Raw genomic sequence first — 81,848 nt, 5'->3', positions numbered from 1 at the left:
CCTTTGAACAGGCTTAAGGGCCTTCCCTGTTTCAGCTAGACGCTCCTGAAGGAGCACTCGATAATCAAGTTTCTCTAGCTTTTGGATCAACGGCAATTCGTCAATCTGAAGTTTTTGGTAAGGCAGATTAACAGGTATATCCGTTTTCTTAGGCGGACTTTCAAACATGCCTTTTCCAATGAGAAGGGTCAATAATGTTCGAATAATTTGTTCTTGGTACTTAATAAAAGTTAATAAATAGGTTATAATTTGAGGGTACAACTTGTCACTTCCTATCTGGGAATTGGGTGTGTGGTAACCTCAATTATCTCCAGATTTCAGGGGGTGGCAATTTTTTTGCTCAAAAAGCCCTCTATTATAGGAATTTATAACCTATTTCTTATAAAAGTTTTGACAATACGACGATAAAAGCGGGGGGAAGAGTATGAGTACAGGTTCTACAAACGATGTTCAATTAGTAATCATAACAGGGATGTCCGGAGCTGGTAAGACGGTTGCCATTCAGAGCTTCGAGGATTTGGGATTCTTTTGTGTGGACAACCTGCCGCCGACTCTTCTGCCAAAATTTTTGGAACTGATGAAAGAGTCCGGTAATAAAATGAATAAGGTCGCCCTTGTGATGGACCTTAGGGGAAGGGAATTCTTTGATCATCTATTTAAAGCACTGGATGAATTAGCGGAAACCTCCTGGGTGACACCGCAGGTTTTATATCTTGATGCAGATGATTCTTCTCTTGTCAGAAGATACAAGGAAACGCGCCGTTCTCATCCGCTCGCTCCTTCAGGCCTGCCTCTTGAAGGGATTCGGCAGGAAAGAGAGCTCCTTGAAGAACTAAAAGGACGTGCGCAGTTAATATATACAACTTCAACCATGAAGCCAAGAGAGCTTCGGGAAAAGATTCTAACGGAATTCTCGGTGAACAAGAAGACGATTTTCACGGTGAATGTCGTGTCTTTCGGTTTCAAGCACGGGATCCCGATCGATGCCGATTTGGTGTTTGATGTACGCTTCCTGCCAAATCCTCACTATATCGATCATATGAGACCGAAAACGGGATTGGATGAAGAAGTGTCCACCTACGTATTGAAATGGAATGAAACGAATAAATTCATCGAGAAAGTAACCGATTTACTGTCGTTCATGCTTCCTCAATACAAGCGGGAAGGTAAGAGTCAGCTTGTAGTCGCGATAGGATGCACAGGGGGGCAGCATCGATCGGTTGCATTAGCAGAGTATCTTGGTCATCATTTTGAAAATGACTATCAAACGAAAATTTCTCATCGGGATATTCAGAAGAGAAAGGGTCTAACAACATGACACATACACCCAAGGTCGTCGTGATCGGAGGAGGAACGGGCTTACCGGTCCTTCTTCGGGGATTGAAACGGCACCCTATTGATATATCGGCCATTGTCACTGTCGCTGATGACGGAGGCAGTTCCGGTCGTTTGCGTGACAGCTTGGATATTCCTCCCCCGGGAGATATACGGAATGTCCTGGCTGCTCTTTCAGAAGTGGAGCCACTGGTGGAACAAATGTTTCAGCATCGTTTTGAAACTACGAATGAACTTTCCGGTCATGCTTTAGGAAACTTGATTATTGCAGCCCTTGCTTCCATTACAGGTGATTTTGTCCATGCCATTCAGGAAATGAGCAGGGTGTTGAACGTGAAGGGGAAGGTCTTACCTTCGGCGAATCAGAGCGTCATCTTAAAGGCGGAGATGGAGGATGGGACGATTGTCACGGGAGAATCGACCATTCCGAAAGCCGGGAAGAAGATCAAACGTGTCTTCTTAGAGCCGGATAGCATCAAGCCATTGGGTGAAACCTTGCGGGCCATCAAGGAAGCCGACTTAATTGTGATGGGTCCGGGAAGCCTATATACCAGTATTTTACCGAATCTTCTTGTTCCGGGAATTGGCGATGCGGTATGCAGGGCGAAAGCGAAGAAAATGTATATTTGCAACATCATGACCCAGGCAGGGGAAACATTGGATTATTCAGCAAGTGACCATGTAAAGGCACTATATGATCATTTGGAAACGCCAAGTATTGATTATATCCTGGTCAACAAAAAGCAGGTACCCGATGAGGTGCAGGCCAGATACAATGAAGAACAAGCGAGTCCCGTCCACTTTGATGTGGATAAATTGAAATCCATGGGCTTAGAAGTGATCGCAGAAGAGATTCTCTCCTATGACAACCATCTTGTTCGTCATAACACGGAGAAGGTCGCTGATATTATATATTCTTATCTTAAAAAATCAACCAGTTAAAATACAAAAATTTCTTTTGTATAAGGTTGTGCAAGCGTTTGCTAGGAGGTGATGGGGATGTCGTTTGCGTCCGAAACAAAAAAAGAACTGACCAATATTGAAGTGAAAGATTGCTGCGCGAATGCAGAATTATCCGCATTGATCCGAATGAATGGCTCGTTGTCGTTCTCAAATCAAATGCTCGTCGTCAATATTCAAACCGAAAACGCCGCCATTGCCAGAAGAATCTATACCTTGATCAAAAAGGGGTACGACACCCCTGTAGAGCTTCTGGTACGAAAAAAGATGCGGCTGAAGAAAAACAATGTCTACATTGTACGAATCAAAGAAGATACGAAGAAGATTCTTGAGGAACTGAAAATCCTGGGTGAAAATTTCACCTTTATCCATAATATATCGGAAGACTTGATCAAAAAGAAATGCTGCCGACGTTCCTATTTGAGGGGAGCGTTCCTTGCAGGTGGTTCGGTTAACAATCCTGAAACCTCATCGTATCATTTAGAAGTCTTTTCTCTTTATTCTGAACACAACGATGCGTTGTCCGAGCTGATGAATTCCTTCGGGTTGAATAGTAAAACCCTTGAACGGAAAAAAGGCTTCATTACGTATTTGAAGGAAGCAGAGAAAATCACGGAGTTCTTGAACATCATCGGTGCTCACAATGCCCTCCTGCGATTTGAGGATGTACGGATTGTCAGGGATATGAGGAATTCCGTTAACCGTCTTGTGAACTGTGAGACGGCCAACCTGAATAAAACCATCGGTGCGGCCTTAAGACAGGTCGAAAACATTAAGTTCATTGAAAGGCATGTAGGCTTACAGATATTACCCGATAAACTAAGGGAGATAGCAGAATTACGGGTGAATTATCAAGATGTCACGTTGAAAGAACTAGGGGAAATGGTGTCAGGCGGCACCATCAGTAAATCAGGGATTAATCACCGCTTACGTAAAATTGATCAGCTTGCCGAGAAACTCAGAGCGGGAGAAAAGATGCAATAAATAAGGACAAAGGGGAGAGAAATGATTATGGTGGAAAAACAAGTAGAAGTGAAATTGAAGACAGGTCTTCAAGCACGACCGGCTGCATTATTCGTACAGGAGGCAAACCGCTTCTCATCTGAAATCTTCTTGGAAAAGGATGGGAAGAAGGTCAATGCGAAAAGCATCATGGGATTGATGAGTTTAGCCATTTCCACGGGTACTGCCATTACGCTGGTAGCGGATGGAAGCGACGAAGAAGAAGCACTCGTTGCCCTTGAAGGATTCGTTCAAAAAGAAGCATAAGATCAACTTCATACAGATGAAAAGCTGATGACCAGGGAGTGGTTATCAGCTTTTTTTTTTCTTTTTTTGTCAAGAAAGGATCAGCTACTTCTTTAGAACCCTTTTCCATATATTTCACATCGAGGATGGATGTCTACCCGCTTTTTTGTTACATTTACCTTTCAGGATACTGTAGAGTGAAATAGCAAAAAAGACATATAATATTTCCAATCCCCACCTATTAAACTGGAGAATGCGGGAGTATAATGAAATAAGTTTGGAATAAATTCACTACCAAAAGTGAATTTCTGTTTTAGATGAGGGGTAGCGTGAAAATATGGACCGTTCCTTTCCGCTCCAGGCACTTTCTTTCCGCGGGGAGGAAGTCGAGCCTCCTCGGGCTTTGCCCTGTGGGGTCTCGACCTTTCCTCAATTTCCCGCAGGAGTAAAGTGCCTTCCGCTACAATCCACTCTGTGCTACTACATTCTGACTGCTATAAGTTTAGATACAAAAACGAAAAATGCTCCTATTGTAGGTATGTAGAGCGTTTGTTCCCAAAACAAACTATCTACAAAGGAGTAAAAGAAAATTTAATGTTACTGATAGATCGGTGGGTCATTGAACTATCTTTCAAATAAATTAAAAGACGCTATCTTGGTAAATAACCTCTTGTAAAGAGAGCAGTTCCCCTCACCATCCAGCACAAACTGGTTGACAGAGCCCTGGCAGATTCTATGTTAGAAAACAACAATCTCTGCGAAAAGAGCTTTAAATAAAGAAGTTTACGATAAAGGAAGACGATGCCGAATGGAAAAATACACAAAGCATTTTTTTAATAATATACGAAAGAAGTTAGAAGAATGGGAGTCTGCCAAAGTCATGCCCCATGAGGATGTTTACCGGTTCATCCATTCCATGGCGGGCTCTGCCTCGATTCTTGGCTTACATAAAATGGGGGATCATGCCCGGGAATTGATGGATCAGTATAAAGAAAAAGAAGAGCGGATGTGGACGATTACAGAAGTGAAGGAAGAGCTCTTCGCCATTATCCAATTCTGTTATCACTATGAGGAGGAATCGGCTGGGATTTTCCCCGGCAAACAAAGTCGAACAGGGGAAGAGCCTGTCGTACTTATAATCGATGATGATACATCGTTCCTTATGTATATGAAGGAAGAGCTGGAGAAAATCGGATGGTATGTGGTCCCGATCGCCAACCCAGAAAAGGCCATCATGTCTTATTACGATGTAAGGCCGGACTGTGCCATTATCGATATCTATATGAACGGGACGAATGGATTCGAGGTGCTGGATTTCTTCAAAAAGAAGTTAAAGCAGCAGTTTATTCCGACGGTCATGGTGAGTGTGGACAATAGTAAGGAAGTCCGGATGAAGTGCTATCGGATGGGAGCAGATGATTTTATCCATAAGCCTTTCGATCTGGATGAGTTTATTGTGCGTGTCGAAAGACAGATGGAGCGAAAGAAGCAAATGGAAGAGCTGGTGTTGATCGATGAATTGACCCTTGTTTATAATCGCAAATACTTGAGCCAGGCGTATGCCCAGGTTCAGGGTGACTGGTCTCGTACCGGGGATCCATACTGTGTGGCCGTTCTCGATATTGATCATTTCAAAGGTGTGAACGACCGATATGGACATCTTGTAGGGGATGGGGTGCTGAAGGAGTTCGCTTCACAATTAAAGTCCAAAACGAGAATTCAGGACATCGTTTTTCGCTTTGGAGGGGAAGAATTTGTCATCCTATTCCCTAATACATCCCTTAAAGAAGCCTGCTCGTTTGTAGATGAAATTCGTGAAGGGTTTAGCCAATATGTGTTTCAGGCGGATCCGTCCTTTTCCTGCACATTCTCGGCGGGGGTGGCAGAAATTTCAGATCCGATGAAACCGTTTGATACGTGGCTGAAGCTTGCAGACAATGCACTTTATGAAGCGAAAAGCAGTGGCAGGAACCTGGTGAAGATTGACAATAATGCGAGTGAGCATACTCCCCATAAACGTATGAAAATCGCCATCGTAGATGATGATCCCATCATCCGGACGGTGATGAAGGATATTGTGTCGAAGCTGCCTTCTGAACAGCATATCCAGTACGATATCCAGACATTTAAAGATGGAGCAGCGTTTATTGGGTCGGACTGGCATAGGGAAGATCCTTGTCTTGTGATTTTGGACGGGGTCATGCCGAAGATGGATGGCCTGGAAGTGCTGGAGCAGCTCCGTAAGAAGAGTGATTCAGATCGTTACAAAGTGTTGATGCTTACTTCAAGGAAGAGTGAAAGGGACATCTCGAGATCACTCCAGCTTGGTGCGGATGATTATATGACGAAACCTTTTAAACTACTTGAGCTTGAGGCACGTTTAGGACAAATGCTGAAAAGGATGAGATAGATCAGTGTTCTCGCAGGAGCTTTTTTATTTTTTTGTTGTGTTAGTCGGTTTGCTGGTCGTATTAACGGGTTTGTGCCTGTACTTGTTGATAAAGAAGATAATAGATAATAAGAACCGGGCGCATATCGAGCAGTATAAAGAAGAATATCAGTTAGCACTCTTTCAATTTCTGCATGAAGGGGTCAAAAGTGAAAGTTTGAATGGTCGCTCCCCCTTGCAGATCAGGGCACTGGTGGAATTACTGGCCGGCTTTTCAAAAATGTTTGCCTCTGATGACATTCAGGAACGATTACAAGGGTTTGCAGAAGAACACTTCCAATCGTTTATCCTTTCTCAGCTTAGGCACAGCAGATGGAGTATCAGGATGAATGCCCTCTATTGGATACAGGATTTTAAGATGAAGAGTATGGTAGAACGGTTGAAGGAGCTTCACGCTTCAAAAAATATAAGTAAGGCTGAAGAAATCCAACTTTTGAAGATTGCTGCTCTGTTTGAAGAGGAAGATCTGGTTTCTCGATTAATAGAGCCGAACCATGAGCTGACGGAGTTTGAATACAGTCTCCTGCTTCACGCGTTAAGGAAAGAACAGTTCGGGCCATTGGTTCATGTCTTTGAAGAACTGCCTGAGGTGATGAGGTTCGCCCTTATCGATTCGATCGGGACAAGGAACAGAATGGAGCATGTGCCTTTCCTTCAAAGACTATTGGAAGACGGCTCCACGGAACTAAAGATCCGGGCTTTGAAGGCAGTGGTAGGCATGGAATTATATCTTGATGTTGAGCGACTTTCAGTTCACCTGCGTGCAGATTCATGGCAGGAGAGGCTGATGGCCATTAAGGCGTGTGAGTACATCCGTTCACAGCAATTGACTCCTTACTTAACGGAGCTTATGAGTGACCCGTCCTTTTATGTTCGTTCTCAAGCGGCTCAATCACTTTTGCGCCTGGAAAACGGAAAAGAAGTGTTAAGGGAAATTGCTGCTCATGCAGAAGATGAATACGCCAGGGATATGGCAGAGCAGTGGTTGGAAAGGGGGGCGGTTTCATGAATGTAACAGCAGAGTGGGGAAGTATCCTGATGTCGGTTGGAGGGTTTGTCCTCATTTATATGATTCTTGTCATCTCTTTTTATACGATTCTCCTCGTGATCTCCCTTTTTCAATTAAGGAAAACCTATGGACTGGATGATTGGGAGCCTTACGAAGAGCTCTTACATCTCCATCAAACGAAGCCGGTTTCCATCCTGGTCCCTGCTTACAATGAATCAGTCGGCATTATGGCCACGGTAAGGTCATTGCTCAGTATTGAATACCCTGAATACGAAATCATTATCATAAACGATGGTTCAACGGATGATTCCATGGAAAAACTCGTGGAATCCTTTCAATTGGTGAAGATCAAATGGGTGATTCGGGAGCAGTTGGATACACAGCCGGTCAAGGGTGTGTACCAATCCAGGCTGTACAAGAATATACTGGTGATCGATAAGGAGAACGGAGGCAAGGCGGATGCTTTGAATGCCGGGATCAATGTATCAAATTATCCTTATTTCTGTTCCATAGATGGAGATTCGGTTCTGGAACGGACGGCCTTCCTGAAAGTGATGAAACCGATTGTCGAGTCCGATGGTGAGGTCATTGCATCCGGTGGAAGTATTCGCATCGCCAACGGATGCGAAATCGAAAGCGGGGAAATTGTGAAGGTGGGTCTGTCCAGATCCCCTCTTGTCGTGATGCAGGTAATCGAGTACTTAAGGGCATTTCTTATGGGAAGAATCGGCTTGAGTCGGCACAATCTTCTTCTGATCGTATCAGGTGCGTTCGGGGTATTCTCGAAACGCTGGGTCGTGGACGCGGGAGGATACTCCCACACAGTGGGGGAAGATATGGAACTCGTCGTCAGGCTCCACCGGTATGTGAAGGAACAGAAAGCAGATAAAAAAATCGTGTATGTACCGGATCCCGTGAGCTGGACGGAAGCACCGGAATCTCTGAAATACTTGCGCCGTCAGCGGAGCAGGTGGCATCGAGGCTTGTTTGAAAGCCTTTGGATTCATCGCCGCCTTCTGTTCAACCCCAAGTACGGTTCGATCGGGATGGTTTCCATGCCGTATTTTTTGATCATAGAATTTTTTGGACCGGTAGTTGAATTGATGGGATATGTGATTATGATTCTATCTCTATTTCTCGGCGGAGTTTATCTGGAATTTGCGATTCTATTATTCTTCCTCTCGATTCTGTATGGATCGATCCTGTCGATGGCTGCCGTGCTCCTGGAAGAATGGTCCGTCCGAAAGTATCCGAAAGCATCCGATATCGGAAGGCTTTTCGTCTATTCGTTAACCGAGACATTATGGTACCGTCCCCTGACCGTTTTATGGCGTTGTGAAGGAATACTTGACGTGATCCGCAAAAAAAGAGGCTGGGGAGAAATGGCGAGAAAAGGAGTTTCGAAATGACAAAGCTGAAATCTTATTCATTTGTCTTGTTCATCGCAGGCATCGTCCTGCTGGTGTCTGCCCCTTTTTGGCTCTGGCAGGTTAAGAATGAGAAGGAACTGGACCTTTTGATCATTGATAAAACGGTTCCTGATACGACGTACCGTGAACATAAAGGGCTGATGTGGATTCTGAATCAGCAGAAATATGTGCAAACGAATGGGCAGCGTTACGATTTAAAGAAAGACTATATTGGATTTGTTCCGAAAAAGGATCAAACCTATGATATTAAGAATATCCCTTCATCCACCGACCGGTATGATGCGGTCTACATAGCCGATACATATGGTGTGTATGAAGAGGAATTCCATAATGAAAATGTCTCTGGCAAGCGGTCCTCCAAGCTTTACGGAGGTTTGACGGGCAAGGATTTGGATGCATTAAAAGACATGGCAATGAACGATGGGAAGACATTGATCGCCGAGTTCAATTCCATGGCACAGCCAACGGAAGAAGCAACAAGGAAGAAATTCTATTCCCTGTTCAACCTGGAGTGGTCGGGGTGGATCGGAAGGTATTTCCCTGAACTGACGAATAGCGAAGTGCCTCAATGGGTGAGGGATAACTACGAGAAGCAGTATGGTGAATCGTATCAGTTCACGGGACCTGGTTACGTACTTGTGGACGAAAGTGACCGGTTGGTGGTGTTGGATAAGGATGACATCGGGAAGAAAGGTGTCGTTTTTTCCACCACTCCTGAGGGCGAAGAGTTCATCGGCGAAGAAATCAGCACGCCTTATTCATATTGGTTTGATATCGTGGAAGCGATCCACCCTGATGAGGTCATGGCCAACTATACGCTGTCACTGTCAGAGAGCGGAAAGGACACCATGAAAGCCTTGAATCTGCCGGTTACATTCCCAGCCGTTGTTCACGGGCAGAACCGCCGATACAATACGTACTATTTCAGCGGTGATTATGCGGATCAGGCGGATGTGCCCGACCTGTACCAGACCGTCGGATTTACTTCCTGGAGAAAATGGACGGGTTCATCCAGTCCGGATGACACGTCGCAATTTTACTGGAAGGCGTATACCCCCTTGATGACGGCGATCCTTAAGGATATCCAAAAGGGTGGTGACCGTAAGGAGACCCAAACCGTTGAAATCACCAAAGAAAATGATGTGAAGCTCCCAGGGAAAACCGGCACAGACTACATTCAGGTGAAGAAGGACGGGAAATGGGAGGACCTCCTCATAAAAGGGGTGAATATGGGAATTGCAAGGCCGGGTTCTTTTCCCGGCGAAACTGCCATTTCCAAAGAGGAATATCTGAGGTGGTTCAAGCAGATCGGAGCGATGAATGCGAACTCCCTCCGGATTTACACCATCCATCCTCCCGAATTTTATGAAGCTTTTTATGAGTACAATAAAATGGCCGAAAAACCGCTGTATTTATTCCACGGCGTGTGGGTCAATGAAGAGATCTTCTTAAGGTCCGAGGATGCCTTTGCAAAGGAAAACACCGACGAATTTTCGTCAGAAATCAAGAAGACCATCGATCTCGTGCATGGGAATGCTGAAATACCGGAACGAAAAGGTCATGCGTCCGGATCTTACACCTATGACATATCCCCTTACGTCCTTGGCTGGATTTTCGGGGTGGAGTGGGATCCCGAAGTGGTCCTTGCGACCAATGAAAAGCATAGAGGACTTCAGGATTTCAAGGGAGAATACATTGAGACGGAAAAGGCACAGCCTTTTGAAATCTGGCTCACTGAAAGGATGAATGAAGGAATCGCATATGAAACGGATACGTATCAATGGCAAAGGCCCGTGAGCTTCACGAACTGGGTTACGACCGATCTGTTGGATCATCCAAGTGAACCCCTGGAGAAAGAAGACATGGTGTCGGTGAATCCGAACGTCATGAAGGGTACCGGTAAATTGAAAACAGGTTTATTTGCTTCCTATCATATTTATCCGTATTATCCCGATTTTCTGAATTACGAGCCGGAGTATGTGGATTATATCGATCAACGGGGAGAAAAGAACAACTATGCCGGCTATTTGAATGATATGAAGAAAGCACACTCCATGCCGTTAGTCGTAGCGGAGTTCGGTGTCCCGGGATCACGGGGACTGACACATGAAAACGTCTACGGCATGGATCAGGGTCATCATTCGGAAAGAGAACAAGGTGAAATCGACCGGCGATTATTCGAGGATATCGTGGAAGAAAAAATGGCCGGTGGAATGGTGTTCGCCTGGCAGGACGAGTGGTTCAAACGGACGTGGAATACGATGGACTATGACAACCCCGACAGACGCCCGTTCTGGCAGAATGCCCAAACCAATGAGCAGCAGTTCGGAATGTTGAGCTTTGATCCGGGCTCGAGTAAAACCAGCACGATCCACGTGGACGGAAGGACCGACGATTGGACCTTTAATGGGATCAAACCTGCTTTTGACAAGGATGGACACAGCCTCTATGTGACGAGTGATGAGCGATTTGTCTATATACGGGTCGATTCGGAACGGATTTCTGAAGGGAAAGACACCTATCTACTCTTTGACACGATTCAAGATCAGGGCCAATCCACGATTCCGAATGTGAAGGGTGTGTCCACAAAAGGAGTGGACTTTGCCCTTTACATAAAGGGAGAGAAGGAGGCACGTATGTGGGTCGACAGCTATTACGACACCCACCACTATCAGTATGGGCATGTCCTTCATATGATTGAAGAAGAGAAATATGCGAAAGTGAAAAACAACGGGAAGTATCACCCGATCCGATTGACGTTGAACAAATCATTGGATGTAGGGGGGGAGAATATCCCGTTTCAGTCCTATGAAACAGGCGTCCTCCAGTTCGGGACATCGAATCCTCAGGATAAAGCGTATGATTCTTTGACGGATATCGGCGTTGACTCCTCTCAAGGGCGATATGAAATCCGTATTCCTTGGCAGTTGCTGAATGTGAAGGACCCAAGCCTTAAAGAAGCGATGGGGGATATATGGTCAGGTAAAGGATTGCAAAGCTCAACGACCCTGGAGTCCATCAGGGTCGGTTTATACGAAAGGGATGGAGGCAAGGTCTTCTCATATCCTGCCCGTACCGGGGACGGATTCATCAACCCCGCAAAATTTCATCCGTACTCCTGGGATACATGGGACCAGCCGACCTCCCATGAGAGATTGAAGCAATCCTACTATGAAATGAAAAAAGCATTTGAGAAAGAAGGGGAATAAACATGGCGAAAATTCTCATTGCAGAAGATGAAGAAGTCCTGCGGATGTTGATGGTGGATACACTCGAAGATGAGGGACATGAGCTCGATGAAGCAGCCGATGGCCGGGAAGCGGTCGATCACATCATGGAGAATGACTATGATCTCATTCTCCTCGATTATATGATGCCTCTGTTGACTGGTCTGGAAGTAATTGAAAGGGTGAGGAATTCACCGGAAAAAAGTACAGTGAAAATCATGATGGTTTCTGCCAAGAGCCAGCAATCGGATAAAGACCTTGTGCTGAAATCCGGAGCCGATTATTTCATCGCCAAGCCGTACAGTCCGGCAGAGCTCGTTCAGCGCATAGAGGACATATTGAATGAAGAAAATTAAAGAACTATTTCAAACAAGCTTACGGAATCAATTCATCGGAATGATGAGCGGCTTCATCGTCCTTTTCTTCATCGGGGCAGCCTTCTTGTCTTTGTACGATCAATCCATTAGGAACGAGTACGAGGTTAAGAGGAATCAGCTGAATCAAAAAGAAGACCTGGCTGAACAATTGGACAGAGATTTTCAAAAGGCCTTCTTTGATGCGAGGGGATACCTTGCATTTGGAAGGCAGGAGTTCAAAAAAAGTATCTTTAATCAAGAGAAAAAAATGGATGACACGTTAAAGAAATTAAAAGGATTAGAAACAGAACCGGAAGATCGACTCTTTTTTAAAGATGTAGAGGAATTTTCCAATCTTTATTTCAAGGATATGGCGCCGCGGATCATCAGTGATTATGAAGAGGGGGATATGGAGGCTGTGAAAGAGGCTTCGGCAGCCGGAGCCACTGCTACAATCGAAACGTTCCAAACCCAGCTCAACGGATATGCGGACTCCATCGAACAAAGCAAGCGAAGTGCGTATGATGAGTTGAAACGGAAAGAGTCATTAAGTCAAACGGCTTTTGTGATTTTCATTTTTCTTATGCTGCTGGTTCTGATGAGGTTGATGAGAATGATTGCAAAACAAATCGGTCATCCTCTCAACCAGGTGGCCTCTGCCGCTGAACAAATTGCAGAAAACGATTCATACCAAAAGTGGACGTTTGAGAATAAACGGAAAGATGAAATCGGTAAGATGTCCAGGGCATTCGAAAAGATGATTTATAAAATCCAGGAGAAGGAAGAGCATCTCCTGGCCCAAAATGAAGAACTGCAGGCCCAGCAGGATGAGCTGGAATCCCAGCAGTCCGAACTTGAGCATCTGTTGAATATGACGAAGAACAGGGAGGCGCAGCTCGAACGCCGGAACGAATTCATTCATGGGATTTCGAGTTCCCTGAACAAACAAGAGGTACTGGAAAGCATTGTGAAGAGTATGAGTCAGGTGATGGGGGCTACACGGGGCATGATTGTTCTCATGGATGAGCAAAAGTCCAATGCGTCATTTGGGATCTCTCAAACTGGTGCTGCACAGTTCTTGACGTACATTTATAACGGGATCCATCAACGATTATTCGATTCGAGGGAACCTTTCTCCCTCAAGCGGGAAATGCTGCCTCCCGAGAAGGGGTATCATGAAGAAACCCTTTACTCGTATGACTTATTTTTACCTGTCCTTTCCGCTGATCAACAAGTGGAAGCCATCATGGTGTTCAGCCGTTTCGGAAATGATTTCAATAAGCAGGAGTTGGCTGAGTACACGAGCCTGGCAAAGCAAATCTCCATTTCTTTGCAAAAGATCAGCCTGTTTGAAGAAACAGAGGCCAACCGTCAATTAACGCAGGGTATCCTGAATAATATTCAAGAAGGAATACAACTCATCGATAAAGACGGCAACAGCTTATTAATGAATACGAAATTAACGGCCTTGATCGAAGGGGAGATCGATGAACTTCAACAGGCAAGCTATCAAACATGGAAGCAGGCACTGATCGATCAGGTCGAAAACAAAGAAAAACTGGATGAATATTATGAGACCATCGTGAAAGAAGGGAAGACAGGTAAGCATCTCCTTACCTATCATCTGGTGGACAGTAAAGAAGTCTTCCAGGTATACTCCGAATCTCTTTATCGTGGGCAGGAGCAGATCGGCACCATATTCGTCCACCGGAATATCACGAAAGAATTCGAAGTCGATCAAATGAAATCAGAATTCGTCAGTACGGTCAGTCATGAGCTTCGCACCCCGCTGTCGAGCGTGCTTGGCTTTACGGAACTGATGCTGACGAAGGATTTAAAACCGGAAAGAACAAAGAAATACTTAACGACGATTTATCAAGAAGCCAAGCGGCTGACATCCCTCATCAACGATTTCCTTGATGTCCAGCGCATGGAGTCGGGACGCCAAACTTTCGAGAGGAGATTTGAGGATGTCGTCCCGATCATGCAGCATGTGATCGATACCCAAAAGGTCAATGCACCTCATCACTCTTTTCATATTGCAAGGGAGACGGATTGTACGATCGTCCTTGGCGATCGGGATAAATTGTCTCAGGCATTCACCAATCTGATCAGCAATGCCATCAAGTATTCTCCGGATGGGGGTACCGTTACGATCTATTTGCGGGAAGAAGAGGATAGTATTCTCATAGATATAAGAGATGATGGGCTCGGCATACCAAATGAGGCGATTCCAAACTTATTCACCAAATTTTATCGTGTCGACAACTCCGACCGCAGAAGAATTGGAGGCACGGGCTTAGGTCTTACAATTGTGAAAGAAATCATCGAGACCCATGATGGGGAAGTCACTGTCTCATCAGAGGAGGGGAAAGGAAGCGTGTTTACCATCCGCTTGCCTCTTGTGACCATCCAAACCTTTAAAGAGGATGAACACTGCGGGAATGGGATGAATATCATCGTCATTGAAGACGATATCAATCTTGCATCCTTACTGAAAGCAGAGCTGTCGGACAGTGGTTTCAAGGTGCAGCACACCCCGTCAGGAAATGAGGCCTTGATGGAAATGCAGGAATCGAAGCCTGATGCCGTTGTCCTCGATATTATGCTCGAGGGCAGCATGTCGGGATGGGATGTACTTGAAAAAATGAAATCGGACCAGCATCTTGCCCAAGTACCGATCATCATTTCCTCTGCGTTAGATGAAAAAGAAAAAGGACTTACGCTGGGAGCCAATGATTATTTAGTTAAACCATATCACCCCAGTAAGTTGTCTAAAACGATTTTACATCTGATGTTGAAAAATGGGATGAACGGTGAGATTTTAATACCGGTTGAGGAAAAACGATCGAAATAGAGTAAAATAAAAACCCCCTCATGGTCGAATCCATGAGGGGGTTTCAGTATTCTTACTTATTATTCATATCGTTACGAGTGATGATGCGATCGATCAATCCATATTCAAGCGCTCTTTCAGCTGTCATGAAGTTATCGCGATCTGTATCTTTGGAAATCACATCAAGTGGTTGACCTGTGCGATCAGCCAGGATCTGATTCAGTTTTTCACGAAGGAATAGAATTCGCTTCGCTGCGATTTCGATTTCCGTAGCTTGACCTTGAGCTCCACCAAGTGGTTGGTGAATCATCACTTCAGCGTTTGGAAGGGCTAATCGCTTACCTTTTGCACCTGCTGCAAGAAGGAACGCACCCATTGAAGCAGCCATACCGATACAGATTGTTTGTACATCAGGCTTGATGTATTGGATTGTATCGTAGATGGCCATACCCGCCGTGATGCTTCCGCCAGGAGAGTTTATGTAAATCGAAATATCCTTCTCCGGGTTTTCAGATTCAAGGAAAAGAAGTTGTGCTACAATGGAGTTTGCCACATTGTCATCAATTCCGCTTCCAAGCATGATGACACGGTCTTTCAATAAACGTGAATAAATGTCATACGCACGTTCACCGCGGTTTGTTTGTTCAATTACTGTAGGAATTAAATTCATCCTCGTTCCTCCTTAGAAATCCTTTTTATTTTTCAGAATTACTTATTCACTTTGTACTGTTATCATACACCCATGGTCAATAAAGGTCAAACTAAACGCTTCCTTTAATACCCTGTATATAAATCCTTTCTACATGATACCCATTCATTCCTTTTTTAAACGGGAGAGTGTTTGTAAAGTTTATGGTTGCAGTAGAAGTTTATTTCCTTTAAAAATAAGTGGATCCACCTTTTGATAAGTTACGACATGAAAACAAAGACCGTTCCTTTCCGCTGCAGGCAATTGCTTTCCGCGGGGAGGAAGTCGAGCCTCCTCGGGCTAAAGCCCTGTGGGGTCTCGACTTTTCCTCTATTACCCGCAGGAGTCAATTGCCTTCCGCTTCAATCCACTCTGTGGTTCTATTTTATGAATGATTAATTATAAGGGTAGATGAACAGAAAAACAGATTCTAATAAAGATCATACTATCTACATAGGAACTCCAATCAACTTTCTCGTTTTTAAGAAACATCCATTTATGCGGTTAGGGATTAAAGAATAAAAATATTGCAAACAAGCATTTTCTGGCTTATAATATGTATTCGTGACGGTTATTCATTTCATGCCCTCGTGGTGCAACGGATAGCACGTAAGATTCCGGTTCTTGAGATGGGGGTTCGATTCCCTCCGAGGGCGTACCAGTAATACTGATATGAAGGTGTTTCTACAAGTTTTTAATTTGTGGAGGCATCTTTTTTTGTTTCTGATATAGTAAAGAAGAACAATCTAAAACCGGGATGGTGGCTTAGGATGAAAGACTTTGTAGCTTTTGATTTTGAAACGGCTAATCGTGCAAGACACAGTATATGCTCAGTCGGAATGGTGTTTGTAGAAAATGGTGAAATTGTTGATTCGATTTATCAATTAATCGATCCGGAAGAGGGATTTGATTATTTTAATATCAGAATACATGGAATTACACCACAAGACGTTGAAGGTGCGATGACGTTCGATGCTTTCTATCATTCTATCAAGGACAAAATAGAGAATAAGTTGATGATTGCTCATAATCTTTCCTTCGATGGATACGCTTTGAGGGATAATTTAGCTCGTTATGAAATGAAGCCCGTATACAATCAATTTCTCTGCACATATCAATTGTCCAGAAAAATGGTGAAGGGTCTTCCTGCTTATCAGCTATCGTCTATATGTGCTTATTTTGGAATCGAATTAGATCATCACCATCATGCTGCAGATGATGCGAAAGCATGCGCTCAATTAATGTTAAAGCTAGCAGAAGAGTACAAGATTACGGACTTTGATTCTCTCTACAATAAGACTCGAATTAAACCGGGAGAAATATCCGAAGGCATCTATCGCTCTTCATTAGTAAGTAAATCTGCTAAATAACTCAACTTGGGGCGCATTTTTTATAGCTTCTACCGAATATATTAAAAGTATAATGTTGAGATGGGTGGAGAATACCCACACCCTGCCAGTTGATTTTCGCTGCAGGTGCTCAACTCACGCCCCACGGAAAGCGAGCACCTGCAGCGGAAATCAACCACCACACGCTATGTGGAATTTTTTTAAAAATATCATATACATAATACTACCAACGAATTCCCATTAACGAACCACCAATTTTATTGTAGAATAGATAAATGGGAGGTTAAGAATCATGAATTTGAAAGCAGGACTTTTTCAAAATCAACAATTAAAACTTCAAATGACGCAGCAGCTTTCTCAAGCCATCACCATCCTCCAATATTCCACGATGGAACTGAATGCTTATCTAGAAGCTAAGCAATTAGAGAATCCCCTTATACAATTAGAACCGCCAAAGCAAGATCCCCTTCATCAACGAGAACCTCATACGTTTAAACGAAATGCCGGAAAACACGAAAAAACGGTGGATTGGTATGAATATGTATCCGTGCCAAAGAAGTCCCTTGCGGATGCACTATCTGTTCAATTAAATTTGAAATCGCTTACTTATTCAGGAAGAAAGATAATGGAAGAATTAATATACAGCTTGGATGACAATGGATATTTGAGAGTAGACGAAGAATCCTTCATTCATAAACATGGTCTGGATGTGATTCAACTAGATAACTATATTAATAGGCTTCAGGAATTAGAACCAGCCGGTATAGGAGCGAGATCCCTGCAGGAGTGCATATCCCTTCAGTTGCAGAGGAAATCCGATGTTCCTCCTCTCGTTACGAGGATTGTAGAGAATCATTTTCAAGACTTTGCCGAGAAGAAGTGGAAAGCAATTGCCAAGGATCTTTCGGTAGAGCTGAAAGATATCCAACAGGCGGCAGACTTCATTCAGCATTGCAATCCGAGACCCGGCTCAAAATATTCTCAGCATGTCGCTGAATTCATAATTCCTGAGCTGGTCGTGAAGGTGATCGACGGTCATACCGTGGCCGTTTCGTTGTATGATGGCACAACCGTTAACGTCACTTATAATGAAGAGTACACTGATTTCCTTGAGCGTCACCCTGATAAGGAAGTTCAGTCCTATCTTCAGGAAAAGGAGCAGGACTTCCAGTGGCTGCTGCAAAGTTTAAGGCAGCGAAAGCAGACAATCCTGAAAGTGGGGAAGATGCTTGCCGAGAAGCAAAAAGCCTTCTTTCTTAAAGGGCCATCAGCCGTCCAGCCTTTGACCTTGAAGCAGGTGGCCGATGAAATCGATGTTCATGAATCCACTATAAGCCGGGCTGTAAAAGGGAAGTATATGCAAACACCTTATGGGATTTATGAATTGAAGTATTTCTTTACCTCAGCCATCAAATCGGTCAAGATTGAGGATTCAGAAGTAGCTTCTGCCAGAGCGGTGAAAAATGAGCTGCAAAGGCTGATCGATGAAGAAGACAAGAAGAAACCACTATCAGACCAGAAAATGGTCAATCTTTTATTGGATAAAGGCTATGATGTATCAAGAAGGACGATCGCTAAATACCGCGATCAATTAGGGATCGCTTCTTCTACGATGAGGAAGAGGTATGAATAGATCGGTGTGGGTCGGTGCCAGGCACCAAAAACGCATTTTGTGCCTGGCACCAGGCAGCGAAAGAGTGCCTGGCACTACCCCAACTCACAGACCGAACATACCATTCCCCATCACCCCAACCTAATACAAAGTGAGGAACCAAGATGAAACAAGTCCTATTCTACACGCGAAACCAATGCGGACTATGCGAAGACGCAAAAATCACATTAAAGCTCCTCCAGGATGAACTGGGATTCGAGATAATCGAAATCGACATCGAGGAAACGGATGAACTGACCGAACGTTTCGGACTTATGATCCCTGTAGTGGAACTGGACCGGGAAATCCTTCAGTATGGGCAAATTGATTATTTTACGCTCAGCAAGCGTTTACATGAAAAAACCCGATAGTTTCTAGTTGAATTACGATTCATACCCTGATAAAATGAACTTTGAAAGCAGGGATGAATTTTTTTTGGAGGTAGTGGGACATAATATGTCTATGCGGGACTTTATAAGTCCATCATATCCACGCACTTCATTTGAAGGAGCTTTTAACTATGGAATCTTTAATTGACATACAAAAGCGATTATTACCTGACCTGCTTGAAGTTATGCAAAAAAGGCATCAGATTCTTCGTTCCATCCGGTTCATGCAGCCTGTCGGACGCAGAAGTCTTGCTCAGAACATGGGCCTGACCGAACGTGTACTGAGAAGCGAAGTGGAATTCCTGAACAACCAAGATCTCATTGATATCAAAACCTCTGGAATGATGATGACGGAGGATGGTATTCAGCTTTTAGAAAGCCTTGAAACCATGATGAGAGAAGTTTCGGGAATCAACGTAATGGAGCGGGAATTAAAATCTTTACTTAATCTTCATGAAATTGTAATCGTTCCTGGGAATAGTGATGAGTCTCCTTGGGTAAAAGAAGAATTAGGGCGTGCATCAGCTTCTAGTATGAAACGTCGCCTGAAAGGAAATACTATCATCGCTGTGACTGGAGGTTCGACGATGGCCGCTGTAGCAGAGATGCTTACACCGGATTTCTCTGACGAAACCTTGTTTGTTCCTGCTCGGGGTGGAATTGGAGAAGACGTTAAAAACCAGGCTAACACCATATGTGCCAAGATGGCTGAGCATACGAGAACACGACATCGTGTTTTATATGTGCCGGATCAGGTTAGTAAAGAAGTATACAAGTCCTTCTTGAAGGAACCGATGATCAAAGAAGTTTTAAATTTGATCAAATCGGCTAACATGGTTCTCCATGGAATTGGAGATGCTATCACAATGGCTGAAAGACGAAAGACCACTGATGAGGACTTTGAGAAAATCACGGATGGTCATGCTGTCGGGGAGGCATTTGGTTATTATTTTAACGAAGCGGGTGAAGTGGTACATAAGGTGCCAACGATCGGCCTGCAATTAGAAGATTTAAGTCACATCGAAAACGTCATTAGCGTCGCAGGCGGCAGCTCGAAGGCGAAAGCGATTCGGGCGTATATGAAGAGTGCTCCTACGGGAACCGTGCTTATCACGGATGAGGGAGCCGCAAGAGAGCTTTTAAAAGGGTAAGCCCTTTTGAAATATAAAAAAAATCATCCTTAACTATCTAAAGGAGGAAATTATTCATGGCAACAAAAATTGGTATTAACGGATTTGGACGTATCGGACGTAATGTATTCCGTGCAGCACTTAAAAATAACGACGTAGAGGTAGTAGCAGTTAATGACTTAACTGATGCAAACATGCTTGCTCACCTTTTACAATATGATACAGTTCACGGAACTCTTCAAGAGAAAGTAACTGTTGACGGCGACTACCTTGTAGTTGGCGGTAAAAAAGTAAAAGTATTGGCTGAGCGCGATCCTGCTCAACTTGGTTGGGGAGATCTTGGTGTAGATATCGTTGTTGAATCTACTGGACGTTTCACAAAGCGTGCTGACGCAGCGAAACACATCGAAGCTGGTGCGAAGAAAGTCATCATTTCTGCTCCTGCATCTGATGAAGACATCACAGTGGTTATGGGTGTTAACGAAGACAAGTATGACGCGGCTAGCCACGATGTTATCTCTAACGCTTCATGTACAACAAACTGCTTAGCGCCATTCGCTAAAGTTCTTAACGATAAATTCGGAATCAAGCGTGGAATGATGACAACGATCCACTCTTACACAAACGACCAACAAATCTTAGACTTACCACATAAAGATTACCGTCGTGCTCGTGCAGCTGCTGAGAACATGATTCCAACAACGACAGGTGCTGCGAAAGCTGTATCTCTTGTTCTTCCTGAGCTTAAAGGGAAATTGAATGGTGGAGCGGTTCGTGTTCCAACTCCAAACGTTTCTCTAGTAGACTTAGTTGCTGAACTTGATAAGAACGTAACAGCTGAAGATGTGAATGCTGCACTTAAAGAAGCGGCTGAAGGCGATCTTAAAGGAATCCTTGCTTACAGCGAAGAGCCTTTAGTATCAACTGACTACAACGGCAGCCCGGCTTCTTCTACAATCGATGCATTATCTACAATGGTTCTAGAAGACAACATGGTCAAAGTAATCTCTTGGTATGATAACGAGAGCGGATACTCTAACCGTGTAGTTGACCTTGCAGGGTTTATCGCTTCTAAAGGACTTTAATCGATAAAATTTTGTAAATTGACATCATTAGCATGGTGATTGATGGATAAATTTTGTCCCACCATCTATAATGAAGATGTGATGAAGGGGAGCGGGGAAGATTCCCCTCTCCCTTTTCTTATTGCTATTTCTATTTTTTTGAAAAAGATGTAGAAATTGAAAACTAAAGGAGGCCTTTTACGATGAACAAAAAGTCGATTAAAGATGTCGATGTAAGAGGAAAACGCGTATTTTGCCGTGTAGACTTCAACGTACCGATGTCTGAGGGCAAGATTACAGATGAAACTCGTATTCAAGCTGCACTTCCAACTATTAAGTACTTAGTGGATGGCGGAGCGAAAGTCATTCTGGCTAGTCACTTAGGTCGTCCTAAAGGTGAAGTCGTGGAAGGGCTGCGCTTAACCCCGGTAGCCGAAAGACTTTCCGAACTTCTTGGGAAAAAGGTAGCCAAAGCGGATGAAGCGTATGGAGAAGCTGTTCAATCCAAGATCAGCGACATGGCTGAAGGCGACGTCCTTGTACTGGAAAACGTTCGCTTCTACCCGGGAGAAACGAAGAATGATGCGGAACTTGCAAAAGAATTTGCAGCTCTTGCTGATCTCTATGTAAACGATGCATTCGGTGCTGCTCACCGTGCTCATGCTTCTACTGAAGGAATTGCCAAGCACCTTCCAGCTGTAGCGGGCCTTCTAATGGAGAAAGAACTGGACGTATTAGGAAAAGCCCTATCTAACCCTGAACGCCCATTTACAGCCATCGTTGGTGGAGCAAAAGTAAAAGATAAAATCGGTGTCATTGACAACCTATTAGATAAAGTGGACAACCTGATCATTGGCGGAGGACTTGCTTACACATTCGTGAAAGCCCAAGGCCATGAGGTAGGGAAATCCCTTCTTGAAGAAGACAAGATTGATTTAGCCAAGCAATTCATGAAAAAAGCTGAGGACAAAGGCGTTAAATTCCTTATGCCTGTCGATGTAGTCGTTGCTGATGACTTCTCAAATGATGCAAATACGGAGGAAGTGGATATTGATTCGATTCCTTCTGATTGGGAAGCACTTGATATCGGACCTAAAACAAGAGCATTATTCCAGGACACAATCAAAAGCTCTAAGCTTGTCATCTGGAACGGACCGATGGGTGTATTCGAATTAGAAACATTTGCAAATGGAACGAAAGCCGTAGCGGAGGCGTTAGCCGATGCAACAGATACATATTCTGTTATCGGTGGCGGTGACTCTGCAGCAGCCGTTGAGAAATTCGGATATGCTGACAAGATGAGTCATATTTCTACAGGTGGTGGAGCCTCACTCGAGTTCATGGAAGGAAAAGAACTTCCTGGAGTAGTGGCTCTTAACGATAAATAATCGCTTTTCAAAGACCAACAATTTTGTGAAACGATTATAAAACAGAAAGGATGAATACAATGCGTAAACCGATTATTGCAGGTAACTGGAAAATGAACAAAACGTTATCAGAAGCAAAATCTTTTACTGAAGAAGTACAAGGATTAGTTCCTGATCAAGAGGTTGTTGATTCTGTGATTTGTTCTCCAGCCCTATTTTTAGAAAGCCTGGTTCATTTAACAAAGGATTCAAAAGTGGCAATTGGTGCTCAAAATATGCACTTCGAAGAAAATGGAGCATTCACAGGGGAAGACAGCCCTGTAGCACTTGCCGACTTAGGCGTAAAGTATGTCATCCTTGGACACTCAGAGCGTCGTGAAATGTTCAATGAAACAGATGAGTCAGTGAACAAAAAGACTCTGGCTGCTTTCAAACACGGCTTAACTCCAATCGTTTGTGTAGGGGAGACGCTCGAGCAACGCGAAAACAATGAAACAAAAGAACTTGTTGGTAACCAAGTGAAAAAAGCACTTGCCGGTTTATCAGCAGATCAAGTGAAACACACTGTCATTGCTTATGAGCCAATCTGGGCAATCGGAACAGGTAAATCGTCTACAGCTGAAGATGCGAACGAAGTATGTTCTCATATCCGTCAAGTGGTTGCAGGAGAATTTTCTCAAGAAGCGGCAGACGCAGTGAGAATTCAGTACGGCGGTAGTGTAAAACCTAATAACATTAAAGAATACATGGCCCAATCAGATATCGATGGTGCCCTTGTAGGTGGAGCAAGCCTTGAAGCACAAAGCTTCTTGCAGCTTTTAGAAGGGGCAAGCACACATGAGTAAGTCACCAGTAGCGTTAATCATCTTAGATGGTTTTGCTTGCCGTAACACAAAAGAAGGAAACGCTGTAGCCCAAGCGAACAAGCCAAACTTTGATCGTTTGTGGAATCAGTACCCTCACAATCAATTAATTGCAAGTGGCGAAGCCGTAGGACTTCCTGAAGGACAAATGGGGAACTCCGAAGTCGGTCACTTAAATATTGGTGCAGGACGTATCGTGTACCAAAGCTTAACACGTGTGAATTTAGCGATTCGTGAAGGGGAATTCGAAACGAATGCCACTTTCCTTGACGCCATCAATCATGCGAAGGAAAAAGGTACGAATCTTCATATCTTCGGACTCCTTTCGGATGGCGGTGTGCACAGCCATATCGAGCATCTTTATGCCCTTCTTGGTTTAGCGGCTAAAGAAGGAATGAAAGATGTCTATGTCCATGCCTTCCTTGACGGCCGAGACGTCGGTCCTCAAACGGCGAAGAAGTACATTGAGAATGCTGAAGCGAAAATGAAAGAAATCGGCGTCGGTCAATTTGCAACGATTTCTGGTCGTTACTATTCCATGGACCGTGACAAGCGCTGGGAACGTGTGGAGAAATCTTACCGTGCCATGGTTTATGGAGAAGGCCCAAGCTACTATGATCCGATGGAGCTTGTGAACGATTCATACGAAAATGGAATCTACGATGAATTCGTCATTCCATCTGTTATGACAAAAGAAAACGGAGAGCCGGTTGCAACGATCCAGGATGACGATGCTGTCATCTTTTACAACTTCCGTCCTGACCGGGCAATCCAGATTTCGAATACATTTGCGAATGCAGACTTCCGTTCATTTGAGCGTGGAGAGAAGCATCCGAAGAACCTTCACTTTGTCTGCTTAACACGATTCAGTGAGACGGTTAATGGATTTGTTGCATTCAAACCGACAAATCTTGATAATACACTTGGTGAAGTCCTTTCCCAAAGCGGACTGAAGCAATTGCGTATAGCCGAGACGGAGAAATATCCTCATGTCACGTTCTTTATGAGCGGTGGCCGTGAAGATGAATTCCCGGGTGAGAAACGGATCCTGATTGATTCACCTAAAGTGGCAACGTATGACCTGAAGCCTGAAATGAGCGCGTATGAAGTGACGGATGCCTTACTTGAAGAAATTCGTGAAGACCGTCAGGATGCGATTATCCTGAACTTCGCAAATCCGGATATGGTCGGTCACTCAGGGATGCTTGAGCCGACGATCAAAGCGGTGGAAACTGTGGATGAGTGTCTTGGGAAAATCATTGACCTCATCACTGAAAAAGGCGGAACAGCCATCATCACAGCGGACCACGGAAATGCAGATGAGGTTTTGACCGAAGAAGGCAAGCCTATGACGGCCCACACGACGAACCCGGTTCCTGTCATCGTTACGAAAGATGGAATCGAGCTTCGTGAAGGTGGAAAGCTGGGAGATCTTGCTCCAACTATGCTTGATTTATTAAATGTTAATCAACCAGCTGAAATGACTGGAAAAACACTAATTAAAAAATAAGGAGAGATTCTAAATGCCATTTATTACAGACGTATATGCTCGTGAAGTATTGGATTCACGCGGTAACCCAACAATCGAAGTAGAAGTTTACACACAATCAGGTGCTTTCGGACGCGCACTAGTTCCATCTGGAGCTTCAACTGGTGAATACGAAGCCGTTGAACTTCGTGACGGAGAAAAAGACCGCTACCTTGGTAAAGGGGTCCAAAAAGCAGTTGATAACGTGAACAACGAAATCGCTGAAGAACTGATCGGTTATGACATCACTGAACAAGTAGCAATCGACCAAGCGATGATCGCACTTGACGGTACAGAAAACAAAGGGAAATTAGGTGCCAACGCGATCCTTGGTGTATCCATGGCTGTAGCTCGTGCAGCTGCTGACTTCTTCGGAGTGGAATTATACCAATACCTTGGTGGATTCAACGCGAAGCAGCTTCCAGTACCGATGATGAACATCGTTAACGGTGGAGAGCACGCTGACAACAACGTAGACATCCAGGAATTCATGGTAATGCCTGTAGGAGCTTCTACATTTAAAGAAGGTCTGCGCATGGGAACAGAAATCTTCCACAGCCTGAAGTCAGTTCTTAAATCTAAAGGCTACAACACTGCAGTTGGTGATGAAGGTGGATTCGCTCCAAACCTTAAGTCCAATGAAGAAGCACTTTCAACCATCATCGAAGCAATCGAAAAAGCTGGATACAAGCCAGGAGAAGAAGTTCTTCTTGCAATGGACGTAGCAGCTTCTGAAATCTACAACAAAGAAGACGGTAAATATCATCTTTCTGGAGAAGGCGTTGTTCGTACTTCAGCAGAAATGGTTGATTGGTACGAAGAAATGTGTAACAAATACCCAATCATCTCCATCGAAGACGGTCTTGACGAAAACGACTGGGATGGTTTCAAACTACTGACTGACCGTATCGGTAAAAAGGTTCAATTAGTAGGGGATGACTTATTCGTTACAAACACGACTAAGCTTTCTCAAGGTATCGAGCAAGGTATCGGTAACTCGATCCTGATCAAAGTGAACCAAATCGGTACACTGACTGAAACCTTCGATGCAATCGAAATGGCGAAGCGCGCTGGTTACACAGCAGTCATCTCTCACCGTTCTGGTGAAACAGAAGACAGCACAATCGCTGACATTGCAGTAGCAACAAACGCTGGTCAAATCAAAACAGGTGCACCATCACGTACAGACCGCGTAGCGAAATACAACCAACTTCTTCGCATCGAAGATCAATTGGCTCACACAGCTCAATATCTTGGAGCGAAAACATTCTATAACGTAAATCGCTAATAATTGATTTTAAAAGCAGTCTTGTCATACGACAGGGCTGCTTTTTAAATTGATCCCTAACCAACTCTTTCCACAATTCAAACAATATTACCTTGTCCACTGCATAATCCCTATGGTAAACTAGTAGTAATGTTATGTTCGTATCAGGAGGTGGGACTCATGCACACAATACTCGTCACTTTACTTATTATTGTATCAATCGCACTTATCGCCATTGTATTACTTCAGTCAGGTAAAAGCGCTGGACTTTCAGGGGCCATCTCTGGTGGTGCAGAACAACTTTTCGGAAAACAAAAAGCTCGTGGTATTGACTTAGTACTGCACAGAATTACAATCGTATTATCAGTACTATTCTTCGTACTAACCATTGCCATCGTAGCTATCTAATACGTACAAAAACCTGATCATTAAGGTCAGGTTTTTTTATTTAAGGCTCTTTTCGCAAAGATTGTTGTTTTCTAGCATAGAATCTGCCAGGGCTAGGGCTCTGTCAACCAGGTTTACGCTGGATGGTGAGGGGAACTGCTCCGCTTGCAGCTAGCGTTCGGCCGAGCCTCCTCAGCTTAGCCGAACGGGGTCTCGGCACGACCAAAATCCGCAGGAGTCTGCGCAGTTCCCCTCACCATCTTAAACAGTATTTTCATGACAGAGCTTCAAGGTGTGCAAGAAAACAATATAAATAGAAAAAAATAATTCTTCTTCCTTAAAAGGAAATTCAAACTTTACTTACCTTTAATAAGATTGTTTGCTAAAAAGCTTGTTTAAATTGTTTTCGATTTAGGATTCATGCTCAGAAAGTTGATTGGAGCGGAAGGTGCTCGACTCCTGCGGGAATAGCGGGAAAGTACGAAAAGCGTAGGCGGCTCGCACAGCCCCGACAAGCATAAGATGAATGGGCCTAGAAGGCGTTCTTTGCCTTCTTGGACCATTTAGCTTATGACCTCGAGGGGCTAGCCGCCGGAGCTGGACAGTTGAGACCCCACAGGGCAAAGCCCGAGGAGGCTCAACTCACGCCCCGCGGAAAGCGAGCACCTGGAGCGGAAATCAACCAGCACTTACTCTTTCGCCGGGAATCATGCAAAAGAGCTTTGAAGCAAAACTACACTGATTTTCAAGCGAAATATTGGATTGTCTGACCAATGTTTGCTAAAAATAGAGAAGAAGAGTGGATTAAACGATCGTTTAACTGTGCGAAGCCTGTAATATCAAGCTTCCGTCATTACTAATCAAACGTTTGTTTAATAAATAATCCACTAAAACCTGATTACATAACAAAATCATTTAAACAACTGTTTAACAGGATGGAGCCTTTAAAATCAAGGTTTCTCCCAGCTAATCAAACGTTTGTTTAAAATGAGATAAAAGGAGTCACTAGCTATGAAAACCGTATTACCAAAACCATTCACATTTGAAGCAGGTCCCCGTGCCGTCTTATTACTTCACGGATTCACAGGAAACTCAGCCGATGTCCGGATGCTTGGCCGTTTCTTAGAAAAGAAAGGCTATTCATCCCATGCCCCTCACTATAAAGGACACGGTGTACCGCCTGAAGAATTGGTTCATACAGGTCCTGAAGATTGGTGGCAGGATGTCATGGATGGATATGAGCTTTTAAAGAGTAAGGGATATGAAGAGATTGCGGTTGCCGGCCTTTCTCTTGGAGGGGTATTTTCTCTTAAATTAGGTTACACTGTACCTGTAAAGGGTATTGTCCCTATGTGTGCACCGATGTATATAAAAAGTGAAGAAGTCATGTATAAAGGGGTCGTGGATTACGCCCGTGAATTTAAGAAATTTGAAGGAAAACAAGAAGAACAAATTGAAAAAGAAATAGAAGAGTTTAAGAAAACGCCGATGAATACCTTGAAGGCCCTGCAGGAATTGATTGCAGACGTGCGTGGAAATGTGGATATGATCTATTCACCGACGTTCGTGGTACAGGCAAGGCATGACCATATGATCAATACGGATTCTGCGAATATCATCTATGATAATGTTGAATCCGATGAGAAAGACATGAAGTGGTATGAAGAGTCCGGTCATGTGATTACATTAGATAAAGAAAAAGAACAGCTTCATGAAGACGTCTACGGTTTCTTAGAGAAATTAGACTGGACGGTTTGAGGAATTCGATGATCAGGAGGGATTGTCATGGACGAAAATATTAAAGAGCATGTGGATAGGCTCCTTTCCTATATGAAGGAAGAAGCATACAAGCCATTGACGGTACAGGAGCTTGAAGAAGCATTCGGAATTGAAGGATCCACGAACTTCAGGGAATTCGTAAAGGCTCTTGTCGTAATGGAAGAGAAAGGTCTGGTCGTACGCACAAGGAGCAATCGCTACGGCTTACCTGAGAAAATGAATCTGGTAAGAGGGAAAGTATCCGCTCATGCAAAAGGTTTTGCGTTTGTGATACCGGAAGAATCAGGAATGGACGATATCTTCATCCCTCCTAATGAAACGAATAACGCCATGCACGGCGATATAGTACTAGTAAGAGTGTCTACTTCTTCTTCAGGTTCCAGAAGAGAAGGGACCGTTGTGAGAATCGTAGAGCGCGGTGTCGACCAAATGGTTGGGACGTTCACGGAAAGTAAACATTTCGGATTCGTCATTCCGGATGATAAGAAGTTTGCGAGTGACATCTTTATTCCGAAATCTGCTCAAATGGGTGCAACGGAAGGACATAAGGTTGTTGTGAAATTAACTTCCTACCCTGAAGGGCGCAAGAGTGCAGAGGGTGAGGTCATTGAAATCCTTGGTCATAAAAATGATCCAGGGGTCGATATCCTTTCCATCATCCATAAACACGGGATTGACGTTGAATTTCCTGAAGAGGTCATGGAACAGGCAAATAATGTGCCAAGTGAAATTGACGAATCAGAAATTCCTAACCGAAAAGACCTGCGCGACCAGACAATCGTCACGATTGATGGTGCTGACGCAAAGGATTTGGACGATGCTGTCACCGTAACGAAGCTTGCCAATGGTAACTACAAACTTGGGGTACATATTGCAGACGTAACGTACTATGTAAAAGAAAGCTCTCCGATTGACCAGGAAGCGTTTGATAGAGGGACATCCGTCTACTTGGTAGACCGGGTAATCCCCATGATCCCGCACCGATTATCGAATGGTATTTGTTCTCTTAATCCCAAGGTCGATCGTTTGACTCTATCCTGTGATATGGAAATTTCACCTGACGGGGATGTCGTGAAACACGAAATCTTCCAAAGTGTCATTAAGACATCCGAACGAATGACATATTCAGATGTGAATAAGATTCTTGTGGATAAAGATGAAGAACTCCGTAAAAAATACGAGCCTTTGGTGCCGATGTTCGAGGAAATGGAAGACCTGGCACAGGTTCTTCGTACGAAACGCATGAAGCGTGGAGCCATCGACTTCGATTTCAAAGAAGCGAAAGTGCTTGTCAATGAAGAAGGAGAACCGACGGATGTGGTGCTTCGTGAACGTTCGGTCGCAGAAAAGCTGATCGAAGAATTCATGTTAGTGGCAAATGAGACGGTTGCTGAGCATTTCCACTGGATGGAAGTACCGTTCATCTATCGTATCCATGAAGATCCGAAAGAAGACAAGCTTCAGCGCTTCTTCGAATTTATAACGAATTTCGGATTGATTGTAAAAGGAACAGCCAATTCGATTCATCCACGGGCTCTTCAGGAAATTGTCGAAGATGTTCAGGGACAGCCGGAAGAAATGGTTGTTTCGACAATGATGCTGCGTTCCATGCAGCAAGCGAAATACGATCCTGAAAGCTTAGGTCACTTTGGACTCGCGACAGAGTTCTATACTCATTTCACCTCACCGATCCGTCGTTACCCTGACTTGATTGTTCATCGTTTAATCAGGACTTACCTGATTGAAGGCAAGGTTGATCAAGCAACACGGGAAAAATGGGGTGCCCAAATGGGTCATATCGCTGAGCACACGTCAAGTCGCGAACGCCGTGCAGTGGATGCAGAACGTGAGACCGATGAACTGAAAAAAGCAGAGTATATGGAAGACAAAGTGGGAGAAGAGTACGACGGTATCATCAGTTCCGTTACGAACTTCGGAATGTTTGTCGAACTGCCTAACACCATTGAAGGTCTCGTCCATGTGAGCTATATGACGGACGACTACTACCGATTCGATGAACGCCATCTTGCCATGATCGGTGAAAGAACGGCAAACGTATTCCGAATCGGAGACGAGATCACCGTTCGTGTCGTGAGCGTCAATAAAGATGAGCGTGCCATCGACTTTGAAATCGTTGGAATGAAGAATAATCGCAAGGAACGTGAAGACCGTGTCCGCTCGATCCGCTCTGATAAAGGAAAATCGGACCGTGGAAAATCGAATCGATCTTCAGACCGGAAAAAGGACGGAGAATGGTCAACGCGTCCGCCGAAAAACAACAAGAAGAAAAAGTCGAATAAAAAACACTTTGAAAATGCGCCTCGAAGCAAACGTAAAAAGAAAAAATAAGAGGACAGGAGCAATGGGACATCCTTTGCTCCTTTTCTTTTCCAAGTGTAACAATACAATTTTTCTCGAGAATATGAGATAATAATGAGTAAACCAAAGGAAATGACTAGGGGGATTCCAATGCCAAAGGGAGAAGGCAAGCTTATTGCCCAAAATAAAAAAGCGCGTCATGACTATGCCGTAGAAGAAACATATGAGGCGGGTCTTGTGCTGCAAGGAACCGAGATCAAAGCGATCCGGGGCGGCCGCGTGAACTTGAAGGATTCTTTTGCCCGTGTTCAAAATGGGGAAATTTTCGTTCATAATATGCACATCAGTCCATATGAGCAGGGAAATCGGTTTAATCACGAGCCTCTCAGAACACGTAAACTGCTGCTTCACAAAAAACAAATCAATAAATTGATCGGTGATTCCAAGGAAGCAGGATACAGTATCGTTCCATTAAAGCTATACATCAAAAATGGTGTGGCTAAACTTCTGATCGGTCTAGCCCGTGGTAAGAAAAAGTTTGATAAACGGGAAGATCTTAAACGAAAAGAAGCGAACCGTTCGATCCAGAGAGAACTGGCACAGCGTCAAAAAGGTATGTGATTGTACAGATTTCCGGAATCTGGCATTTGCAATTATCTCAGGATTTGTTATACTAATAGATGTCGCAAGGTAATCTTGTGACTGTAAGAACAATTGAATAAGTGACTTACACGCTGAACTTATTCTTTCCCGTTCTTCCCTTTCTATCATGGGGACGTTACGGATTCGACAGGGATAGTTCGAGCTTAGGTTGCGAGCCGTGGGGATCGTCCACGATAAAACGTCAAAGCCAATAATAACTGGCAAAACTAACAATAACCTAGCTTTAGCTGCATAATAGCGCTTTAGCTGTTCCTCCCTCCATCGCCTATGTGGTAGGGTAAGGGACTCACTCTTAGTAGGCTACGCCGGAGTCCACCGTCTGAGGACAAAGGAAGAGACCAATCAGACTAGCTGCACAGACGCCCGTTGATAGGCAGAAGCTGCAGTGAACTTGCGAATATATCGACTACGCTCGTAGACGCTTAAGTGGCGATGTTCCTGGACGTGGGTTCGATTAGTTATTAGTCGCCTTATGTGGCAACACATAAGTGAAAATTTGGCTTTATCGGTGAAACCTAAGTCACACACAGTGTGATAAGGCAATGCCGAGCGGTATGTGGAGCAATCCAACAGCCGTGTATCGACTTATAGGCTGCCGAATGTCGGTAGTACTAGGATGCGAAATCCTATCTCTCAGCAGATAAATTTTTATTTCGCATAATACGCCAAAGGACCTCTACTACAGGTTCAAGATATAGTCAGTGCCATGTCGAAAGCATGGAAATGCACGTCCCACCGTCTCCACCAAATACATATTTGGTGGTTTTTTATTTTTGTGTGACTGGAACCATATAATTGACGTTTTGGCAAGCTTATTCTTCGAATTACTTTAGGAAATTTTATACAATCGAATTAGGTGAGAACATTGACTTTTTAAATTTGCAAGATTTAAATAGAAGAGCTTGTATTCTCAGTTGAACTGGAATAAAGAACTCAAAATTCAAATAATTTAGAGAATTTTGAACGACTGCTTTCTAAGTCAGTGTAATCTTTTAGCTTCCCGAAATACATTCTTTATCCCGTAACCATTAACAACAATCTCCATTTGAATTAACCTTTGTGAAACATTCTGACCAAGTAAGACATTCACACTTCAATCCGTTCTTTAATACATCCAGCATTTCGTCAATATGCTTTTTTTGTTCCTCTAATTCAGAACATTTGGCACTCGCCATTTGTCGCCACCTTCTAGAAGGTGTAACCTGATTAGCAAAACCCTCTAAAAGAACGGCAATTTCTTGAATACTAAAACCCGCAAATTGTGCTATTTTTATAAATCTTAGTTGATCAATATCTTCAGTTGTATAGCGTCTTTGTCCATTTAATTTTTTAGGAGTGGGCATTATTCCAATGGACTCATAATAACGAATTGCTGAAGGATTAACCTCTGTCTTTTTTGCTAACTCACCAATAGAAAGGAGCGAATCCATAATTCTCACCTCTTGACTTAAAGTTTACTTTAACTATTATACTTTAACTATACATGAGGAGGGGGTAGTTTGAAAAAGTTATGTGCTGGACTTGGAATTGTTGGTTTATGCGCGTTATGTTGTGCAATACCCGCTATTGGGATTACAGGGCTGGCGGGTATTACGGGACTAAGTTTTGGTTATGGTAAATGGGGGATTTTGCTGATTGCTTTGACATTATTTGTTTTTCTTATGTTAAAAACAGTAAAAAAGAACAGTACATGCAGTGCAAGTGCAGGTTGTAATTGTTCTTCTGAATCGAGTAAACATTGCTAAATATCAATCAAAAGAGGTGAAGAAGTTTAAAAACTGGTAAAAGAAGAATTTCAATTAACATAGAAGGGTCACCTTACAGCGGCAAAGCGGGCTCTTTTCTGTTTAGAACAAAATTATATAGACTTCGTCCCAGTACACCGCTTCAAACTCCACGCCACTCATAACCACAGGTAAATCTTCACTGAAAACATCTTGAGAAATAGATGGTAACTAAATTCTAATGTTGTGATTTTATTTTAGGAAGGGAGGCTGGGACAAAAGTGTTTCAGTCTAAGTAAAACCCGAACAAATCTGCTTTCTAGTAGGCAAATTTGTTCGGATTTTTTAATTTACGGTACATTTGATTTCAGCTCTTTCCAGCGGTTGATTGGAGTGCAAGACGAAGACTCCTGCGGGAAAAGTAGCTTATGTGAGACACGTCCAGCTCCGGGGCTTAGAGGCACATGTCATAAGTCAAACCGTCCAAGAAGGCAAAGAACGCCTTCGTGGCCGTTCGCCTTATGCCACCCGCCTCTGAACAAAGCCCCTCCGCTTTTCTCCCCACAGGCTTGCCGAGGCTCACGGGCTACCCGCGGAAAGCGTAGTCTTGCACGGAAATCATTAGCGGTATTAAGAACCTACACTTCTAATTGTTCGTCTTTATATCATGGTTTTTAGTTTTGTCCCAGCCTCTTTTTTATAGTCAACTTTTAAATAAATATTGACAAAAGTTGTCCTAAGGAATAAAGTTTAGTTAAATATCATACTTTTGCATTAAGGAAACTTTTTAGGAGTGATTAAACATGTCTGAACAAAGTAAAGTCTCAAGGCGGGACGTATTAAAGTTGGGGTCTGCTGGTGCTTTAGGTCTGGCGGGTAGTTATTTTATAAATAATTTAGCCCCTTTTAGCTCTTCGGTTAAAGCAGAATCGAATAATAAAAATCACAGTAATATGGATCATAGTCAAATGGTAGGGGATATTACAAAAACTTCCGGATATAAAATGGCTGAACAGTTACTAACCACATTTGATTATGGAAAAGCAAGTAAATTACCAAATGGACAAACGCTTCGAGAATATGAAGTTGTGGCCATAGACAAAGAAATTGAAATTGCAAAAGGGATTAAGTTTCCAGGATGGACATATAACGGAACGATTCCAGGACCTACATTCCGTTGTACGGAGGGAGATCTGCTTCGATTTCATTTTGAAAATCAAGGAAGTCATCCTCACTCTATTCATTTTCATGGAATTCATCCAACAGAAATGGATGGACTTGAACCGATTGCCCCTGGTCAAAAATTCACTTATGAGTTTGTAGCTAAGCCATATGGTTTACAGGTATATCATTGCCATGTATTACCGCTTGCTCGCCATATTCATAAGGGGTTGTATGGAAACTTTATTATTGATCCGAAAACACCAAGGGAACCGGCATTAGAGTTAAATATGGTCATGAATGGGTATGATTTGGATTTAGATGGTGAAAACGACTTTTACACGGTTAATGGATATGCATTCGCATTCATGAATCATCCCATTAAAGTAAAAAAGGATCAGCTAGTCCGTATTTATCTCAGTAACTTAACAGAATTTGACTTAATCAACTCTTTCCACCTTCATGCCAATTATTTTACGTATTATCCGACAGGGAGGAATGATAATCCTTCTCAATTTACCGATACGGTTATGCAATGTCAGGGAGAGCGTGGCATTCTCGAAATGAGATTTCCTTATAAGGGGAAGTATATGTTTCATGCCCATGTTAGTGAATTTGCAGAATTAGGATGGATGGGATTTATTGAAGCAGAGTAAAGGAGATGGAAAAATGAAAGCTAAATGGATAATTTCAGGCTTAATTCCTTTAGTATTACTTACAGGAGTATTGGCTTGGGTATTGATCAACGGAGCAGGAGTTGAAAAAGATCCTGCAGCCCCTGTTGAAGTATTAAATATTGAAAGGATTAAAGTAACAAATGGAGGTTTTGAACTTTCTGTAAGTAATACTGGTCCAGAAACCCTTACAATTTCTCAAGTAATCGTTGATGATTCTGTTTGGAATTTCAATGTCTCACCTACCCCTACTCTCACACGGTTTGAAGATGGAAAAATAACCATTCCCTATCCATGGGTTGAGGGAGATCCTCATGCGATTAAGGTAATCACTGAAAATGGCATTGTAACAGAAGGAGAAATTGCTGCGGCAACTCTGGCTCCTGTAGCAAGTTTGAGCAACTTTTTAAATTATGGCATTATCGGTTTTTATGTCGGAATTGTCCCTATCACTCTAGGATTATTGTGGTATCCATTTATGAAGCGTTTTAAAAGAAAATGGATTAATTCGATTCTTGCACTCACTGTGGGACTCTTATTATTTCTATTTGTTGGAACACTTGCTGACGGATTTGAAATTGGTAGTGAAGCTCCCTCTGTGTTTCAAGGAAATATGGTGGTCATAATCGGAGCTGCTCTTACCTTTTTACTATTAATTGGATTTGACCAGTATCAGTACAAAAGACAGGAAGGAAAGGGCTATTCACCTTTTAGGTTAGCTCTTCTAATGGCTACAGGAATTGGGCTTCATAACTTTGGAGAAGGATTAGCGATCGGATCTTCCTTTGCTCTAGGAGAAGCCGCATTAGGAACGTTTTTAATCATTGGCTTTACCGTGCACAATATAACAGAAGGTATTGGGATAGCTGCACCGCTTTTAAAAACCAAGCCAAGTATAAAGGACTTCTTAATTCTAGGAACAACAGCTGGCGCACCTGCTATCGTTGGTACCTGGTTCGGAGGATTCATCTTCTCACCAATTTGGGGTGCTTTATTCTTAGGAATTGGAGCAGGAGCCATTTTACAAGTGATTTATGTCATTACTAAAATGCTCATTGAAGATCATCGATCACATAAAGAACCATCTGTCTCTTGGCTAAATCTTTCTGGATTCGCAATTGGCTTGTTAATCATGTACTTTACTGCATTTTTTGTGAAATTTTAAGGAGCTCATTTATATCATCAAAAAGGAATTACAACATTAGAATATTAGGAGGAAATAGATATGCTTCAAAATATTGGAGTCCCAGGATTAATACTAATTTTAATCATCGCCCTTATTATTTTCGGACCTTCTAAGTTACCGGAAATCGGAAGAGCTTTTGGCTCTACATTAAGAGAATTTAAAAAGTCTACCAGAGATTTAGTAACAGATGATACTAATTCAGAAACATCTAATAAGAAAGAATAACTTATCAAATAATTTAATAGAAGATGTAGGTTTTGTCTTACGTCTTCTTTTTCCTGGAGTGATTAAGGTGGAAGATCAAAACATGCGCTTAGTTCAGCACTTTGAGGAATTACGTAAACGCATTATTATCACTTTAGTTGTCTTTCTGCTGTCTTTAGTTCTAGCATTTATATATGTCCAAGATATATATCATGCTTTAGTTAAAGACTTGCCATTTAAGCTGGCATTGTTGGGACCGAGTGATATTTTACTCGTTTATTTAATGATTGCCAGCGTTGTTGCCATCGCAGCGACTACACCAGTTGCTGCGTATCAAACTTGGCTGTATGTACGTCCAGCGTTAACACTTAAAGAACGCAAAGTAACAATCGCTTATATTCCAGCACTATTTATTCTATTCTTATTGGGAATTAGTTTTAGTTACTTTATTTTATTTCCTCTCGTACTAAATTTTTTAATGTCTCTATCTAACGAAATGTTTACTACTTTTTTTACAACGGAGAAATATTTCCGTTTCCTGCTTAACATGACATTGCCTTTTGGATTTCTGTTTGAGCTACCTGTTGTTATTATGTTTTTAACAAGCCTTGGAATTATTAATCCATATCGACTTCAAAAAATAAGGAAATATGCATACTTCATATTAATCGTCGTTTCAATTTTAATTACACCGCCTGATTTTCTATCTGATATCCTTGTAATTATCCCTTTATTAATATTATATGAAAGCAGCATTAGCTTATCTAAATTCGTATTTAAACGAAAGCGCAAGGAAGATAGCAATAAAGCAATCAAGGGTATTAATAAAACAACACGCTAGACAAATTGTCTGTTCAGTCACCAGGTAAACAGCTCATTTTGAACATCATTCACACCGTTGATTTCTTGGGGATAAATTGGAAAAAATCCGGTCCTTAATGAAGACCGGATTTTTTATTCCAATAATGTATTAGCGGATAATATTTGAGTTTTGACAGCGAGGTCTCCTATAGAAGCGGTGTGCTAAAAATTGATAAATTTGAAATGATTATAAACTAATGATGATCAACTATACCTTTAACTTGGATATCATGTTTTCTGTCAGAGTATACATAATAATCAATTATCCCCTCAAGCTCTCATTTATTCGAGAATGCTCAAATGATATCTGTATCAGATTTTTCATATGTTCATCGACCAAAGAATAATAAACAAGCTTTCCTTCTTTTCTATATTGAGCCAAACCAAGGTTTCGCAATAACCTTAGATGGTGAGAAGCTGTGGCTGTAGTGGAACCTACTATGTTGGCAACGTCGCACACACATAATTCTTTTTCTAATGAAAGGGCATAGGCAATTTTCAAACGGGTATCGTCTGATAAAGCTTTGAACATTTGAGCAATATTTAAAGTGTTTTGCTTTTGGATATTTTTCTTTATTCTTGATACTTTATCGTTATCTATGCAGTTTATTTCACACATATCGGTATGTTTCAATTCAGTCACCTCAGTTATTTTCTAGGCATTTTGGTTATATACATTGTATCATGTTTAAGATATCAGCAGAACGTTGTCGCCGGGACGTATAGAATGATTATTTGAAGGATAATTATCATGTTTAATAGATTCAAAAGGAAAGCCCCTTCATTAGAAAGGGGCTTCTGTGCTTCAAGGTGTTGGTGAGGATGATGAGTTACATAAGTGATTAAAACCCTGTAAATCCGCCGAATAAATAATTCGTAAGAAAGGAGATGATGGGATTCATCCAGTTAAAGTATAAAATGATTCCCATCAGAATCATTAAGTATCCGCCGATTTTCATGATTTTTGCACTATACTTATTGATCCACTTTATTTTACCAAGGAAAAAGCTAAGAGCAAAGAACGGAACGGCAAAGCCCAAAATGTACCACGCCATATAGAACAATCCAGCATTGGGGTCGGTTACACCCAGTGAAATGACCGCAGCAAGAATCGGGCCGGTACAAGGGGTCCAGCCAGCAGCGAAACCGATCCCAATTAACATCGTACCCAAATACCCAGATGGCCGTCTTTTAAATTGAATCCGTTTGTCTTTCATTAAGAAATCGAACTTAAGGAGACCGGAAACCACCAAACCGAAAAATACGATGAGTATAGCCCCAATCTGGCGGAGCAGCTCTTTGTTCAGCAGGAAAAAATTACCGATGAAAGATCCAGATACTCCTAAAAATAAAAAGATGATAGAAAAACCGATCAAAAAGAAAAGGGTGTGTAAAACGGCTTTTCTCTGCATTCCTTTGCGGTTATTCAATTCATCTATGGACATACCTGTTATATACGATAAAAAAGCTGGATAGATGGGGAGCGTGCATGGTGATAGAAAAGAAAGCAAGCCTGCCCCGAAAGCAAATAAAATGTTTAAATCTTGCACAATCTAAAGTCTCCTTTATTGTTCCGGCTTGATCATATTCATATTATCATGGACATCTTGCTGCGTCATACTTCCAGTGATGACCTTTACTACTTTTCCCTCGGGGTTTATAAGGAATGTCGTCGGGATGGGACCAACTCCATATATCTCAAGCAGATCACGGTTTCGATCCATTGGAAAAGTAAAGCTCAGATCATATTTATCGACAAATTTATTTACTATAAAATCTGACTCGCCAATATTAACTGCTAACGTCTCCACACCCTTTTCCTTAAATTGTTGATAGCTCTTTTCCATGTAGGGCATCTCTTTCTCACACGGTTTGCACCAAGTACCCCAGAAATTCAGGAAAACCCCTTTCCCTCTATAGTCACTTAATTTAATAGTACGGCCATCCAACGTTTCTAATTTGAAATCAGGTGCCATACTCCCTTCCTTTATGACAGCCTGGTCTTTCGTTGCGTTTAGATAGAGTGTATAGGCGACAGCTGAAACTAATAGAAGTAAAATGACTGCTCTTACCAATCTTCTATTGCTTTTTTTCATTGTTTTCCCTCACAGTTTCTAGTAGAATGTGTTTGAATCTAATATATATTTGAATGTACATTTAAAATAACAGCTAAGTTCGATTGGGGCAATACAAGGAGAAGACATTTTGATGCCGTTCATAAGATTGTTGGAATTCTGTAATAATTTAGATTCATTAATGATCATAATTGCTGATATGATGAAGCTAGTTTAATAAAATTAAGAGGTGAGCGTTCATGAAAAAAGCATCCCCGATGAAGTATTTGGTATTCCTTACTGTATTAGTAGCCATAATATTGGCGGCCATCGTCATGCTTAACAATAAGGCTCAAGATAAAGATGAAACTTTAGAGTCTCATCCTGATACCGAAAATCAGCCCTTTTTGGGAGAGAAAGATGCACCGGTTTCAGTTGTGGAGTTTGGCGATTTTAAGTGTCCTGCTTGTAAAGAATGGGGGGAAAGAATTTACCCTCAGCTTAAAGAAGATTTTATTGATACTGGTAAAGCGAATTTATCTTATGTAAATGTGCTTTTTCACGGTGAGGAATCAACTTTGGGTGCGTTAGCAGCCGAGTCAGTATTTAAATATGATCCTGATTCATATTGGGAATTTCAAAAAGAACTATTTAATCAGCAGCCTGAAGAAGATCATGATGCACCGTGGATTACAGTGGAAAAGCTGTTGGAAGTTGCTGGTAATACCACCGATATGGATCTCGATCAGTTAAAACAAGACATAGAGCAGCAAACATTCAAAGACCAACTCGAACTGGATAATTCCCTGGTGCAGCAATTTAAGGTAGAGAAGACACCAACAGTGATCATCAATGGGGTAAAGCTTGAGGACCCTTATGATTACGAGCGAATTAAAAGTTTGATTGAAGAAGGGCAAGAATAGATGAAGGAAATTAGCAGGAGTCAGTATTTTCTTTATGGTGCTTGGCTCATTTCAATCATTGCAACTCTGGGGAGTTTATATTTCAGTGAGGTAAGAGGATTCATACCTTGTGAATTATGCTGGTTTCAAAGAATAGCCATGTACCCATTGACGTTGATACTGGGAGTGGCAACGTTTCAGAATGATAGCGGTTTGAAGAAAATAATACTACCTATGTCTATTATTGGAGGAGCCATCTCCCTACTGCATTATTTGGAACAAAAAGTTGAAGGGTTCGGCGGAATAAAGCCTTGTGCAAATGGTGTTCCTTGTAATGCCGAATACATTAACTGGTTTGGTTTCATCACGATCCCATTCCTGGCGCTTACAGCTTTTATTTTAATTACAATTCTAACAATGCTTTCAAAAAATAAAAAATTGTAGTCAAGGAGCCAACTTCCTGATTTCATAAGGAATGTTGGCTTTTATACTCTTATTACCAGGTAGTCACCGTTTGTCATTTGTATGACATCAGCTTTTAATCCCTTGGCTATATCAACGGTCATTTGCTTTAATTCCTCTGCATTGTCATTGTATAAAAGAAGAGCCCCTCCACTTATTACCCTATCTCGATCTGAAGTTAAATAAGCTAATATTTGATAAGAGGGTTTCATTGAACTTTCCCTGCCCAAGAGGATTCATCCTTTCAAGTTGGTTTTCATTACTGCATGAGATTTCTTCGTGCTTTCTAATAAAGGACATTTTTTTACGACCTCGATGAATGCATCAACATCTCTCTTAATCGGAACAAGGGTAATCATGACCTTTCCTTCAACATAATCCTTTCTGGTGAACTGATAACGCTTTACTCCTAATGCACGACATGCTTCAAATAAGGCAGCCTGCCTTTGACCGAAATTATCCAGATTTATTCTAAAATGATTTTCTTTCGGGTAAATGACGACTGCTAGTCCCTCTTCCTCAAATAATTTTTCAGCATTATCCGTTCCGAGAAGATTACTGACATACATATCATCTACATAAAGGGATGAATTTTTCACTTCTACTTTTCCTTCCTTTACATCCGCAATATCACCGATTGTCTTACCTTTCGTAAAGCTCTTTAAGTAATAGAAGAGGATGAAACCTGTGAGTGCACCCCCAGGTATACAAACCATTAGGTTATTTATATTGAAAACGGTTTGTAGAATGGTAATGATGATAGAGGTGACAAGAGCAACAATAAAGGCGATATAGTTTCTCGACTCGAATGTTTTGGCAATGCCGTCTATATATGCCTTTCCCCGGTAGGTGTATTCGGTTTCCTCCAAGTCACTTAAACTTTCCTTCTCCATCTTACGAACATCTCTAAACTGCTGAATAGCCAGGGTTAAAAAAGTTACAGCAACAAAATTTTTGCTAAGTAATGCTGGAATGGCTACTGCTCCTAGTGAGGCAGCGACAAATCCTGTAACCAAGTGTATGAGAAGACCATTTGGATAGCTGGGGTACTGCCTGAAGTCTTCTTTTATGGTAAGGATTCTAGCTAATGATCCAATCAGAATAGCGCTTGTAATGGTATATAGTTCATTTGACGATACAACAGTTCCTTCCATGATACGTCACCTCAACTTAGTTGAAAATCATAATTAGTATACGGAGAACGTCTACTAATTATACAATAGATCGGATGTCGATAAGTTTACCCTTGCATTTATATGTGTATATATGTTCATATTAGGATATTAATGAATATGGAGGTTATTATTGTGGAGACTGCCTTTCTATTAACATGTTTACTGATCTTGATCATTGTTATTCTTTATACTTTTTTTATTGTCGCTGCTTATAAAAAAGGAAATAAAAGAAAAAATAGCAAAAAAGGAGAGTGATGAGAGTTGTCAAAAAATCATTCATCAACTAAAAATACCAGATTAGCCTTTTTCTTGAATCTTATATTTACTATAATCGAATTTATTGGAGGGTACCTTACAAACAGCATGGCTATACTATCGGATGCTGTACATGACTTGGGCGACAGTATCTCTTTGGGGGGAGCCTGGTATTTACAGAAACTCTCAAATAAAGAAGGTAACAATAAGTACAGTTTCGGATATAAGAGGTTTTCAACACTTGGAGCATTGATCAGTGGGATCGTATTATTGTTTGGCTCCATTTTTGTACTGACGGAAGCCGTTCCCCGATTATTTAATCCTACTCATTCCGATGCCCAGGGGATGTTGTGGTTTGCTATATTGGGAGTGGCGATTAATGGATTCGCTGCATGGAGATTACACGGTGGAAGCTCCATGAATGAAAAGGTTCTTTCCTGGCATCTCCTAGAGGATATTCTCGGCTGGGTAGGGGTCCTGATTATAAGTATTGTGATGTTATTTAAGGATATTCATATTCTCGATCCCATTCTTTCCATTGTGATTACGTGCTTTATCCTCTTCAACGTTATTAGAAACTTAATCAAAACAATGAAAGTCTTTCTTGATGCAGTTCCGGATGAGGTGGATATGGATGCGATTCGAAAAGAAATCGAGGGTATAAACGGGGTGGAGAGAGTAGCCCACCTTCATATCTGGTCCATCGATGGAGAAGAGAATACGATGATTACCCATTTATATACATCGAAGAATACTGCTTTTGATAAACATGAAGAGATAAAAGAGAAGGTAAGAAATCTAGTTTCAGAAGTTAATATTAATCATTCCACTATAGAGATTCATGCAAAAGAAAACTAGGCAGACGGAGCTGCCTAGTTTTTGTTCTTTTGATTAAAGTAACATATCGCTGTCATATGACTCAGCAGAGCCACAGTAAGAATAGACAAAATCATGTGTACGGAAGAAGATATGGGGCTGAGTTCCTCCGTCTTTACAATAAATCCACCAAAGGTTGTAAGTGATGCAAGCAAGATCAGTAGTAAGGCTGAGGTTTTCATCACATTAAATCTCAATGCAAGGAATACTGCATAGCCTGTATAGAATAGAGTGATCAACCCTAAAATTCCATGAATAAAATAAATGAAGGTTGCGAGTTGGATCCCTGTGTTGCTTACTTCAAAAATTTGTTGGCTCAGTTCAAAATGTTTAAATATAGCACCAACTAACACCTCTGTCATAAGTACTGAAAAACCAACCATCAATGGTTTTTTTATTTCTATCAATTTAATGTTTTCAGCTCTTTTATTTAACCCTGCATGAAGGAAAATGAGAGAGATTAATAGAAATAGACTAAACATTACATCAAGTGTCGTGAATCCGGTCGGTGTTCCCAGTAATACATTCATCCCGCCAATCATAGCTTGGATAAGTAAGAGAATCGTTGAAAGAACCGCAATTACTTTTACTGCTTTACCCGTTGATTTCTTCCATGCAATAATTGCATTGACAAGAATGACCAGTCCAAGAAGTGTAGTAAATAGGCGATGAGAATACTCTATCACTACGTGGTAATCGGTTATATCCGGAATGACTTGGCCATTACAGAATGGCCAATCAGTTCCACAGGCATCACCTGAATTTGTAGCAACGACTAAGTTTCCGAGAATTAACGCAGCAATCGTAACATTAATTGTAAATAACGAGAAATTATATTTCATTTTTCATAGTAGTCCTTTCATGTTAAAATAAATCTTATATTTATATATGTTCATATATTAACAGGTTTAAACAAGTCAGTACAAACGGTTCACACGCATTTCACATAACGTTCATCTTTTATGTAATATCAATTAATGAAAATAGATGTAGGAGTTGATTACAATTGAACTTTTTAAAGAAACAAATAGGGGACAACTTCTTTTTGTTGACGTATATCGTTTTAACGGCAAAATCGTATATAGTCAGCCGGTTCGTCTTCAACCTCGATATTGAAAATGTAATGCAGGAGCTGATTCTATTCCTGGCAAGTGCCGGGTCTATCATGTTTATTTTGAGCCTGGTGGCTGTCGGTAAGAAAGAAACACTGAAATGGAGGCTTTTGGTCACTAATATACTTGGAACGTTCATCCTATACTTTAACGTTGTGTATTATCGCTTTTTCAATGATTTCATCACTCTTCCTGTTCTCTTTCAAACAGATAACGCATCGGATTTGGGTGAAAGTATAGTCAGTTTAATGAATCCATTGGATATACTTTTGATTACTGACTTTGCGCTTATCCTTTATCTGTTTAAGTATGTAAAACCTGTTAAAAGTAAGAGTAAGCATTTCAAGTTGGCGATCGCATCCGTTGTGATTCTCTTATTCAATATTGGTCTAGCCAATATAGAAAGACCCCAGATATTGACCAGGTCATTTGACCGTCAGATGCTGGTGAAAAATTTAGGAGTGTTCAATTACCATCTGTATGACGGATTTCTGCAAGCTAAGACGAATATGAATCGGGCACTGGCGGATAATTCAGAGCTGGCTGAAGTCTTGAATTACACAGAATCGGTAAAGCGGTCGGTAAACGAAGATATGACGGGGGTTGCAAAAGGAAAGAATGTATTTGTTATTTCACTTGAGTCTACTCAGAACTTTGTCATTAACAATAAAGTGGATGGAAAAGTGATCACGCCTTTTCTAAACCAATTGACCAGACAAGAAGATACGTATTATTTTAATAATTTCTATCATCAAACAGGACAAGGGAAAACGTCTGATTCCGAGTTTTTATTCGAGAATTCACTGTATGGATTACCAAGAGGAGCTGCATTTTTCACACATGCTCAAAACGAATATAACGGTCTACCATCAATGTTAAAAGAAAAGGGGTATACAACGTCGGTGTTCCATGCCAATAATAAGAGCTTTTGGAACAGGGATGTAATGTATGAAAATCTGGGGTATGATAACTATTTTTCCGAGTCTTATTATGAGGTCAATAATGAAAACTCAATCGGATGGGGTTTGAAAGATCAGTCGTTTTATGAACAATCGATTCCTTATTTAAAAGACCTTTCTCAGCCATTCTATTCAAAATTCATTACATTAACGAACCACTTTCCTTTTACACTCGAACAAGAGGATGAGTTGATCCCGGAATGGACTTCAAATGACGGAACGGTGAATCGTTACTTCACTACAGTCAGGTATGAAGACGAAGCATTAAAGCAATTTTTTGAAAGGTTGAAAGAAGAAGGCTTATACAAGAACTCGATTTTTATCATCATGGGTGATCATTATGGAATCTCACAGAATCACAATGAAGCCATGGGGCAGTATCTAGGAAAAGAAGTAACTCCTTTTGTGCAAACTCAGCTTCAACGGGTACCTATGATCGTTCATATTCCCGGCGAAACAAATGGACGGACGATTCCAAATGTGTCGGGTCAAATTGATGTAAAGCCGACGATTTTAAATATGTTGGGGATCGAGGAAAGGGAAGATATCCAATTTGGGTCAGATTTATTTACGAAGGATCCCGACCAATTTGTCGTTCTTAGAGACGGCGGTTTTATCACAGATAAGTATGTATATACCGATCAGAAGTGTTATGACAAGAGTACAGAAAAGCTGACGGATCAAAAAGCATGCGAGCCATATATCAAGCAGGCAGAAGATGAGCTCAAATATTCGGATCAGGTGGTTTATGGGGACCTGTTAAGGTTTTTAGAAGAGAAGGAACAAGGTGAATAACCTAAAGAAAAAGCTGAAGTTACCAGAGGTAACTTCAGCTTTTTATCTTGGTGCCCAAAGAATCACTGTAACTCCTAAGAGGCAAATGGCTGCGCCGATAAAATCATACATGTCCGGGGTGTTCTTATCTACCCACCATCCCCAAAGGATTGCAAGGACGACAAATACTCCGCCATAAGCAGCGTAAACCCTTCCAAACGTGGGGAAGTTCTGCAGAGTAGGGATGATCCCATAAAGGATTAAGATCATGCTTCCCCAGACCCCATACCAAGGAGAAGCGTTCTCTCTCAGCCACAACCAAACGAGATACCCGCCCCCGATTTCAGCCAGGCCAGCGACAATAAATAGTAAAATAGATGTCAACAAGTTCTATACGACCTCCCCTTCAATTATAGCCGGGTCTTATCATTTCAAAGACCTGGATAAGATATTTTTTTACACCCAACCGAAAATTTTTGCTAATTGAGCGATTGCAAAAGTGACTGCTACAGCCAAACCTGTAGGGATTGCAAAGGACAAGAATGTCCATTTTTTACTTTTTGTTTCTTTATAGATGTTGATCAGGGTCGTTCCGCAAGGGTAATGGAGTAGTGAAAATAACATCATATTTAATGCTGTGATCCATGTCCACCCTTGATCAATGAAAATTTTCTTTAATGAATCCAGATCCTCCACCTCGATCATTGCTCCGGTCGATAAGTATCCCATTAATAGGATTGGGAGAACGATCTCATTTGCAGGGAGACCAAGAATGAATGCCATTAAGATAAATCCATCCAAGCCAAGCTGTTGTGCGAAGGGATCCAGAAACTGGACGATATGCATTAAGATACTAGTATCACCCACCATAATATTTGCCAGAATCCAAGTAAGTACACCGGCTGGAGCGGCAATGACAATGGCTCTCTTTAATACAAATGCGGATTTGTCAATTGTCGATCTTACGATGGTGTTCATAAATCTTGGTTTACGATATGGAGGCAGCTCCAGTGTGTAATGGGTTGGGACCCCTTTAAGTGCTGTCTTTGAGAGGATCCATGAAACTGCAAGCGTGACAATAATTCCAAAAACGACCATTCCTACAACGACTCCTGCGGTTACAAAAGTTCCCGCTGCACCGGTGAATCCGGCAGCCATAAAAATGGATGCTAACAATATAAGTGTTGGCCATCGACCGTTACAAGGGACGAAATTATTGGTAAGGATTGCAAGCATTCTTTCACGAGGTGATTCAATAATCCTTGTAGACATAATAGCAGCAGCATTGCATCCGAATCCCATTGCCATTGTCAGGGATTGTTTTCCGTGTGCTCCGGTTTTTTTGAATAACCGATCCATATTAAACGCTACTCTTGGCAGATATCCGTAATTTTCTAAAAGGGCGAACATTGGAAAAAAGATCGCCATTGGTGGCAGCATAACACTGATCACCCAGGAAGTTCCCCTGTATAGTCCTAAAACAAGTACCCCGTGCAGCCAATCAGGAGCATTGATGGTTCGAAATCCTATTGTCAGATATCCTTCCAGCCATCCAAAAAAGCTGGCAAGCATGGAAGATGGAACATTAGCGCCTGCAATAGTTAAATAAATGACGGTCCCCAGCATAGCAAGCATAATCGGAAAGCCAAATAATCTTGAGGTAAGGATTTTATCAAGCTTTTCTGTGTGTAATAACTTGCTTTGATCCTTCACTTTCGTGACTTCTTGACAGATGGCTTGAGTATGCCGAAATGCACTCGATACAATTTCATCACGTATAGATTCAGAGGAAAGCTTCAGAGCTTTTTGCTTGAGCAAAGTGATTTCACCACTACTCTCCTGATGCATATTCATACTCATTCCCTTCTTTTCTGTTCTTTAATACTCGATGATTTAACTCTTCAATTACACTTTCGTCACCTTCTAACAGTCTCAGTGCAATCCACCTTGATGGTAAATAATCCTTATATGCAGCTTCTATGTCAGGCTGTAATTTTGAAATATTATTCTCAATTTCATCCGAGTACTTGATGTTCATAGGAGTAAACGTACGGTTGTTCTGAACGATATCATTGATTGTGTTCAGCATATTATCTACTCCGATTTTATTTCGTGCTGATATCTTCAATACAGGTACTCCAAGTCTGTCAATTAGTTTTTGTTCATCGATATGAATTCCCTTTTTTTCAGCTTCATCAATTAAATTCAAGCAGATCACTACTTTGTTCGTGATTTCCATCACCTGTAGAGCAATATTGAGATTTCTCTCTAAAGAGGTGGAGTCAAGAACCACAATAGTGATATCCGGCTTTTCAAAAGCAATATAATTCCGGGCGATTTCTTCATCGAGTGAATTTGAAAACAGTGAATACGTCCCGGGCAAATCAATGATTTCATAAGAACTCTGCAGATGATTGAAATAACCCTTTGACTGGGATACAGTCTTACCCGGCCAGTTACCTGTGTGCTGGCGTAAACCAGTCAACAGGTTGAACAAAGTTGATTTCCCGGTATTCGGATTACCTGCCAGTGCAATACGGTATGTCCTTTGGTTATCCAATTAAACCAGCTCCCCGATAATTTTTTTACTTTCATCTTTTCTTAAAGCAATCATTGTATTACTTACCCGATAAGCGACGGGATCTCCTAATGGACTCTTCTTTACAGATGTGATAATGCTCCCGGGTACAAAACCCAAATCCAATAACCGTCTTCTCATCAGGCCTGTTAGCTGCAATTCTGTAATTCTCATACTTGTGCCTTCTTCAAGGTCATACAATCTATTTGTGGACAAAGGCATTTGTGTTACCACCCTTCACATATTTTTAATAAAGTTTAATTTTTTGCCTTAACGCAACTTTTCTTTATCGTATGGCTGAATTTGAATTTTGTCAACTCATTTATGAGAGAATGATTGTCCTTTTTTCTGAATAGATTAAACAAGGCGAAAGGGGGAAATGTTATCTTTACAAATACAGGGATATATGTGGGACTGCCTTTGGTATTGGGAGCAATTGCCGGTTTTTTTGTCTATTCAACGTTGGGGAATTACCAAAAATCCCTATCAAACTTTATTGGTGTATGTATGTTGTTATTTTTAGGTTTGGAGTATATCCCGCATATCGTGGATAAATATCCTTTCAGTGGAGTTTTGATAGGTGGTTTGGTTGCCATACTTATCTTTAACACTTTAGAACTGTTGATAAAAAATAACAAAGGGAACGAGAATATGAAGTTTCCGATGATGGCATTACTGGTCGGATTTATTTTGCATAGTATTCCAACTGGATTCGCATTGGGGATTGTATCTTCAATAGATTTTTCATTGGCAATAAGGCAGTTGAAAGGAATGTTTTTTCATCACTTCAGTGAAGGTATTGCTATTTTTGGATTAATAATCAAACAGAGAAGGGGATTGGGTAAGAATGCGATTGTTATCGTTTTTTGTGTGGTGATCATTTCTGTTGCTTTTTATTTGTCGACATTAATGGGAACGATTTATGAAGTCAACACAAATACAGCCACTTGGGTGGTGGGGTTTTCAGTGGGGTCTCTCATCTATGCATTCATTCATTTATTTGAAAAGTAAAAACGGATTCTGTTTGACAGAAACAGATTCTTTTTTTATCATTGGATTATAATACATGAACACATTGTCATATATTGAAATAGAATAGGAGTGTCTACATGGGTAAAGATAATAACGATGAAAAAATAGTTGATTTGAATGAACACAATCACGATGATCAGGAAGAAAACAGTCAAGAAACGTGTGTAGATATTGATGAAGAAACGTTATTTATCGTCACACAAACGTTTAAAGCTTTGTCGGAGCCGACACGTGTGAAGATTCTGCATCTATTGGCGCAAAAAGAGCACTCAGTCAATGATATTGCTGAAAAGCTATCGTTACTTCAAACAACAGTATCCCATCAATTACGATTCTTGAAAAATTTACGATTGGTCAAATATAAACGACAAGGCACAACATTGTATTATTCTGCTGATGACGATCATGTGATGAACATGCTTCAGCAAACCATGCACCATGCCAGACATCACTAAAGTATTATGGGGGAGTTCAAAATGGACGAATATAAACTACAAGGACTTACGTGCGGAAATTGTGCGAGGGAAATGGAAGAAGAAATCAATAAACTGGAAAATGGAGAAGGATCTAAAATACTTTATAACAGCAGCAAGATGATGCTGTCTAAAGGTGTAGATATGCAAAAAGTTGAAAAGATCCTCTCTTCAGACGGTGCAGTGATTCTAAAAGAACATGATGATGCACACGGCCATGATCATGTGCATACAAACAGCAGTACTATGAAAATTTTGCTGGGGATATCAACGATCATCTTTTTGGCTGCCATTTATGTAGATACACAATGGAATAATCCAGTCCCAGTCATCATGTACCTTACTGCAGCTGCAACCAGCGGATATTCTACCTTTATAAAAGGGGTAAAGAATTTACTGAAGTTTAAATTTAACATTGATACACTTATGACGATCGCCCTGATCGGTGCGTTTTCCATAGGTGAATGGAAAGAAGGGACGCTTGTTGCCATTCTGTTCGGTGTCAATGAACTGCTTGAAGGAATGGGCATGGAAAAGGCAAGGAAGTCGATGGAGGAGTTACTAAAGGTTGCGCCAAAAGAGGCGATCCTTATTGATGGGGACCAGGAAAGAGTTGTACCGATTAGTTCATTGCACGCTGGGGACCTTGTTCTCGTTAAGTCTGGACAGAAAATCCCATCAGATGGAATCGTTGCAACGGGGAAAAGCTCGGTTAATGAAGCAGCAATTACCGGTGAAGCCATGCCCGTCGAAAAAGAACCGAATGAGAAAGTATTCGGAGGAAGTATAAATAATGAAGGGGTACTTAAGGTAAGAATCTTGAAAGAATATAAAGATTCTTCTCTTGCAAAGATTCTTCATTTGGTTGAAGAGGCTCAGGAAACCAAGACACCGACTGAACAATTCATCAATAAATTTGCCCGTTATTACACGCCGCTCATTATGATTATTTCAGTCCTAGTGATGGTGGTGCCGCCGCTACTCATGAACGGAGACTGGGGTGCTTGGTTCTATCAGGGCTTGGCCGTCCTCATCGTCGGCTGTCCTTGTGCGTTGATTCTCTCATCTCCTATTGCCATTGTATCTGGAATCGCCCGCAATGCTAAGAATGGGATCCTTATCAAAGGAGGGGTCTTCCTTGAACAGCTTGGTAAGATAGATACGATTGCCTTTGATAAGACAGGAACTCTTACGAAAGGTCACCCATATGTTGAACAAATGGTCGTATATGATGAAGAAAGATTTTTCAGAATTGCCGGCTCAATAGAAAAAACTTCCTCTCATCCGATTGCAAAAGCCGTCATGGAAAAAATCAACGACGAAAACATCAGCTATACTGAACCTGAAGAAATCAATACGATATCAGGTCAAGGAGTATCCGCTATCATTGATGGGAAAAAATTTAAAGTAGGAAATGAGAAAAGTATTGATTTCTCATTACCGAAAAAGCATAGAGAAGATATCCAGTCTCTTAAAGATAACGGATATACCCTTGTGATTGTTTCAGACGATGAAAAAGTTTTGGGCTTGTTCGGCATTACCGACGAAATCAGAGAGGAGAGTAAAGAGATTATTGGTAACCTTTATTTAGCGGGTATTAGAAATACCGTCATGTTAACGGGCGACCATAACATGACAGCGGAAAAAGTTGCTAAACAAGTAGGCTTGACCGATTATTATGCAAATCTCTTACCTGATGAAAAAGTCTTAAAAATTAAGGAACTAACATCGCAAGGAAAAGTTGCAATGGTTGGCGATGGCATCAATGATGCTCCTGCTCTGGCCACTGCAGATTTAGGAATTGCGATGGGAAAAGGAACAGACAGTGCGATTGAAACAGCCGATATCGTCCTGATGCAGGATCATCTTGGTAAACTACCTTCAGCAATTACTATTGCTAAAAAGGTTAATAAGATCATTAAGGTAAACATCACCCTGGCACTAGGATTAAAACTGATTGCATTACTCCTTACCATTCCTGGATTATTGACATTATGGATTGCGATTCTATCAGACATGGGTGCAACTATATTAGTCACATTGATCAGTCTCACGATTATGCTTGGTGAAAAACGAAATGCTGCATAATGAATGAAGGGAGCAGGTTAAATTCTGCTCCTTTCCTTATGTGCGGACATTAAAGAATTTGTCACATGATTTTCATCTTTGTTCTTATAAATAAAAGATATAGATGGTACATTATAGTTACAATGTTAGGAGGTATACGAAATGAAAAAGAAATTCACCTCGGTATTCCTTACGTCGGTAATGGTGCTCTTTCTTGCAGGCTGCTCAGAATTTGAAGCAGATTCGGATTGGAAAGTCAGGGACTTTACCTATACCAATCAAAATAACCAAGAAGTGGGATTAGATGATCTGAAGGGGGAGATTTGGATTGCTGATTTCATCTTCACCAGTTGTGAAACGGTTTGCCCGCCCATGACATTTAATCTGACAAAAATACAGAAGCAATTGAAAGATGAAGGGATAGACGATATCAATTTTGTCTCCTTTAGCGTAGACCCTGAAGTCGATACACCGGATAAGCTCAAAGAATACATAAGTGAATATGAAGCTGATACGAAGCAGTGGGATTTACTCACAGGATATCAACAGGAGGAAATTATCTCACTTGCCGAAGAGTCATTTAAGGTACTCGTGAGGGACGACCCTTCATCGGACCAAGTCATTCATGGCACAAGTTTCTATTTAGTCAACAAAGAAGGGAAAGTAGTGAAAAACTACAGTGGCTTACAAGATGTCCCATATGAAGAAATTGTATCGGATGTAAAGCTCCTGAAAAAATCATATGAATAGGATGAGTAGATGATGAGAAAAAGGTGGTTTGTTTTGGTAATTGTATTCTTTTCAGTCGGTATTCTTGGAGCATGCGGTTCCAATGAAGAGACAAATGATAGTTCCGAAAAAACCTCACTTGAAATGATCGAAGTGGATGTGAAAACACAACCTTCAGAGATTAAGTCTGGGGAAGTAACTGAAATCCAGGCAAATGTGTCCCAAGGTGATGAAAAGGTTTCTGATGCGGATGAAGTACAGTTTGAAATTTGGAAAGAGGGAGCAGCTGATAATGAACACATCAAAAAAAAGGCAAAGCTTCAAAAAGATGGACAATATGTCATCGACTTCACCTTTGATGAAACAGGTAAATACTTCATTATAGCCCATGTAACTGCACGTGACCTTCACAACATGCCTAAGATTGAAGTGAATGTACAATAAAAATGGCAAGAAGGGAGAGTTGGACGTGAGATTAAAACTCAAGTATATCCGTCTTGCGAGTATTATTCTTTTTGTTGGAATGGCCGTTTTCTTTTACCTCCCATTCTCATTCTCACCTTCCGAATCAACAAGAATAATCCTTGATCATGATAAAGAGACATATATCGCCCCGCCTTGTTTCAATCAAGCGCAAGCTACGAACTATCTGGAAGAAACGACATGGGGCAAAGCAAGGGAAAGCAGCTATGAATCCAACTCTGTATGTACCAAAGAAGCACTAACTTCAAAGAAAGTAACGTTATTTCATTATTTTATGGGCGAATCTCCATTTGATTGGTAATAACTCAGGAAAGGAGGGGTATTGTGGACATCCTTAATCTAATATTGGCATATTTAATTTTATCAATTCCTGCAGGTCTTGTTGTTATTTTCTTTAAGAGAAAATCGTCTAAAGAACTAAAGAAATTAGATCAAAATGGAGAGTACTCAGAGTCTATTGCAACACCTCATAATAAGTAAGTGTAAAAAAAATGACGATTTTTACTTACTTATGGGAGAGCGTTCACAATGATCAAACAAGACATTTGGTTCTCATTAATAGTGAAGATAAAAACTAATGCTTTCACTTTACACAATAGTCTGGCTATAAACCGCTCTCAAAATTATTCTTGAATAATTTTGAGAGCTATTTTTTTGAGATGTAAGCATTTCTTTCCAACAATGTTACTGTTCTGTGAATAAACTTCGACAGAATTTCGAAAATCTGTTTAAAGTTGAGTGAAACAGAGGTACCTTTCAACAGAATTTGATAGTATAGGTCTACAGTGATAAATCCGACATAAAGGAAGGTGATTTTCCTATGTTAAGTAAATTCAAGCCATACTTGATTGTGTTAATCTGTCTGGTTGCATTATTTTTCATCATTTTATTCAGTTCGGGAAGTGATATGATCATTCTCGATCCGAAAGGACCAGTTGGGGCCTTGCAGAAAGATCTGATCATGCTGTCAATCTACTATATGCTTGGCATCATGGTGGTCGTTCTTTCCTTCTTTACTGTTATTCTCCTAAAATATCGAAGCAGTAAAAAGGTTAGTGATTATAAGCCCGAAATGCACGGGAGTACGAAATTAGAAATTATATGGACGCTTATTCCTGTATTGATTATTATCGCCTTGTCTATCCCAAATACAAAGGCATTATATGATTTAAAGGAACCTCCTAAAGCAACGGCTTCTAAAGATCCGATTGTGATTCATGCCACTGCTGCAGATTGGAAGTGGATCTTCAGTTATCCGGAGGAAGGGATTGAAACGGTCAACTATGTCAATGTACCTGAAGATCACCCGATTTTATTCAAAGTGACGGCTGCCGATTCCATGGCTTCCTTCTGGGTGCCGCAACTTGGCGGACAGATTTATGGGATGCCGGGAATGGTGAATGATTTATATTTACAGGCTGATGAGACGGGTACATATGATGGAAGAAACTCAAACTTCACTGGTGAAGGAATGCCACACCAAAAGTTTGATTTTGTAGCGTTGGAAGAAGAAGAGTATAAAACTTGGGTACAAGATACTCAGAAAAATGAGCCGAAATTAACGGAAGAGACCTATGAGAAGCTTATGCTGCCTGAAACGGTTGATAAAATGACTTTTTCATCCACTCATTTAGCTTTTGTCGACCATGGAAAGAATTCTGAATATGCCATGGCAATCCGACAGAAATATGGTGTTGAGGCATCCTCAGATGATGCGGATAAAGAGGCAAAGTCAAGTATGGGGGATCACGGAAATGAAAATGATCACGAAAAAGATGAAGACCAATAAAATAACTAATGTCTTGAGCAATAAGAAAGGAGGCTTCTAGATGTTTGATTTTATTAAAGATAATTTAATCTTCAATGAACCGTTGATTATTGGAGCCAACATTTCCATCGTTTTTACCGTGATTGGGATCGTCGCAACTCTTACGTACTTTAAAAAATGGAAATGGCTGTGGAATGACTGGATTACGAGTGTTGATCATAAAAAAATCGGAATCATGTATATCATTGCGGCATTGATCATGCTCTTCCGCGGAGGAGTCGATGCCCTTTTAATGAGGGCGCAATTAACGGTACCTAATAATGAATTTCTATCTTCTCAACAATACAATGAAATCTTTACGACTCATGGTACGATCATGATTTTATTCATGGCCATGCCATTCTTACTTGGACTGATGAACGTCGTAGTTCCTCTCCAAATCGGTGCAAGGGACGTCGCTTTCCCATTCCTGAATAACTTAAGTTTCTGGTCATTCATGTTTGGGGCGATCCTTTTCAATATGTCTTTCGTATTCGGTGGATCACCGGATGCAGGTTGGACGAACTACGCACCATTGGCGATTGAAGGGAGTCCCGGACCTGGAATCAATTATTACCTCCTTGGTCTGCAGATTTCCGGAATTGGTACGTTATTAACGGGGATCAACTTTGTGGTCACGATTATTAAGATGCGTGCACCAGGCATGACGCTTCTTCGTATGCCGATGTTCACGTGGACGACATTAATCACATCATTTATCATCGTATTTGCTTTCCCGATCTTAACGGTGACATTGGCAATGATGACGTTTGACCGATTATTCAGTACGCATTTCTTTACGCTGACAAATGGTGGGAGTCCAATGCTTTGGTCGAATTTATTCTGGATGTGGGGACACCCGGAAGTATATATCGTTATTTTGCCTGCTTTCGGTATTTTCTCAGAGATCATTGCCACCTTTGCAAGAAAAACATTATTTGGTTATAAATCGATGATCATTTCACTTGTTGCCATCTCAGGGTTAAGCTTCGTTGTGTGGGTTCACCATTTCTTCACAATGGGAGGAAGTGCTGCGGTGAACAGTGTATTCTCAATTTCCACGATGGCGATTGCCATACCAACCGGGATTAAAATATTTAACTGGTTGGGTACCCTTTATAAGGGAAGGATTGAATTTACCGTCGCCATGATGTGGTCGGTCGCGTTCATTCCGACATTCCTGATCGGTGGAGTGACAGGCGTCATGCTCGGGATGGCTGCAGCAGACTTCCAGTATCACAATAACTACTTCCTGGTTGCTCACTTCCACTACACGCTGATTGCCGGTGTGGTATTTGCCTGCTTCGCAGGACTCGTGTACTGGTATCCAAAAATGTTTGGACATAAGATGAATGAACGCATAGGGAAATGGGCTTTCTGGTTCTTCTCTATCGGTTTCAATGTTTGTTTCTTACCCCAATTCGTCTTAGGGTTTTCCGGAATGCCAAGACGTGTGTACACTTACGGGCCGGAAGATGGCTGGATGGCATTGAACGTCATCTCTTCTGTTGGGGCATTCGGGATGGGTGTTGGATTCATGATCATCGTCTATAACGTTTACTACAGCTACCGTTTTGCGAAACGGGAACTATCCGGGGACACTTGGGATGGACGGACACTTGAGTGGGCGACCAGCTCTGCCATTCCACCTCATTATAACTTTGCTCATGTACCTGAAGTGAAGAGTGAGGATGCATTCTACTATATGAAACAAGAAAAAAGAGAATCCGGTAAGCCTGAAAAGGTGAAGTACAAACCGATTCATATGCCGAGCAATACAGGGACACCGTTCATCATGTCCGGGTTATTCTTCGTTGGAGGATTCGGCTTGGTGTTTGAACTGTGGTGGATGGCGATTCTTGCCCTTATCGGGATCTTCGGATGCATGGCATACCGCTCGCTATTTTCACACAAACAGGATGAAGGTTACTATGTAAGTGTGGAAGAAATAGAAAAAACTGAAAATCCGTATAAGAGGGAGGCGTGAATATGGCACATAGTACGAATGTAGATCCCAATACGCCACTTGAGTATCAATCGGAGACCGGTAAACTGAATATATTCGGATTCTGGGTTTTCCTTGGTGCCGAAGTAGCTCTATTTGCCACTATTTTTGCGGCATTCTTCGTTCTTAAAAGCGGCACGGTTGGAGGTCCGCTTCCATCCGAAGTGTTCGATGTGAAGAATACGATCATCATGACAATACTTTTATTAACTAGTAGTTTTACGTCTGGGTTATCAATAAATGAATTAAGGAGAAGAAATGTCAAGGGAATGATGTTCTGGCTGACTATTACCCTGCTCTTTGGCGCAGGATTCCTTTACATGGAAATCACGGAATTCCTTCACCTGATTAATGAGGGAGCCGCTATGGGAACCAATGCATACTGGTCTTCTTTCTATCTATTGACCGGGACGCATGGTCTCCACGTAACAATAGGTATTTTATGGATAATACTTGTAATGTTCCAGGTGAAAAGACAAGGATTAAATCCAGATACCGCTAAAAAACTATTTGTATCCAGCTTGTATTGGCACTTCTTGGACTTTGTATGGATCTTCGTGTTTACAAGCGTGTACTTACTAGGGATGGTGGGATAATGGAGCACAATACAGCGAATCATAGTCGTATTCCTTGGACACAGATCATTGGTTTTGTCTTATCGATTGCATTGACATTCTTAGCCGTTTGGTTCGGGCTTTATGCAGGACTTGAGTACAATGTGATGGTGGCTCTTGTATTTGTTCTTGCCTTTATCCAGGCGGCAATCCAGCTGTTTATGTTCATGCACGTAAGAGAAGGAGAAGGCAGATGGCAGGTAGGGAAAATGATGTCAGCTGCATTCATTGCCCTTGTGATCGTACTTGGATCGATTTGGGTAATGAATAGTATGCATTAATGGAATATAATCGAATTAATCTATCAAAAGAGGTCGTTGAAAGTATTCAACGACCTCTTTTTAACGTTTTATCTAATAGGCTTTTTCATCCTCATAGTTAAACTGCCACTGAATACCGAACTTATCGGTCACCTGACCATACAGCTTACTCCAGAATGTTTCCTGAAGCTCCATATCCACCTTACCGCCTTCTTTCAGTTTGTGGAAACGGGTCGTCAACTCTTCAGTATCCTTGCTTACCAGGGCCAGTGTGATATTGTTTCCTTGTACAAAAGGCATATCAGGAAACACGTCGGAAAACATGACGCTGCTGCCATCGATTGTCAGTCTTGTATGTAACACCAGGTTCTTGGCTTCTTCAGGAAGGGGATAATCCGGGTGGGGAGGTGCCTCTGCAAATGTCATGATCTGTGGTGGCTCTGTACCGAATACTTCTGCATAATACTCAACGGCTTCTCGACAATTCCCATTAAAATTAAGGTAAACATTGACTGACATGTCTATCACTCCTATTGATTATAATGACTACATTTTTTATTGTAGCATCATCTTGTTCTTATTGGTAAAAAAATATGAATAATCAAAAAATACATCTATATAAAAATGTGCCAGTCTCCTACCCATTAAATCATCCCCACATTTTATTTGGAACAAATGAGAAATTAGACCTATGTAAAATTTGGTTTTTCCAACCATATATCTAACTAAATCTCAATAAAAAAGCAGCTTGTGTTGAATAGGTGTTATACTGAAGAAAGAAATGGCTATTCATCTGTCTTTACAGAATTTTGTGGAAGCCCCTCATAAAGTTTAAGAAGAATGTAAGCGTTTCCTAATAAGTGGAGTTCCTGAAAAAAATGAAGGAGTGATAAGGTGGAAACTAAGACATCACTAACCGGCACGATTTTCTTAAGTAAACTCATCACTCAATATGCGTATATACATCAGAAAACGGTAGGTAAAACAGCCGATGAATACATTCGTCAAATCGGTCTTCGGACAGGGGAATGGATAGAAGGAATATATGGGAAGAAGGATGAGGAATGGACGGTGGACAGATATGCGGAGGTCATTGTCGATTTGAAAAATTCAATCGGTGGGCATTTTTATATATCTGAAGTCTATCCTGATCATGTCGTGGTGAAGGCTACGGCTTGCCCATTTGGAGAGGCCGTTCAGGACGCGCCTCATTTGTGCAATATGACATCAAGCGTATTCGGTGGAATTGCATCCCGTCAATTCGGTTACTCGAAAGTGGTTTTACGAAAGAGAATAGCAGTTGGGGACTCAGGCTGTGAAGTAGCGGTCTATTTCCGTGAAACGGAGGATGAAAAAGGAGACGTCTACAGGGACTTACATTATACTCCTGATCACGGCAACCCGTTTCAATGGGAAGAAGAAACCATTCGCTTATTGAATGAACAGCTAAGACAAAGTGATGAGCTTGTCATGAAGCTTGTTCATGAGCTGGAAGTGTTGCGGGAGCAGGTCAATCAGAAATAATAGAGCCTGCCGATACCATGCGGGCTTTATATTTATGTATAAACAATGTAAAATTTGGAGGTGCAATTAAACATATTGCCTACTGTCCGAGGAATTGATAGAATCATCAATTAGAGTAACTGTAATTCGAAAATGAGGAGAAAAAAATGATAAATGTCACTAGTGGATTTAGAATAGAAAAAGATTTTCTTGGAGAAAAAGAAGTACCTGAAGATGTGTACTATGGAATTCAAACCTTACGGGCAGTGGAAAACTTTCCTGTTACGGGGTACAAAATCCATAAAGAGATGATCGATGCCTTAGCGACGGTTAAGAAAGCGGCGGCTCTTGCCAATATGCAGACCACACGTCTATATGACGGGATCGGTCAAGCCATCGTGCAAGCATCTGATGAAATATTGGCAGGAAAGCTTCATGAATTCTTTATCGTGGATCCCATACAGGGAGGGGCAGGCACTTCCATTAATATGAATGCCAATGAAGTCATTGCCAATCGTGCCCTTGAGCTCATGTCCCATCGTAAAGGGGAATATGGGAAAGTAAGCCCTAATAGTCATGTGAATATGTCTCAATCAACCAATGACGTATTCCCGACGGTCATCCATATTTCCACTCTTAAATTATTGGAAAAGCTTCTGGTCACGATGGAAGATATGCTGAATGCTTTCAAAAAGAAAGCCCAGGAGTTTGATCCTGTCATTAAAATGGGCCGTACCCACCTGCAGGATGCTGTACCGATTCGACTTGGTCAGGAGTTTGAGGCGTACAGCAGGGTAGTGGAGCGCGATATTAAACGGATCGGACGAACCAGGGAGCACCTATATGAAGTGAATATGGGAGCGACCGCAGTAGGGACCGGATTGAACGCTGATCCTGTTTATATGGAGAATGTAGTGAAGCATCTGGCTGATATAAGCGGATTGCCTTTAACAGGTGCTCTGCATCTCGTCGATGCCACGCAAAATACCGACGCTTATACAGAAGTTTCTGGTGCCTTGAAGGTATGTATGATCAATATGTCCAAGATTGCCAATGACCTGCGATTGATGGCTTCAGGACCACGGGCAGGACTTGGTGAAATCTCACTGCCATCGAGACAGCCCGGTTCTTCCATCATGCCTGGTAAAGTGAATCCCGTCATGCCGGAGCTGATCAATCAAGTTGCCTTTCAGGTCATGGGAAATGATCAGACCATCTCCCTGGCATCAGAAGCCGGACAGCTTGAACTGAACGTGATGGAACCGGTACTCGTTTTTAATCTCCTTCAATCCATCAGCATCATGAACAATGCGTTCAGAAGCTTTACAGACAACTGTCTTGTTGGAATCGAAGCAAATGAAACACGTATGAAGGAATATGTGGAAAATAGCGTAGGGATCATCACCGCAGTCAATCCACACTTAGGATATGAAGTCGTATCGCGTATTGCCAGGGAAGCTATTCTAAAAGGGAAGTCTGTGAGAGAGCTTTGTCTGGAATATGATGTTCTGACGGAAGAAGAGCTTGATTTGATCTTGAATCCTTATGAAATGACCAATCCCGGGATTGCAGGTAGTGCGCTTTTTGATCGCTCATAATGTTTAAAAACAATAGTATTTCAAATGAAAATCCAGCCAGACAAAAAGCTTCATTCCTTCTGAAAGGAATGAAGCTTTTTTATACATTTTCATTTGCCGAAGGATAGAATTTCCTTTCGATTTTTTTATATTCGTCAAGCTCCTGGGTGAGCCGTGCCAGTTTGTGAACCTCCTGCAGAAGAAAGGTTTTGTCCAATTCGTAAATCACTTCTTTCTCAATATGATCAATGGTATTACAGGCAAATTCCCAAAGGGCTTTGTGCTTAGATGGATCAATGGACTCTGCAATAAGAGCGAGTGCCCGTACGATATCAGTGATGATGAGATGATTGTCTTTGGCATAATGCCTGATATAGCCAAATCCACGATAGAGATAATAATGAAAGGCTTCTGTCTGGAGAATGATCCGAATGCTTCCTTCCCGGTCGATTAAATACGGGGTGAAGGAAAGGTGTTCTTCAACTGTGATCATCAGATCGGCCAATTGATCAATCGTATTGGAGGCTGTTTTGGGATCATCATTCCCAAGGGATTTGATCGCAACTTCAGCAAGCTTATGAATCCCCATCTGCAGGTCTTGAATTTCCGTTTCCTTATGGCCCATTTCGATAAAGTTGAGATAGTGATCAGGAGAAATATCCTCGGTATTCGGTCCCCATATGCTCACCAATTCATTCCCGGCCAAAACATAATCTCCGACTTTATAGTGGAGCTGGATGACAAGCTGATCATCTTTTGCCGATTCGATCATTCCATGAAAATCGATCAGCTGTATATATCCCGACTCTCTTGACTTCACATGAATGATATTCTCCTTATGATGCTCCATCATATCGCCGGTATTGCTGGTTCGATGGGCTTCTAAGTCATGTTTCAGCGTTTGATTGATCATCACTTCAGAAACCTGCTTCATATTGTACGTAATATTGTGTACCTGCATCCAAGTAGACGCATGGTTAATGAAGAAGATAAAGGTGACAGAAGTAAGGAAAGCGAGTCCGATTGTCATGATCGGGGCAGCCACAAACAGTTCTTCCTTTGAATTTCCGATAAAAAGAAAGAGGAGCAGTACATATACAAAGCTGCCATTGAAAATCCCGAGGGCGTGCTGTGTTTGTTTGTCCGAAATGAAATCCAGGAGCATCCTGGGTGAAAATTGACCACTGAACATCGTGAGCACAACAAGCAGTGAATTCAAGGTGAAAGCACTGAGCGTCAGGATGGCTCCGATAAGTGTACTGACAAGCATGCGAGTAACAGATGCATCCATACTTAAGAAGTTAAAGGTATATTGAGAGATGTCAGCATACAGATCTAAGTAGAGGGTGAGTGCTACAAGCAGTATGGAAAAACAAATATAAAAGAACGGCATGTACCAAATGGTCAGCCGAATCTCACGCATTCTCTGCCGTTTGGACATAAGCATATACTTTTTAATGGATAAGGGGAGCATTTTTTTCAGCATAATTGATCCGGTTCCTTTCAACTAAAGGGATATGGAATAGTTTTCCCTGCCAGAAAAGGTTAAAACGTCTCTTTGCAAATTAGATTGATAAACTCCCAGACCGGGTTCAAATTTAAGTAAACCGATAGGAAATGATGGGGTCAGTAACATTAGAAAGAATTTTTGGAAAATACTAAAAATAGTATTGACGAGGGAATGAATCCCCTTTATAATCCAATTCATACTCAAATAGAAAGTAATACCAAAACGAAACATTATATCTCTTATCAAGAGCGGCGGAGGGATAGGCCCGATGAAGCCCGGCAACCTGCAGGATCAGACTGTAAAGGTGCCAATTCCTACAGATTCCAAACGAATCTGGAAGATAAGGGGAGGAGCATGCTCATTTAGCCCTCTTCTTAAAAGAAGAGGGCTTTTCTGTATACCTTTTTCTTTTCCGCTCATATCCCTCAAGTGGATCTTCAACTGGAATGAATTACGCATAAAGTGAAAAGTCGATAAAAGGAGGCTGAATGATGTCAACGATTAATGTGGCACTTCTGGGGTTCGGAACGGTAGGGCAAGGGGTCTGTGAAGCAATCGATACTCATCAGGACAGATTGAAGGAAGTCCTGGGTAAAGAGGTGAAGGTTAGGGCGGTCCTTATTAAAGATCCCACAAAGGAGCGAAGCATTGGAACATCCATCAACGTCACAACGGATTTCCAAGACATCCTGGATATCCCGGACCTCGACGTGATCTTTGAAGCGATCGTGGGGGAAGAGCCGAGCTATACGTATTTAACCGAAGCCATTGAGAAGGGGGTTCATATCGTCACGGCCAATAAAGCGATGTTTGCCAAATATGGTCCTGAGCTATTGGAGAAGGCGAAAAGGAAGGGGATATCGGTCGGATTTGAAGCGACGACAGCCGGGGGAATCCCTGTGATCGGCAGTATCAGGCAGCTTCTGAAGGTGAATGAGATCAGACAAATTCAAGGGATTCTGAATGGGACGTCCAACTTCATCTTATCTCAAATGAGAAAAAGAGGCCTTGCCTTTGATACAGCCTTAAAGATTTCTCAGGAGAAAGGATACGCTGAAGCCGATCCGACTAATGACATCGAAGGCTATGATGCGTTCTATAAATTGCTTATTTTAAGTCAAACAGCCTTTGGCAGACAGCCCGATTGGAAGAATATCCGACGTAAGGGGATATCCGACCTGACTGCAGAGTGGCTCCAGGCAGCGGAATCCTTTCGATTACGGTTTAAGCACGTAGGTTCTCTCCGGCGGGATTCAGTCGACCATATCCAAGGTGCAGTAGAGCCCATCCTTGTCCATGACACCCATCCTTTTTACAGTGTGGAGGATGTGGAAAATGCCATATCCCTTAAGGGCAGTCTTGTAGGAAGGATTACCCTGCTTGGTCCGGGAGCCGGAAAATTGCCTACAGGCAGCGCCATGGTAGAGGATTTCCTGTCGTTGATAGAGAGGAAGTATACCGACTCTGCCGTAAGTACCGTGAATGCGGAAGAGGTTGTTGAAGAGAGCAGCCACCAATGGGTCTTAAGAATCCGTGAAACGGATGAGTATCAAAACTGGCTTCCATCGTTCATTCTAAAGGATCGTATTCAGCTGGACGATTACTTGTACGTATTTGTTGAAGGCAGGAAAGAGACACTGGAATCGCTTCTTCAGACGCATGACCATATTCAAGCCGTTCCTATTTTGAAAGAAATTCCGTTGGAAAATGAAGTGAAGGCTGGAGCTGCTGTTTCTTAGAAGAAATCTTTAAAAAATATGGTCTGATGGAAAGTAGGGGTATCATTGAGTATGATCGTTCAAAAGTTTGGTGGAACCTCTGTTGGTTCTACAGATCGAATCAAACGCATGGTCTTTCATGTCATGAAGGAAAGGGAAAAAGGTCATGATGTCGTCGTTGTGGTATCAGCAATGAATAAAACGACTGATACACTCGTACGATTGGCAGGGGAACTTTCTTCACATCCCAGTAAGAGAGAAATGGATATGCTCTTAAGTACCGGGGAGCAGGTGACGATCTCCCTTTTGACAATGGCCCTGCACCATAAGGGACTGGAAGCCGTATCCCTGACAGGCAGACAGGCGGGAATCCAAACCGATGGAGTATTTGGGAATGCCAAAATTACCTCGATCGATACCGATCGGATAAAATCAGAGTTATCAAAAGGACGAATCGTTGTGGTAGCCGGTTTTCAAGGTATTACGGATAAAGGAGAGGTGACCACATTAGGCAGGGGTGGTTCGGATACGACCGCTGCCGCTCTTGCGGCCGCTTTAAAAGCGGATAGGTGTGATATTTATACGGATGTAGAGGGAGTGTATACGTCGGATCCGCGTATCGTTCCCCGGGCTGCGAAAATTGACGCCCTCTCCTACGATGAGATGCTGCGTTTAGCCACCATGGGAGCTGGTGTCCTGCATCCGAGAGCGATTAAACATGCGAAGGAACATCATGTGCCGCTTGTGGTTTGTTCCAGTTTGAATGAAGGAAGGGGGACCGTCATTAGCGGAAGAACACAGAGAAATGCCCCTATTGTCGGGGTAGCCTATCAGAAAGACATTTCTGTTCTGACAATGTTTGACTGTCAGGGTGGAGAGTCACTGATTCTGTATGATCTCGATTCCCATCATATTGAAACAGAAATCATTAAATACCAGGATAATCTTGTTCTCATCGTTAAAGATCAGGATTTTCATGAGGTGAAAAGAATCGTTGGACAGTATGACCAGGCTTACTCTCATACTGAAGAAAGAGAGGATCTATCTAAGGTATCCGTGATCGGGCAGATCAACTCCACACATGAAGTGAAAGAGAAGGTTACCAACGTTTTTCATGACTACCATATTGCTAAGGCGTCCCTATGGGAATCCTCCGTAGGATTAAGTGCACTGGTTGATAGAGATGATGTAGAAAAAGCAGCCAGGGTCCTTCATATGCACTTTGGTTTGGATTACGTGGAATCAAGGAGAGCTGTTTTGTAAAAGGATCGGAATGCTATATATTCTGTCTATCAACACGTGTTAATAAAAAGCTCTTTTCGTAAACTGTGAAAACATAGACCGTTCCTTTTCGCTCCAGGCACTTGCTTTCCGCGGGGAGGAAGTCGAGCCTCCTCGGGCTTTGCCCTGTGGGGTCTCGACCTTTCCTCTATATCCCGCAGGAGTCAAGTGCCTTCCGCTACAATCCACTCTGTGCTACTACATTCTTACTGCTTAAAAGTATAGATAGAAAAACACAAAAAAGCTTCCCATTCTAGGTATGTTGAGAGTTTTCCACAAAACAAAGTATCTACAAAGGAAAAAAGACTTTACTTAAATCGATGGATCATTGGACTCTTTCAAATGAATCAAAGAATGCGCCCACGGTAAATAACTTCTTGTTAAGAGATCGATAGTCCGTTTTCTCCAGATAGTTTTTGATACTTTTAAGCTCTGTCACGAAATTTTCTTATAGATTGTGAGGGGAACTGTGTAGACTCCTGCGGGAAAAGTAGCTTATGTGAGACCCGTCCAGCTCCGGGGCTTAGAGGCACATGTCATAAGTCAAACCGTCCAAGAAGGCAAAGAACGCCTTCGTGGCCGTTCGCCTTATGCCACCCGCCTCTGAACAAAGCCCCTCCGCTTTTCTCCCCACATGCTTGCCGAGGAGGCTCACGGGCTACCCGCGGAAAGCGTAGTCTTGCACGGAAATCATTAGCGGAATTAAGAACCTACACTTCTATTGTTCGTCTTTATATCGTGGTTTTTTAGTTTTGTCCCAGCCACTTTTTCATTTATGGACTGATCAAAACAGGCGTACCGGTTGGAATGATTCCTGCTAATTCCTCTACGTCTTTGTTGTTCATTCGTATACATCCCCTGGACACGGCATTTCCAATCGAGCTTGGGTCGTTGGTTCCATGAATCCCGTAGCTTTCTTTCGATAAACTCATCCACATCGTTCCAAAAGGTCCGCCGGGATTTGGTGCTTTGTTGATGATGATAAATTCCCCAATGGGAGTTTCAAAAAGTACTCTCCCCACTGCAATCGGATACTGCTTGATTTGAACCCCATCCTTGAACAAACGCAGCCACCGGTTGTTAACAGAGACCTGAATGCGGTAAGGGTTATTGGTTGTATCCGGAATCCCTGGTATCGTAATCGTTTGACCTGGATAGATCACATCCGGATCAATACCGGGATTGGCACTAAGTATGGAGGGGAACGGAGTCCTGTAATCCCTTGAAATTTGACTCAGTGTTTCTCCCACCTTGACTGTGTGAATCAGCTCAAACACCTCCCCATTTCACTCTCCCTCTATCCTATGTGCGTGAGAGAAAGTCGTTCAAGAAGATGAGTAAGTGAAAAAACCTTCTCCTCTTCAATGGAAAGAGGAGACAGACGTTATTGAGGCATGTTTGGTTGTGGAACGGTTGTATAACTTTGGAGCATAAGGGTCATATCCTGGTCGTTTAATTGAGGCACCTGATAATAGCCATGCTTATTTTGATAGAGGAAAATCTCATAGCTCATTTCAATGAAATTCGGGACACTGTCCGCTACGACACGCCGTAATACAGGGTTGGTCATCTCAAGGGCCGTCATGGCAAGAAGCGTGGCCAATGACTTGGTCTGTCCCAGCATATAAGCAGACAAGCCTTTATCGGAAAGGTCGTTGACCGATTGATTCGGCTTCTTAGGAGCTCCGGGCTTGATGCCGTATGTGGTCGTATGGGTTTGAGTCATTTTGTATTGCTGGGTTGGCACAGTTGGGTCATGCCCTGTCGAAAAGCTGCCGACAATCGTATTATACATAGTGGTGACGAAGGTTGACTGGCGCTTAAGTACATCTTTAAGTTCAGGATCCTGAATGTGCTGATCATACATTTGATATTGATCGAGCATGCTGATGATCCCTGCTATGATCTCATGGGCATCAAAGAGCTCATGGCCCCCGTGATTTTTACTTTCAGTGTTCATCATATTCGGCGGCATCGGAGTTCCTGGTGGTGTCATATTCGATGGTTGTCCTTGGTTTTGCATCTTTTTTTCCTCCTTGAAAATAGCATCGATGATTAGAATATCCTTAAAAAGCACAATTATGTATTTCGGTTTAATACTTGTCATCCTGTCCGAATACAATAGGAAGAAGTCAATTTGAAGGTGGTCGAAGATGAGTATATTCATAAGCTATATCATTTTGGGATTATCGCTTTCTGCCCCTATGGGACCGATTAATGCCGCTCAATTGGACAAGGGGATCCGATTCGGCTTTTTTCATGCCTGGCTTGTGGGGGTAGGGGGAATGGTAGCGGACGGGATCTTTATGCTTCTCATATATTTCGGAGTCTCTCAATTTATCGATACCCCGGTCATTAAATTATTCCTGTGGGTATTCGGGTTCTTTGTATTGACGTATACAGGGATTGAAAGCATCCAGAAATCGGCATCCATTACAAAGCCCTCTCATCAAAATCCCCATGAAACAAAAGGAAAGGCTTTTCGCACAGGATTCTTCATGGCCATTTCCAATCCATTAAGCATTCTATTTTGGCTAGGTATCTATGGTTCTATATTAGCTCAGACTTCCGGCTCCTATGAAGCAGGACAGCTCTTCCTGTACAGCATGGGGATCTTTCTTGGAATCACCCTTTGGGATCTAACAATGGCCGGTGTGGCGACAGGGGCAAGGAAACTGGTCAGTCCTGGGATTTTGCGGGCCATATCCATTATGTCCGGTCTCATACTGATGGGCTTTGGGATCTACTTCGGTGTCCAGGCCTGCCGTTTATTATTCGGCTAGACAGACACCCAATAAGTTCTCTCCTAATAGGATGAATGTGTACTATTTAGGAGGGATCGGCTATATGTTATGGTCTAAAAGTTTGATCGATCAGCAAGGGGAGAAACTTACCCCATGGCAGAAAGCAGCCTACGGGCATTTCTCCGCTGTCATGTGCGACGAAGAACATCCTTACCCGTGTGTACCTGGAAAACAGGGGTTTCAGACAGATACCTTACGCTTTGGATTTGCAGGTGATCCAAGAAACCAAGCAGCTTCTGAAAAACTGACCTGCTTACTCAAACAATATGGTGTAATATCAAGGGATACAGGGAAGTATGCATCACTTGTAGTCTTTTTTAATTCAGAGGAGATAGTGGCTGATAACCAATCGATTGATAGTTATCAGGATATTTTCTGGAATTTATTGAATCGGGTTCATGAATTGGATGAATCACCATGGCCGGAAGATATTGCGAAGGATCCCCATCATCATACCTGGGAATTTTGTTTTGACGGGGAGCCTTACTTTGCCTTCTGTGCAACACCTGCCCATTCGATGCGGAAAAGCCGTCATTTTCCTTATTTTCTTGTAGCCTTCCAGCCCCGGTGGGTGTTCGATGAAATCAACTCTTCCACTGCGTTCGGCCAGAAATTAAAGAAAGTGATACGGAAGCGGCTCATTGACTATGATGAGGCAGAACCCCATCCCAGCCTTAAATGGTATGGTCAGGAAGACAACTATGAGTGGAAGCAGTATTATCTTAGTGATGATGATTCGACTCTATCCCAATGTCCATTTTTAAATAGGCAAAAGAAAATCAAGAGTTAAAGCGCTCAGGCTTTAGCTCTTTTTTCCTTTACAATGGTCGCAATTGCAATCAGCACAATAAAGGCGATGCTTACCAAAAATCCAATGCGACTTACATGATCAAGAAACGTGCCGCTGATCGCCAATAATATGAGGATGAGTGCAAAGATTGATTGGATACGGTCCCACCAACTTTTGCTCATCAGCTTGTAAAAGGAGGCAAGGATAAAGATCCATGTATAAAGAAGCATGAGTCCCGCTGCTGTAGTGATATACTCGAACAGTTTGTCCGGCAGGAGCATGGCGACCGCAATCGAAGCCGCAACAACAAGGGTGGTGAGTCCGAATGCGGGGAGGGGCACCTTCCATTTTCCCTTCTTGGCAAAAAATTTGGGAGCATCCCCTTCTTCTGCCAATGCCACAAGCATCGTCGTGACTGCATATAAGGAAGCAACCATGGTGGAGAATCCGGCAATAACCAGAATGGCGTTGAATACATGGGGGACCCAGGGGAGGTCATATTGTTTAAGAGCCGTTAGAAATGGACTTTCATTCGCATTGATCCTGCCTGCCGGTACGAGCTTTAATACGAGATAAAAGGATAGTAGGTAAAGGATGGTCAAGATAAGAAGCATGATATTCCCTGACTTTGGTGCATCCTTCGGGTCTTTAAGCTCTTGAGCCATCAATCCCATCACTTCAATTCCCCCGAATCCATAAAAGGCAAAAAGAAGGGCGAGCCATAACCCCTTTCCATCGTGTGGGAGTATCTCTGTTAATGGAGATGGAAGCGGTTGGGCTGCAGCACCCGCTCCCAACCACCCGAACATGGCGGCAGTAGCGATGATGACAAACATTACGATAGCTGCTACTTTCATGATGCCAAATAGATTCTCCATCTGTTCCACTTTCTGCACACCCATCAAAATGACAAGTAATCCAACACCGGCAAATCCGGCAGTGAACACCCACAGAGGGATGGCAGGAAACCAGAATTGAGCAAAGAGGGCAAGAGCGGTTAGTTGACTCCCCATAATGAGCATTTCTGCCGACCAATAGACCCATCCATTACTGAACCCTGCCCATGATCCGTAAGCCTGCTTTGCATAAGTTCGGAAGGACCCCTTTTCAGGATGATGGGCCGTTAACTTTGCGAGGGCTTGAAACACCATCCATGTTCCCATTCCGGCCACTAAATAAGCAATCAAAACAGAGGAACCCGCCCTTTGAATAGGGATGGCTGATCCGAGAAAGTACCCGGTTCCAATGATACAGCCCACCCCGATAAAAGACAGCTGCCACCATGTAAGATTTGATTGATTTGTACATTTACTCATCTGTTTTTCACCTGACCTTTCCCCTTCATAGTTTGACGTAGAGATTCATGAATTATGTGAAGGCAGAATGATTTTTCGGAGAAAGGAGAAAAATAAGGGAGACTGATATTAAGGAGGCTTGCTCATGGTAAAGATTCATCCTAATTGCTGGAGTGAACATGGAGAATTAAAAACGGTGATGGTGTGCTCCCCTTCTTCATTGGATATACCTGATCAAAGAACGGCGGATTACGTTGGTTGGGAAAAACCTGTCAACCAGGAAACAGCGAAAGAAAACCATGAAGGTATGATAAAGGCAATGGAAGACGCAGGGGTAACAGTTATTGATTATTCCCTGTACTTAAAGGAAGATAAGGCTGAACTTAATCATCAGCTCATCAATAGGGTATTTGTAAGGGATCTGGCATGTGTGTATGGAAATACTGTCATCCCGGGTGATGCAGGGATTACAATGAGGGCGCCTGAATACTTACATAGTCATGAGCTGTTTGAAACATGGTTTGACGAAAAGACGTTTTCGATTAAGAATAATAACCAATTGAAGGCATTGGAAAATGGGGATGTATTCGTTCTGAATAAAGATGCTGTCTTTATTAATACAGGAATGCGGACAAGTATGGAAAGTATTGAAGAGGTCCAACAGGAGATCTTTCGGGCCGGGTTCTCGGAAATCGGGATCATCGACTTACCGCGAACCGGGGAAACCATGCATTTAGATATGAACTGCAATGTATCAGGATCCGACCTTCTTATAGCCAAAAGCTATATGAGGCTATTTCCAGTACAAATCATCACAGAAAAGGGCGCCCGCTACGTGATGATGGAGGAATTCCTCCGACGCCAGGGCTTCGACGTTCTATGGACCGATGATGTAAAACATACGGTCGCGGATATCAATTTTCTGAACTTGGACCCGGAGACCCTGTTAGTCAGTACCAAAGCCAATAAGAAGATATTGAAAGATCATCCGAAATTACAAGGAAAGAAATTGATAGAAGTCGATGTCAATGAACTTGAAAAAGGTGGCGGCGGGATAAGATGTATGACCCTGCCGTTAGAAAGAAACTGACTCACGAAAAGCGGATCAGAACAAGTAGACTGGAGATTTTTTCTCCGGTTTTTTTATTAGAATCGAATATTTGCTGAAAAACGTTCTCATTTATATAAAATTAACACTACTATTATACCGGTTATGAGACCAGGACAATAGACTTATATATTACTTTACGTAAAATTGTAATTATTTTAATCTGTTAATCCTATTACTTAAAAACTTTGTACAACACGAATTCGATGGCTATTAAAAGAAAAATACCTTTCTCATACGAAATGACTAGAAGCAGATAAAATTAATTGAGAATAGTTATCAACTACTATTGACAATGATAATCATTATCAATTAAGATGACGTTGGAAGCAAAAGCCAATCAATCACGAAAGGAAGATTAGATGATGAGTATACAAAATGCCATTTCAAATAGAGAATTACTGGACCAACAAGAGAGACGCGAATCGAATGCGAGATCCTATCCGAGAAGAATTCCACTGGCAATCAGTGAAGCAGAGGGAATTTATGTGACGGACATGGAAGGGAATAAATACTTGGATTGCCTAGCGGGAGCGGGAACATTAGCGCTGGGACACAATCACCCGGCGGTCATTGAGGCCATGGAGCAAGTGATCCGGGATAAACGGCCATTACATACATTAGATATTACGACGCCTGTGAAAGAGGAGTTTGTGAATGAATTATTCTCCACGTTGCCTGAAGGGTTTCGTGATCGGGCGAAGATCCAATTTTGTGGACCGACAGGCGGCGATGCGATTGAAGCTGCGTTGAAATTAGTGAAGACGGCAACTGGAAGACAAAGTATCCTCACGTTTCAAGGCGGATACCACGGTGCCACTCACGGAACGATGGCGATCAGCGGAAACCTGGGTCCAAAAAAGAACGTACAAGGACTGATGCCTGATACTCATTTCTTACCTTACCCATATACATACCGATGCCCATTTGGGGTAGGAGGAGAGGAAAGTCATCTCATCAGCAGTCAATACATCGAGAATCTCCTGGATGATCCCGAGAGCGGAATATTACCACCGGCTGCCATGATTTTTGAAACGGTCCAAGGTGAAGGTGGTTCGATACCGGCACCGATCGAGTGGATCCGGGAAATGAGAAGAATCACTGAAGAACGGGGAATTCCACTCATCATCGATGAAGTACAGACGGGAATCGGACGCACTGGTGAACTATTTTCATTTGAGCATGCTGGAATCGTACCGGATGTGTTTGTTCTTTCTAAAGCAATCGGTGGGAGTCTTCCACTTTCCGTCGTGATATACGACCGTGACCTGGATGCCTGGGAACCGGGGGCGCATATCGGCACATTCAGAGGAAATCAAATGGCCATGGCTGCAGGGACAGCAACATTGAAATTCATTAAGGAAAATCGCTTGGTTGCCCATGCCGGGGAAATGGGAGAGAGACTTCTTCAATCTCTGCAAGAGCTTCAACAAGAATTTCCTGAGATAGGGGATGTAAGAGGCAGAGGATTGATGGTAGGAGTGGAAATCATTGATCCCGCTAAACCCCATTCAGCGAGCGGAAGTCAACCGGCTGATCCTGACGTCGCAAGCGGAATCCAGCGTGAAAGCTTCAAACGGGGATTGATCCTTGAGGTAGGGGGAAGACACGGGGCAGTGGTCCGTTTCCTTCCACCATTGATCATCACAAGAGAACAAGTCGATGAAGTGGTATCGATATTCAGAGAAGCTTTAATCGCTTCTCTTGCGGAGTGAAATCATGAAAATGAAAACCATCGAAAGAGAAAACAGCCAGGACTCCTTCTTCCTTCATCAAGGGGAAGAAGGGATCCGTGCATTTAATGAACTGATAGACAGAGTAAGCAGGAAGCTGCAAAAGCTATATGAAGGTAACGGGAAACCTTTTATCGGGAAAATGCCCTGTGCAATAAAAGAAGAAATCAAACCGATCATGACGATTACTCCTGAAGGGAGATCCTTTGCAGAAGTCCTGGATGAAATCGATGGACCGATCTTGAAAAACAGTCTTCATATTTCCCACCAGAAGAGTATGGCCCATTTACATTGCCCTCCCCTTCTTCCAGGTGTGGCGGCGGAACTGATCATCGCAGCCCTTAATCAATCAATGGATTCCTGGGATCAGAGTACGGCTGCCACCTATGTGGAAGCGGAAATGGTGGAGTGGTTGACGGAAAGAATTAAGCTGCCAACATCATCCGGCGGAGTCTTTACAAGTGGTGGAACCCAGTCCAATTACATGGGACTCCTCTTGGCACGCGATGCCTTCTGTCATTCGAAATGGAACCATAACGTACAACGGGATGGTTTGCCTGAAGGCTTTAACCGATTAAGGATTCTTTGTTCAGAAGAAGCCCATTTCACTGTGAAGAAAGCGGCATCCCAACTGGGGCTGGGGGAACAAGCGGTTGTGACGGTCAAGACCGATGAAAATCATCGAATGAGCGCCCGTGAAGTGAATGAAACACTACTGAAGCTTGATCAGGAGAACTTATTACCCTTTGCTCTCGTTGCGACATGTGGGACCACCGATTTTGGAAGTATCGACCCAATGGAGGAACTGGCAGAAATCGCCCGTTTGCAGGGGCTGTGGTTCCATATCGATGCCGCATACGGCGGTGGGCTGATGCTGAGTCATTCTCATGCGGACAAACTGAAAGGGTTGGAGAGTGCCGACTCCATTACGGTGGATTTCCACAAATTATTTTACCAGCCGATCAGTTGCGGAGCGTTCCTCGCTAAGGATGAGGTCCATTTCCGTTATCTATCCTATCATGCTGATTACTTGAATCCCGTCAAAGACGATGAAGAGGGCATCTTGAACCTGGTGAATAAGTCGGTTCAAACAACTAGAAGATTCGATGCGTTAAAACTGTATCTGTCATTAAAGACACTAGGGACCGACCTTTTTGGCAGCATGATCGACGAAACGGTGAAGCTCGCCAGATACACAGCTTCTTATATGGGAGAGTTAAAGGACATTGTGATACAAAACCCTGAGCCGGAAATCAATACAGTCATCTTTCGCTATCAGCCGAAATGGATGGAGGGAAAGGGTCTGGATCTCAATCATTTGAACCGGACGATCCAACAAACCCTGCTTTATAAGGGGAAAGGGGTTATTGCGAAAACAGTGATAAAAGGTCAAACCTTCTTGAAATTGACGTTATTAAATCCAAGAACAAAGCCGGAAGATATTCATTCCCTTCTACACGAGATTGAAGAAATCGGCACTGAATTAGTAAATGGAGGGGTCATACATTGAGAAATTCTAAGGAGATTGCTGAACATGCAACAATGCAAAGCTTTCTGAATTGCTATTTAAGAGAAACAGGGAACTACACTGACGAGAGCCGCTACGACAATGATCCGTCACTTGGACAGTTTGAGAAAGTCATTGTATCTCATTTGGTTCTACAGCAGATTGAATTGATTATACCAGTGAGATATTGGTCTCTTACGGATCGTCATCTATTCGGCTTTCCACTTTATTACCGAGTGGGGAAAAGCGAATTGAAACCACTCGACTATATTACCCTTACAACACTAGTGGTAAAAGAGTTCTTACTTGATAAGAGTCAAAGTGATGCAGAGGACGAACTGCTCTTAAGAATGATCTTAAGCTGTCGAAGTATAAAAAGCTATGTTGAAAGTCGGGTACAGGACAACGAGGCACTTACAGATGAAGAATTCGACTACATCGATGCTGAGCAGTCCCTTCTATTCGGACATTTGCTTCATCCAACCCCGAAAAGTAAACAAGGCCTGACGGAACAAGAAGACCATCTGTATTCTCCTGAATATAAAGGGGAATTTCAGCTTCATTACTTTAGTGCGGGAAAATCATTGGTAGAACAGGATTCAAGTACCGACAAATCTGCAGCTTCCATCATTTATGAAGAGTTAAAGAATGATTTTGATGTTGATCAGAAATGGTTACAGAAGCTGCTGGAAGAGGGTGAACGCCTCTTGCTTCCCGTGCACCCCCTTCAAGTGAAGACATTATTGGAAAAAGAGAACGTACAACACCTGATGGCAGAAGGACGACTGGAATATATCGGTCCGATAGGGAAGCGCTTCACGGCTACCTCGTCATTTAGAACCGTCTATAACAGGGAATCCCGGTACATGTATAAATTCTCCGTCCCTGTCAAAATCACAAACTCTCTTCGCATCAACCAAAAGAAGGAGCTGGCAAGGGGAGTAGAGGTTTCGAGATTACTAGAAACGGAGGTGGGAAAAAGCCTTAACAAAGAGTTCCCGCAGTTTAAGGTCATCCAGGATCCTGCATATTTAAACTTGGACCTGAATGAAGAAGTTTCCGGGTTTGAGCTAGTCATCAGGGGAAATCCTTTCTATGAAAACAGTCGAGATACCAGCTTGATCGCAGCCCTATGCCATGACCATGCTTATGGAGGAAAAGCCAGAATACATTCCATCATTAAAGGGATAGCGCAAAGAGAGGATAGAAGTCTGGAAGAAGTGAGTCTGGAATGGTTCGACCGATACTTATCCCTGACGCTGGATCCGATGGTCTGGCTGTTCCACACGTACGGGATCGCCCTGGAAGCCCATCAGCAGAATTCGGTGATCCAACTTAAGAATGGTTATCCTGAAACCTTCTATTATAGAGATAATCAGGGATACTACTATAGCGAATCGAAAGTCGGAAAACTCAAAGAGCTTCTTCCTGACTTAAATCAGGAAAGCGACACGACTTGTGCTGATGAAGTGGCAGAGGAGCGCTTGCGCTATTACTTCTTCTTTAACCATTTATTCGGATTGATCAATGGTTTCGGGGCAAGTGGTCTCATCGATGAAGAAAGACTTATCTACCTTGTAAAGGAACGTTTGGAGTTCCATGAACAGCAGTGGGGGGAAGAGTCCAATCTACTGAGCAGTTTATTATATCAACCGGTCCTACCGTGTAAAGCGAATCTATTGACAAGGTTCTATGACATGGATGAACTGGTCGGTCCAATGGAAGCTCAATCAGTCTATACGATGGTGAAGAATCCCCTTGCCAAAGAGGTGGAGATCCATCATGTCCTTTGACTACGAAGTGTATGATCAAGAAATCCAAAAGACGATTCAATTTAAGAAGATTGATTTCGACCGGGACAGAGGGATTATTCACAAGTGGATGATGGAGGAACACGTCCATCCATTTTGGAATTTAAATATTCCATTTGAGAAGTTTCAAGACCATTTGAAAACAGCCTTGTCTGATTCACATCAATCCCTCTACGCAGGGTATCTTGACGGTGTGGCCATAAGTTACTGGGAGGTTTACTGGGTAAAAGGCGACGTGGTGGAGGAAACGTATCCTTCTGCTCCTTTCGATCAGGGTGTGCATCTGTTAATCGGAGAGAGGGAGTATCTTGGTAAAGGACTTTCCCTGCCATTATTACGAGCCATGGTGTCGTTTCAGTTTCAAGAATGGAAGACGACTAAAGTCGTAGCGGAACCGGATATCCGAAATGACAAAATGATCCATGTTTTTGAGAAATGCGGTTTTAAACCTATTAAACCAATTACTCTCCCCGACAAAACCGCACTGCTCATGTTTTGTGAGAGAAGTGAATTTGAAAAGAGGTGGCTGAATGAAGGACTTCACAACAAACGATTTATATGACGTCATCGGGATCGGGTTGGGTCCGTTTAATCTCGGGTTAGCTGCCTTATTGGATTCAGTACCCGAAGTGGAAAGCGTATTTTTGGAGAAAAAGAAAACCTTCAATTGGCATCCGGGCATGCTGATTGAAGGAACGACCTTACAAGTGCCGTTCTTTGCGGATTTAGTCAGTATGGCAGATGTACGAAGTGATTACAGCTTTCTTCGCTACCTGGAGGCTCATAACCGCCTATATCACTTTTACTTTCTGGAAAAATTTCATATCCCGCGAAAAGAATATAACCATTACTGCCAGTGGGTGAGTGAACAGCTCTCTACATGCCGATTCGGGATGGATGTCCAAAGTGTCGTCCCGTTCCAATTGGGGAGTGGGGACAGCGTATATGAAGTCACCGTGTGGAATGAGGCCCTTCAACAAACTGAGACTTTGTTTACGAAACATCTCGTACTTGGAATAGGTTCTGTTCCATCTGTACCTGAAGCATTTCAGGGTATGCTCGGAAAAACCGTTTTTCACAGTGCCGATTATTTATCCAATAAGGAGATATGTGCAAATGCTGAATCCGTTGCCGTGATCGGATCCGGTCAAAGTGCAGCCGAAGTGTTTCTCGATGTAGCCAAAGAGCAGGAGAATCAAGGATTTTCACTGCAATGGTATACACGTTCAAAGGGATTCTTCCCGATGGAATATTCAAAACTGGGCCTTGAGTATTTTTCACCCGATTATACCCGTTTCTTTTATCGGCTTCCACAGGAAAAGAAGGATCAGCTCCTAAAGGAACAAGATCTTCTTTATAAAGGCATCAGTTCAGAGACGATCGCCGAGATATATGATTATTTATATGAACGATCTGTAGGAAGCGAGGAGCCGGACATCTGCTTGCAGGCCATGACAGAGATCGTCGGTATCGAAAAGAATGAAACAGGGTTTGGACTTCAGGGCTATCACAGGATCAAGGATGAACATTTTGTAGATAAAGTAGATGTCATCATTCTCGGGACTGGCTACAAACCTGCATTCCCTGGATTCCTTTCAAAAATGAAAGAGTGGATTGTCTGGGACGAATATGACAGATACAAAGTGAAGGAAGATTATCGATTGGAAACCTATGTAGAAGGTCCGGGAGAAATCTTTGTGCAGAACGGTGAAATGCATACGCATGGAGTCGGCGCACCTGATCTTGGACTCGGTGCCCACCGTAATGCGGTCATCATCAATACCATTACAGGGAGAGATGTATTTCCGGTTCAGAACAAAAATGTGTTTCAAACCTTTGGAACGAGAGCGGCTCGCATTCCGGTTCCTCTCTGATGCAAAGGAAACATAGACTAAGAGAAAGTAGGGATCATATGTTATTCAGTGAAGAAATTCAACGTGTTTTTAATAGTGATAGCTGGACGGAAGTAAACAAGAAATTGATTGGTAAAATGCTGTCTGAGTATATGTATGAAGATATGGTCCGTCCTGAAATCCTTTCAGAAAATGGGGAGGATATTGAGTATTCCCTGCAGGTCACAGATTCCAAGCACTATCACTATATCGCACAAAACCGATTATTTGATAGTTTCGATGTGAAATGGGCGACGGTATATATCGTTGAAAATGGAGGAAGAAAGGAAGCCCATAGTGCAATAGAGCTATTGGTCGATCTTCAAGGTGTCATCGGGATGTCATCTGAGACGGCTGGGCATTTAATCAAGGAAATGAACAGTACGTTAATAGCCGATGCCCACCTTCTTGAAAAGGAAACGAAAACATCCGACGACCTGATTCATGAAGACTACGCCACTCTTGAAGGTTATATGACCGGCCACCCGTGGATTACATATAACAAAGGGAGAATCGGGTTCGGATATGACGATTACCTTGCCTTCGCTCCTGAACAACAGAAGGAGGTCCAGCTCTCCTGGGTTGCCGTACATAAGGACCTTGCATCGTTTCAATCTGTGGAAGGGTTGGATTATGAAACGTTGATTGCCGGTGAACTAAGTGAAGAAGAGCGAAACCGCTTTGAAAAGATCATCAAACAAAATGGAAAGGAACCTTCGGAATATTACTACCTGCCGGTGCACGAGTGGCAATGGAAAAATACATTGATTCAGAATTTCCCCGAGGAGCTGGCCATGGGTCGCATCATTCCCTTGGGAGAGGGAGAAGACCGTTATCTTCCTCAGCAGTCGATCCGGACATTCGTGAATCGATCAAACAAAGATAAGCATCATGTGAAGCTTCCGATGAGCATTTTGAACACGCTGGTTTATCGGGGACTGCCATCTGAACGTACCGTGATCGCTCCCAAGGTGACAGAGTTCATTAAAGGGATGGCTAAAAAGGATCCATTTTTAAAAGACGAATGCCGGGTCATCCTGCCAGGGGAAAATGCCAGTATGAACGTAAACCACCATTACTATACCCAATTAAAGCAGGCACCGTACCAATACTTGGAGATGCTTGGAACCATATGGAGAGAAAGCATTTATACGTATTTAGAAGACGGGGAACAAGCGATTACACTGGCTGCCTTATTGTATGAAGATCATAACAATAAACCGTATGTTGAGGGTTTGATCGAACAGTCAGGTCTCAGCTCAGAAGAATGGATGAAGCAATTTTTCAAAGTCGTCATGGATCCTCTCCTTCATTACCTTTACCAATACGGAACGGTATTCTCTCCTCATGGACAAAATACGATTGTCGTGTTGAAGGGTGCGAAGCCTCACCGTTTAGCGATTAAAGACTTTGTTGATGACGTCAATATTTCAGACCAGGATTTCCCTGAGCTGCAAGGGCTGTCATCTGAATTTAAAGCGGTCCTTCGAACAGAGCCGCCTGAAGGGCTGACACAGTTCATCTTCACGGGTCTTTTTATCTGTCACCTGAGATACTTGAGTAACTTGTTGAAGAACAATGGAATGATGGAAGAAGAAACATTCTGGGGTCTCCTTGCTGAATCCATACTCAACTATCAGGAACGTTTCCCGCAATTACAAGAACGCTTCACGCTGTTTGACTTCTTTAAACCGGAGCTTACGAAATTATGCCTGAACCGTAACCGAATGGTGGATTACGGATACTCTGATGACGATGACCGTCCACACGCTTCCGAATTCGGGAAAGTGACAAACGCTTTGGCTGCATATAAAATCAACCGGACTGTTGGCTCAATCTGATCAGCTTTAATTCCCAAATAGAAAGGAGGGGCATCTCCTGAGTACAATTGTTCAGAAATTCGGTGGAACCTCTGTTGGTTCTACCGAGAGAATAAAACGAATGGCAGACAGGGTCATACAAGAGAAGGAAAAAGGTCATGACGTCGTTGTAGTCGTTTCTGCTATGGGGAAAACCACCGACGCACTCGTAAAGTTGGTAAGTGACATCACGAGTGAGCCAAGTAAGAGAGAGATGGATATGCTATTGTCAACGGGTGAACAGGTGACGATCTCCCTACTGACAATGGCTCTTCAACAGCAAGGGTTGGAGGCGATTTCTTTCACAGGCTGGCAGGCAGGCATTCAAACGGATTCAGTCCTTGGAAATGCCCATATTCAATCGATTGACACAAAGCGTATCAGGAACGAATTGAATCATGGAAAAGTGGTTGTAGTGGCAGGTTTTCAAGGAGTAACGGAAGATGGGGACATTTCCACTTTGGGAAGAGGGGGATCCGATATCACGGCAGCTGCACTTGCGTCCGCGTTAAAGGCAGATCGGTGTGACATCTATACGGATGTCGACGGAGTATACACCTCTGATCCCAGGTTTGTTCCGAAAGCATCGAAGATCACCTCCCTTTCCTATGAGGACATGCAGAATCTGGCCTCCATGGGAGCGGGTGTTCTACATCCAAGGGCGGTTAAACATGCAAAGAAATTCGGAATTCCACTCTATATAAAATCCAGCTTTGAAAAGGGCAGGGGTACCAAGATTCATGGGAAGGCAAAGCAGATTGGATCAAGTCCTGTGATCGGTGTCACATTTGAAAAGGATATAAATAGAGTAGAAATGTTTGATTGTGAAGATGTCGAAGGGTTCCGGAAAGCACTGATGTGTGAGCTGGCATCTCGTCATATTCAGGCGGATGTCTATACACAGGGGTGCCGAAACATCTTGTCTTTATTAATTAAGGAACAAGATCTTCAAGAGGTATTATTCATCTTAGAAAATAAGAAAGACAGATGGAAGTACTCACGCATCGAACAAAGAAGCAGCCTGTCAAAGGTGTCTGCAATCGGACAAAATATGAAAGCGCAGCCTGAGATTAAGATAGGAATGTGCAAAATGCTATTGGAAAACGCCGTGAGAGTGAAACTGGTAGGTGAATCTTCTATAAGCGTAACGGCAGTGATCGAGAAAACTCATATCCAAACGGCTCTAGAATGCTTGCATTCCGGATTTGGATTGGATTATGAGGACAAGATGAAGGCATCAGTGTAAATGCAAGAGAAAGTATTGGTGGAATATATCAGGGATTCTACTTCAAAAAAATAACAAAGGGGAAAAGAATCGTTTCTTTTTTCCTTTTCGAGTATATAGGACAAGATTCAACATCTTTTCCCAGGAAATGATGTTGAATTTTGGTGTGTATTCTATGAATGGGTGTTGTTCAATCAATCAACCCATAACAAAAAGCCGCCCAGATATAGGACGGCTTTTTGTATCATAAATCAATCGTGAATTAATAAACCCCAACAGCATCCCATGCTGATTTAACGGAATTGTAAGTAGCGCTTCCGTTACCGTAAAGATCTGCAGCCGATTGTAAAAGAGCCGCACGAGCATAACTGAAGTTACTTGTCGGTGTTAAGTAAACAGTCAGAGCACGGTAGTAGATTTTTTCTGCTTTGGCTTTACCAATACTTGAAATCGTGTTGTAAGCAGCTTTATTTGGAATACCAGAGTTTGTATGAACGCCTCCGTTATCGGAAGA

Annotated in this window: 74 protein-coding genes, 1 tRNA gene, 1 other RNA gene, 1 pseudogene and 1 riboswitch (1 of these 78 running past the window's edge); of the genes and pseudogenes, 58 read left to right on the top strand and 19 right to left on the bottom strand. The window is 42.3% G+C overall.

Going from position 1 to position 81,848, the window contains the following annotated elements; translation table 11 throughout:
* Positions 1-261 (bottom strand): annotated as a pseudogene (locus tag DET59_RS07975) (DDE-type integrase/transposase/recombinase); the annotation flags it as partial.
* Positions 262-424: 163 nt separating this feature from the next.
* Between DET59_RS07975 and rapZ the strand changes: the two are divergent.
* The 10 genes from rapZ (at position 425) to DET59_RS07925 (ending at position 14,871) form a co-directional block, all read left to right on the top strand.
* Positions 425-1,318 carry an RNase adapter RapZ gene (gene rapZ, locus DET59_RS07970; RefSeq protein WP_113969146.1) on the top strand — a complete coding sequence of 298 codons (894 nt, stop codon included), beginning with the start codon at positions 425-427 and terminating at the stop codon, positions 1,316-1,318.
* Positions 1,315-2,277: a gluconeogenesis factor YvcK family protein gene (locus tag DET59_RS07965; RefSeq protein WP_113969145.1), complete on the top strand. Its 963-nt coding sequence runs from the start codon at positions 1,315-1,317 to the stop codon at positions 2,275-2,277. Before rapZ ends, DET59_RS07965 begins: the two co-directional genes overlap by 4 nt.
* Before the next feature lie 57 nt (positions 2,278-2,334).
* Positions 2,335-3,279 carry a DNA-binding protein WhiA gene (gene whiA / locus DET59_RS07960; protein WP_113969144.1) on the top strand — a complete coding sequence of 315 codons (945 nt, stop codon included), beginning with the start codon at positions 2,335-2,337 and terminating at the stop codon, positions 3,277-3,279.
* A gap of 27 nt (positions 3,280-3,306) precedes the next feature.
* Complete coding sequence (locus DET59_RS07955) at positions 3,307-3,564, top strand: HPr family phosphocarrier protein (RefSeq protein WP_113969170.1); 258 nt, start codon at positions 3,307-3,309, stop codon at positions 3,562-3,564.
* Between the two features lie 787 nt (positions 3,565-4,351).
* Complete coding sequence (locus DET59_RS07950) at positions 4,352-5,953, top strand: diguanylate cyclase (protein WP_113969143.1); 1,602 nt, start codon at positions 4,352-4,354, stop codon at positions 5,951-5,953.
* Between the two features lie 4 nt (positions 5,954-5,957).
* Positions 5,958-7,001 carry a HEAT repeat domain-containing protein gene (locus tag DET59_RS07945; protein ID WP_113969142.1) on the top strand — a complete coding sequence of 348 codons (1,044 nt, stop codon included), beginning with the start codon at positions 5,958-5,960 and terminating at the stop codon, positions 6,999-7,001.
* Positions 6,998-8,410 carry a glycosyltransferase family 2 protein gene (locus tag DET59_RS07940; RefSeq protein ID WP_113969141.1) on the top strand — a complete coding sequence of 471 codons (1,413 nt, stop codon included), beginning with the start codon at positions 6,998-7,000 and terminating at the stop codon, positions 8,408-8,410. Before DET59_RS07945 ends, DET59_RS07940 begins: the two co-directional genes overlap by 4 nt.
* Positions 8,407-11,640 carry a hypothetical protein gene (locus DET59_RS07935; RefSeq protein WP_113969140.1) on the top strand — a complete coding sequence of 1,078 codons (3,234 nt, stop codon included), beginning with the start codon at positions 8,407-8,409 and terminating at the stop codon, positions 11,638-11,640. The genes DET59_RS07940 and DET59_RS07935 overlap by 4 nt, the downstream gene beginning before the upstream one ends.
* Positions 11,641-11,642: 2 nt before the next feature.
* On the top strand, positions 11,643-12,014 hold the full coding sequence (locus DET59_RS07930) for a response regulator transcription factor (protein WP_113969139.1): 372 nt from the start codon (positions 11,643-11,645) through the stop codon (positions 12,012-12,014).
* Positions 12,001-14,871, top strand: coding sequence for an ATP-binding protein (locus tag DET59_RS07925; protein WP_113969138.1), 2,871 nt, complete (start codon positions 12,001-12,003; stop codon positions 14,869-14,871). The genes DET59_RS07930 and DET59_RS07925 overlap by 14 nt, the downstream gene beginning before the upstream one ends.
* A gap of 52 nt (positions 14,872-14,923) precedes the next feature.
* On the opposite strand, the gene clpP is transcribed toward DET59_RS07925, so the two are convergent.
* On the bottom strand, positions 14,924-15,520 hold the full coding sequence (gene clpP / locus DET59_RS07920; protein WP_113969137.1) for an ATP-dependent Clp endopeptidase proteolytic subunit ClpP: 597 nt from the start codon (positions 15,518-15,520) through the stop codon (positions 14,924-14,926).
* 602 nt (positions 15,521-16,122) lie between these two features.
* Here clpP and DET59_RS07915 point away from each other — a divergent pair.
* The 15 genes from DET59_RS07915 (at position 16,123) to ssrA (ending at position 31,751) form a co-directional block, all read left to right on the top strand.
* Positions 16,123-16,194, top strand: a tRNA-Arg gene (locus DET59_RS07915).
* Between the two features lie 114 nt (positions 16,195-16,308).
* A complete protein-coding gene (locus DET59_RS07910) occupies positions 16,309-16,908 on the top strand; it encodes a 3'-5' exonuclease (RefSeq protein ID WP_113969136.1) in 600 nt (199 codons plus the stop codon).
* Between the two features lie 271 nt (positions 16,909-17,179).
* Positions 17,180-18,520: an RNA polymerase factor sigma-54 gene (rpoN, locus tag DET59_RS07905; protein WP_113969135.1), complete on the top strand. Its 1,341-nt coding sequence runs from the start codon at positions 17,180-17,182 to the stop codon at positions 18,518-18,520.
* Positions 18,521-18,663: 143 nt separating this feature from the next.
* The gene (locus DET59_RS07900) at positions 18,664-18,909 is read left to right on the top strand and encodes a glutaredoxin family protein (protein ID WP_113969134.1); all 246 of its coding nucleotides are present in this window, start codon (positions 18,664-18,666) and stop codon (positions 18,907-18,909) included.
* 149 nt (positions 18,910-19,058) lie between these two features.
* A complete protein-coding gene (locus DET59_RS07895) occupies positions 19,059-20,078 on the top strand; it encodes a sugar-binding transcriptional regulator (RefSeq protein ID WP_113969133.1) in 1,020 nt (339 codons plus the stop codon).
* Positions 20,079-20,134: 56 nt separating this feature from the next.
* Positions 20,135-21,142 carry a type I glyceraldehyde-3-phosphate dehydrogenase gene (gene gap, locus DET59_RS07890; protein WP_113969132.1) on the top strand — a complete coding sequence of 336 codons (1,008 nt, stop codon included), beginning with the start codon at positions 20,135-20,137 and terminating at the stop codon, positions 21,140-21,142.
* A gap of 182 nt (positions 21,143-21,324) precedes the next feature.
* Entirely contained in the window at positions 21,325-22,509 is a 1,185-nt protein-coding gene (locus tag DET59_RS07885; RefSeq protein ID WP_113969131.1) for a phosphoglycerate kinase, read from the top strand.
* Between the two features lie 59 nt (positions 22,510-22,568).
* Positions 22,569-23,333 carry a triose-phosphate isomerase gene (tpiA, locus tag DET59_RS07880; protein WP_113969130.1) on the top strand — a complete coding sequence of 255 codons (765 nt, stop codon included), beginning with the start codon at positions 22,569-22,571 and terminating at the stop codon, positions 23,331-23,333.
* Positions 23,326-24,861: a 2,3-bisphosphoglycerate-independent phosphoglycerate mutase gene (gene gpmI, locus DET59_RS07875; protein ID WP_113969129.1), complete on the top strand. Its 1,536-nt coding sequence runs from the start codon at positions 23,326-23,328 to the stop codon at positions 24,859-24,861. Before tpiA ends, gpmI begins: the two co-directional genes overlap by 8 nt.
* 13 nt (positions 24,862-24,874) lie before the next feature.
* Entirely contained in the window at positions 24,875-26,167 is a 1,293-nt protein-coding gene (gene eno, locus DET59_RS07870; RefSeq protein WP_113969128.1) for a phosphopyruvate hydratase, read from the top strand.
* Between the two features lie 159 nt (positions 26,168-26,326).
* Positions 26,327-26,554, top strand: a complete 228-nt coding sequence (gene secG / locus DET59_RS07865; protein ID WP_044338270.1) for a preprotein translocase subunit SecG — start codon at positions 26,327-26,329, stop codon at positions 26,552-26,554.
* 990 nt (positions 26,555-27,544) lie between these two features.
* A complete protein-coding gene (locus DET59_RS07855; protein WP_113969126.1) occupies positions 27,545-28,291 on the top strand; it encodes an alpha/beta hydrolase in 747 nt (248 codons plus the stop codon).
* A gap of 27 nt (positions 28,292-28,318) precedes the next feature.
* Entirely contained in the window at positions 28,319-30,661 is a 2,343-nt protein-coding gene (rnr, locus tag DET59_RS07850) for a ribonuclease R (RefSeq protein WP_113969125.1), read from the top strand.
* A gap of 120 nt (positions 30,662-30,781) precedes the next feature.
* A complete protein-coding gene (gene smpB / locus DET59_RS07845; RefSeq protein WP_113969124.1) occupies positions 30,782-31,252 on the top strand; it encodes an SsrA-binding protein SmpB in 471 nt (156 codons plus the stop codon).
* Positions 31,253-31,410: 158 nt separating this feature from the next.
* Positions 31,411-31,751: a transfer-messenger RNA gene (gene ssrA / locus DET59_RS07840) on the top strand.
* A 571-nt stretch (positions 31,752-32,322) separates the two neighbouring features.
* Here the strand turns inward: ssrA and DET59_RS07835 are convergent.
* Positions 32,323-32,724, bottom strand: coding sequence for a MerR family transcriptional regulator (locus DET59_RS07835; RefSeq protein WP_113969123.1), 402 nt, complete (start codon positions 32,722-32,724; stop codon positions 32,323-32,325).
* A 69-nt stretch (positions 32,725-32,793) separates the two neighbouring features.
* Here DET59_RS07835 and DET59_RS07830 point away from each other — a divergent pair, with 69 nt between their 5' ends.
* From DET59_RS07830 to tatC, 5 genes are all read left to right on the top strand, one after another.
* Positions 32,794-33,039, top strand: a complete 246-nt coding sequence (locus DET59_RS07830) for a hypothetical protein (RefSeq protein WP_113969122.1) — start codon at positions 32,794-32,796, stop codon at positions 33,037-33,039.
* Positions 33,040-33,821: 782 nt separating this feature from the next.
* Complete coding sequence (locus tag DET59_RS07825; protein ID WP_113969121.1) at positions 33,822-34,835, top strand: multicopper oxidase domain-containing protein; 1,014 nt, start codon at positions 33,822-33,824, stop codon at positions 34,833-34,835.
* Positions 34,836-34,848: 13 nt separating this feature from the next.
* Positions 34,849-36,018: a ZIP family metal transporter gene (locus tag DET59_RS07820; RefSeq protein ID WP_113969169.1), complete on the top strand. Its 1,170-nt coding sequence runs from the start codon at positions 34,849-34,851 to the stop codon at positions 36,016-36,018.
* A 60-nt stretch (positions 36,019-36,078) separates the two neighbouring features.
* Complete coding sequence (locus DET59_RS07815) at positions 36,079-36,264, top strand: twin-arginine translocase TatA/TatE family subunit (protein ID WP_113969120.1); 186 nt, start codon at positions 36,079-36,081, stop codon at positions 36,262-36,264.
* An 82-nt stretch (positions 36,265-36,346) separates the two neighbouring features.
* Positions 36,347-37,084 carry a twin-arginine translocase subunit TatC gene (gene tatC / locus DET59_RS07810; protein WP_397540926.1) on the top strand — a complete coding sequence of 246 codons (738 nt, stop codon included), beginning with the start codon at positions 36,347-36,349 and terminating at the stop codon, positions 37,082-37,084.
* A gap of 282 nt (positions 37,085-37,366) precedes the next feature.
* Here tatC and DET59_RS07805 read toward each other — a convergent pair whose 3' ends face one another.
* The 3 genes from DET59_RS07805 to resA form a co-directional block, all read right to left on the bottom strand.
* Positions 37,367-37,738 (bottom strand): ArsR/SmtB family transcription factor, encoded by a 372-nt coding sequence (locus tag DET59_RS07805; RefSeq protein ID WP_142675572.1) that lies wholly within the window; start codon positions 37,736-37,738, stop codon positions 37,367-37,369.
* A gap of 208 nt (positions 37,739-37,946) precedes the next feature.
* Positions 37,947-38,654, bottom strand: a complete 708-nt coding sequence (locus tag DET59_RS07800; RefSeq protein ID WP_113969118.1) for a cytochrome c biogenesis CcdA family protein — start codon at positions 38,652-38,654, stop codon at positions 37,947-37,949.
* Positions 38,655-38,669: 15 nt separating this feature from the next.
* On the bottom strand, positions 38,670-39,200 hold the full coding sequence (gene resA, locus DET59_RS07795; RefSeq protein ID WP_113969117.1) for a thiol-disulfide oxidoreductase ResA: 531 nt from the start codon (positions 39,198-39,200) through the stop codon (positions 38,670-38,672).
* A gap of 218 nt (positions 39,201-39,418) precedes the next feature.
* Between resA and DET59_RS07790 the strand changes: the two genes are divergently transcribed.
* Together DET59_RS07790 and DET59_RS07785 are read left to right on the top strand one after the other, a co-directional pair.
* Complete coding sequence (locus DET59_RS07790; protein ID WP_113969116.1) at positions 39,419-40,081, top strand: thioredoxin domain-containing protein; 663 nt, start codon at positions 39,419-39,421, stop codon at positions 40,079-40,081.
* Positions 40,082-40,504: a disulfide oxidoreductase gene (locus DET59_RS07785; protein WP_113969115.1), complete on the top strand. Its 423-nt coding sequence runs from the start codon at positions 40,082-40,084 to the stop codon at positions 40,502-40,504. It abuts the gene before it with no gap.
* Positions 40,505-40,545: 41 nt separating this feature from the next.
* Here DET59_RS07785 and DET59_RS07780 read toward each other — a convergent pair whose 3' ends face one another.
* Positions 40,546-40,752 (bottom strand): capping complex subunit for YIEGIA, encoded by a 207-nt coding sequence (locus DET59_RS07780; protein WP_113969114.1) that lies wholly within the window; start codon positions 40,750-40,752, stop codon positions 40,546-40,548.
* Positions 40,753-40,758: 6 nt separating this feature from the next.
* Positions 40,759-41,676, bottom strand: coding sequence for a YIEGIA family protein (locus DET59_RS07775; protein ID WP_113969113.1), 918 nt, complete (start codon positions 41,674-41,676; stop codon positions 40,759-40,761).
* A gap of 282 nt (positions 41,677-41,958) precedes the next feature.
* On the opposite strand from DET59_RS07775, the gene DET59_RS07770 reads away from it, so the two are divergent.
* Positions 41,959-42,810, top strand: coding sequence for a cation diffusion facilitator family transporter (locus tag DET59_RS07770; protein ID WP_113969112.1), 852 nt, complete (start codon positions 41,959-41,961; stop codon positions 42,808-42,810).
* A 14-nt stretch (positions 42,811-42,824) separates the two neighbouring features.
* Here the strand turns inward: DET59_RS07770 and DET59_RS07765 are convergent, their stop codons facing one another.
* Entirely contained in the window at positions 42,825-43,670 is an 846-nt protein-coding gene (locus DET59_RS07765) for a COX15/CtaA family protein (RefSeq protein ID WP_113969111.1), read from the bottom strand.
* A 164-nt stretch (positions 43,671-43,834) separates the two neighbouring features.
* Here DET59_RS07765 and DET59_RS07760 point away from each other — a divergent pair, with 164 nt between their 5' ends.
* Positions 43,835-45,694 (top strand): LTA synthase family protein, encoded by a 1,860-nt coding sequence (locus tag DET59_RS07760; RefSeq protein WP_113969110.1) that lies wholly within the window; start codon positions 43,835-43,837, stop codon positions 45,692-45,694.
* 42 nt (positions 45,695-45,736) lie between these two features.
* On the opposite strand, the gene DET59_RS07755 is transcribed toward DET59_RS07760, so the two are convergent.
* The 4 genes from DET59_RS07755 to DET59_RS07740 all read right to left on the bottom strand — a co-directional run bounded on the left by DET59_RS07755 (position 45,737) and on the right by DET59_RS07740 (position 48,473).
* Positions 45,737-46,060, bottom strand: a complete 324-nt coding sequence (locus DET59_RS07755) for a YnfA family protein (RefSeq protein WP_113969109.1) — start codon at positions 46,058-46,060, stop codon at positions 45,737-45,739.
* Between the two features lie 69 nt (positions 46,061-46,129).
* Positions 46,130-47,527 (bottom strand): nucleoside recognition domain-containing protein, encoded by a 1,398-nt coding sequence (locus tag DET59_RS07750; protein WP_181778091.1) that lies wholly within the window; start codon positions 47,525-47,527, stop codon positions 46,130-46,132.
* Positions 47,505-48,233, bottom strand: a complete 729-nt coding sequence (locus tag DET59_RS07745) for a FeoB small GTPase domain-containing protein (RefSeq protein ID WP_113969108.1) — start codon at positions 48,231-48,233, stop codon at positions 47,505-47,507. The genes DET59_RS07750 and DET59_RS07745 overlap by 23 nt, the downstream gene beginning before the upstream one ends.
* Positions 48,234-48,473 carry a FeoA family protein gene (locus DET59_RS07740; RefSeq protein ID WP_113969107.1) on the bottom strand — a complete coding sequence of 80 codons (240 nt, stop codon included), beginning with the start codon at positions 48,471-48,473 and terminating at the stop codon, positions 48,234-48,236.
* A 204-nt stretch (positions 48,474-48,677) separates the two neighbouring features.
* Between DET59_RS07740 and DET59_RS07735 the strand changes: the two genes are divergently transcribed.
* The 10 genes from DET59_RS07735 (at position 48,678) to qoxD (ending at position 57,742) form a co-directional block, all read left to right on the top strand.
* Positions 48,678-49,262: a ZIP family transporter gene (locus tag DET59_RS07735; RefSeq protein ID WP_142675571.1), complete on the top strand. Its 585-nt coding sequence runs from the start codon at positions 48,678-48,680 to the stop codon at positions 49,260-49,262.
* A 134-nt stretch (positions 49,263-49,396) separates the two neighbouring features.
* Positions 49,397-49,738 carry an ArsR/SmtB family transcription factor gene (locus DET59_RS07730; RefSeq protein ID WP_113969166.1) on the top strand — a complete coding sequence of 114 codons (342 nt, stop codon included), beginning with the start codon at positions 49,397-49,399 and terminating at the stop codon, positions 49,736-49,738.
* A 21-nt stretch (positions 49,739-49,759) separates the two neighbouring features.
* Complete coding sequence (locus DET59_RS07725; RefSeq protein ID WP_113969105.1) at positions 49,760-51,844, top strand: heavy metal translocating P-type ATPase; 2,085 nt, start codon at positions 49,760-49,762, stop codon at positions 51,842-51,844.
* 141 nt (positions 51,845-51,985) lie between these two features.
* Positions 51,986-52,573 (top strand): SCO family protein, encoded by a 588-nt coding sequence (locus tag DET59_RS07720; protein WP_113969104.1) that lies wholly within the window; start codon positions 51,986-51,988, stop codon positions 52,571-52,573.
* Positions 52,574-52,606: 33 nt separating this feature from the next.
* Positions 52,607-52,996: a FixH family protein gene (locus DET59_RS07715; protein ID WP_181778089.1), complete on the top strand. Its 390-nt coding sequence runs from the start codon at positions 52,607-52,609 to the stop codon at positions 52,994-52,996.
* A gap of 25 nt (positions 52,997-53,021) precedes the next feature.
* On the top strand, positions 53,022-53,336 hold the full coding sequence (locus DET59_RS07710; RefSeq protein WP_142675570.1) for a hypothetical protein: 315 nt from the start codon (positions 53,022-53,024) through the stop codon (positions 53,334-53,336).
* 519 nt (positions 53,337-53,855) lie between these two features.
* Positions 53,856-54,824, top strand: coding sequence for a cytochrome aa3 quinol oxidase subunit II (qoxA, locus tag DET59_RS07705; protein WP_113969101.1), 969 nt, complete (start codon positions 53,856-53,858; stop codon positions 54,822-54,824).
* A 40-nt stretch (positions 54,825-54,864) separates the two neighbouring features.
* Positions 54,865-56,829, top strand: coding sequence for a cytochrome aa3 quinol oxidase subunit I (qoxB, locus tag DET59_RS07700; RefSeq protein ID WP_113969100.1), 1,965 nt, complete (start codon positions 54,865-54,867; stop codon positions 56,827-56,829).
* Positions 56,830-56,831: 2 nt separating this feature from the next.
* Positions 56,832-57,443: a cytochrome aa3 quinol oxidase subunit III gene (gene qoxC / locus DET59_RS07695; RefSeq protein WP_113969099.1), complete on the top strand. Its 612-nt coding sequence runs from the start codon at positions 56,832-56,834 to the stop codon at positions 57,441-57,443.
* Positions 57,443-57,742 carry a cytochrome aa3 quinol oxidase subunit IV gene (gene qoxD, locus DET59_RS07690; RefSeq protein WP_113969098.1) on the top strand — a complete coding sequence of 100 codons (300 nt, stop codon included), beginning with the start codon at positions 57,443-57,445 and terminating at the stop codon, positions 57,740-57,742. Before qoxC ends, qoxD begins: the two co-directional genes overlap by 1 nt.
* 72 nt (positions 57,743-57,814) lie before the next feature.
* On the opposite strand, the gene DET59_RS07685 is transcribed toward qoxD, so the two are convergent.
* Positions 57,815-58,240 carry a VOC family protein gene (locus tag DET59_RS07685; RefSeq protein WP_113969097.1) on the bottom strand — a complete coding sequence of 142 codons (426 nt, stop codon included), beginning with the start codon at positions 58,238-58,240 and terminating at the stop codon, positions 57,815-57,817.
* A 375-nt stretch (positions 58,241-58,615) separates the two neighbouring features.
* Between DET59_RS07685 and DET59_RS07680 the strand changes: the two genes are divergently transcribed.
* Entirely contained in the window at positions 58,616-59,245 is a 630-nt protein-coding gene (locus DET59_RS07680; protein WP_113969096.1) for a methanogen output domain 1-containing protein, read from the top strand.
* A 146-nt stretch (positions 59,246-59,391) separates the two neighbouring features.
* Entirely contained in the window at positions 59,392-60,822 is a 1,431-nt protein-coding gene (aspA, locus tag DET59_RS07675) for an aspartate ammonia-lyase (RefSeq protein WP_113969095.1), read from the top strand.
* A 79-nt stretch (positions 60,823-60,901) separates the two neighbouring features.
* Here aspA and DET59_RS07670 read toward each other — a convergent pair whose 3' ends face one another.
* Entirely contained in the window at positions 60,902-62,287 is a 1,386-nt protein-coding gene (locus DET59_RS07670; protein ID WP_113969094.1) for a DUF2254 domain-containing protein, read from the bottom strand.
* 260 nt (positions 62,288-62,547) lie between these two features.
* Positions 62,548-62,658: riboswitch (SAM riboswitch) on the top strand.
* Between the two features lie 144 nt (positions 62,659-62,802).
* Between DET59_RS07670 and DET59_RS07665 the strand changes: the two genes are divergently transcribed.
* Both DET59_RS07665 and DET59_RS07660 read left to right on the top strand, forming a co-directional pair.
* A complete protein-coding gene (locus DET59_RS07665; RefSeq protein WP_113969093.1) occupies positions 62,803-64,050 on the top strand; it encodes a homoserine dehydrogenase in 1,248 nt (415 codons plus the stop codon).
* 45 nt (positions 64,051-64,095) lie between these two features.
* A complete protein-coding gene (locus DET59_RS07660; protein WP_113969092.1) occupies positions 64,096-65,292 on the top strand; it encodes an aspartate kinase in 1,197 nt (398 codons plus the stop codon).
* 791 nt (positions 65,293-66,083) lie between these two features.
* Here DET59_RS07660 and DET59_RS07655 read toward each other — a convergent pair.
* Entirely contained in the window at positions 66,084-66,578 is a 495-nt protein-coding gene (locus DET59_RS07655) for a L,D-transpeptidase family protein (protein ID WP_113969165.1), read from the bottom strand.
* Between the two features lie 116 nt (positions 66,579-66,694).
* Positions 66,695-67,333 (bottom strand): spore coat protein, encoded by a 639-nt coding sequence (locus DET59_RS07650; RefSeq protein ID WP_113969164.1) that lies wholly within the window; start codon positions 67,331-67,333, stop codon positions 66,695-66,697.
* A 130-nt stretch (positions 67,334-67,463) separates the two neighbouring features.
* Here DET59_RS07650 and DET59_RS07645 point away from each other — a divergent pair, with 130 nt between their 5' ends.
* The gene (locus DET59_RS07645; protein WP_113969091.1) at positions 67,464-68,093 is read left to right on the top strand and encodes a LysE family transporter; all 630 of its coding nucleotides are present in this window, start codon (positions 67,464-67,466) and stop codon (positions 68,091-68,093) included.
* Positions 68,094-68,157: 64 nt separating this feature from the next.
* The gene (locus DET59_RS07640) at positions 68,158-68,904 is read left to right on the top strand and encodes a YqcI/YcgG family protein (RefSeq protein ID WP_113969090.1); all 747 of its coding nucleotides are present in this window, start codon (positions 68,158-68,160) and stop codon (positions 68,902-68,904) included.
* A gap of 5 nt (positions 68,905-68,909) precedes the next feature.
* Here DET59_RS07640 and DET59_RS07635 read toward each other — a convergent pair whose 3' ends face one another.
* Positions 68,910-70,220, bottom strand: a complete 1,311-nt coding sequence (locus DET59_RS07635; RefSeq protein WP_113969089.1) for an amino acid permease — start codon at positions 70,218-70,220, stop codon at positions 68,910-68,912.
* A 124-nt stretch (positions 70,221-70,344) separates the two neighbouring features.
* Here DET59_RS07635 and DET59_RS07630 point away from each other — a divergent pair, with 124 nt between their 5' ends.
* From DET59_RS07630 to DET59_RS07595, 8 genes are all read left to right on the top strand, one after another.
* Positions 70,345-71,289, top strand: a complete 945-nt coding sequence (locus DET59_RS07630; RefSeq protein WP_113969088.1) for an arginine deiminase family protein — start codon at positions 70,345-70,347, stop codon at positions 71,287-71,289.
* Between the two features lie 383 nt (positions 71,290-71,672).
* Positions 71,673-73,022, top strand: coding sequence for an aspartate aminotransferase family protein (locus tag DET59_RS07625; protein ID WP_113969087.1), 1,350 nt, complete (start codon positions 71,673-71,675; stop codon positions 73,020-73,022).
* A 4-nt stretch (positions 73,023-73,026) separates the two neighbouring features.
* Entirely contained in the window at positions 73,027-74,550 is a 1,524-nt protein-coding gene (locus tag DET59_RS07620; protein ID WP_258549605.1) for a pyridoxal phosphate-dependent decarboxylase family protein, read from the top strand.
* Positions 74,547-76,340, top strand: a complete 1,794-nt coding sequence (locus tag DET59_RS07615; RefSeq protein WP_113969086.1) for an IucA/IucC family protein — start codon at positions 74,547-74,549, stop codon at positions 76,338-76,340. Before DET59_RS07620 ends, DET59_RS07615 begins: the two co-directional genes overlap by 4 nt.
* A gap of 22 nt (positions 76,341-76,362) precedes the next feature.
* Positions 76,363-76,920: a GNAT family N-acetyltransferase gene (locus DET59_RS07610; RefSeq protein ID WP_113969162.1), complete on the top strand. Its 558-nt coding sequence runs from the start codon at positions 76,363-76,365 to the stop codon at positions 76,918-76,920.
* On the top strand, positions 76,889-78,232 hold the full coding sequence (locus DET59_RS07605) for a lysine N(6)-hydroxylase/L-ornithine N(5)-oxygenase family protein (protein WP_113969085.1): 1,344 nt from the start codon (positions 76,889-76,891) through the stop codon (positions 78,230-78,232). The genes DET59_RS07610 and DET59_RS07605 overlap by 32 nt, the downstream gene beginning before the upstream one ends.
* A 38-nt stretch (positions 78,233-78,270) precedes the next feature.
* Positions 78,271-80,091, top strand: a complete 1,821-nt coding sequence (locus DET59_RS07600; protein ID WP_113969084.1) for an IucA/IucC family protein — start codon at positions 78,271-78,273, stop codon at positions 80,089-80,091.
* Between the two features lie 37 nt (positions 80,092-80,128).
* Positions 80,129-81,355, top strand: a complete 1,227-nt coding sequence (locus DET59_RS07595) for an aspartate kinase (RefSeq protein WP_113969083.1) — start codon at positions 80,129-80,131, stop codon at positions 81,353-81,355.
* 241 nt (positions 81,356-81,596) lie between these two features.
* Here DET59_RS07595 and DET59_RS07590 read toward each other — a convergent pair whose 3' ends face one another.
* On the bottom strand, positions 81,597-81,848 hold the 3' portion of the coding sequence (locus DET59_RS07590) for a M4 family metallopeptidase (protein ID WP_113969082.1). It continues 1,392 nt past the right edge of the window; only the last 252 of its 1,644 coding nucleotides appear in the window; the start codon falls outside the window, past its right edge — the gene reads right to left on this strand; it ends in the stop codon at positions 81,597-81,599.

The organism is Rossellomorea aquimaris (genome assembly GCF_003315075.1).
GTDB lineage: Bacteria > Bacillota > Bacilli > Bacillales > Bacillaceae_B > Rossellomorea > Rossellomorea aquimaris_C.
This window is presented reverse-complemented; position numbering and strand designations above follow the sequence as displayed.

Coding starts and splice junctions, on each gene's coding strand:
- rapZ (WP_113969146.1), top strand. CDS start 425: ATGAGTACAGGTTCTACAAACGATGTTCAATTAGTAATCATAACAGGG.
- DET59_RS07965 (WP_113969145.1), top strand. CDS start 1,315: ATGACACATACACCCAAGGTCGTCGTGATCGGAGGAGGAACGGGCTTA.
- whiA (WP_113969144.1), top strand. CDS start 2,335: ATGTCGTTTGCGTCCGAAACAAAAAAAGAACTGACCAATATTGAAGTG.
- DET59_RS07955 (WP_113969170.1), top strand. CDS start 3,307: ATGGTGGAAAAACAAGTAGAAGTGAAATTGAAGACAGGTCTTCAAGCA.
- DET59_RS07950 (WP_113969143.1), top strand. CDS start 4,352: ATGGAAAAATACACAAAGCATTTTTTTAATAATATACGAAAGAAGTTA.
- DET59_RS07940 (WP_113969141.1), top strand. CDS start 6,998: ATGAATGTAACAGCAGAGTGGGGAAGTATCCTGATGTCGGTTGGAGGG.
- DET59_RS07935 (WP_113969140.1), top strand. CDS start 8,407: ATGACAAAGCTGAAATCTTATTCATTTGTCTTGTTCATCGCAGGCATC.
- DET59_RS07930 (WP_113969139.1), top strand. CDS start 11,643: ATGGCGAAAATTCTCATTGCAGAAGATGAAGAAGTCCTGCGGATGTTG.
- DET59_RS07925 (WP_113969138.1), top strand. CDS start 12,001: ATGAAGAAAATTAAAGAACTATTTCAAACAAGCTTACGGAATCAATTC.
- clpP (WP_113969137.1), bottom strand. CDS start 15,520: ATGAATTTAATTCCTACAGTAATTGAACAAACAAACCGCGGTGAACGT.
- DET59_RS07910 (WP_113969136.1), top strand. CDS start 16,309: ATGAAAGACTTTGTAGCTTTTGATTTTGAAACGGCTAATCGTGCAAGA.
- rpoN (WP_113969135.1), top strand. CDS start 17,180: ATGAATTTGAAAGCAGGACTTTTTCAAAATCAACAATTAAAACTTCAA.
- DET59_RS07900 (WP_113969134.1), top strand. CDS start 18,664: ATGAAACAAGTCCTATTCTACACGCGAAACCAATGCGGACTATGCGAA.
- DET59_RS07895 (WP_113969133.1), top strand. CDS start 19,059: ATGGAATCTTTAATTGACATACAAAAGCGATTATTACCTGACCTGCTT.
- gap (WP_113969132.1), top strand. CDS start 20,135: ATGGCAACAAAAATTGGTATTAACGGATTTGGACGTATCGGACGTAAT.
- DET59_RS07885 (WP_113969131.1), top strand. CDS start 21,325: ATGAACAAAAAGTCGATTAAAGATGTCGATGTAAGAGGAAAACGCGTA.
- tpiA (WP_113969130.1), top strand. CDS start 22,569: ATGCGTAAACCGATTATTGCAGGTAACTGGAAAATGAACAAAACGTTA.
- gpmI (WP_113969129.1), top strand. CDS start 23,326: ATGAGTAAGTCACCAGTAGCGTTAATCATCTTAGATGGTTTTGCTTGC.
- eno (WP_113969128.1), top strand. CDS start 24,875: ATGCCATTTATTACAGACGTATATGCTCGTGAAGTATTGGATTCACGC.
- secG (WP_044338270.1), top strand. CDS start 26,327: ATGCACACAATACTCGTCACTTTACTTATTATTGTATCAATCGCACTT.
- DET59_RS07855 (WP_113969126.1), top strand. CDS start 27,545: ATGAAAACCGTATTACCAAAACCATTCACATTTGAAGCAGGTCCCCGT.
- rnr (WP_113969125.1), top strand. CDS start 28,319: ATGGACGAAAATATTAAAGAGCATGTGGATAGGCTCCTTTCCTATATG.
- smpB (WP_113969124.1), top strand. CDS start 30,782: ATGCCAAAGGGAGAAGGCAAGCTTATTGCCCAAAATAAAAAAGCGCGT.
- DET59_RS07835 (WP_113969123.1), bottom strand. CDS start 32,724: ATGGATTCGCTCCTTTCTATTGGTGAGTTAGCAAAAAAGACAGAGGTT.
- DET59_RS07825 (WP_113969121.1), top strand. CDS start 33,822: ATGTCTGAACAAAGTAAAGTCTCAAGGCGGGACGTATTAAAGTTGGGG.
- DET59_RS07820 (WP_113969169.1), top strand. CDS start 34,849: ATGAAAGCTAAATGGATAATTTCAGGCTTAATTCCTTTAGTATTACTT.
- DET59_RS07815 (WP_113969120.1), top strand. CDS start 36,079: ATGCTTCAAAATATTGGAGTCCCAGGATTAATACTAATTTTAATCATC.
- tatC (WP_397540926.1), top strand. CDS start 36,347: ATGCGCTTAGTTCAGCACTTTGAGGAATTACGTAAACGCATTATTATC.
- resA (WP_113969117.1), bottom strand. CDS start 39,200: ATGAAAAAAAGCAATAGAAGATTGGTAAGAGCAGTCATTTTACTTCTA.
- DET59_RS07790 (WP_113969116.1), top strand. CDS start 39,419: ATGAAAAAAGCATCCCCGATGAAGTATTTGGTATTCCTTACTGTATTA.
- DET59_RS07785 (WP_113969115.1), top strand. CDS start 40,082: ATGAAGGAAATTAGCAGGAGTCAGTATTTTCTTTATGGTGCTTGGCTC.
- DET59_RS07775 (WP_113969113.1), bottom strand. CDS start 41,676: ATGGAAGGAACTGTTGTATCGTCAAATGAACTATATACCATTACAAGC.
- DET59_RS07765 (WP_113969111.1), bottom strand. CDS start 43,670: ATGAAATATAATTTCTCGTTATTTACAATTAATGTTACGATTGCTGCG.
- DET59_RS07750 (WP_181778091.1), bottom strand. CDS start 47,527: ATGAATATGCATCAGGAGAGTAGTGGTGAAATCACTTTGCTCAAGCAA.
- DET59_RS07740 (WP_113969107.1), bottom strand. CDS start 48,473: ATGCCTTTGTCCACAAATAGATTGTATGACCTTGAAGAAGGCACAAGT.
- DET59_RS07725 (WP_113969105.1), top strand. CDS start 49,760: ATGGACGAATATAAACTACAAGGACTTACGTGCGGAAATTGTGCGAGG.
- DET59_RS07720 (WP_113969104.1), top strand. CDS start 51,986: ATGAAAAAGAAATTCACCTCGGTATTCCTTACGTCGGTAATGGTGCTC.
- qoxA (WP_113969101.1), top strand. CDS start 53,856: ATGTTAAGTAAATTCAAGCCATACTTGATTGTGTTAATCTGTCTGGTT.
- qoxB (WP_113969100.1), top strand. CDS start 54,865: ATGTTTGATTTTATTAAAGATAATTTAATCTTCAATGAACCGTTGATT.
- qoxC (WP_113969099.1), top strand. CDS start 56,832: ATGGCACATAGTACGAATGTAGATCCCAATACGCCACTTGAGTATCAA.
- qoxD (WP_113969098.1), top strand. CDS start 57,443: ATGGAGCACAATACAGCGAATCATAGTCGTATTCCTTGGACACAGATC.
- DET59_RS07685 (WP_113969097.1), bottom strand. CDS start 58,240: ATGTCAGTCAATGTTTACCTTAATTTTAATGGGAATTGTCGAGAAGCC.
- aspA (WP_113969095.1), top strand. CDS start 59,392: ATGATAAATGTCACTAGTGGATTTAGAATAGAAAAAGATTTTCTTGGA.
- DET59_RS07670 (WP_113969094.1), bottom strand. CDS start 62,287: ATGCTGAAAAAAATGCTCCCCTTATCCATTAAAAAGTATATGCTTATG.
- DET59_RS07665 (WP_113969093.1), top strand. CDS start 62,803: ATGTCAACGATTAATGTGGCACTTCTGGGGTTCGGAACGGTAGGGCAA.
- DET59_RS07650 (WP_113969164.1), bottom strand. CDS start 67,333: ATGCAAAACCAAGGACAACCATCGAATATGACACCACCAGGAACTCCG.
- DET59_RS07645 (WP_113969091.1), top strand. CDS start 67,464: ATGAGTATATTCATAAGCTATATCATTTTGGGATTATCGCTTTCTGCC.
- DET59_RS07640 (WP_113969090.1), top strand. CDS start 68,158: ATGTTATGGTCTAAAAGTTTGATCGATCAGCAAGGGGAGAAACTTACC.
- DET59_RS07635 (WP_113969089.1), bottom strand. CDS start 70,220: ATGAGTAAATGTACAAATCAATCAAATCTTACATGGTGGCAGCTGTCT.
- DET59_RS07630 (WP_113969088.1), top strand. CDS start 70,345: ATGGTAAAGATTCATCCTAATTGCTGGAGTGAACATGGAGAATTAAAA.
- DET59_RS07625 (WP_113969087.1), top strand. CDS start 71,673: ATGAGTATACAAAATGCCATTTCAAATAGAGAATTACTGGACCAACAA.
- DET59_RS07620 (WP_258549605.1), top strand. CDS start 73,027: ATGAAAATGAAAACCATCGAAAGAGAAAACAGCCAGGACTCCTTCTTC.
- DET59_RS07605 (WP_113969085.1), top strand. CDS start 76,889: ATGAAGGACTTCACAACAAACGATTTATATGACGTCATCGGGATCGGG.
- DET59_RS07600 (WP_113969084.1), top strand. CDS start 78,271: ATGTTATTCAGTGAAGAAATTCAACGTGTTTTTAATAGTGATAGCTGG.